Here is a 113,376-nt window from a genome sequence, read left to right as displayed (position 1 = left end):
TGCACCTAGCATACGCGGCGCGCCACGCCGGCCTCGCTGCCCGTCCTTCGGCGCCCTTCCGCTGTCTGTCCTCCGGAGATCTCCATGACCAAGCCCCTCGCTCTCGCGATCGCGCTGCTGTGTTCCGCACCGTTTGCCGCCACCGCGCAGGAAACGTCCCCCACCGGCTGGACCGGCACCGGCGAGCTCGGCCTCGCGCTGTCGCGCGGCAACTCGCGCTCGGACAATCTCAACGGCAAGCTGCAGTTCCAGAACGAGGACGCGGAGTGGAAGCACAACTACTATCTGTCGGTGCTGCGCTCCAAGGGTGAGGTCAGCGGCGATTTCGACGGCGACGGCACCCCCGAGGAGCGTTTCGAACTCACCGCCAACCGCTACGAGGCCGGCGCGTCGAGCGCGATCAAGGTCAACGAGATCAGCTCCTGGGTAGCGGCGCTGCGCTACGAGAACGACGACTTTGCGCCGTTCGAAAGCCAGGCCACGTTCTCGATGGGCTACGGCCACAACTTCATCAAGAACGAGGTCACCACGCTGAGCGCGGAAGTCGGTCCCGGTTACCGCCGCGCCAAGAGCGCGGAGACCGGCGAGACCGAAAACGACGTCATCGCGCGCGGCCTGCTCGACTTCAAGCACAAGCTCACCGACAACACCGAGCTGTACAACACCTTCCTGGTCGAGTCCGGCGACGACAACACGTTCGGCCAGAACGACACCGGCATTTCGGTGGCGATGAACGAATCGTTCGCGCTCAAGGCCGGCGTGCAGGTGCGGCACAACACCGAGGTCGGCCCGGCAACGAAGAAGACCGACACCCTCACCAAGGTGAACCTCGTCTACAACATCAAGTAGGCCGCGCCGCCGGCGATCAGCCGCCGGCCAGCAGTGCGCCGGCGCCCGCGTCGAGCAGGCGCTGCGCGACCGCCTCTCCCACCGCCGTCGGTGACTTGCGTGCACCGGAGGCCTCGGCCCGCACGCAGCGGCCGCTGGCGGCGTCGCCGACGAGGCCCGATAGATGCAGGGTGCTGCCATCAAGCGTGCAGTAGGCGGCGATCGGCACCTGGCAGCTGCCGTGCAGGCGGCGGTTCATCGCGCGCTCGGTCTCCACGCAGAGGCGCGTGGCCTCGTGTTCGAGCGCGCCGACGAGCGCCTGCGTGGCGCTGTCGCCGGCGCGGCATTCGATCGCGATCGCGCCCTGCGCGCCGGCCGGCAGCCAGTCGGGGGCGACGAGGCGTTCGCGGATGCGCGTGTCCAGGCCCAGCCGCTGCAGGCCGGCGCACGCGAGCACGATGGCGTCGTACTGCCCCGCGTCGAGCTTGCCCAGGCGCGTGTTGACGTTGCCGCGCAGATCCACGAGTTCCAGATCCGGCCGCCGCGCGCGCAGCTGCGCCTGGCGCCGCAGCGAGGACGTGCCCACGCGCGCGCCGTGCGGCAACGCCGCCAGGGATGCGTGATCGTTCGAAACGAACGCATCGAACGGGTCGGCCCGTTCCAGCACCGCCGCAAGCACGAACGGCGGATCGAGCTCCATCGGCACGTCCTTGAGCGAGTGCACGGCGATGTCGGCGACACCGTCCAGCATCGCCACTTCCAGTTCCTTGAGGAACAGGCCCTTGCCGCCGATGGTGGCGAGCGAGCGGTCGAGCACTTCGTCGCCGCGCGTGGACAGCGGCACCAGCTCCACCTGCAGCTGCGGGTGCAGGGCGCGCAACCGCGCGGCGACGTGTTCGGTCTGCCACAAGGCCAGCGCGCTCTTGCGCGTGGCGATCCGCAACGGCGTCACGCGCGCTGCGCCGTCACAGCTGGCGCATCCGCTGGCGCAGGGTCGGCAGGCAGCGGCGGCTGACTTCGATTTCGTGCGTGTCGTTGCGCATGCGCACGAGGTCGCGTCCCTGGGAATCGCGCCCCAGTTCCTTGAGCTCGGTGCAGGCGATCAGGCAATTGCGGTGCACGCGCACGAAGGTTTCGGAGAATTCGGTTTCCAGCGCCTTGAGCGAATCCTCCACCAGATCCTCGCCGCCGGCGTGGTGCACCACCACATATTTTTCCTCGGCCTGCAGGTAGCGGATGTCGCGCACCGGGATCAGCCGCAACTCGCCGCGCAGGCGCGCGGACAGATGGGTGCGGCGCGGCTTCTGCGGCAGCGCGTCGCCGATCGCGCGCAGCCGGTCGGAGGTGAAGCGGCGCGCGCGTTCGAGCGCGGTGGCGAGCCGGTCGGCGCGGATCGGCTTGACCAGGTAGTCCACCGCGTTGGCGTCGAAGGCGGCCAGCGCGTGGTCGTCGTAGGCGGTGCAGAACACGATGGCCGGCGCGGGGTCGAGCGTGCCGATGTGCTGCGCGGCTTCGAGGCCGTCGAGCACCGGCATCGCGATGTCGATCAGCACCACGTCCGGGCGCAGGTGCGCGGCCAGTTCGCAGGCTTCGCGGCCGTTGCCGGCCTCGCCCAGCACCTCGTGTCCGCCGAGGTCGGCGAGCAGGTCGCGCAGGCGCTGGCGGGCAAGCGGTTCGTCGTCGGCAATGAGCAGTTTCATGCGGCGTGGGTCGTCGTGCGGGCGGGGATGCGGCGCGGGCTCAGTCGAGCGGCAGCCACAGGGTGGCCACATAGTAGCCGTCGCGCGCATCGGTCGTCATATGCGCGAGCGGCCCGAAGCGGTGCCGCAGGCGCTGCGCGATGCTTCCCTGCGCATGGCGGTTGCCTCCGTCCAGGCCGCTGCGCTCGGCCGGGTACGGATTGCGTATGTCCAGCCGCAGCACGGGGCCGTCGACATGCGCCGCAATGGTGATCGTGCCGCCGCCGTCGAGCCGTGCCACGCCGTGCATCACCGCATTTTCCACCAGCGGCTGCACGATCAGGCGCGGCATCGGCAGCGCCCGCGGCAGGTCGGCATCGAGTGTCCACGCGACCTGCAACCGGTCGCCGAGGCGCAGTTGCTCGATCGAGAGGTAGCGTTCGGCCAGATGCAGCTCCTCGCCGAGCGTGGATTCGCCGTGGCCGGCGCCGAGCGCGGCGCGGAACAGGTCGGCGAGATCCTCGATCGCGCGCTCGGCGGTGCGCGGATCGTGCCGCACCAGGCTCGCGATGGAGTTCATGCTGTTGAACAGGAAGTGCGGCTTGATGCGCGCCTGCAGCGCGCGCACTTCCGCCTGGGCGTGCGCGGCCACCTGGGTGCGCCACTGTTCGCTGACGTAGAAGTAGCGCAGCAGCGCCGCGCCGAGCAGCAGCGCCACCGCCCCGCACACCAGCACGAAGGCCGCCGCGTCCTCGCGCGGCACGGTCCACTGCGCGCCGAGCGCAAGATCGATCATCACCACCAGGCTCGATCCCGCGAGCGCCACCAGCACCGGAATGGCCAGCGCGATCGCCACGCCGCGCAGCAGCGGCTGGGTGTCGATCCACGGGCGCACGCGGCACAGCGCACCCACCGACAGCGATGCCAGCCATTGCGCGAACAGGCTCGCGGTGAACAGGTTCACCCACGCGTCGGGCGTGGTCGGCAAGCGGATCAGCACGGCGGTGAGCACGGCCACTTCCACCGCCACCATCACGCCGAACAGCGTCGGCAGCCGGCAGAAATCCGGCAGCCACGGGCGCACGCTGGACCAGGCGGGGGCGGGGCTGTCGTCGGTGCCGGACATGCGTGCAGCCTAGCCGGTGTCGCGCCCGTTGCGCAGCGCTCAGGGCGCCGCGGCGGCGAACCGCTCGCCGAGCCAGTCGCCCAGGTCGGTGATTTCCTTCGGACTGACCGAATGCGGCATCGGGTAGTCGAACCAGTCCACGCGGTAGCCGAGGTTGGCGAGGTAGTCGCGGCTCATCTGGCCGAGCGCCACACCCACCACCGGATCCTGCGTGCCGTGGCCCATGAAGATCGGCACGGCGCGGTTGGCCTCGCTGCGTTCCGCGTCCGTGCGCTCGGCCATCGGCAGGTAGGTGGACAGCGCGACGATGCCGCCCAGCGGCCGCGCATGCCGCACGCCGGCCGCAAGCACGATGGCGCCGCCCTGCGAGAATCCGGCGAGGATCACGCGTTCGCTCGGAATGCCGCGCGCCGCTTCGCGCGCGATCAGCGCATCGACGGCCTTCACCGACGCGTAGATGCCGTCGACATCCTGCCGCTGCGCGATTTCCAGCCCGAGGATGTCGTACCACGCACGCATGCGCACGCCGTTGTTGATGGTCACCGGGCGGATCGGCGCATGCGGAAAGACGAACCGGATCGCCGGCCAGTCGCGCCGCGCGAACTGCGGCACGATCGGCTCGAAGTCGTGCCCGTCGGCGCCGAGGCCGTGCAGCCAGATCACAGCCCACGCGGGGGTGTCGCCGGTGGTGAGTTCGATGCCGTCGAAGGCCTGGGCCATGGTGCGGGAGCTCGCGAAGAGAAAGACCGCTATGAAAACACAGGCGAGCCGGAGATGGCTGGATCCGGGACTTCGGACGCTGTCGCGGCCGACCCCCTTCCGGCTGCCGCCACCTTCCCCCGCTGCGCGGGAGAAGGACTCCTCCGCTGCAGTTTTCGGCATATCCGGGCTGGTTTGCATCGCACACCGCCGCGGGGCATCGCGTTGCTGCTTCGTGCCATCCTCCTGCAACGCGGCGGCATTGCCTCGCAGCCGCATACCGGAATCCTTCTCCCGCAACGCGGGGGAAGGTGGCGACAGCCGGAAGGGGGTGCTCTTCCTCCCCGCACCGACCACCACCCCGATCAAGACACTACCTCACTCCCCCTGCGACGCCACCAGCGCCCGCCAGTCCGGCGCCGCCGGCCACGGCCCTTCGAACGTCCCTTCCAGCGCACGCCGCAGATCGCGCCGGTCGAGCTGCGGCGCAAGCGTGGTCAGCAGGCCCAGCGTGTAGTCGCGCGGCACGCGTTCGCGCGGCAGGATGGCCCAGGCCACGCAGTTCGAAAAGTGCGGATCGCCCGGCAGCGTGGCGAGGTCCGCGCCGTCCTCCGGCAGGATCGCCATCTCGGCCAGAATCCCGACCCCGAGCCCGGCGCGCACGTAGGTCTTGATCAGGTCGGCATCGCGCGCGGTGAACGCGATGCGCGGCGTGAGCCCGGCCTGCGCGAAGGCCTGCCGCAGCGAGGACTCGGGCTTGAGCGAGGACTCGTAGCTCACCAGCGGTTCGTCGGCGAGCTCGGCCAGCGTGGGCGCGCGCGCGAGTCGTGCGAGGTGGTGGCTGTTCTGCACCAGCACCACGCGCTGCCAGCGGAACAGCGGCACCGCGATGCCGCCGCCCGGCGCCTGCCCGGAGCTGCTCACCAGCGCCACGTCGGCGCCCTTGCCCAACTCGTCCAGCGCCTCGCCTTCGCCGGTGGGCGTGAGATGCACGCTCACGTCGGGATAGGCGCGCTTGAGCCGCGCGATGGCGCCGGGCAGCACGTAGCGCGCCTGGGTGTGGGTGGTGCTCAGGAACAGTTCGCCGACGCTTTCGCGGCGCAGGTTGGCGGCCAGCGCGCGGATGTTGTTGGCCTCGTTGAGCACCAGGCGCGCGCGCGCGATCACCTCCACGCCCGGCGGCGTGACCGATTCCAGGCTCCGCCCCTTGCGCGCGAACAGCGGAAAGCCGAGCTCGTCCTCGAGTTGCTTGAGCTGTTTGGACAGACCCGGTTGCGTGGCGTGCACGCGCTCGGCCGCCAGGGTGATGTTGAGGCCCGAATCGGCGATGGCGACGAGGTAGCGCAGCTGGGTCAGGGTCATGGGGCGGGATTCGGGATTCGGGATTCGGGATTCGGAAAAAAAGCTGGGTGGGTGGGTGGGCGGACGCTAGCCCGACGGTCGCGATGCGTCCAAGAAGGCTGCACGGCGAGCTTATGCCAGAAAGGCATAAGAAGGTGCGGGGCGGCCATTTCCGGCGGCGCGGCGCGGCGCGCAGGATCGTGATCCGTCCGGCCGCCGCCCCATCCGCATGACCTCCCGCCTGTTCCCGCTGTTCCTCGATCTGCGCGGTCGCGCCGTGCTGGTGGTGGGCGGCGGCGAGGTGGCGCGACGCAAGATCGCCGCCCTGCTCGACAGCGACGCGGCCGTGCAGGTGGTGGCCCGCGCACTGCACCCGGCCGTGCAGGCCTGGGTGGATGCAGGACGCATCGCCTGGCGTGCCCGCGACTTTGCCGACGAGCATCTCGATGGCGCCTGGCTGGTCGTCGCCGCCACCGACGATCGCGCCGTCAACGCGACGGTGGCCGCCGCCGCCGCGGCGCGGCACCTCTACATCAACGTTGTCGACGACGCCGATCTGTCCAGCGCGCAGGTGCCGGCGGTGATCGACCGCAGCCCGCTGCAAATCGCCATCTCCAGCGGCGGCGCCGCGCCGGTGCTCGCGCGGCAGCTGCGCGAGCGCATCGAGGCCATGCTCGACGACACCCTCGCACCGCTCGCAGCGCTGCTGCAACGCTGGCGCGAGCGCATCCGCACGCGCCTGCCGCACCTGCCGACGCGGCGGCGGTTCCTGGAATCCCTGCAGCACGGCGCGGTGGCCGATCGCCTGCGCCAGCAGCGGCCGGACGCGGCCGAGGCCGAGCTGGCGCGCGCGCTCGATGCGGCGGACACGGCGCCACGCGGCTTCGTGTCGATCGTCGGCGCCGGCCCGGGCGATCCGGGCCTGGTCACGCTCAAGGCCCAGCGCCGCCTGCAGGACGCCGACGTGATCCTGCACGATCGCCTGGTGCCGCGCGCCGTGCTCGCGCTGGCGCGGCGCGACGCCGAACTGATCGAAACCGGCAAGCAGGCCGGCCATCACCACACTGCGCAGGACGCCATCCACGCGCTGATGCGCGAACACGCGGACGCCGGCAAGCGCGTGGTGCGGCTCAAGGGCGGCGACCCGTTCGTCTTCGGCCGCGGCGGCGAGGAGCTCGAATACCTGCGCGCGCACGGCATCGACTACGAAGTGGTGCCCGGCATCACGGCCGCGCTCGCCTGCGCCGCCCACGCCGGCGTGCCGCTCACCCACCGCGACCACGCGCAGTCGGTGCGCTTCGTCACCGCGCACTGCAAGGCCTCGCTCGACACGCTCGATTGGCAGGCGCTGGCGCAGGAACGGCAGACACTGGCCGTCTACATGGGCGTGGCGGGCCTTGCGGCCCTGCGCGAACGCCTGATCGCGCACGGCCGCGCACCGGGCACGCCGTTCGCGCTGGTGGAAAACGGCGCGCGGCCGGACCAGCGCATCGTGCTCGGCACGCTGGCCGACCTGCCGGCACGGGCGCGGGCGCATGCGGTGCAATCGCCTGCGCTGCTGCTGCTGGGCGAGGTGGCGGCCCTCGCCGCGGACCTGCACTGGTTCGGTGCCGCACCGCTCGGTGCGCCGCAGGCCGCGGCCCCGGACGACGGCGCCGCGATGGCGCACGCGGCGTGAAAACAGCGTTTCCCGACGGCATGCGGCGCAGCGCCCGTCCGCCGCCGCCACCCGCCCCGCCGCACTGCTAGGCTCGCATCGCCGCGCCGACCCCGTTTCCACCGGAGATCCCTCCATGCTCTACGACACCATCCTCGACACCATCGGCAACACACCCATCGTGCGCCTGCACCGGCTCGCGCCCGAGCACGTGACGCTCTACGCCAAGGTGGAATCGTTCAATCCCGGCGGCTCGGTGAAGGACCGTCTCGCGCTCGCGATCGTGCTCGACGCCGAGCGCAGCGGCGCGTTGCAACCCGGCCAGACCATCGTCGAGGCCACCTCCGGCAACACCGGCGTCGCGCTCGCGATGGTGGCGGCCGCGCGCGGTTATCCGTTCGTCGCGGTGATGACCGAAACCTTCTCGATCGAACGCCGCAAGCTCATGCGTGCGTACGGCGCCAAGGTAATCCTCACGCCGGCCGCCGAACGCGGCAGCGGCATGGTGCGCCGCGCGAAGGAACTGGCCGCGCAGCACGGCTGGTTCCTCGCCAACCAGTTCGACAACCCCGCCAACCCGGCCTACCACCGCAGCACGACGGGCCCGGAAATCCTGCGCGATTTCGCCGGCAAGCGACTGGACACCTTCGTCACCGGCTGGGGCACCGGCGGCACGCTCACCGGCGCGGGCGAGATCCTCAAACTCGCGCGACCGGATCTCAAGATCGTGACGTGCGAACCGGCCGGCGCGTCGCTGCTCGCCGGCGCCGAATGGAAACCGCACAAGATCCAGGGCTGGACGCCCGATTTCGTGCCGGGCGTGCTCAACCGCAGCGTCGCCGACGACATCATTCCCATCGACGACGTGCTGGCACGCGACACCGCGCGCCGCCTCGCCGCCGAAGAAGGGATCTTCGTCGGCATCTCCGCCGGTGCCACCGCCGCCGCGGCGTTGAAGGTGGCCGAGACGGCCGAACCGGGCAGCGTGATCCTGACCATGCTGCCGGACACCGGCGAGCGCTACCTCAGCACCTTCCTGTTCGAAGGCGTGAACGAAGCCTCGGACGACGAGTGGCTCGGCACGTTGCCCTGATCGAATGCCTTTCTCGAAGCGGCGCGAACACGGCTGCACACGCCGCGGAACGTCGTCCCGCGGCGCGGTGCGTCACGCCGCTGCGTCACGGTGCGGCTTCAGGTCGATGGTCGCCTGGTCGGAGAGGCTGCCGGCTTCGCCGGTGACGCCGGCCACGAGCAGATAGAGCGCCTTGCCGAAGATCGAGCCCGGCCCGTCCCAGTATTCGGCGCTTTCCGCACGCACGCGGATCAGCACGAGGTTGGGGTCGTCCTTGCCGCCGGGGAAGAAGATCTTCATCGCCGGCGACCAGAGTTCGTCGATCTTGGCGCGGTCGCGGACGATGGTTGCGGTGCCCGCGACCGACACGTAGCTGTTGCTTCCCTTCGACGCATACGCCGCATTGACGCGCGGGTCGGCCTGGATCTCGGCGACCTTCTCGCTGTCGGCCCCGGTCGCGAACCACAGATCGCCGTCGAATTCGACCTCCTGCGTGCCGAGCGGACGGCTGACGAGACTGCCGTCGGCCTTGCGCGTGGTCAGCATGGCGATGTCGACGCCCTTGATCAGTTCGGCGAGTTTCCTGATGTGTTCCGCGCGGGTGGTTGCATGTCGATCGCTCATGATGCGCTCCTGGCAATGGATGATGGGTCGATGCCGTGCGGCCGGCACGGCGCGGGCGGGACGAGGCGGTGCCGCGGACGATCAGGCCGCGCGGCGGGCGTGCCGGCCCTCGGCGATCTCCTCGATCACCTTGGCGCTGAACTGCTCAAGATCCTTCGGCGTGCGGCTGGTGACGATTCCGTTGTCGGTGACCACCGCCTTGTCCGCCCACAGCGCACCGGCGTTCTCGAGATCCTTGCGGATGCTGGCGACGGAGGTGACTTCGCGGCCTTCGAGCAGGCCGGCGTCGGCGAGCACCCACGGGCCGTGGCAGATCGCCGCGACCGGCTTGCCGGCGGTGGCGATGGCCTTGACGAAGTCCAGCGCGGAGCGTTCCGTGCGCAGCGCATCGGGGTTGAACAGACCGCCGGGAACGAGCAGCGCGTCGTAGGCATCGGCACGCACCTCGGACAACACGCGATCGACCTTGACCTGTTCGCCTTTCTCGAAATGGCGAAAGCCCTGGATGCTGCCGGCCTTCAACGAGATCACGTGCACCTGCGCACCGGCGTCGGTCAACGCCTTCAGCGGGTGGGTGAGTTCGGATTCCTCGAACCCGTCGGCGGCGAGGATGGCGACGGTCTTGCCGTGAAGCTGCTTGCTGGCCATTTGGAACTCCCTTGTGTGGACGCGACTTCTGTGTCGCCTCCGCAAGGTAGCTGTCGCCGTGGCGTTGCAGGTGAAACGCGGGTGAACCGTGGCTCCGCGGTCGGTGCGGATTCATCCGCGGCCACGCGGGCACGGGCCAATTGCATGCCCGTGGCGATCGGCGCCTCGCAAAACGCCCTGCGCGCGTGTTGCGAACGACCCCGCCGTGGCGAGAAACCCGACCATTCTGCTGAAAACGATCACGCGCCGCTGCGGCGATTGTGCGGATGTCCGCGGCACGATGTCGACGACACGATGCCCACGCCAGCCACCATCGCATACAGTAGCGCCGGCATCGCGGACAGGGAGCGCGGCAACGTGGGCATGGGCGACACCTCGACGACGGCAGCATGCGCAGGCGACCGCGGCACGCTCGCGCGATGAACCCGGCCGCACCCCGGTTCGCATCCGTCGACGCACTGCGCGGCAGCACGGTGGCGGCGATGCTGCTGGTCAACAACCCGGGAGACTGGGGCCATGTCTACGCGCCGCTGCAGCATGCGGCATGGCACGGCGCGACGCCGACCGACCTGGTGTTCCCGCTGTTCCTGTTCCTCGTCGGCGTGTCCACCGCGCTGGCGATTTCGCCGCGCGTCGAACGCGGCGATGCACCGGCGGTGCTGATGCGTGCCGTGCTGGTTCGGGCCGCACGCATCGTGCTGCTGGGGCTGCTGCTGCATCTATGCGCGTTCGTGCTGCTGGACCAGGCGCACTTCCGCCTCTGGGGCGTGCTGCAGCGGATCGGAGTGTGTTTCGCCGCGGCCGGACTGGCTGCGATCTTCATCGCTGCGCGGCGGCAGTGGGCGCTGTTCGCCGCGCTGGTGCTCGGCCATTGGGCCCTGCTTGCCGCCGGCGGCACGCTCGCGCCGTTCGACAATGTCGCGAGCCGCGTCGACACCGCGCTGTTCGCGCCGTGGCTCTACCAGTTCGACCCCGTCACCGGCCGCGGACACGACCCCGAGGGACTCGTCGGCACCGTGCCCGCCATCGCGACCACCGTGCTCGGCCTGCGCGCCGGCGCGTGGTTGCGCGCGGGCGACGTGCGTGCGCTCGTCGCCGCGGGCGCGATCGCACTGGCTGCGGGTCTCGCGTGGTCGCTGGTGCTGCCGCTCAACAAGAACCTCTGGACATCCTCGTACGTGCTGTGGAGCGGCGGCATCGCGATGCTGGTGCTTGCGGCCTGCCACGCGGCGATCGATCGCCGCGGCTGGCCTGCGCTCGGTCGGCGGTTCGGCGTCAACGCCATCGCGGCGTATGCCGGTTCGGCGCTGATGGTCTACGTGTTCGTCGCACTCGGCGGGTGGCAGGCGCTCTACGATCACGCCTTCGCGCGCTGGATGACGCCGCTGTTCGGACCGTACGTGCCGTCGCTCGCGTTTGCGGTGGCGTTCGTGGCGTTGTGGTGGGCGATTGTGCGGTGGATGGACCGCCGAGGGATCCACGTCAGGATCTGACCTGCTCGCGCACCCCGCCGATGTAGGTCGCGACCACATCGAGCCCCGCGTCGAGCACGGCAAGATCGGCGCGCATGCCGGCCGCGATGCGGCCACGTTCGCTCGCAAGGCCGAGGAACTGCGCGGGATACAGCGAGGCCATGCGTGCCGCCTCCGCCAGCGACACGCCCAGCGTCCCCACGCTGTTGCGCACCGCCGCGGCCATGTCGAGCGCGGAGCCGGCCAATGCGCCGGCGGCGTTGCGGCAGATGCCGTCGACCGCGGTGATGGTCTCGCCGTACAGCACGAACGCCGGATCGTCGCTGCCCACCGGCGGCATCGCGTCGGTGACGAGGAAGACCTTGCCGCACGGCTTGGCCGCAAGCGCCACGCGCAGACTTGCGGCGTGCACGTGGTGGCCGTCGACGATGATCCCGCACCAGCTGTCGCGGTCGTCGAGCGCGGCGCCGACCGCGCCCGGTTCGCGTCCCTGCAGCGGCGTCATCGCGTTGTAGAGATGGGTGAAGCCGCGCACGCCGGCATCGAGCGCGGTGCGCATCTGTTCGAAGGTGGCGGCGGTGTGGCCGGCGGCGAGGATCGCACCGCCGGCCTGCAGCGCGCGCAGCGTGTCGACCGGCAGTCGCTCGGGTGCGAGCGTGATCAGCGTGACGCTACCACGCAACGACGTGGCCAGCGCGATCTCGTCGGCATCCGGCACGCGGAATTGCGCCGCATCGTGCGTGCCCTGGCGCGCGGGCGCGAGGTACGGCCCTTCCAGATGCACGCCGATCACGCCCGGCACACCCTGCGCGATCGCCGCGTCCACGGCCGCGAGCGCGGCGCGCATGGTCGCGGCATCGTCGCTGATCAGCGTCGGCAGGAACGCGGTGGTGCCGAAGCGCCGATGCGCCGCGCCGATGCGGCGGATGCCCTCGACGCTCGGATTTCCGTTGAACAACACTCCGCCACCGCCGTTGACCTGGCAATCGATGAATCCCGGCACGAGCCACGCACCGCGCAGATCGTGCCGCGTCGCCGAGGCGTCGCGCAGCTTCGCATCCGCATCCACCGCGACGATGCGCTCGCCTTCCAGGCGCACCGTCACGCCGTCGACGAACTCCTCGCCCACCAGCACGCGTCCGTTGACCAGGTGCACCGCCATCACACGGTTTCCGTAACCTTGTTCAGGTGCGGCGGCACATCCGGGTCGAAGCCACGCCGCCGCGCCAGCGATTCGATCGCGCGATAGAAGCTCTGGATCGCCAGCAGTGGCGCCAGCGCGGGATGCGGCGACGACGCAAGCCGCAGGTCCCCGTGCGACGACGCCAGCCACACCTGCGCTCCACGCGTCCGGAACTCCTGCGCGAGCGCGATCGTTCCGGCTTCGGTCTCGTCCGGTTGCGCGACACACAGCACCGGGAACCCCGGCCCGACCAGCGCCATCGGCCCGTGCTTCACCTCGGCCGAACTGTAGGCTTCCGCATGCAGGCCGCAGGTTTCCTTGAACTTCAGCGCGGCTTCCTGCGCCACGGCAAGCCCCAGGCCGCGCCCGAGCACGAACAGGTTGCGCGCGTCGACCAGGCCATCCGCGAGCGCGGTCCAGTCGATGCGCCACGCCTCGCGCAGTGCCGCCGGCAGCGCGGGCAGCGCATTGCGCAGGTCAGGCTGCGGACTCCACAGCGCCGCAAGATGCGCGATCGCGGCGAGCGATGCGATGTAGCTCTTGGTCGCGGCCACGCTGCGCTCGGGACCGGCATGCAGCGGGACCACGGTGTCTGCGAGCTGCGCCAGCGGCGAATCCTCCACGTTCACCAGCGCCACCACGCGCGCGCCGCCATCGCGCGCGGCTTCCGCGTTGCGCAGCAGGTCCGGGCTCTTGCCCGACTGCGAGATCGCCAGGAACAGGGCGCCGTCGAGCCGCTGCGGCACGGCGTAGACCGAGCCCACCGAGGGCGATGCGGACGCGGTGACGATGCCCAAGCGCGTCTCGAACAGGTACTTGGCGTACGTGGCGGCATGGTCGGAACTGCCGCGCGCACACGTGACCACGAAGCGCGGCGGCGCGTGCCCGAGCGCCGACGCGAGTGCGGCAACGATGTCCGCGTTGCGCTCGAACTGGCGTGCGACCACATCGGCGGCCTCGGCCGCCTCGGCAAACATCAGCGTCGGCGCGGCGGCGTTTCCTTCCGGGGTTCGGATCATTGCGTACCTCCTTCGCTGTGCAGTTCGGCGACGAAATCGTAGGCATCGCCGCGGTACCAGGAACGGGTGAACTCGACCGCACGGCCATCGGCGAGGAAGGCACGGCGTTCGATCAGAAGGCCCGGACTGCCGACGGGCAGCGCCAGCTGTCTGGCCTGGCGCGCATCGAACGCGACCGCGCGCAGCCGTTGCAACGCACGCACGGGGCGATGGCCGCGCGCCTCGAGCGCGTCGTAGAGCGAGTGCCGCACCAGCAGCGGATCGGGCAGCAGCGCCTGCGGCACGACGCTGCGTTCGATCGCGAGCGGCTGACCGCCGCCGTGGCGGACGCGGTGCAGGCGCACGACGCGCGTGCCGGGCGAGAGATCGAGGGCCATCGCTTCGTCCGGCGTGACCTCGCCGATGCCGCGTTCGAGGACCTCGCTGCGCGGATCGAGGCCGCGTGCGCGCAGGTCGTCGCTGAAACTGGTGAGGCGCGAGAACGGTTTGACGATGCGCTCGCCGGCGACGAAGGTGCCGGCGCCGCGGCGCTGCACCAGCAGGCCGGCATCGACGAGGCCGGACAGCGCCTTGCGCACGGTCACGCGCGAGAGCTTCAGCGCCTCGGCGAGATCGCGCTCGCTCGGCAGCGGCTGACCGGCGGTCACGCGACCGCCGTCGATGGCCTGCTGCAGCACCTCGCGCAGGCGGGCGTAGGCAAGCGCGCGGCCGCCGTCGGCCCGGGCGAGACGCGAGTAGTCCTGGCGGAGTGCGCGAAGCATACCGATACAATACCACTACAATACCAATCGCGCACATCTGAGGCGGGTTGTCGCTGCCCCTCACCGTCGTCCCGGCGAACGCCGGGACCCAGTGGCTTTGCTCGATTCCGACATGGCGGAGCAACGTCGCTGGGCCCCGGCGTTCGCCGGGGCGACGGTGGGGCGCGGGTGGCGAAGTTGATTGCGGCAATGCATACGTTTGCTAAACACACATTCAGGCCACAGGCGGTCGCACGATCCGGCGATCTGGTATCTAATTGGTTTTCCCGCCCCCAAGCGCCCGCCGATGACCAGCCACACCCTCCCCGTCGACCGTTTCGATCTCGCCATCTTCGGCGGCACCGGCGACCTCGCGCTGCGCAAGTTGCTGCCGGGCTTGTTCCGCCGGTTCCTCGACGGGCAGATCGTGCCGGGCAGCCGCATCCTCGGCATTGCGCGCGATGCGCTCGACGACGACGCCTACCGCGCGCGGGTCGGCGAGGCGCTGGAGCGCTCGGGCTGCGGCGCCGGTCCGCGCACGGCCGAATTCCTCCAGCTGATCGGCTTCCGCACGCTCGATGCCACCGCCGACCAGGGCTGGGACGCGTTCGCCGGCGAGCTGAAGGCGCGCGAGCCGCGGCCGGTGCGCGTGTTCTACCTCGCCGTGGGCCCGGCGCTGTTCGTCGACATCTGCGAGAAGCTGCGCACGCACGGCCTCAACGGCGACGATGCGCGCATCGTCATCGAAAAGCCCATCGGCAAGGATTCCGCGAGCGCCGCGCGCATCAACGACGCCATCGGCGCTGGATTCGACGAACGCCACATCTTCCGCATCGACCATTACCTCGGCAAGGAAACGGTGCAGAACCTGCTGGCGCTGCGTTTCGCCAACGCGCTGTTCGAACCGCTGTGGAACGCCGCGCACATCGACCACGTGCAGATCACGGTGGCCGAAACCCTCGGCATGGAGCAACGCGCGAGTTACTACGACACCGCCGGCGCGCTGCGCGACATGGTGCAGAACCACCTGCTGCAGCTGCTGTGCATGGTGGCGATGGAACCGCCCGCCACCCTCAATGCCGACGCGGTGCGCGACGAGAAACTGAAGGTGCTGCGCGCGTTGCGCCCGATCGACGCGGGCAACGCCGCCGCCCTCACCGTGCGCGGCCAGTACCGCGCCGGCGCAGCCGCCGGCAAGGCCGTGCCGGGCTACGCCGAGGAACTCGGACGCAGCGATTCGCGCACCGAAACCTTCGTCGCGCTCAAGGCCGAGATCGGCAACTGGCGCTGGGGCGGCGTGCCGTTCTACCTGCGCACCGGCAAGCGCCTGGCCGAGCGGGTGTCGGAGATCGTCGTGAGTTTCCGCCAGGTGCCGCATTCGATCTTCGATGCCGCCAGCGGACCGGTCACGCGCAACAAGCTCGTGCTGCGGCTGCAGCCGGACGAGGGCGTGAAGCTCTTCCTGATGATCAAGGAACCTGGCCCCGGCGGCCTGCGCCTCAAGCGCGTGCCGCTCGACATGACGTTCGCCGAAACCTTCGGCGTGCACCAGCCCGAAGCCTACGAACGCCTGCTGATGGACGTGGTGCGCGGCAATCCGACGCTGTTCATGCGGCGCGACGAAGTGGAAGCGGCGTGGCAGTGGATCGACCCGATCCTCGCGGCGTGGAACGCGGATCGCGAACCGCCGAAGTCGTACACGGCGGGCTCCTGGGGGCCGGGCGCAGCGGTCGCACTGATCGAGCGCGACGGGCGCACCTGGCACGAAGAATCGGACTGAGGCTAGCGTCCGGCCGCCTCCAGACGGGACAGCCATGCGTCCGCGCTGAGGATGGGGCAAGCGAGTTGCCCCTGCAGGCACAGCAGATCCCTGTCGCCGCTGATCAGGACATCTGCCTTCGCGACGACGGCCAGATGCAGGAACGGCAGATCGAAACGATCGCGGCAGCGCGGCACGGGCGGCAGGATCTCCGGCAGCTCGACGGTTTCGCACAGCGGAAGGTAGTCGGCCAGCAACTCGGCCTGATCGTCCGCGGCGAGACGGAACTTCGGGTAGGCAAGCACCCGCAACAATTCTGCGGCCGTGGCACGCGATACCAGAGGAATGCAGCGCCGCGCCTGCCAGGCCGCGCGCAGCGGCGCGCAGCGTCCGCCGGCGAAGAGCAGCGCCGACAGCACGAGATTGGTATCGATCACCACGCGCGGCGGCCGCCGCGGCCGGCTCATTTCGCGGCGCGACGTTTGGCCGGTGCGCCCTGCGCGTCGGTGCGCGCCCATGCGACTGCGGCGGCGATGTCGTCTTCGTGCAGATCGAGTTCGGCCAGCTTGGCGCGCACCGCGTCGCCACGCTGGATGCGCACCGGCGTCAGGACGATCTGGCCATTGCGCGTTTCGACATCGAAGTACTCCGACGCACCGACCGCCGCCGTCACGCTCTTGGGCAGCGTGAGCTGATTCTTGGAGGTCATCTTCGCGAGCATCTGCTGCGGCCGAAAGTAAGGAATCCTTACTTTAAGGCCGATCCCGGCGCGAATCAACCCGCCGCCGGCTTCATCGGCGCCGTCGACCCGCGCACCACGAGCTCCGGGCTGAACCCGCGATTCGCGAGCCCCGCGCCACCCTCGCCGCGCCCCTCGCGCCGCAGTTGCGCGATCAGCAGTTCGGCGGCGTGGCGCGCCATGTCTTCGGTCGCCTGTTTTGCGGTCGTGAGCGGCGGCCACGATTGCTTCGAGAACGGCGAATCCTCGAAGCCGGCGATGGACAGATCGAACGGCACATGCATGCCGCTCGATTTGGCCGCCGCCAGCACGCCGGCGGCGATCTCGTCGTTCGAGCCGAAGATCGCGCTCGGCCGCTGCGCCAGCGCGAGCAGCTTGCGCGCACCGCGGAAGCCGTCGTCGAACGAATAGTCGCCTTCGACGATGAGGCTTTCGTCGAGCGCGATGCCGTAGTCGTGCAGCGCCGACTCGTAACCCCTGTAGCGCTCCCAGCTGGAGCGGTGCGACTTGCCGCCCCACAGAAAGCCGATGCGCTGGTGACCGAGCTGCACGAGGTGTTCGGTGATGTCGTAGGCGGCGTCGCGGTCGTCGAGGAAGACGCAGTCGGTGCCGTCCTTCGGATCGTCGGCGGCGGAAATGATGCGCACGAAGCGCACGCCGGCGGACGTGAGCGCAGCCAGCAGTTCCGCGCGTTCGGACATCGGCGGCGCGAGCACCAGACCCGCGAGGCGCGAGTGCGCGACGAGTTCGATCAGTTCCTGCGCCAGGGTCGGCGACGACGAATCGCAGGGATGGATCTGCAGGCCGTAGCCGCGCGCGCGGCAGGCGCCGAGCACGCCGTGCTGGATGCCGATGATGTAGTACGGGTTCGGGTTGTCGTACACCACGCCGATGGCGTACGACTGCGCACTGCGCAGGCTGCGCGCGGACGCGTCCGGCTGGTAGCCGAGATCGGCCACGGCCTGCAGCACGCGTTCGCGCGTCTGCTCCTGCACGGCGGGTTCGTCGTTGATCACGCGCGACACCGTCTTAAGCGACACGGCGGCGCGGGCGGCAACGTCTTTGATGGTGGGTCTGCGCAGCAACGTGGGGCCTTGGTGGGGTATCTGATGACGACAGCTTACAGACGGATGCTCAGCGGAGTCAGCGAGTCGATCCCTACCGAAACCACTCCAACGTCATTCCCGCGAACGCGGGAATCCAGTGACCTTGCTCTGCTTTGTTTGTTGGGGAGAGCCAGACCGGGAAACGTCACTGGATTCCCGCGTTCGCGGGAATGACGGGTGGGAGGATGCGGGCTCCATCCGCTGCAGCGTCACGTAGCGTAGTCGTGCTGCAGGGGCTTGGGAATGACACGTATGTCGGCGTCATTTCCTCCTCCCATCAAACAGCGCCCACCGTCACGCCGCAGCCGCCATCAATCATGCATGCCCGCCCTGTGCCCCCGCAACGCGAAATACAGGATGTACAGGTAACACGGCGCCATCAGCAGCAGGAACACGAGCTGGAAGTCGTAACTCTGCTTCAGCCACGCGAACAGCTGCGGCACGATCGCGCCGCCTGCAATGCCCATGACAAGCAGCGCCGAGCCCTTCTCCGTCAATGCGCCCAGGCCGCGGATCGCCAGCGGAAAGATCGCCGGCCACATCATCGCGTTGGCGAAGCCCAGCGCCGCCACGAAGCCAACCGACACGTAACCGGTGGTGAGATACGCGCCCAGCGCAAGCAGCAGCCCCAGCACCGCCGAATAGCTCAGGTAGCGCTCCTGCGACACGAAGCGCGGAATCACGATGAGCCCCACGATGTAACCCAGCAGCATCGCGGTCAGCGTGAACGAGGTGAAGAACTTGGTCTCGTCCAGCGGCAGGCCGAAGCCGTTGCCGTAGGTGCCGATGGCGTCGCCCGCCATCACTTCGGCGCCGACGTACATGAAGATGCACAACGCACCGAGCCACACGTGCGGATACGCGAACAGACTGCGCGACGCACCGTCGCCGGACGACGCGTTGACCTTGGACGCCTCGATGTCCGGCAGCGGCGAAAACACCACGCCCACCGCCAGCAGCACGAGGATGCCGGCCATCGCCAGGTACGGCAGGTGGATCGTCGCGGCGAAGTTGTCGAGCAGCGTCTCGCGCGTGGCGGCGTCGGCTGCGGCCACCTGCGCCGACAGATCGCCGATGCCGTGCAGCACCAGCGCGCCGATGACGATCGGCGCGAGGATGCCGGCGATCTTGTTGCAGATCCCCATCACTGCGATGCGCTGCGCGGCGCTGTCGATCGGACCGAGGATGCTGATGTACGGATTCACCGCGGTCTGCAGCAGCGCGAGCCCCGCGCCGATCACGAACAGCCCGCCGAGCGCGCCGGGGTACCAGCGGCGCAGCGTGAATTCGCCGAACAGCGCCGCGCCGACCGCCATCACGAACAGGCCGAGCGCGATGCCCTTCTTCATGCCCGTGCCCTTGAGGATCCACGACGACGGCAGGGCCAGGAAAAAATACGAAAGGTAGAACGCGAACGGCACGAGGAAGGCGTTGATCTCATCCAGATCGAACGCGAGCTGCACGAAGGTGATCAACGGTCCGTTGAGCCAGGTGACGAAGCCGAAGATGAAGAACAGCGCCCCGATGATGCCGATCGACACGAGGGTGCCATTGCGCGGCGCCGGCGCCGCAAGTGTGCTGCTGACCATGTCTGCTCCCCGCGCGCCGCGATGACGCGCTCTGTCCTGTTTCGTGTCTTGTGACGCTGAATTGTCTCATCACGCCACCGACCCCACCGCCGACGACGCACCGCATCCTTGCACAGCCGGGCAGGCCGCGCCACGTCCGGCAATGCCGATACAGACCGATGCTGCACAGCGGCATCGCAGGCCTCGATGAGGAAAATTCCGCTAATTGCTGATTAAGAACGATCATCCCGATGTCCGGTTCGGACGATCCGGGAAACGCGGCGCCACCCTGCTGCGGCGCAACCACGGGCCTGTCAAAAAACTGCCACAGACCTGTTGACAACGTTGTCATCGCATGTCCCAATCTGGCGCCACGGGCATCGGGGGATGGCCGCTCGGCATCGGAACGGGGAACCACACGTGGTGCGAATCGTCAGCCAACGCGACGTCGACAGCCTGCCGCAGCACTTCATCGCGGCCGACGTGGGCGGCACCCATGCCCGCCTCGGCCTCGTGCGCACCGGCGGCGACGCGGGCACGCGCGGCGGTACGCTGCAGGTCGCGCACTACCGCAAGTACGCCTGCGCCGCGTACGCGAGCCTTGCCGACATCCTCAACGATTACATGGGCACGCTCGACGTGGGCCCGGTCACGCAGATCGTCATCGGCCTGCCCGGCTACGCGCTCGACGGCGTGGTCATCAACACCAACCTGCCGTGGCCGGTGTCGATCGCGCAGATGCGCGCGGCGCTGGGCCTGGACGCGATCGCGCTGGTCAACGACTTCGAAGCGGTGGCGCACGCGGTGCCGCGCATCGACCCGTCCGAAACGGTGATCGTGGCGCCGGGCACCGGCGACGTGCTGCGCAAGCCGGTGATCGTGGTCGGGCCGGGCACCGGGCTCGGCGCCGCGTTGCGCATCCCCAACGGCGCGCGCGATCTGGTCCTCGCCACCGAAGCCGGCCAGGCCGCGTTCGCGCCGACCACGGACCTGGAAATCGAAATCCTGCGCGTGCTGCGGCGGAAGAACTCGCACGTCTCGGTGGAGCATCTGCTGTCCGGCCCCGGCCTGATGAACCTCTACGCCGCGCTGTGCGCACTGCGCGGCGAACTGCCGACGCTGCACGCGCCGGTCGAGATCAGCGACGCGGCACTGCGCGCGGGCGATTCGGCCGCGGCGCAGGCCCTGCATGCGTTCTGCGGACTGATGGGCAGCATCGTCGGCGACCTGGTGCTCACCACGGGTGCGCAGGGCGGCGTGTACCTCGCCGGCGGCATCCTGCCGCAGATCCGCGATTTCCTGCTCAAGAGCGGATTCACCGCGCGCTTCCTCGACAAGGGCGCAATGCGCACCGTACTCGAACGCGTGCCGGTGCGGCTCATCGAACACGGCCAGCTCGGCGTCATCGGCGCGGCGAGCTGGCATCTGGACCACGCACGAACGGATCACCAGCGCGGCCAGTGACGGGCGCGCGGCAGCAGGTTTCGACGGACACGACGTCCGCAGCACGAGTTGCAACACACGGGGCCGGTGCGGACGGGGGACGTCCGCCGGAACAGACACGCAGGAGTCCGACCATGAACCACACGTACCGCAAGCGCATCCTCGCCGCCAGCATCGTCGCGGCGCTCAGCCTCTCCGCCGCAGCGAACGCGCAGACCGCGCGCGATCGCGACGCGGCCGAGGAACTCGACACCATCGTCGTCACCGGCATCCGCGGCAGCCTCGCCGAATCGCTCAACACCAAGCGCGAGGCCGACGCCATCGTCGACGCCATCACCGCCGAGGACGTGGGCAAGTTCCCGAGCACCAACGTGGCCGAGGCGATGACCATCATCCCCGGCGTCACCATCGATCGCCTGTTCGGCCAGGGCGAGCGCATCAGCATCCTCGGCACCGATCCGGCGCTCAACCGCACCCTGCTCAACGGCCAGACGGTGGCGTCCGCCGACTGGTTCATCCTCGACCAGCCCGGCCGCACCTTCAACTACACCCTGCTGGCGCCGCAGATCGTGGGCAAGGTCGAAGTGTTCAAGTCGCCCGAGGCGCGCATCGACGAGGGCAGCATCGGCGGCACCGTGATCGTGTCCACGCGCAAGCCGCTCGACATGGAGAAGAACTTCATGGTCTCCGGCGCGCTCGGCTACTACTACAACGACCGTTCCGAGGAAGGCGATCCGCAGGGCTCGGTGATGGTGGGCTGGAAGAACGCGGCGGAAACCTTCGGCTTCACCTTCTCCGCCAACACCTCCACCGAGGAATTGCGCCGTGACGGCCTGGAAGCCTACGGCACGGTCTCCGCGCTCGACTACCGCGACGGCCAGGGCGGCGGCGGCTCGATCAACAACCCGCCGATGAACTGGGGCACGGGCGAACCGTATCCGCCCAGCTGCACCGGCGCCTGCGCCGACGAGATCAACAACAACCTCACCGCGCGCGGTCCCAATTCCTGGGGCACGAGCTACTTCGAACAGAAGCGCGAGCGCGACAGCTACACCGCGAGCCTGCAGTTCCGCCCGAACGACAACCTCGACATCGAGTTCAACGCGCTGCGCGTGGACGCGAGCTACGACAACACCAACCAGAGCCTGTTCGCGTTCATGGGCAATGCCTGGAATTCGCTGATGCGGCTGGACGAGGTCGACATCGAGAACGGCATCATCCAGCGCGCGCACTTCACCAACGCGCTATCGGTGCTCGACGTGCAGTACCGCGAAGCCGAAGTGCAGACCGATTCCTACGACCTCAAAGGCACGTGGACCGACGACTACTGGTTCCTGTCCGCGCACATCGGCACCACCAAGGCCGACGGCGGCACGCAGCGCCAGCTCTTCGGCGAATTCCTCAACTGGTCGGACTACAGCTACGACATCAGCGGCGCGCCGAACAATCCGGGCACCATCACGTACGACAACGGCAACGTGCTCGGCAACCCCGACGCGTTCCGCGTCGACGGCGGCTGGGGCACCGATCCGAGCAGCCCGGCCACGTGGAACACCGGCTGGGGCGGCAACCTCGTGTCGAAGCCGACGGAAGATTCCGAAGACTACGGCCAGATCGACTTCGGCTTCGACCTCGACTCCACCGTCAACCGCCTCTCGTTTGGCTACAAGCTGCGCAAGCACAAGACCGCGCAGGTGATGAGCGGCGTGGCGGTGGCGGCCGTGGCCGGCTACGGCGATGCACTGGCGTCGCTGTTCAACGCAGGACGCGTCCCGGACAACTATCTCGACGGCTTCGGCGGCGTCAACGACCAGATGCGCAACCGTTTCATCATCGACGGCGACGCGATGGCCGACTGGATCGCGAGCGGCGCGTGGCTCGCACCGTGGCAGACGATGCCGGTGCCGGGCACCTTCATCGACCCGAGTTTCGTCGCGGAAACCTGGAGCGTGGAGGAAGATGTCGACGCGTACTACGCCCAGGCCGACTTCGCCGGCGACCGCATCCGCGGCAACTTCGGCGTGCGCTACGTGCAGACCGACCTCACCTCCGACAGCTGGATCTGCACCGCCGGCGTGAGCCCGTGCCCGGTCAACGGCTACGCGCCGGTGAGCCGCAAGCGCGACTACGACAACATCCTGCCGAGCTTCAACATCGCCTTCGACGCGAGCGACGATTTCGTGCTGCGCTTCGCCGCGGCCAAGGTGATGGCGCGGCCGAACTATGCGGATCTGTCGAGCTATCTGTGGCTGTCGGACCAGATCCTCAACGGCGGCGGCGGCAACCCGGACCTCGATCCGTACCGGTCGACGAACTTCGACCTTTCGGCGGAATGGTATTTCTCCGAGGACGCGATCTTCGCCGCCTCGCTGTTCTACAAGGACATCAGCGACTACATCCTGATCACCACCGCGCCCGAGACGCACTACAACCAGGCGCAGCAGACCGACACGGTGTACCAGATCGGCCGTCCGCAGAATGCCGGCACCGCCGAAATCAAGGGCGCGTCGTTCGCGTACCAGCAGAACTTCGGCGCGGGCTTCGGCCTGGTCGCGAACTACACCTACGCCGACGGATCGTCGAGCACCGGGCGCGATCTGCCGTACAACTCGCGCGACCAGGTCAACATCAGCCCGTTCTACGAGTACGGCGATTTCAGCGCGCGCATCAACTACGGCTGGCGTTCGGAGTACTTCACCAGCGTGGACCGCGGCGACGAGATGTACGCCGACGATTACACCTCGGTGGATGCGACGATCGGTTACCGCTTCAGCGACAACTGGTCGATGACGGTGGACGGCATGAACCTGCTCGACTCGGAGTACTACACCTACGCCAACACGCCGGAGCTGCCGCGCGGCACGTACCGCACCGGCAAGCGCTACATGGCGACGGTGCGGTTCCAGTTCTGATCGGCGCAAGCGTGACCCGTCGCCGCGCGTTGCGGCGGCGGGCGCGGATCCGGCACGGCGCACCGTCCCCGCGTCGTGCCGGGTTCGCGGTCCTGCGAACGTCGAGTCGAACTCCCCGCGTCGAGGCGAAGCCATCATGCAAGCAACCAGCACGAACACCTGCACTCTTCAAGGCCCCGCGACTCGACGCGCTGCATCGCTCACGATCACACTCGCGCTCGGTATTGCGCTCGCCATCGCCGGCTGCGCGGCAACCGACCCACCCGCTGCATCCGCGGTCGCCGGCGCGGCCGCGTCGGCACCCGCGCCCACAAGCGCCCCGCTCCCGCCCGCGCTGATCCCCGTACCGAGCTCGCTCGCACTGCGCGCCGGTGCGTTTGTCCTCGATGGCGCCACGCGCATCCACGCGACGGGCGACGCGACGACGGTCGCTGCACACATCGCCGCGTATTTCGAACACACGCGCAAATTCGCTCTCACCGTATCGGCGGTGCCGACGGACCGCAGCATCGCGCTGACCGTCACGCCTGATGCGGACGCAAACCCGGAGCGCTACACCCTCGACATCACGCCCGAGCGCATCGCCATCGATGCACCGACGCCGGCCGGGCTGTTCCGCGGCGCGATGACGCTGTGGCAATTGCTGCCCCCGTCCGGACCGCAGACGGTGCCGGCGCTGCGCATCGAGGACGCACCGCGCTTCGGCTGGCGTGGCCTCATGCTCGACAGCGCGCGCCACATGCAGACCGTCGACGAGATCAAGCGCCTGCTCGACGCGATGGCGCAGCACAAGTTCAACCGCTTCCACTGGCATCTCACCGACGACCAGGGCTGGCGCATTCCGATCGACGGCTGGCCGAAGCTCACCGACACCGGCGCCTGCCGCATCCCGCTCGGCGATGCGGGGCGCAATGCCGACGGCACGCCGCGGCAGTACTGCGGTCACTACACGAAGCAGCAGATCCGCGAGATCGTCGACTACGCTGCGGAGCGCCACATCGAGGTGGTGCCGGAGATCGACATCCCGGGCCACGCGCAGGCCGCAATCGCCGCGTATCCCGAACTCGGCGTGCTCGACACGCCGCCCGCGGTGTCGGCCGAATGGGGCATCCACACGTACCTGTTCAATGCCGAGGAATCCACGTTCGCGTTCCTCGACGAGGTGTTCCGCCAGGCGATGGACCTCTTCCCCGGCACCTACATCCACGTCGGCGGCGACGAGGCCGCGAAGGATCAGTGGATCGCGTCCGAACGCGTGCAGGCGCGCATCCGCGAACTCGGCCTCGAGGACGAACACGACCTGCAGGCGTACCTGATGGCGCGCATCGAACGCGTGCTTGCCGAGCGCGGCCGGCGCCTGATCGGCTGGGACGAGATCCTCGAAGGCGAGTTGCCGGTCACGGCGACGGTGATGTCGTGGCGCGGCAGCGAAGGCGGCATCGAGGCCGCGAAACACGGCAACGATGTGGTGATGTCGCCGTACACCGACCTGTACCTCGATTATCTGCAGAGTACCTCGCCGAACGAGATCCCGGGCCGGCCGCTGCCGCAGGTGACTCTGCGCAAGGTGTACGACTACGAGCCGGTGCCGGCGGAACTGAGCGCGGACGAGGCAAAACACATTCTCGGTGCGCAGGGCAACCTGTGGACCGAGCACCTGCGCAGCATCGAACGCGTCGAACGCGCGTACTTCCCGCGCGCCGCGGCCCTGTCCGAAGCGCTGTGGACGGCGGATGCGCAGCAGGACTGGCGCGGATTCCTCGCGCGGCTGCCGGCGCAGTTCGCGCGTTACCGCGCGCTCGGCGTGACATGGTCGACCACGGCGTTCGAACCCGCCATCGCGCTCGCGGCGGACCCGGCCGCCGGCCGCGTGCGGGTCACGCTGGCCAATCAGGTCGATCTCGGCGAGATCCGCTACACGCTCGACGGCAGCGCGCCGACGCCGGCGTCGACACGCTACGCCGCGCCGTTCGACGCACCGATCGGCGCGTCGCTGGTCGCGACGACGTTCGTCGATGGCGTGGCGATCGCGCCGGCGCAGTCGCGCGCGCTCGACCGCACGAGCCTGCTGCGGCGCACCGACGAAGGCTTGACATCGTGCACCGACAGCCTGCGTCTGCGCCTGGAGGACGACGGTCCGGCGGACGGCGAACGCGCGTTGTTCGAGGTGGACATCTTCAACCCGTGCTGGCTGTTCGAAGACGCGCCGCTGGACGGCATCGCGACGGTCGAGGTGCGTGCGGCACAGCTTCCGTACGCGTTCCAGCTGTGGAACGACGAGAAGAATCGCCGCAGCCGACCGAAGACGACGGCACATGGCGAGCTCGAGCTGCGCGCCGGATGCGAAGGTCCCCTGCTCGCGACGGCCGCGTTGCCGGCGCGTGCGGGCGCGGACGGATTTTCCACGTTCCGGTTGCCGATTGCGGCAAGGCCCGGCGCGGAGGATCTGTGCCTGTACTTCACCGGCGACACGCGGCCCACGTACTGGGCCATCGACGCGGTGCAACTGGTCCCGGCCGAATAGCCGGGGCCAGCGTACCGGCGGTCACCGCCGGCGGCCGCTCCGCGCGGAGCGGCCGCGGTCCGGGAGACCGGTTCAGCGGTTCTTGTCGCTCTTGTTGCGCAGTTCCTGGTTGCCGCGCGCGTGGCTGCCGAGTTCGGCATGCAACGCATCGGGCGACGGCCGCGTGGAGGTGACTTCGCCGCTGCGCGGCTCGCCTGGCACATGCGGCTGCGGCGCGCCGGTGTCCTTCTGGCCGGTGTGCGCGTTCGGCGCGGGGTAACTCGGCGGCTGGCGTGCGCGCTCGTTCTTGGCTTCGAGCAACTGCTGCATGTGCCGCAGGGCGGTGTCCGGATCGTGGGTGCCCGCGACGACGGGCAGCGGCTCGATCCGCGGTGTCGGCGCGCGTCGGGCGGGCGTCGACTGCGGCGCGGAAGCACGGCCGGTTGCGGCGGTCTTCGCCGGGCCCCTGCTCGCCGCAGCCTGGCGCGCCGGGGCCTTCTTCGCCGCAGCCTGCTTCGCATCGCCGCGCCCGGCAGCCGGGCGCTTCGCCGCGGACTTGCCTGCAGTGGACTTCTTCGCCTCCGTTGTCCGCGTCGCGGCCTTCGTTGCCGGCGCCTTCCTGCTTGCGGGTGCCTTCTTCGCCACGGTCTTCTTCGCGGTGATCTTCTTTGCGGCGGAGGCTTTCTTTGCTGCGGCCTTCTTCGCAGCGGGGACCTTCTTCGCTGCGGCTTTCTTCACAGCGGGTGCTTTCTTCGCTGCAGCCTTCTTCGCGGCGGGGGCCTTCTTTGCTGCAGCCTTCTTCACGGCGGATGATTTCTTCGCCGCGGCCTTGCCGGCGCCGGGTTTCTTCTTCGCCGCCGACTGCTTCGCGCCGGTCCGGGATGCAGCGGTGCGGGCGGCCGGGGTCTTCTTCGCGGCTGCCTTTTTCTTCGCGGGTGTCTTGGCCATGAACTCGTTCCTCCGGTGGGTGGGCGAGCGTGCGCGGACGGGACATACGTGGCGACGGCTCGACGCGTTCTGGTTACCACGCGATGCCTTTACCAGCGTTAAGCGAAACGCCGGTTTCGCTGCTGCGCTGCAGCGTGTCAGTGCTCGGCGGCCACCGTCGGAGCACCGCCGCGCGCAGGTCCGCCGCGCAGGAAGAGCACGAGCGGAATCACCGCCAGCGTCAGCACCAGCATCACGTGGAAGTCGTTGACGTAACCGATGACGGCCGCCTGCCGCGTGACCTCGGCGTTGAGCGCGCTCGCGCCGGCGGCGGTGGCCGGATCCCACGCCGACGGCAGCAGCGCCGCTTCGGCGCCCCAGCCGGGCACGCGCGCTCCGATCTCGGCGTGGTTGATCTGCGTGTTGCGCGCCAGCAGCGTGATCACCAGCGAAATGCCGATGCTCGACCCGATGTTGCGCATCAGGCTGAAGAGGCTTGCCGCCTCGGTGCGCGCCTGCGCCGGCAGGGTGCTGTACGCCACGGTGGAGATCGGCACGAACACTAGCCCGAGTCCGAGCCCCTGGACGAGACCGATGGCGACGATGCTCCGCTGCGACACATCGACGCCCATCGCGGTCATGTCGTGCAGCGAATAGGCGGTGAGCAGCAGTCCCACCACGATCGGCACACGCGTGTCGACACGGCCGATGAGACGGCCCACCAGCATCATGCCGAGCATCGTGCCGACGCCGCGCGGGGCCAGCATCAGGCCCACGTCGAGCACCGGGTAGTGCATCAGCTGGTTGAGGTACGGCGGCAGCAGCGCGAGCGTCGCGAACAGCACGATGCCGACGACGAAGATCAGCGCGCTCGACAGCGCAAAATTGAAGTTCGCGAAGAGGCGCAGGTCCATCACCGGATGGCTTGCGCCGCGCCAGTGCACGGCGTAGAGGTACAGGCCGAGCAGCGCCAGCGCGAGTTCGATCCGGACCTCGAACGCGCCCAGCCAGTCCTGCGATTGCCCGCGATCCAGAAACAGCTGCAGCGCACCGATGCCGATCGCCAGCAGCAGGAAGCCGGTCCAGTCCATCGGCCGGCGCACGGTGGTTTCGGTCTTCACGCTTGCGGCCACGCCCAGCAGCGCGAGAATGCCGACCGGCACGTTGATCAGGAACACCCAGCGCCAGCTGTAGTCCTCGGTCAGCCAGCCGCCGAGCGGCGGGCCGAGGATCGGACCCACCATCAGTCCCATGCCCCACATCGCCATCGCCGCGCCGTGTTTCTCCTTCGGGAACACATCCAGCAGCAGCGATTGCGACAGCGGCACCAGCGCCGCGCCGAACACGCCCTGCAGGACGCGGAACAGCACCATCTCGCCGATGCCGGTGGCCAGGCCGCACAACACCGAGGCCACGGTGAATCCCGCGATGGACACGAGCAGCAGGCGTCGGCGTCCGAGCACGGCCGAGAGCCAGCCGGTAAGCGGCATCATGATCGCCGACGCCACGATGTACGAGGTCAGCACCCACGCCGCCTGGTCCTGCGTGGCCGACAGCGAACCCTGCATGTCCGGCAGCGCGACGTTGGCGATCGTGGTGTCGATCGCCTGCATGAGCGTTGCCAGCATCACCGACACGACGAGCAGGCCACGGCGCTGGGTGGCGGTGCCGAGTGGAGGGATGGATGTGGTGGTGGTGGCGGCGCTCATGCGTGTCTCCTTCCCCCTTGACGGGGGAAGGCCGGGATGGGGGTGGCTTTTGCTCTGATTCTGGGAGCGCGTTTGCTTCGAGTTGCTTCGGAACCGGGAGGGCGGCAGCAGGAGCAAGAGCCACCCCCATCCCAACCCTTCCCCCGTCAAGGGGGAAGGGCTAGAAGCGGCGTCAGCTTGTGGCGACGGTGTCGCTGGCGTCGTCGAGTTGCACGCGCACGTCCGCGCTCATGCCGGCACGCAGCGGCGGGCCGTCGGCGGGCACGTCCTCGAGCTCCAGCCGCACCGGGATGCGCTGCACGATCTTGACCCAGTTGCCGCTGGCGTTCTGCGGCGGCAGCACGCTGAACTCGGCGCCCGACGCGGGACTGATCGACCCGATGCGGGCATCCCACTCGCGGCCGGGATAGCTGTCGATGCGGATCCGGGCGTGCTGTCCCACGCGCATGCGTTCGAGGTCGGTTTCCTTGAAGTTGGCCTCGATCCACACCGGCGCCGCGGCCACCAGCGGAAACGCGGCCTGGCCCACGTTGAGGTATTCGCCCGGTTGCAGGTCGTGGCTGCCGACGATGCCGGCGACCGGCGCACGCACCTGGGCATGCGCAAGATCGAGTTCGGCCTGTTCGACGGCGGCCTTCGCGGCGCGATAGTCGGGCAGCGACTCGATCGAATCGCCGGGCTTGCCGCCCAGCGTGAGGCGCGACTTCTCCACCGCCGCCGCGGCGCGCTCGCGTTCGGCCTTCGCGCCGGCGAGCGCATGCGCGGCGTCGTCGAGCGCCTTCTGCGCCACGAGCCCGCGCCCGCGCAATTCCTGCTGGCGTTCGAACTCCTGTCGCGCCCAGCGCTCGGTCTCCGACGCCGCGCGCAAGGCGGCGTCGGCTTCGCGCATCGCGGCGCGGTTCGCGCCGCTGCTGTCGGACACATGCGCGAGCTGCGCCTGCGCCTGTTCGAGCGCGATGTGCAGCGGTGCGGTATCGAGTTGGAACAGCAGGTCGCCCTGCTCCACGCGCTGGTTCTGCGCCACCAGCACCTGCGTGACGCGTCCGGCCACCTGCGGCGCGATCATCACGCGGTCGGCCTTCACGTAGGCGTTGTCGGTCGAGACCGCATCGGCGCCGGCGACCCAGTTCCACGCGAACACGCCGGCGACGACGAGCGGGCCGGCCAGCCACAGCAGCAGGCGCGTGCGGCGCGGCCGTGCCGCGGGCGCGACGGCCGGGGACGCGACGTTTGCGATGGCGGGCGCGTCGACGATCTCGGCGGTGGCCGGGTCGAGCGCGGCGGCGGACGCAGTGCGGGGGTTCGGAGCGTTCATCGTGTGCTGGTCCGGGGTGCGGGGATCGCGCCGGCGTCGCCGCGATCCAGGGTCTGCAGGTTCTGCTTGATGGCGTTGAGGGTGCGCTCGGTCACGGCCATGTCGGCGGCGGGAATCGCGCCGAGCACGGCCTCGCGCATCTCGCCGGACAGGCGATCGACCGCGCGCATGACCTCGTGCGAGGCCGGGGCGAGGTGCAGGCGCCACTTGCGCCGGTCGGCGGGATCGGCGCGGCGCTCGACGAAGCCGGCCTTCTGCAGCCGGTCGATGACGCGGCCGATCGCGATCGGCTCCATTTCGAGCTCCTCGGCCAGCGCGGCCTGGGTCAGGCCGCTGTCGCGCCCGATGCACTTGAGCGCGCGCCACTGCGCGCGAGTGAGGTTGAGGTGGGCCACGCGGCGGTCGAACTCGCGGCGGAAGAGGCGGGTCACGTCGGCCAGGAGGTAGCCGAGGGAGATTTCCGATGCCTTGTTCATGATAAACGGAATTATCATGTCCTAGGCATCTATTTGCAAGCGGCGATCCGGCGCCGCTCAGGTGGCGTTCGGAGTTGCATGCCGCACAAACGACAACGCCGGCACGAGGCCGGCGTTGTCGGTCGTCACGCTGGATCGGCGCGGATCATTTCTTCCACTGCCCCAGCGCCGCGAGGCCGTTGTCCCGGGCGCGGGCGTACACGGTCTGCTGCGCCTTGGCGACGTTGCCGGCCATGTCCCTGGACCAGATCTGCAGCGCCGCGGTCTGCATCGCGCGACCGTACGAGAACGACAGCGGCCAGGGCTTGGAGCCCATCTGGTTCATCGCGTTGAGATGCGCGGTGGCCTGCTCGTCGCTCTGGCCGCCGGACAGGAACACGATGCCCGGCAGCGTTGCCGGCACGGTGGACTTCAGGCAGCGCAGCGTGGCCTCGGCCACCTCCTCGACGTCGGCCTGCTCGGGGCAGTCCTTGCCCGACAGCACCATGCTGGCCTTGAGGATGGTGCCTTCGAGCAGGACGTTGTGCTCGTACAGCGCGCCGAACAGCGAACGCAGCGTGGCTTCGGTGACCTCATAGCAGATGTCGATGTCGTGGCTGCCGTCGATGAGGACTTCCGGCTCCACCATCGGCACGATGCCCGCTTCCTGGCACAGCGCGGCGTAACGCGCGAGCGCGTGGCAGTTGGCTTCGATGCAGGTGCCGCTCGGGCTCTCGTCGCTGATCGCGATCACGGCACGCCACTTGGCGAACTTGGCCCCGAGCCTGGCGTATTCCTTGAGGCGATCGCGCAGGCCGTCGAGGCCTTCGGTGACGACATCGCCCGGGAACCCCGCGAGCGGCACCGGGCCTTTGTCGACCTTGATGCCCGGCAGGATGCCGGCGTCCATCATCACCCTGGTGAACGGCACGCCGGCCTTGGTGCTCTGGCGCAGGGTTTCGTCGTACAGGATGGCGCCGGAGATGTGGTCGCTCAGCTTCGGCGTGGTCAGCAGCATTTCGCGGTAGGCGCGGCGATTCTCTTCCGTGCTCTCGATGCCGACGCCGTCGAAGCGCTTCTTGCAGGTGGTGTTGGATTCGTCGATCGCGATGATGCCCTTGCCCGGGGCCATCATGGCCTGGGCGATTTCTTCGAGTTGATCGATGCTCATGCAGTGCTCCGGATGGGGACGACGCGGGATGTGGCGACACGGAAATCACGTCGCCGCGATCGGGCGCGGGACGAGGGGTCTGCAATTATAGCGGTTCCCGGCACGGGCGACCGACGCCTGCATGGCGTCGCGCCTGCGTGCTCGCGACCACCGGCATCCGCAGGACGTGACCGCACTCGTGCAAGGCCGCCGGCGACGGCGGCGCACCGCTGCGCCGATCCGCCGCCGCACGCGTGACGGCACGCGCCCGGTTCACGTAGGCTGCGGCCAGCCTTCCAGCTTCCACAACGCATGCCCGGCGACGCGTCAACTGCACCGCTCGACACCCTGCTCGCGTCCGTGCGCGCCTGCCGCCTGTGCGCGGCGCACCTGCCCTTCGAACCGCGCCCGCTGCTGCGTGCCGGCGCCTCCGCGCGTCTGCTCATCGCCGGCCAGGCGCCGGGGGCCCGCGCGCACGAATCGGGCGTTCCGTGGAACGATGCCAGCGGCATCCGCCTTCGCCAGTGGCTGGGTCTTGAACGCGAGGTGTTCTACGACGACAGCCGCATCGCCATCGTGCCGATGGGCTTCTGCTTTCCCGGCAAGGGCGAATCCGGCGACCTGCCGCCGCGCCCCGAGTGCGCGCAGACCTGGCACCCGCACTTGCTGCCGCTGCTGCCGCGGGTCGGACTGACTCTGGTCATCGGCCACTACGCACAGGTGTTCTTTCTCCGCCAGCGCCGCAAGACCACCCTCACCGACACCGTGCGTGCCTGGCGCGACTACCTGCCGCACGCCCTCCCGCTGCCGCACCCGAGCCCGCGCAACCAGCTCTGGTTCAAGATGAATCCATGGTTCGAGGCGGAGCTTGTGCCCGAGCTGCGGCAGCAGGTGGCGGCGCTGCTGTAGCGTGCTGCGTGCGTGGGCAGAGCGGGATCCGCCGCGCTGTCTGCGGCAGCCGGCGGCTGGCGCGCACCGGCGAACTTCCTGACGCCTCCAAGGTCCGACCCACGCCGCATATCGGCGACATCGGAGAGAGGCTTTGTCGACATCGACACCAACGTCTCCACCCCCGACACGCTGGAAACGCACGCTTCGCTGGCTTGCCGCCGGGCTGATCGGTGTCGTGCTGCTTGCTGTCGCAAGTGCTCTGTTCATCGCGGTGTTCGGCTCCGCCTGCAGCCTCCGTCGCGTGCACATGGCGCGCGCGCAACTGGCGTCGCTGGAAGGAAAGATCGAACAATTCCGGCTCGACACGGGTCGCCTGCCGTCGACGCTGCACGAACTCACTCTGCCCGGGAACGCGGGGCTCGGACCGTATTCGAGACCGAGCGAGCTGCGCGACCCGTGGGGCGAACCGCTGTACTACCGGGTGTTGAACGCGCGCGCGTTGAGCGCGTCGCCCGACTACACGCTGTTCACGCTCGGATCGGACGGCAGGCTCGGTGGCAGCGACGACGCAGCCGATTTGCTGGTGCCGGATCCCGATCCGTGACGTGGTGTCGATCGCGCATGCCGGCGCTTGCCGCTGCCGTTGTCCGCACGTGTGCCCTCTCGGTCGATACGTGCGACCGCGCGCCGCGTCAGGAGCGGACGCTCAGGTCGCCGCCGACTCGGCGAAGTGCCGCCAACCGCGCGGCACGGGCAGCGGGTTGCCGGCGGGATCGAGCAACGCCACGCCGTCGCCGTCGCGCACGCGCCCGATGCGCGTGGCGGGCGTGCCGGAGGCGATCAGGTCCGCGAGCAGCGCGTCGCAGTCGATCTGCGCCACGGTGAAGGCCAGTTCGTAGTCGTCGCCGCCGGCCGCCTGCAGCGGCAGACGGCCGGCGGCGTCCGCAAGGCGACGCAATGCGTTCGACGCCGGCAGCGCGGCGGCGTCGATGTCGATCGCCACGGCACTGGCGCGCGCGACGTGGCCGAGGTCGGCGACGAGACCGTCGGAGACGTCGATGCAGGCGCGCGCGCGGCCGCGCAAGATTGCGGCGGCGGCGACGCGCGGCGTGGGCCGTGCAAGGCGCCGGCGCAGGAAGGCGTGTGCTTCGGCATCGGCCGACGCGCCTGCGTCCGGTGCGGGATGTTCCCAGCGCTGCAGCCCCGCCGCGGCATCGCCGAGGGTGCCGGTGACGCAGACGATGTCGCCCGGATGCGCATTCGCGCGCTTGAGCGCCTGGGCGTGCGGCACGAAGCCGAGCGCGGTCACGCAGATCGACAGAGCGCCGCGGGTGGTGTCGCCGCCGACCAGGGCGACATCGTGCCGCGCCGCGAGTTCGGAAAACCCGTCGAGGAAGGCGTCGAGCCAGGCCGCGTCCGGCTGCGGCAGCGACAGCGATAGCAGCGCCCACGCCGGCGTCGCGCCCATTGCCGCGAGGTCGGACAGGTTCACCGCGAGTGCCTTCCAGCCGATGTCGGCGGGCGCGGTGTCGGGCGGAAAGTGCACGCCGACGTTCATCGTGTCGCATGCGGCGACGAGGCGCTCGGTGGCATGCGGCACCAGCAGCGCGGCGTCGTCGCCGATGCCCAGGCGCACGTCGCCGCGACGCACGACGCGTGCGCGGATGCGGTCGATCAGGTCGAATTCCATCATGGGCGCCACGCCTGCGGACCCGTTGCGTCGGATGGGCGCCGCTGCTGCTGCACGCTGCTGCGTCCGCACGATCGACGCGCGCCCAACAATGCATGCCAGCCCGAAACTCCGGGTATCACGTCGCTGCATTCCTTCTCCCTGCGGGAGAAGGTGCCGGCAGGCGGATGAGGGCGAGTCACGTCAGGCGACCGTGCATCGGCGGGCAGATTCAAGCGGGCAATCACGGCGCCACAACACACACGTCGCCGTTGGCTCGCTCGATGTGAGCCCGACCGTGGCGCCCTCATCCGGCCCTGCCGGGCCACCTTCTCCCGACGGGAGAAGGAAGCCGTCGTCGAAGGCTCGCTGCGGAATGGCTGGACCCGTGCCATGTACACCGGCGCGCAACGGCCTGGCTCAACCGCGACGCGCCGAAGCCTCTGCCGCACGCCACGTGGCCGCCGCCTTGTCCAGCACGCCGTTGACGTAGGTGTGCCCGTGGTCGGCGCCGAAGCGCTTGGTGGTTTCGATCGCCTCGTTGATGACGACGCGGTACGGCACGTCCGGCCGGTGCAGCAATTCGTAGGCCGCGATGCGCAGCACGCCGCGCTCGATCGGATCGACCTGCGCGATCTCGCGGTCGAGGAACGCGCGCAGCTCGCCGTCGAGCTGGTCGAGGTGGCGGTCGATGCCGCGCACGATGTCCTCGAAGTACTCGAGGTCGGCCACTTCCATGTCCTGCTCGGCACGGAACTGCTCGATCACCTGCTCGATGGTCTGCCCGGACAGTTGCCACGCGTAGATCGCCTGCAGCGCGCGGCGGCGCGCGCGCGAGCGTGCCTGGGGGTCCACACCGTCGGGGCGCGGACGCCGGTGTTCGTTGCCGCTCATGCCAGTTGCTCCAGCAGATCCGCCATTTCGATCGCGGCCAGCGCCGCCTCCTCGCCCTTGTTGCCGTGCGCGCCGCCGGCGCGGGCGACGGCGTCCTCGTGCGCCTCCACGGCCAGCACGCCGTTGGCCACCGGCACCTCGTGCTCCAGCGCCACGCGCATCAGGCCGTCCGCGCAGCCGTCGGCCACCTGCTCGTAGTGCCGCGTGTCGCCGCGCACCACGCAGCCGAGCGCGACGATGGCCGCGTGCCTGCCCTGCCGTGCGATGCGCCTGGCCGCGAGCGGGATTTCCCACGCGCCGGGCACGCGCACGAGGTCGATCGCGTCGGCGCCGATGCCGTTGGCCGCAAGCGTGGTGCGCGCCCCGTCCACCAGCGCATCGACGATGCGCGGGTTCCAGCGGCTGGCGACGATCGCGAATCGCGCGCCCGCGCGTACGCGGATTTCGCCCTCGTATCGGCTCATGCGGCACTCGACCGGGAAAGGACGGACAGTGTACCCGGCTCGACGTAACCCACCACTTCCAGGCCGAAGCCGGCCAGCGCCACCTGCCGCCGCGGCGTGCCGAGCACGCGCAGGCGGCGCGCGCCGAGGTCGGCGAGGATCTGCGCGCCGACGCCATTGCGCCGCCACTGCGCGGGGCCCGCGGCGGCGCTGGTGTCGGCATCGCCGCGCAGGCGCGCGAGCACGTCGTCGGCCTCGTTCTGCGCCGCCAGCACCACCACCACGCCGCACGGCGCTTGCGCAACGGCGTCGAGCGCGTGCGCGAGCGAGATGCCGAGGTCGGCACGTTCCAGATGCAGCACGTCGCTGAGCTGGTTCTTCACGTGCACCCGCACCAGGGTTTCGTCCGCCAGCGCCGGATCGCCGTGCACCAGCGCGAAGTGCAGATCGTGCGAGAGGCGGTCGCGCCAGGTGACGAGGCGGAACGGGCCGCGATCGGTGTCCACGTCGCGCGCGTCGACGCGCTGGATGGTGGCTTCGGTCTGCAGCCGGTACTGGATCAGATCGGCGATGGAACCGATCTTCAGTCCATGCTGCCGGGCGAAGACTTCCAGCTGCGGCCGGCGCGCCATGCTGCCGTCGGGATTGAGGATTTCCACCAGCACGCCGGCCGGCTCGAGGCCCGCAAGCAGGGCAAGATCCGATGCCGCCTCGGTATGGCCGGCACGGCTGAGCACGCCGCCGGGTTGCGCCGCGAGCGGAAAGATGTGCCCGGGCTGGTGCAGGTGCTCGGGCCGCGCATCCGGCTGCACGGCGGTGCGCACGGTGTGGGCGCGGTCGTAGGCCGAAATGCCGGTGGTCACGCCTTCGGCCGCCTCGATCGAGACGGTGAAATTGGTCCGGTACTGCGAGCGGTTGTCGCTCACCATCGGCGGCAGGCGCAGCTGCTCGCAGCGCTCGCGCGTGAGCGACAGGCACACCAGGCCGCGCGCGTGCGTGACCATGAAGTTGATGTCTTCCGGCCGCACCTTGCACGCGGCCATGATGAGATCGCCTTCGTTCTCGCGGTCTTCGTCGTCGACGACGACCACCATGCGGCCGGCACGGATTTCTTCGAGCAGTTCGGGGACGGAAGCGAAGGGCATGGGAGAGCTCACCGGGTTGTACGGATGCACGTCGTGGTGCTCGGGGCGACCGGACACGCGCGGACTCTGGGTGCCGTCATTCCCGCGCACGCGGGAACGAGGCCGCGGTAGTCAGGCGTTCGACATAGCGCGCCACCTGGTCCACTTCGATGTTGACCTGCGTGCCGACCCGCGCGGCACCGAACGCCGTGTGTTCCATCGTGTGCGGCACGAGATTGACCTCGAACGTCGCGCCGTCGGCGGTGTCCTCGACCCGGTTGACGGTGAGGCTGACGCCGTCGATCGCCACCGACCCCTTCTGCGCGATGTAGCGCGCGAGCGCGCGCGGCACGGCGAAGCGCCAGCGCAGCGAACGCGCGTCCGCGTCGATGGCCAACACGGTGCCGAGGCCGTCGACGTGGCCGGAGACGAGGTGTCCGCCAAGACGCGTGGTCGGCAACAGCGCGCGTTCGAGGTTCACCGCGGCGCCGTCGGCCAGCGCGCCGAGCGTGGTGCGCGAGAGCGTTTCGTTCGAGACGTCCGCGGCGAAGCCGTCGGCATCGAATGCGACCACGGTCAGGCAGACGCCCGAGACCGCGATGCTTTCGCCCAGCGCGATATCGGCGCGCGGCAGGGAGCCCGCGTCGATCCACAGGCGCAGGTCGCCGTCGCGTGGCTCGCGCACGCGCAGCGCGCCGACCGCTTCGATCAACCCGGTGAACATGCGGGCCTCACGAGACGACCGGCGTCGCGCCTTGCGCCGCCGCAGAGGGCTGCGGCTGCAGCCGCAGGCGCAGGTCGGGGCCGATCTGGCGCTGTTCCAGCACCATGAATCCCTGGCGTTGCGCCATCGCCACCGGGTCGATGCCGCCGAACAGCGGTCGTCCCGACTCGCCGAGCAACACCGGCGCGATGTAGAGCAGCAATTCGTCGACAAGGCCCGCGCGCAGCAGTGCGCCGGCGAGCGTGGCGCCCGCTTCCACCTGCACCTCGTTGATCTCGCGTCGCGCCAGTTCGGCCAGCGTGGCGGCAAGATCGAGGCCGCCGTCCTGCATCGGCACCCAGGCACGTTCGCGTGCACGCCAGGGTTCGGACACCTTGGCATCGGGTGCGTGGATGAACAGCGTCGGCGCCTGACCGTCCTGCAGATGGCTGTCCAGCGGCGTGGCAAGGCCGATGTCGAGTACCACGCGCAGCGGCGGCGCGAACGGCGTGTCGTCGCCCAGGCGCACGGTGAGATGCGGATCGTCGGCAAGCACGGTGCCGCTAGCGGTGAGCAGCGCACCGGCGCGCGCGCGCCAGCGCTGCACGTCGGCGCGTGCGGCCTCCGAGCTGATCCATTTCGAGGTGCCGTCGCGCAACGCGGTGCGTCCGTCCAGGCTCATCGCGAGCTTGACCCGCACCCACGGCCGGCCGCGCTCGATGCGCGAGAAAAAGCCGCGATTGAGCGCGCGCGCCTGCGCCTCCATCAGCCCGGACACCACGTCGATGCCGGCTGCGCGCAGCGCGTCCAGGCCCTTGCCGTCCACCTGCGGGAACGGATCGCGCACCGCCGCCACCACGCGCGCGACGCCGGCCGCGATCAGCGCTTGCGTGCACGGCGGCGTGCGGCCGGTATGCGCGCACGGTTCGAGGGTGACGTACGCCGTCGCCCCGCGCGCGCGATCGCCTGCGATGCGCAGCGCGTGCACTTCCGCGTGCGGCTCGCCGGCGCGGGCATGGAACCCTTCTCCCACGCGCTGCTCGCCGAGCGCGATCACGCAGCCCACCATCGGGTTGGGCCGCGCGGTGTAGGCGCCGCGCTCGGCCAGACGCAGCGCGTGCGCCATGTGTGCGTGGTCGATGGCGGAGAATCCGGTCATGCGGGGTCGATCCCGTGGCGTTGCGCGCTGCAGTCGAAGGCCATGACGAACACGTCGTCGCCGCTCGCCACGGCGACCACGTGCACGCGTGCGACCACCGTCCAGCCCAGCCGTGCGTAGTAGTCCACGAGCGACAGCACGCAGTAGAGATACAGCGTCACGATGCCGAGCGCGCGGGCGTCCTCGACGCAGCGGCGCACCAGCGCCGTGCCGATGCCGCGTCCGCGCATGTCGTCGCGCACCACCAGGGTCGCCAGCCACGGCGAGTAGTCGCGGATGCGATCGTGGTCGTTTTCGAGCAGGCTCACCGTGCCGAGCCAGCGTTCGCCGTCCAGCGCCAGCAGTGTGGTCGGAATGGTGCGCGTGCCGGTGTGCGTGCGCAGTTCCGCCAGCGCCTGCGCCTGGCTCCAGTCCGGCAGCTGGTGCGCGAACGCGGCCGACTGCGCCGCGGCCACCGCCGGCGCGAGCGCCGGATGCTCCGACAGGTAGGCAAGGCGCATCAGCGTCTGCGCGGCGGTGCCGCGACGTCCGGCTCGGCGAGCAGCGGCAGCTGCACCTTGTCCAGCCCCGGCAATTCGCGTTCGAGGCGTTCGATCTCCTCGCGGAAGGCCTGCACGTCCTCGAAACTGCGATACACCGACGCAAACCGCACGTACGCCACCTGATCGAGCTTGCGCAGCTCCACCATCACGTATTCGCCCACCCGCAGCGACGGGATCTCGCGCTCGGCACTGGTGCGCAGTGCGTGGATCACGGCACGCACGGCGGCGTCGATGTCGGCCTCGGACACGGGCCGCTTCTGCAGCGCGCGGTCGAAGCTCACGCGCAGCTTGCGTTCGTCGAAGGCCTCGCGGCGCCCGTCGTTCTTGACGATGGCCGGCAGCTTCAGTTCCGCGGTCTCGAAGGTGTTGAAACGCTCGGCACACTTCGGGCACTCGCGCCGGCGACGGATCGTGGTTCCGTCATCGCTTTCGCGCGAGTCGATGACGCGGGTGTCGTCGTGCTGGCAGAACGGGCAGTGCATCAGGGGTGGGGAGTCGGGAATCGGGAATCGGGAATCGGGAAAGCGCGCACGGCGACGTCGGGATTCGCGTCTGCGACTCCCGACTCCCGACTGCCGATTCCCGGCTCCCTCACGCGTAGACAGGCAGACGCTTGCATTGCGCTTCCACGTTCGCGCGCACGCGGGCGATCACGTCGGCATCGGCCGGGGCGTCGAGCACGTCGCAGAGCCAGCCGGCGAGGTCCGTGCAGTCCTGCTCGGTGTAACCGCGCGTGGTGACCGCCGGCGTGCCGATGCGCAGGCCCGAGGTGACGAACGGCGAGCGCGGATCGTTCGGCACCGCATTCTTGTTGACCGTGATGTGGGCGCGGCCGAGGGCGGCTTCGGCGTCTTTGCCGCTCACGTCGCGGCCGATCAGGTCGATCAGCATCAGGTGGTTTTCGGTGCCGCCGGAGACGACCTTGTAGCCGCGCGCGATCAGCGTCTTCGCCATCGCCTGCGCGTTTTTCACCACCTGCGTCTGGTAGGCGGAAAACTCCGGCGCGAGCGCCTCGAGGAACGACACCGCCTTGGCCGCGATCACGTGCATCAGCGGTCCGCCCTGGATGCCGGGGAACACGATCGACTGCAGCTTCTTTTCGAGTTCTTCCCCCGCTCCCCTGGCCAGGATGATGCCGCCGCGCGGACCGCGCAGCGTCTTGTGCGTGGTGGAGGTGACGATGTGCGCATGCGGCAGCGGACTCGGGTACACCCCGCCCGCAACAAGACCGGCGACATGCGCCATGTCCACGAAGAGGTACGCGCCGACCTTGTCGGCGATCGCGCGGAAGCGCGCCCAGTCCACCACCTGCGAATACGCGCTGAAACCTGCCACCACCATCTTCGGCGTGTGTTCGACGGCGAGCGCCTCGACCGCGTCGTAGTCGATGAGGCCGGTGGCCGGATCGATGCCGTACTGCACCGCGTTGAACAGCTTGCCGGAGATGTTGACCTTGGCGCCGTGCGTCAGATGGCCGCCGTGCGCGAGCGACATGCCGAGAATGGTGTCGCCCGGCTGCAGCAGCGCCAGATAGACCGCCTGGTTGGCCTGCGAGCCCGAGTGCGGCTGCACGTTGGCGTAATCGCAGTCGAAGAGCTGTTTCACGCGCTCGATGGCGAGTTTTTCCGCCACGTCGACGTACTCGCAGCCGCCGTAGTAGCGCTTGCCCGGATAGCCCTCCGCGTACTTGTTGGTCAGCACCGAGCCCTGGGTTTCCATCACCCGCACCGAGCAGTAGTTCTCCGAGGCGATCAGTTCGACATGATCCTCCTGTCGGCGCGCCTCGTCGGCGATGGCGCGGGCGAGCTCGGGATCGAAGTCGGCGAGCGGCGTCTTGGACTGGGCGAAGGTCATTCGGGATTCGGCCGGCGGCGAGAGGACCCTTATGATAGCGGGCTTGGCGTCGCAACGCGCCGTTTGCAGGGTTTGTCGATGTCCCAAGGCACCTCCGACATCGCCGCTTCCGCGCCCGATGCGCTCGACGCCGGGAGACCGGGCGCGGCGGAAGCGGCCGCGCTCGCGGAAGCGGAGGCCAACCCGTCACCGGCGCGCTGGATGGATGTGGCCCTGGAAGCGTTCAGCGCCTATCGATTCGACGCCGGACATGCCGCTGTGGCGCGAGCGCTGACGCTCGATCCCGATGCGCTCATGGCGCGCTGGGCCGCGTTCCAGTTCCCTCGCGCGGCAGCCCCGGCCACGGCGACCGATGCGGACGCTTTCGTGGCGCGCTGGTCTGCCGGACTGGCCGAATTCGAGGCCCTGGATTTCGACGATCCGCGCTGGGCGGCGCAGGTCTGGAGTTGCATCGGCCAGTGCACCGCGTTCTACCTGCACTATGTCACGGATGCCATCGCCGAGCAGGCGCGCTACGGTGCGCTCGTGCATCGCATGATGGCCGCGCTGTCGCCGTCACCGGCTCTATCCGCGCCACGGATGCGCGCGCGCCGACGCATCGTCTTCGTGTCGGCGTACCTGCGCGAACACACGGTGGCGAGGCTGTTCCTGCCGCTGTTCGCACGTCTCGATCCGGCCAGTTTCGACGTCCATGGCATTGCGCTCGGCGGCGCGCCGGATGCGCTGGTGCACGATCTTCCGCCGCACGTCACCTTGCACCGCGCCAACGTCCCTGCCGACATCTGGCGCGACCACCTGCGACGGCTGGCACCGGACGTGATCGTCTATCTCGACATCGGCATGCATCCGGTGTCGCAGGCGTTGGCGGCGCTGCGCCTGGCACCGGTGCAGGCGGTGCTCTGGGGCCACCCGGTCACCACGGGGCTGCCCACGATCGACTGGGTGCTGAGCCCTGACGCGATGGAGCCCACGGACGGCGCCAGTCACTACACCGAGCGGTTGTTCCGCCTGCCCGGCCTCGGGCACGCGCTGCGCCGTTCGCCCCCGCCCGCAGCGGTGGCATCGACGCTGCGCCGCGCGCCGGGCAATATCGAATTGCTGTGTCCGCAGAGCGTCTACAAGCTGTTGCCCGGACACGACGCGTTGTTCGCGCGCATCCTCGCGCGGCTGCCGCGTGCGCGGCTGCACCTGATCGCACACGAACAGGCCCACGTGCGCGAGTGGCTTGCCGCGCGCATGGCGCCGACGCTCGCCGCGCACGGGGTCGATCCAGTGGGGGTCGTGCTGCATCCGATGCTGCCGCTGCCCGAGTACCTCGCGCTCGCGCGCGACTGCGACCTGGGGCTCGACTCCGTCGGCTGGTCCGGTGGCATGAGTTCGATCGACCTGCTGAGCCAGGGCCTGCCGATCGTCACCGTGGCGGGCCGTCTCATGAGAAGCCGCCAGACCGCCGCGTTGCTGCAACGGCTGGGCGCACCCGAGCTGGTCGCCATCAACGAGGAGGATTACGTCGAACGCGCCGTGGCCCTCGCCAACGACACGCCGCGACGCGACGCACTCGCCGCCCGCCTGCGCGAAAACGCCCCTCGGCTGTACCAGAACGACGACGCCGCAGCCGGTCTCGCCGAATTCCTGGCCACGGTGCAAGCCACCGGCTGACTCGTAACCCCGGTGCGCCTGCAACGCGCGGGGAAAACATTCCGCGCCGATTCCCGCCGTGGCACGAACGCGCCGCATGCGCGATAATCCGCAGGTTGGCTGCAAATCCCCCGCGTCAAACCGCGCGTTTACCTCGAATCCCGCGCCCGTTGCGTGCCCCGCACGCGACGGCGGCGCCGATGCCGCAGCAAAGCGCCCTGCCGAACACCAAGAGACTTCCCATGCAATACATCTACACCATGAACGGCGTGTCGAAAGTGGTCCCGCCGAAGCGCCAGATCATCAAGGACATCTCGCTGTCGTTCTTCCCCGGCGCCAAGATCGGCCTGCTCGGACTGAACGGCTCGGGCAAGTCGACCGTGCTGCGCATCATGGCCGGCGTCGACACCGATTTTCAGGGCGAATCGCGCCCGCAGCCCGGCATCAAGGTCGGCTATCTCGAACAGGAGCCGCGCCTGAACCCGGAACACACGGTGCGCCAGGCGGTCGAGGAAGGCGTCGGCGAGGTGCTGAACGCGCAGGCCGCGCTCGACGCGATCTATGCCGCCTACGCCGAGGACGGCGCCGATTTCGACAAGCTCGCCAAGGAGCAGGAACGCCTCGAGGCCATCCTCGCCGCCGGTGACGCGCACACGCTGGAAAACCAGCTCGAAGTGGCTGCCGATGCGCTGCGCCTGCCGCCGTGGGACGCGATCTGCGGCAAGCTCTCCGGTGGCGAGAAGCGCCGCGTGGCGCTGTGCCGGCTGCTGCTGCAGAAGCCGGACATGCTGCTGCTCGACGAACCGACCAACCATCTCGACGCCGAATCGGTCGAATGGCTCGAACAGTTCCTGCAGCGCTACACCGGCACCGTGGTGGCCGTGACGCACGACCGCTACTTCCTCGACAACGCGGCCGAGTGGATCCTCGAACTCGACCGCGGCCGCGGCATCCCGTGGAAGGGCAACTACACCGAGTGGCTCAAGCAGAAGGACGAGCGCCTCAAGCAGGAAGAGAACCAGGAAAAATCCCGCCAGAAGGCGATCGCGCGCGAGCTCGAATGGGCGCGCAGCAACGCCAAGGGCGGCCGCAGCAAGGGCAAGGCGCGCCTGGCGCGCATGGAAGAGCTGCAGTCGGTCGACTACCAGAAGCGCAACGAGACCAACGAGATCTTCATCCCGCCGGGCGAACGGCTCGGGCAGAACGTGATCGAGTTCAGGAACGTCAGCAAGAGCTTCGGCGATCGCCTGCTGATCGACGACCTGAGCCTGATCATCCCGAACGGCGCCATCGTCGGCATCATCGGTCCGAACGGCGCCGGCAAGTCGACCCTGTTCAAGATGATCACCGGACTCGAGAAGCCCGACAGCGGCGAGGTGGTGCTCGGGCCGACGGTGAAGCTGGCCTACGTCGACCAGAGCCGCGAGAAGCTCGAAGGCGACAAGAACGTCTGGCAGGAAGTGTCGGGCGGCTCGGACATCCTCAACATCAACGGTGTGGAGATCCAGTCGCGCGCCTACATCGGCCGCTTCAACTTCAAGGGCCAGGACCAGCAGAAACTCGTCGGCACGCTGTCGGGTGGTGAACGCGGCCGCCTGCATCTGGCGAAAACCCTGCTGCAGGGCGGCAACGTGCTGCTGCTCGACGAACCCTCGAACGACCTCGACATCGAAACCCTGCGTGCGCTGGAAGACGCAATCCTCGAATTCCCCGGCTGCGTGCTCGTGATCTCGCACGACCGCTGGTTCCTCGACCGCATCGCCACGCACATCCTCGCGTTCGAAGGCGATTCGCACGTCGAGTTCTTCCAGGGCAACTACCGCGAGTACGAGGAAGACAAGAAACGTCGCCTCGGCGAGGAAGGTGCGAAGCCGCATCGCCTGCGGTTCAAGGCGCTGAAGTAGGCCGCAGTGACGTCGCGATTGCGCAGCATGTCAGCCAACTCCGCATCCGCGCTTTGCGGGCGGGTTCGCCGCCGATGAGCCCGCCATTGGTCTCGATCCTGATCCGAAGCATGGATCGGCCGTCGCTGCAGCGGGCGCTCGACTCGGTCGTCGCGCAAACGTGGCCTTCGATCGAGATCGTGGTCGTTGCCGCCTCGGGCGCGTCACACCGGGATTTGCCGCCAGAAATTCGCGGCCGCACGGTCCGCCTCGTGCATGCCGCTTCGGGATTGCCGCTCAGTCGACCCGATGCGGCGAATCTGGCAATCAGTCATGTGCGCGGCGAGTGGTTCAACTTTCTCGACGATGACGACGAATTTCTTCCGCACCACGTCGAGACACTGGTCACAGCCAGCGGGCTGGCGGCACAACGCGTCCGGTACAGCCGTACCGCCGTCCGCGACGAGCACGGCCATGTCACGGGCCACAGTGGCAGCCCGGGGTTCCATGCGCAGCTTTATTTCCAGGCGCGGGGAACGTTCATCGCAACGATGTTTCATCGCAGCCTCCTCGATGAAGGCGTCCGGTTTGATCCGGCCTTTCTGTCGTTCCAGGACCGCGACTTCATGGTCAACTGCGCCACGCGTACCGCCTTCGGATTCGTGGATGCGGTGACCTGCGTCTGGAATGCGCACACCGGCGAGTCCGGCAGCGGGCATGGGCAGAACCGTCGCAGCACGGTGCAGGACACCTACCTTCCCATGCTGCGGCAAAAATGGGCTGCTGCGTTCGATCAATGGCTGGCCAAGCCGGAGGCGCTGCTGTTCATGGGCCAGCATTTGCTGCGTGAACAGAAGCCGCAACAGGCGCTGCGTTATCTGGAGCAAGCCTTGGCAGACGCACCTCGCGACGTGAATGCGTTGAACCTCTGCGCGATGGCGAATTTCCATGTCGGCAATTTCGCGCGAGCTGAAGCGTTGCTGCGCAACGCGATCATGTTGTACCCCGATATCGACAGCATCCGCTCCAATCTCGCGCTGGTGCTGAGCGGGAGACGTGCTCCGTGACCTTCCTGCGTTCGCTGCTGCGTCGCTCGCATGCCAGGAACTCGCTGCTCTGTGCGGGACTCGATCCGGAACCCGCGAAGCTGCCCCACGCTGTGGTGTCGGGCTCTGATGCGGTGTTCGAGTTCTGCCGCGCCATCGTCGACGCCACGGCCGACGTCGTCTGCGCCTTCAAGCCGCAGATCGCGCACTTCGCCGCGCTCGGTGCGGAAGACGCGTTGCGCCGGCTGATCGCGCATATCCACACGCGCCATCCCGGTGTGCCGGTGATCCTGGACGCCAAGCGTGGCGACATCGGCAGCACCGCGTCGCATTACGCGAGCGAAGCGTTCGACCGCTACGGCGCCGACGCGGCAACGGTGAATCCCTACCTCGGCCGCGATTCGGTGCAGCCGTTCCTCGACCGTGCCGATCGCGGCGTCGTGATCCTGTGTCGCACGTCCAACCCAGGCTCCGGGGAGTTCCAGGACCTGCTCGTCGACGGCCGCCCGCTGTACCAGCACGTGGCGCAGCGCGTTGCTGCCGACTGGAACGGCAACGGCAATTGCATGCTCGTGGTCGGTGCCACCTGGCCGAAGGAGCTGGCGCAGGTGCGCGCGCTGGTCGGCACGATGCCGTTCCTCGTGCCGGGAATCGGCGCGCAGGGCGGCGACGTCGAGGCCGTGGTGCGCAACGGCGCCACGCCGGACGGCGGTGGCCTCGTCATCAGTTCCTCGCGCGCGATCCTCTACGCCGGCAGCGGCCGGGATTTCGCCGACGCGGCGCGCGCCGCCGCGATCGAGCAGCGCGACGCGATCAATCGCTGGCGCTGAACGTCGCTCGGCGTGCGCGGCGCGCGGCGCGCCACGCGCGGAATGCCGCGAGCGGAAACCGCATCGCGATGCCGGCCGGTACCAGCGCGCGCAACCACGGCGGCGACGTGGCCGCGTCGAATTTGCGGAAATAACGCAGCATGCCGCGGTGCTTCTGCCATTCGACCCACACGGGCCGACGCCGGCTCGATGTGCCCTTGTGGTGCGGCACGCGCACGTCGTTCGCGATGGCGACCAGATGCCCGCTGTCGAGCACGCGGCGGCACAGGTCGAGATCTTCGCAGTGGAGAACGTAACCGGTGTCGAATCCGCCGAGCCGCTCGAACAGTGCGCGCGGCATCAGCATCAGCGCACCGGACACGGCGTCGACCGCTTCGACGGCAGGTGCGACTTGCGGCACGAACGGCTCGCTCGCCGGCGACGGCCGCAGTCCGAGCGCCAGGCGCAGGGCCTGCGCCGGCCGCGGCGTGCTGCGGCGCGAGGCGGCCTGCGGCGCGCCGTCGGCATCGAGCAGCTGCGCACCGAGCGCACCGATGCGCGGGTCGCGCGCGGCGTGATCGCGCAGCGCGGTCAGCGCGCCGCGCGGAAGTTCGCAGTCGGGATTGAGAAACAGCAGCCAGTCGCCGCCGCATCCTGCCGCCCCCTGGTTGCATGCGGCGCCGAAGCCGCGGTTGTCGGGGTTGCGCAGGATGCGCAGGCGCGGATCCCGGGGCAGGCGTTCGATGCTCCCGTCACGGGACGCGTTGTCCACCACCACCAGTTCCAGCGCCGGATCCTGCGCCAGCACGGCCGCCACGCCACGCAACAACCAATCGCCGCTGTCGTGCGCGACGATCACCACGCGCAGGGCGTCGACACCGGTATCGGCCGAGGCCGCATCGTGCCGCACGCTGGCAGCGCCACCGGTCACGGGTCAGCGCACGCCTGCGCGCTCGACCCATCCCTCGCCGCGTTCGCGCGCCAGTGTCCACAGCGCCGGCCAGGCCTCGAGTCCCGCAGCCAGCCGGCGTGCGGCATCGCGCAGCAAGGCCGAGCCTTCTTCGGCATCGACGGTGTCGGACCATCCGCCAAGCCGCGGCACGCCGCCCTGCGTGAGAGACTTTCCGTTGGCCTCGATCTGCCCGCGCAGGTCGGCACGCCACGCGTCGGGAGCATCGGTGGCGGCGGCATAGGCACGCTGCAGGGCCTCGATCCGCGTCGAGCGGCGGTGCCCGAGATACTCGCGCAGATACGCCTGCAGCGCGCGCGTGTCGGCTGCGCCAAGATCGCGCAGGCGCGACGCCGCGCCGGACAGACGAGTGGCCGGATCGGAAGCGACCAGCACGTCCCCGAGCGGGGCGACCAGATCGGCAAAACACTGCGCAACGCTAGGCCGTTCCGGTTTCGCAAGCGTATTGCGCCGGGAGCGGCTGCCTTCCTGCACGTGACCGATCGCAAACGGCATGTCGACCACCACGTCACGGCTGTAGGCGAGCTGCGCAAGATTGGCGAACAGCGCATCCTCGCCGCGGCCGTCCGGTGCGGTGCACGGCAGGACACGCGTGTTGTCGAGCATGAAGGGCGTGTAGCCGCCGCGCGGCGACACGGTGTGGCGTGCCGTGCCCGACCACACGGCGGGATTGTCGAGCCACGACGAATAGGTGTCCGGATCGCGCAGCATGGCCGCACGCGCCACCGGGTCCAGGCCGAACACCCAGCCCAGGCTCGCCGCGCCGCTGTGACCTCGGTGACCGTTGACGGTGGCGAGCACGCGCGCGTCGGCGCGCAAGGTCGGCGTGCGGCTCAGATCCAGCCCGCGCAGTTCGTCCACCCCGAGGCGGCAGCCGTCTGCGTGGTGGGTCACGCTGGCGAGGGTTTCGCCGCAGATCGCAAGGTGCAGATCGAACGGGTCGCGCGCATCGGGCTCGCCGGCCTGCACCGCGGCATCGACATCGGAAAACGTGCGCGAGGCCCAGCCGCCGCGCCCGAACACCAGGCCCGCGCGATAGGCCGGATGCCGGTGCAGCGGCAGCACGAAATCGTCGTCGAGCAGCGCCATGCGCGAGCCCGCCGACAGCAACAGCGCGAGGTTCATGCCGATGCCGCCGCCGCTCGCCGCGCCGCGCGACAACACGCCGCGTGCGGCGTCGGCGTGCTCGGGCGCCTCGCCCGCGAGCGCGTCGACGATGCTCTCCCATGCGTCGCGGTGCACATGCGACACCGGCGCGGCACTGCGTTCGGCGAATTCGCGCAGCAGCTGCGCATGGCGCGCGACCGCGGCGGCGGCGGTGGAGTCGTCGATGACCACGTAACGCCGCTTCGCGCCGACACGCGTCTCGCAGTCCAGCAACGATCGCAGCAATCGCTCCAGTTGCGCCGGTCGGTTGCAGGCGCGGATGAACACGCCCGCGAACGGCGCGTTGCGCGGCGTGGTGTCGGCCTCGAACCGATCGAGCACCGTCACGTCCGACACCAGCAGCCCCTGCGAACGAAGGCCTTCGAGAACGCGCCGCACGGCCGTCTGCTGCCGCTCGAGCGCGGGCAACGCCTTCACGATGGCGGCGACGTGCGCATCGAGCGTGCGGAACTCGCGACACAGATCCATCGCCTGCAGCACCTGCATCGTCATGACGTGGGTGCGGTCCAGGCCCTCGTCATAGAACACCACTTCCTCGCCGCCGAGCGCGGCGGCGCGGCCGGGCACCGAGGCATACAGCGGCGCGTTGGCCGACGCCGTCGGCGTGAGTGACTGCGTGCCGAAATCGATCTTGAAGTCCATGAAACGTCCTCGTGCTAGACGCGCTGCTGTTCCAGCGCCAGTCGGCGCGCGCGTTCGGCTTCCAGCTGTTGCTCGAGCTCCGCGATCCGATGCCCGGCCGCGATGTTCTTGCGGATCTCGTGATCGTAGTGGCTGTACACCGACTGCGCCGCGTCGCCGAACAGCGACAGCGACGGCAGCGCGTCGAGCGCCTGCGCGGTGCGGGCACACGCGGCCACGTAATAGAGCGGAGCGTAGCGCAGACCGTCCGCGGCGGCCGATGCGTCCGCCGACATGGTGGTGGCGGCCCATGTATCCGTCCGCCGCTCGTCCCACAGCACCGAAGCGAACAGCAGCTTCTGTCCGAACAGGCGATGGTGGGGAAAACGCACGCTCAGCAGCGACTCGAATTCGTCGCGGTACAACTCGCGCACGTGGTGCTCGTTGGTGGCGCCGGAGAGATCGGTGTAGGTGCGCTTGTCGGGCGTGGAGATGAGCAGGATGCCATCGTCGGCGAGCAGACGCGCGAATCCGTCGAGCATGCGTTCGTGGTCGTGCAGGTGTTCCAGCGTCTCGAAGCTGACGATGAGGTCGAACCCGGCATCCGGCAATGCGTCGAGTGCGGTGCAGTCGCCCTGCGCGAAGTGCACGCGCTCGCGCGTGCCGTAGCGTGCCCGTGCGTGCGCCACCGTGGTGTCGGAGATGTCCACACCGAGCACCGACGCCGCCTCGCCGGCCAGCAGCGCGCTGCCGTAGCCTTCCCCGCACGCGGCGTCGAGCACGCGCCGGCCGCGTGCGAGCGGCAACGCGAACGCGTAGCGGTGCCAATGCTCGTACCAGATCTCGCGCACGCATTCGGGCGTGAAACGCTCGCCGGTGAATTCGAGGACGCTGGGGTTCGTATCGGACATCAGGCGAAGAGGTCGCGCTGTGCGGACTGCGGACGCTGCGCATCGATGCGGGCGGCAAGTCGGTCGCGCAGGGGTTTGAGGGGATCGCGCAGGATGAACTCCGCGACCAGGCGATTGTACTCCGGATAACGCGCCGTCAGCCGCGCGAGGTTCTCGCCACCGGGACGGTGACCCTCGCTGCCGAAGGACGCCCCGCCGCGATGCACCACGTACGCCGTGTCGCACAGCACGTTGCGCCAGCCGTGCGCTGCAACACGCAGGCAGAAGTCGTTCTCCTCGCCGTAACCGCGGCCGAACGTGGCTGCATCGAAGTCGCCCACGCGATCGAGCGCGGCGCGGCGTACGTACATGCAGAATCCGACCCCGGTGGGCAGATCGGGATACGCGGGCGCATCCTCGTCGGCCGCCGCGCGCGCGATCGCATCGGCATCGTCCGGCACCGGGCCGGCACGGCAGAAGTCGGGGAACGAACAGATCTCCGCGTTGTTCGACCACGGCGTTGCGGTAGCGACCCGCGGGTCGGTCTCGGCGCAGGCGACAAGTGCCTGCAGCCAGCCGGGCGTGGCAATGGTGTCGGAATTCAGCAGCACGACATCGCTTCCGGCGGTGCGTGCAAACGCGCGGTTGACGTTGCCGATGAAGCCGAGGTTCACCGCACGGCGTTCGATGTGCACCTCGAACGCCGCCTGCCGCGCGAACGCGTGCAGCATCGGCGCAATTTCCGGCTGCGGCGACGCGTCGTCGCACAGCAGCACGCGGGCATCCTGCGGCAGCGTGCGCAGCAGGCTCGCAAGGCAGGCATCGAGCACGTCGGACGCACCGAAAATGGGCACCACGACGATCGGCAACATCGCCCTGCTCAGGCGTCGGGCGCGTGCCAGCGCCGCGCGAGGTTCAGCATGCCGAGTTCGCGCGTCGCGCCGCGCACGATGAAGCCGCGCTCCACCGTGTCGAACAGCCGCACGCCCTCCGGATCGAGCGCGTGCAGCTTCAGCGTGTAGCTGCCGGGCAGCAGCGGCATGTGCTGCAGGTCGATCTTGTATGTTACGTGCCGTGCGTCGGATCGATAGGCTCGGGCCCCGTCGATTTCGGACGTCGTTCCGAAGACGGCCGTACCATCCGCTCTGAGCAGGCCGATACCGAGTTGCGGGATCCTGTCGTCCGGGCAATAGATTTGCGCTTCGATACAAAGGCATGCTCCGGATGCCAGCATGCGAGGCAGCTCGCTTTCGCCGCCGTCGAGCAACACGCGGGTCAACCGATACTCGCTGCCAACGTAGGCGGAATCGATTTCTGACCCGAGACGGGCTGCCACTTTACGCTCATGATAGGCAAGATAATCCTGCGTGACGTCGAATACGTCGCCGTAACTCTCAGGCCGCCCGTCCTTGATCCAAAGGGCATGACTGCACAGCTTTTGTACGTGATACATCGAGTGTGAGACGAGGAGAAGCGTTCCACCACTCTCGATATACCCTTCCATCCAGCGTACACATTTTTTCTGGAACGATTCGTCACCAACGGCAAGCACCTCATCGGTGATCAGCAGATCGGGACTGATCGCCGCGACCACCGCGAAACCCAAGCGAACCACCATACCCGAGGAATAGTGCTTCACCGGCTCATCGAGATAGCGGCCTATGTCCGCAAACTCTTCTATTTCTGCACGGCGCTGACCTATTTCGGCTTCGCTCCAACCCATCAGCGCCGCCGCCACGACGATGTTTTCCCGACCGGTCTGCTCGGGATTGAAACCCGCACCTAGCTCGAGTAGCGCCCCGACCGTTCCAGCGCGGCGTATATTGCCGCTTGATGGATGCAGCACACCGCAAAGCAGTTTCAGCAGCGTAGATTTTCCAGCCCCGTTTTCGCCAATTATCGCCAGGGACTCGCCACGCCTGACCTCGAACGAGACGTCGCGAAGCGCCGGCATGCGGGGCACGTCGCGCCCAAGGAGCGCTCGTCCGAGCGCGCTGAGACGAGAAACTCCGCTTGAACCTGCCGGGTAGGACTTCCCGAGGCCATTGACCGAGAGTAGCAACGGACTGGTCACGCATAGTCCTCGAACCAAGGCTCAAGGCGTCGAAATATCCAGATCCCCGCGGATGGGAAAAAAATCGTGGAAAGTGCGAGGACTTGCCAGCCTGGCAGGGACGCATCCGGGAAAAGCAGTAGCCTCTGCGCCTCCACGACGCTGGCGATCGGATTCCAGTAAAGAGCGGCTTGCAGGGCAGGAGGCCCCATGTCGGCCGAATAAATTACTGGGGTGAGGAAGAACCAGAGCGACATCGCAGGCCCTATGCCCTGGCCAAGATCGCGGACAAATACCTGCACCGACGCCGTCAACAGACCGATGCCCACGGCGATTGCAAATAATGGAACCCATGCGACGACCGCAACGGGCAGCAGGCGCCATTCCAGCAGGGGGCTTGCAACACCAATGACGACAAGAACCGCGACGAATCCGATCCCGTGCAGTATGAAGCACGACAGTACGCGGGAGAACACAAGCACTGTTTTTGGCAGCGCGACCTTTGCCGCAAGGGCTGCATGATCCTGCAGCGTGGTTGTCGCCCGCACCACACTTTCTGAAAATGCAAACCAGGGCCAGAAGCCAAGCGCGAGAAAGGCAAGATATGCGTCCGGAGCTAAGCCAGGCACGCGAGCCTTGAAGATATGCAGAAAAACGACGTAGAACACAGCGAGTTGCGTCAGGGGCGAGACAAGCGTCCATGCAACGCCCAGGATGCTCCCTTCAAAGCGCGAGCGAAGATCCTGCACGACAAACAGGCGGCACAAAGAAACACTTCGCCGCCAGCGCAATTTGTCCGGCATCATACCGTCTCGGATCACTCGGCTTTTGAGCTCTGCCCTCGCGTTGCGCCTGACATCAACGTTGGTCCGTCTGCTTGTCCCCGGCCTTGCCGGTGTCACGATCACGCTCGACGGGCGCTCCTTTGGGCCCGTCCGGGCTATATCGGGAGCGCAGCGAAGCAACGAGCTCGGGATTCGCTTCGATCTTGAGGCTGCGCAGGTTGTCCGATAGGCCAGACTTATTTCTCTCGATATATGCTTTACGCAGATCTTCGATAATCTTTCCCTTGACCTGGTCGAAAGGCGCCTTGACGGCCGGGGCGCGCGAGTCGAGCTTGATCACGTGGTACCCGTATCGGGTCTCGACGACACCGGAAATTTCCCCCGCCTGCTTCAGAGCGAACGCGGCATTTTCAAACTCGGGCTCCATCACTCCGCGCGTGACTTTACTCAGAACCCCGGAAGACTTCTCCCCATTGCGGACCTCATCCGTGTAACTCTGGACGAGAGAGGAAAAGTCGACATCGCCCTTTTTGGCGAGATCGCGAACCTCTTCCGCAATCCGCATCGCATCTTCCTTGGAGCGACCTGTCGTCGTGATGAGTATGTGCGTAAGATCCAGAGTTTCGGGCGTGGAATACTTCTCCGGATGCGCCAAGTATTCTTCCTCTGCCAGGGCGTCGAATTCAGGCAGTGCAAGCTGCTCCTCGTTCAGCTTTCTAGCTCGCGCAGCGAGGAAGCGATTCTTGGCTTGCTCGATTTGAAGCTCGAGGTACGGATCGCCGTACGCGCCCAAGTCGACCGCTTTGGCAGCCAACTGCTTTTCGAGCAGTAGTGCGCTGACAGTCTCCTCGATACGCGTTGGGCTATTCAGGTACTCTGCCCGCAGTTGCGCGGGCAGCTCCATGATACGTGCATCGATCTCCGCGAGGGTGAGGCTGACACCCCCACGGGAAGCGACAACGGCACCGTCGCCTTGCAGTACGCGATCTACATCCGCGCCCCATGATGGGTGCACTGTAAAACCGCACAGCACAAAGAACGCATACAGGCTGCGCTTGCTTCCTGCGAGCGCAATCTTGCCTCGAGTACTCATCATCCCTGTCAGTTTCCGTTGAAGTTCGCTTCGCACCGGTTCCCGGCGGACGCAACACACGTGGTGGTCGTCGTCGACAGAGCGCCACTGACGGTCGTGTCCACGAAGGCAACGTTCAAGAAATACTGCTGGCCCGGAGACAGGGCGCATTGTCCAACGGCGCCGGTTGTACCGAACTTGAGGCTACCACTGTTCAGTTGAGCGCGACACAATTTGAGGCTGGCATCACCAAACTGGCTGGGTGCTCGAAGGTCTCCAGCGCACGGGCTGATGGACACGAAGACGTTCTGAGCCACGCGCGGCGACAAATAGCTCACGACGTTCTGAACGAATACCGGCTGGACGCCGAGCCAGGAAACCGAGTAAGACGAATTGGCGGACGGCTGGAACGGAATCGTCAAGTACCTTGCGTTCATCATCGGACCGTTCGTCGACGGAGCGAGCGACTTCAAGGTGAACGCACCGTTCGGTGAAAGATGGGACGGGCCATGCGGAAACTGCTGCCCGTAGAAGAACTGGCTCCACTGCACGAGGTGGCCCGTGAAGCCGGTCGGCTGTACACGACCGGTCGAGACAAGCGCCTGATCCGTACACGCCGGAATTTGGTTCACGTCGGGAAGCCCCACGACCGTGACCGACACATTCGCCAGATTGCTGACGCCGAATTCGTTGTAGCACTTCAGGGACAGCGCAAAGGTTCCGTTGGTGCTCATCGAGAGATTCGCCGAACCCCCCGCGGCCGACACGACCGTATTGTTCCAGCCTGGAACGGCCGGCGACGAAGAAGCAACGCAGATGTCAGCAGCGGGCTGTACGGTCCAGTTCAGTGTGAGAGTACTGCCCGTGTTGATGTTGCCAGTGCCGGTCCGGGTCAGGGACACTGCTGGCACAGGACCAGCCACGGCATTGCTGAGACCTTCGCAAACGGTTCCATCGAGTACGCACTGCGCCGAGAGATTGCCGTTCCCGTCGATACCGACCGTCGTGCCGTTCAGAAGCTTGATGGGCTCAAGATCCGTATTGGTGAACTGCAGGGAGGTCGTCTGCGCACCTGACATGCCAGGCGATGCAAGCATGATCGAGAACAACAAGGGAGCCATCGCGGCTACATGCGGTCGGCTACGGAACATGGTTTCACTCCTGAAATTCAAAAAAGTCCTGGTCCGGAAGACCTGCATTGCCATTGTCGACGCGTACGGAGCTCCGGTCAAACCGGCAATTTTGCAACGCCCCGGCGCGTCTGCGCCGACGAGGCGTCCGCCGTACATTGTGGCTGGAGACGGCTGCAATGCCTACAACGTGGGTTACGAAATTAGCCCCGCGCGTCGTCGAATAGGTGCCGCCCATCAAAAAGGAGGGCCCCTTGCGGGGCCCTCCTTCAACAGCGAATGACGAGAATCGTCAATTCGTCGTTAAGCTGCTTTATTCGCCGGAACCACCGAAGACGGTGTAGGTCAGCGTATCGCCATCCACCGAGCCTGCGACAGTCAGGCGATCGGCACGATGCTTGTGGATACCCGAGTAGTTCGCCAGCAGACCCGGCTCAGCGTCGGAGTTCACGTAGTTCGCCGCCCAGAAACCAGTCGCCGGCAGGCCGACCAGGATGTTCGGCTCAGCCGGATCGGCCGACACGGCATCCGTGAACATGAAGTTCAGGGCCGGATCGCCCAGCACCATGCGCAGCCAGCCTTCCGTGTAGACGCTGTCGTCCGCGCAGGAATCGTCCGGCGCATAAGTCTGGCACAGGTTGATGTTGCGCGGGAAGAACGAGCCGAGGATGCCCGACGGATCGTTGCCCGTGAGCACTTCACCGGCCGTCACCTGGTTGAAGGTGATGACCTGAGCCTCGAAGCAGAGGTTCAGACCAGGCGCTTCGACGTTCGGCGGCGGGGGCGACGGCAGCACGCTGTCCGGGATGAAGCCCGACGTGTTCTCTTCGCGGTCGAAGAATTCGACATCGATAGGCTCGCACGCGCCGGCAAGGTTGGCGTACGGCGGCACGTTGTCACCGCGGTAGATCTCACGGAACGGCAGACGCGACGGCAGGAGTTCTTCGATGTGCAGACGCTTCGTCGGGAACGTGATCACCCACTCCGACTGCGCGCCGATGCCGTCATTGGTGACGTATTCGTTGTAGATCTCGTTGTGCATGAACACAGCCGAGACAGCGTTGCGGCCGGCATCCGCGCCGGTGAACGTGAACTGGTACAGCGTGCCGTTGTCGAAGATGACCGCAGTGGCTTCACCGCCGTCCGACGACTGCGCAAATGCCAGGGACGGATCCACCGAGCCCGGGAACGCGTGCAGGTTCGCACGGCTTTCGGACACGAAGAAACCTTCGATGGCATCGGCGTTGTACGACAAATTGGTGCCGTTGCTGGTGTCGATGATCTGACCACCACCAAAGAGACCGCCGTTCGGCGTATCGATGTCGAGGTTGGCATTGGAGCGCCACTGGCCACCGGCATCCCATGCACGAGCGACCGCCGCGCAGTTCACCGGAACGCCATCGTCGTGCGTCGCAAACGACGCGAGAGTCGAACCGGCGAACGGCGCCGGATTGCCGCCGAGCACGTCGATCGCGCTGACGGAGGTGCCATCGCTTTCCGACACGTCGCCGTCATCCACCACGCGACCCATTTCGATCATTTCGATATGACCTTCACGGGTGCGCTCGAGATGGTACGGGCCGCCGTCCTTGTTGGTACCAGCGTACTGGTAGTCAAGGAAGTTCTGACCCGCCTCGGTGCGGATCGCGTTGTAGACCGTGATCGGCGCGATGCAGCTGGTATCGAAGCTGCGCAGGATCGCACGACCGGTGTCGTCGCCCTGCGGATCGGTGACAAGACCAGTCCAGACATCGAACGGCGACAGGTACAGGTTGAAGTCGAGGACTTCCTGCGAGTTGCGGCCTTCGAGGAAGCGGACCTTGACTGCCTTGACATCATCGGTCGTGTTCACGATCGAGACGAGCGTCGAATTCTGGCCGTTGACGGTGTAGTACGGGTAGATCAGAACCTGGCCGAGACCGTCGGGATTGACGTTCAGGGCGCTCGAGACATTCACGAGACCGGCGACGCCGGCGAGGCCGGCGACCACGGACGTGGTCAGAGAACTCTTTTTCATCACAACACTCCTAATCAAACCACAGGGCTTTTTGCTTACGGCTAACCCCACTCCGCCGTAGCGGTTTTCACCCGCCTTTCATGGGCGAGGTTAGGCAACAGCGCACGCAGTCTGCCATAACCCGCCCGGGGCGTGCAATCCCCGCTGGAGACGCCTTCCTGAGGGCCTTCTGCCGTCAGCTCGCGTCCTGAGGAACCAGGTACCAACGTCCCTTGACCTTGATCCAGCTCTCCTTGACGACACTGAAGTTGTCGATAAGACCAACACTGGTCAGATGGGAGCGGATCTTGAAGTAGACCCGGAGTCTCAGGTCGCAGACGGTGCCCTCCTCGTTGCACTGAACCGCACCGATTCCTTCCTCGTCCGGAGCCGTCTGATACGGCTCGACTTTCGTCCAGCGAACCGGGCGCCGGGACATCTCCTCGGCATACACATCCTTGGGGTGCACCTCGCGGTAGCCTGGAGACAGGTACTCCCAAGCAGCCCCCGCCTCGTGCTTGATCAGAAGGCTCCAACGCTCCAGCGCCCGTTGCATCGGATCCTCCGTAGCCCCGCCGCCGCCCTTTGACGGACTTGACCCGGTTCCGGCGCAGCCGACAAGCGCAAGGACACACGCACCGAGCAACGATCGCATCGCAAATTTCATGGGGCTTCTCACTGTTGTTGATCCGAGTTGTTGTCGACCTTCACGCGCAACGGCTCCAGGCCGCGGAACTGACGCGTGTATTCCTCGGTGAGGCGTTTGGCGTCTTCGCCGTTGCGGATCACGGTCGGAGTGAGGACGACAAGCAGTTCCTGACGCGCCGACGAAGTGTCCTTGGTCCCGAACAGTGCGCCGAGAACGGGGATCCGTTGCAGGAACGGTACGCCAGACGACCCCTTGCTGTCGGTCTGCTTGATCAATCCACCCAGCAGAACGGTTTCCCCGCTCTGCACCGCGATCTCGGTCTTGATCTTGCGCTGATCGACGGGAACGTTGGACTGCCCCTCGACCGCGGCGCCCGGGGTGCTGTCGGTCTGATCGATCTCCATGAAGACTAGACCGCCCGGGTTCACCCGCGGCGTCACGTTGAGCGTGATGCCGGTATCGCGGAACTGGACATAGGTCGACTGTCCGACGCCGGTGTTCGGGTCGGTGCCGATACCACCGGTGTTGATGAAGGAACTGTTGACCGGGATCTGGGTGCCGACATTGATCGACGCCGACTTGTTGTTGAGTACCACCAGGGATGGCGCAGACAGCACTTGAACCGTCGAGACGGTGTCGAGCGCATTGATGACTGCCGCCAGGTTGGGACCAAGGAACGTCCATCCCAGCCCCGAACTGCCCACCGTCCCGGAGATATCGCCCCAGATATGACGATTCGCAGCGATGTCGCGCAGGCTGGGGTCGAGCGCCGGCGTGTCGTCGCCGCCATCATCATCGCCACCGCCACCCGTCGACGCACCGATCGCGTTCTCGAAGTACCACTGGACACCGTACTTGAGAGAGTTGTTGAGATTGACCTGCAGGATCTTGGCCTCGATATGCACCTGGAGCGGAATGGTGTCGAGTCGCTCGATCACGCGGCGAATCGATTCCCACTGACCTGAAGTCGCAAGAACCAGCAAGGCGTTGCTTTCCTCGACCGCAGACACCCGAACTTCGTCGGTGGCAGCCAATGCGATGCCGCCACTGTTGTCGACAACCGGCCCACCCGCAGCGCCACCGCCTGCTTGATCGGAACCACGAGCGTTCCGGTTCCGGTCATTGCTCCGCTGAGCGCTGTCCTGCGTTGCTCGCGACGGGGGCGTGGTGCTGCCATCCGCACCGACGGAACGAATTTCGACGGATTCGAGCCCCGGCGCGACCCCGGATGACGTCTCGCGCGGCGTGATCGTCTGCCCGGTATCGAAGACATCGGCAAGCGTGCCGGCCAGATCGATCGCCTTGACGTTCTTGACGTCATAGACGTAGAGCCGCTGGCCCGCCTGACCGCCACCGATGTCGAAGCGCTCCATCCACTCCTCGATGGTCGCGAGGTACTTCGGCTGCGGGGTGATCACGAGCACGCCGTTGATGCCTTCAAGCGGCATGAAGCGGAACATGCCGGCAAGCGGGGTGTTGCTGCCTTCGCCGAAGATCTTTTCGAGCTCGGTGACGGTCTTGGCGGCTTCGGCCTGTTGCAGCGGGAAGACGCCCACCGACATGCCCGACAGCCAGTCGACGTCGAACACGGCGATGGTCTGCAGGTAGTTCTCGATCTCCGCGCGCGAGCCGGCGAGCACCAGCATGTTGCGCGCCGGGTCGATGCTGACGATGCCTTCGGGCTTGGCGTAGGGCTTGAGCAGCTTTTCCATCTCCACTGCGGAGATGTATTGCAGCGGCACGGCACGCACTTCGTAGCCGCGGATGTTCTGCGGGGGGCCGATGCGCGGGCTGAGGTTGCCGGGCAGCGCCTGCGCCACCGGCAGGATGGTGTAGCGGCCGTCCTGCCAGACCATCGTGGCGTTGTTCCAGCGCAGCAGCATTTCCAGCACGGAGATGACCTGCTCGCGGCGCAGCGGCTTGGCCGTGGAGAAGGTGACGGTGCCCTGCACCCCCGGCGCGATGACGTAGTTCTGCTGGAGGAAGTCGCCGAGCAGGGTCTTGACGACGGCAAACAACGATTCGCCCTCGAAATTGAACGTGGCCTCGGCATCGCCCGCGGCGCCGGCGCTGGCGGGCGGGCGCCTGGCGGCCTCTTCGTTGATGAACCTGCCGCTGCCCATGCGCACCGACCGCAGCGGGTCGTCCTCGCTCGCGACATAGTCCTCTTCGGACGGCTGCTCGACCGCCGGCATCGGCGTAACCACCTGCGCCTGCGGTGGGTTGGGATCGTAGGCGCGCAGCGGCACTTCGGCGTCGGGCACGGTGGCACAGCCGGCGAGGATGACGAGCGCTGCCATCGAGAAGAACGCGAGATGCGCCTGCAGGCGGGCCGGAGTGGCGGCGCCTGCGGCGGCGTGGCGATGGAGGTCGGGGCTGTTGCGCATGCTCATTCCTGCTCTTTGTTTGCGCGTTCGGCTTCTTCGCGCATCTGTCGTCTACGTTCTTCGATTCGCTTGCGGATCAGTTCGGCGCGGGATTCCGGCGTCTGCGCTTCGCCTTCGGGGGCTGCGGCGGGCTGGGCGGACGCATCCTCCGGCTTGGGTTGGCCGGGCGGCGTGGCGAGCGCGGTGGGCGGCTGGCCACCGGTGCCGTCGAACACGCGCAGATCGAGCTCGCTGCGTCCGGTGGGGCCTTCGAAGACCGCCTTTCGCGGCGCCAGTTCCACCAGCTTCCATCCGGCCTGGTCGCCCTCGAGCGACGATCCCACGCGCACCGACTGGGTGCGCTGGCCCTTATTGTCGAGCACGATGGCCACCTTGAATTCGCCGCTCATGACGACGCTGGTCAGCACCACGTCCAGCGGCGCGGGCGGCGGCGCCGCGTCTTCCACGGGCGCGTCGCTGGCCGGCGGCGGGAGCGGACGCCGGTCGGCATTGAACAACGGGCGCTCGCCGATCACGGCGTAGGCGTCGATGGGTTCGAGCGGGCTGCGCGCGCGTGACAGGTCCACCTGCGGCAGCGGCGGCACGCGCGAGGCATCGTCCGGGTGCAGGCCGTAGCGCGAGCCCAGGCCCGCGAACGCGGCGATCGCCACCATCAGGCACCAGCCCGCGAACGCGGCCAGCAGATACGTGGGCAGGCGCTGGTTCGGGGTGAGCGTCATTTCGCGCCCCCGGGTTTGCGCAGGTAGCCGTACAGATCGAACGCCAGGTCGAGATAGCCGGCTTGCGCCGCCTGCTGCGCGTTGCCGCGCGCCACCGAGGGCGTGCCACGCCGTCCGGTGACCGTGAGATCGGACACGAACAGCTGCGGGCTGCCGCTTTCGAGACCGTGCAGGACCTGGCTGAAATATTCCATTTCGCAGCGCATGCGCACCTTCACGGTGACGCGCTCGAACGGTTCCTCGTTGTTGTTGCGCGAGGGTGTGCGGCTGACGAGGGAGCAGCGATCGCCCGCGCCCACTTCGTTCACTTTTTCCTGCAGGCGCTGGGTCAGCGCGGACGCTGCGAGGTCGAAATTGGCTTCGGCGAGAAATCCGGGGTTGCCGGCTTCGAACGCGCGCACTTCCTCCAGGCGCGCCTCGATCTGCGCGCGCTGCTGGGCGATGGCGCGGAAGCGGGCTTCCTCGTCGCGCAGGTCGATCAGGTCGCGCCGGTACTGCAGCTGCGGCGCGACGAACCACCAGTGCACGCCGACGAAGTAGATCAGCAGCAGGGCGATCAGAAGCAGGATGACGGCGAGCGGCCGTCCGTGCTTCGCGTCCGGAAGCAGCTTCATTCGGCGCCCTCCGTGGCGTCGGGATCCGGGCCGTAGCGCGCGGTGATGTTGAAGCGGTCCTTGCCGCTGCGGGCGTCGGGCTGGATCGGGCCGCTGAGCGAGGGCGAACGCAACAGCTTGGAGGCCTGCAGCAGTTCCACGAGCTTGGGCGCCTGTCCGCTTTGTCCGTTGATGCTCAGTTCGCCGCGGCTGACGCTGAGGCGTTCGAGGAAGGTGTCGTCGGGCAGCAGGCGGGTGAGTTCGTCGAGCAGCAGCAGGGTGGAGGGCTGGCGTTCCTTCTCGATCGCGAGGAAGTTCGCGCCGCTGGCGGCGCTTTCGAGTTCGTCGCGCAGGCGCGTGACCTTGCGCGCCTCCTCGCGCTGCGCCTCCACCTCCGCGGTCAGCCGCTCGACAGCCGCCGCGCGGTTGTCGGTGATGCGTGCCAGCGCAATCAGCAGGAACAGCACGCTCGCCGCGGCCAGGCCGAACATGATCAGCAGCCAGGTGTTCCGGCGCCCGATGCGCTGGTCGGCCGGCAGGAAGTTGAAGCCCATGCGCCGGCCGCTGGTGTCGACGGCGTCCACGCCGCTCAGTGTGCCCGCGAGTCCGTCGATCTCGGTCAGCGCGGCCTGCATGCGCTCGCGCGTGACCAGCGCCAGTTCCACCGGAATCTGTTTGGCCGCCGGGTCGTGCGGGAGCACGCGGCTGTCGAAGTTCACCTGCTCGGGCTTGAACGGCGTTTGCCGGTCGAGCTCGAAGCCCAGCACGGTGCGCAGGTTTTCCTGCACGGCAGCCGGCAGCGTCAGGAGGCGACGCAGGACGATCTGGCCGGGCAGCAGCAGGATGCGGCGCAGATTGCGATCGTTGTCGGCGAGAGCCCCGTCGATCGCGGCGGGCAAGGCGTCCGCCGGCACCAGGTCGAACCGCCCCAGCTCCGCGACGCGCGTCCCGCGCTGGCGTTCGAGCAGCACGCTGTCACCGTCGCGCCGCAGCAGCAGGACCGACTCTTCCACCACGAACTGCTGCCGCCAGCGCTCGGGCAGACAGGCGCGCAGTTCCCCGCCCCACCAGCGCAGGAAGCGCGGAACCGGGCTCTGGACGTAGCGCGCTCTCAGGCGACTCAGCGGTTGTGAGAGGAAGTCGAAGGCAGGCATCTGGGATCAGAGGTTTTCCCCGTCCTGCCAACGCAGAACGGTGTAGGCAAGGCCCGACACGCCGGCGCCGCCGAGGCGCACCGTGGTGTCGAGCTCCGTCCACGCGCCATTGGGGAGGGTGGCGCGGGATCGAATACTATACGTGCCGGTGCCCCCCTGCGCCACGAGCGGGGTCCCGTCGGGCATCACCGGGGGCGGTCCGCCCAGGGCCGGATCCCAGGCATGGCGCTGGTCGATGATCTGCTGCGCAAGCTCGGGCGTCATGCCCGGAATCGCGAGAATCACCTCGTAGGGGGCGAACGCGAGATTGGGCGAGGACTGGCCCGAATAGATCGTCAGCGCGGGCGAAACCCGCTCGTAGATCTCCGGCGTCACGCCCATCACCTGTTGCAGCTCCGACACGGTGTCGAACAGGCCGTCCTTGGCGCCGTAGGTGAAACCGGCGGCCTCGTAGTCGCCGTCCTCGGCGCCGTTGGGCGAGATCAGGTCGTCGGTGTCGCGCCAGTCCTGGATTGCATCGGCGATGGCCGCGGCCACGTCCATCTCGACGCCGGCGCCCATCAGCAGGTTGTTGAGGGTCTGGATGTCGGCGACGTTGAGATCGATCAGGCCCGATTCGTCGGTGATCTCGATCGCGATCGCCGCATCCTCGAATTCGATGTCGTAGGCGCGGCCGTCCGGCAGCCAGCGCAGCATCGGATCGGCGATGGCCATCTGGTACACCGCCCAGTTCACGCCCGCCTCGGCCGCGTAGCGCGCGTGCGTGGAGTCGAACAGATGGCGCGCTTGCATGCCCTCGGAGCGCGCCACCAGTGCAAAGCTGCCGAGCAGGATCGTGAGCAGCGCCAGCAACCAGAGCACCACGATGAAGGCGACGCCGCGCTGCGGCGCCTGGTCCGGCCGTGCGCTCATTGCCGGCCGTCCCCGCCGGTGCCCGGTTGCGGCTGGCCCCGGTTGCGCAGGCCGCCGCCGAACATCGCGGGCACGGCGGTGCCGGCCAGCACCGGGATCTCGAGCGTCGGCCACACACGATTGTCGTCCGGGTCGAACTCGGCCACGAGCCGCACCATGATCGGCAGGCGCTGCGGGTCTTCCCAGACATCGGACCAGTCGGTGAGTTCGCCGTTCTCGTCGAGCGTGCGGTATTCGAAGCGCGCATCGCGCATGCCGTCGAGCAGCAGCACCGGCGGGCGTTCGTTGCCGGCTTTCGGGTCCTCGGGGTCGTAGCCGTTGAGCTGCGCGTGATCGAACTCGAGCGTGGTGCCGTTGGCGTCGGACCCCAGCGCCAGCCACTGCACGTGCGGACCGCCGCGCGACAGATGCCCGGGCATCGGCGCGACGAAGCGCATGCTTTCGCCATCGGCGACGAACATGCGGTTCTCCCCGCTGTCCTCCAGCCGCTCGAACGGCAGCGCCATCGCGTGCGACAGCTGCCGGCGCAGGAATTCGTGCACGGTGCGGGTTTCGTTGGTGCGCGTGATGAGCCTCTCGCCGCTGCGCGTTGCGCTGACGGCGGCACGCAGCGTGGCAACCGCCAGGCCCATCAGCATCGCCAGCAGCGTCATCGCGATGAGGATCTCGAGCAGGGTGAAGCCGCGCTGGCGGGGACTGCGCATGGTCACAGGTCCGGTGTCAGAGCGCGCAGCGTGACGAAGCGCGCTTCCTGCTCGCCGCGTCCGCGCTGCCAGCGCACGACCAGTTCGAGGCGGTAGAGCTCCACCGGCGCGATGCCCGGCTCGAGCGGCGAGTCGGTCTGGATCTCGTACGGCTCGGACCGCAGGCTCCAGCTGAAACGCTCGTCGAATTCGCCGGAGTCTTCGCTTTCTTCGAGGCGTTCGCCGACGCCGACGTTGTCGAGCAGCGACTGCGCATACAACGCCGCCTCGGTGTAGTCGGAGGCACTGCGCGACTGGCGCATCGCGCCGGTGGCGATCTGCATCGCGATGCCGAGGCCGACGGCAAGGATGGAGAACGCGACGACGATTTCGATGAGGGTGAAGCCCGATTGCCGCCCGGAACCGCGCGCCGCGCCGCCGTGGAATTGCGTGGCGATGGCGGGATGCGGCGGCATGGGCGGTCTGACCGCGGCGACGCGCGGCGAGTTCACGGGCTGTCGTCTTCGATGATGCGGATCTCGCCGGTGAGCCAGTTCACGTCGACACGCCACACCGCTTCGCCGCGGATGAGGTCGATGTGGCCACCGGTGGAGGCGCCGTCGGGAAAGAACCGGATGCGGCCCACGCCCTCTTCTTCGAGCTCCGAGCGCGCGGTGAAGAGCTTGATGTCCATGTCCTTGGGCAGCTCGACCCAGGAGCGGTCCGCCGCGCGATAGCGACGGCCGTCGACATCCACGCTCAGGGTCTTCTGCTCGCGCTTCACGATGGCCTGGCCGCGCGTGTAGCGCAGCGCGGCCGCGAGATCGCGGCTCGCGGCGCGCACCTTGGCGCCGGTGAGCCCGTCGCCCACCGAAACCGCGACCAAGGTCACGGCGAGCGCGATCAGCGCGACCACCGCGAGGATCTCGATCAGCGTGAAGCCGCGCGCGCGCCGCATCGGCATGGACCCTGCGTGCGGCGCGCGGGATCGGATCAATCGTTGCTGTTGATGTCGGCGTCGACGCCGGTGCCGCCCGACTTGCGATCCGCGCCGAGGCTGATCAGCGCGAACGGCGCGTTCTCGCCCGGCACGCGCATCTCGATCGGCGTGTTCCACGGATCCTTGAGTTCGGATTCCTTCGAATACGGACCGAGCCAGCCCTTGGTGCTGCCGGACTCGCGCACCAGGTCGTTGATGTTGTTCGGCAGCGAGCCGGTGTCCATCTCGTACTGCTCGATCTTGCCCGACAGCGATGCCAGCTGGCTCACCGCCATCTTGACCTTGGCGCGGTCCTGGCCGCCGAACACCTGGTTGGCCACCATGCCGGCGATCAGCGCGATCAGCGCCACGACGATGAGGATTTCGATCAGCGAGAAGCCGGCCTGGGCGCGCGCCGCGACCTGGCGCCGGAGACGGGATGCGTTGTTCATTTCATTACCCCACTGCATTGGTCAGTTCGAAAATCGGGATCAGGATCGCCATCATGATGAGCGCGACCACCACCGCCATGAAGATCGTCACCACCGGCACCAGCGCGGCCAGCAGGCGTTCGACCGTGTTCTTGACTTCCACGTCGAAGGTGTCGGCCACCTTCGTGAGCATGCCGTCCAGTTCGCCGGACTCCTCGCCCACCGCCACCATCTGCAGCGCCAGGCGCGGGAAGAGTTTGCTCTTTGCCAAGGCCGGCGCAAGGCCGCCGCCGGTCTTGACGTCGTTGGTGGCCACGTCGATCGCCTCGGACATGGCCAGATTGCCCATCACGTTGCGGGCGATCGACAGCGCGGTGAGCAATGGAACGCCGTTGTGCACCAAAGTTCCCAGCGTGCGGGCCAGGCGCGCGGTCTCCAGCCGCGCGATCAGCCCGCCGACGAGGCCGCGGCGCAGGACCCAGCCGTCGAAGCGCAGCCGCCGCTCCGGTTCGCGCAGCATGCGCCGGAACGCGATGGCGCCGGCCACCAGGCCCACGATGATCAGCCACCAGTAGCCGCTGACGAAGTTGCCGGCGGTGAGCACGATTTTTGTCAGCAGCGGCAGCTCGACGTCCATGTCCTCGAACAGCGGCAGGAACTGCGGAACGACGTAACCGAGCAGCAGCAGCAGGGCGCCGAACACCATCAGCACGAGGATCGACGGATAGATCAGCGCATTGATCACGCTTTCGCGCAACGCCTTGCTGCGTTCGAGGTACTCGGCGAGCCGTCGGAGGGTGTCGTGCAGCGAGCCGCCGACTTCGCCCGCGCGCACCATGTTCACGTACAGGCGCGAGAATACTCCATGCTGTTGCTCGAGCGCCTGCGACAGCGGTGTGCCGCCGCGCACCGATTCGCGGATGCGGTCGATGACCTTGCGCGCCGCCGCGGACTCCGGCAGATCGAGCAGGATCTGCAGCGCGCGGTCCAGCGCCTGGCCCGCACCGAGCAGGGTCGAGAGCTGCTGGGTGAATTGCAGCACCTGCGCGCCGCCCATTTCGGCGCGCTTGAACACCGCCTTCAGCCCGCCGCCGTCGGCATCGGCCGGCTTCGCGTTGATCGGAATGTTGCCGGCATCCTGCAGCTTGGCGATCACCTCGTCGGCGGATGCGGCCTCCATCACGCCGTCGAGCGCTTCACCGGCCGGGCTCAGGGCCTTGTAGCGGAACAGGGCCATGCGTCAGGCGCCGAGATTCGTGATTCGTGATTCGTGATTCGGAACAGCGCGCACGGGCCCACCGAAACGTCGACGCGCTTCTGCGAATCCCGAATCACGAATCACGAATCTTGGCTGCATCGTCAATTCTCCTGCGTCACGCGCAGGACTTCCTCGATCGTGGTGATGCCCTGCAGGGCCTTCACCAGCCCGTCCTCGTACATGGTGCGCATGCCTTCCTTGCGCGCGGCCTCCTCGATTTCGCCCATGCCGGCATGCTGCATGATGAGTCGGCGGATGGGTTCGGAGACGACAAGGAACTCCATGATGGTGGTGCGTCCGATGTAGCCCGTGGGCGTGATCGGCGACGGCTTCGGACGATAGAGGTAGATCGTGCCCTCGGGCTGGAAGCGGCGCAGGCCGTATTCCTCGATCACCTCGGGCATCGCCTCGTATTTTTCCGCGTGCGTGGGTTCGAGCTGGCGCACGAGGCGCTGCGCGAGGATCCCGTTGACGGTGGACGTGAGCAGGTAATCGTCCACGCCCATGTCGAGCAGACGCGTCACGGCGCCGGCGGAATTGTTGGTGTGCAGGGTGGACAGCACCAGATGGCCGGTCAGCGCGGACTGGATCGCGATCTTCGCGGTTTCCAGATCGCGCATTTCGCCGATCATGATGATGTCGGGATCCTGTCGCACGATCGAGCGCAGCGCGTGGCTGAAGTCGAGCCCGATCTGCGGCTTGGCCTGGATCTGGTTGATGCCGTCGATCTGGTATTCGACCGGATCCTCGACCGTGATGATCTTCACGTCGGGCGTGTTGAGCTGGGACAGCGCCGTGTACAGCGTGGTCGTCTTGCCCGAACCGGTCGGGCCGGTGACGAGCATGATGCCGTGCGGCAGTTCGAGCACGTCGATGAAGCTCTGCAGGAACTGGTCGGTGAAGCCGAGTTTCTTGAAGTCGAACACCACCGATTCGCGGTCGAGGATACGCATCACCACCGACTCGCCGTGCGCGGTCGGCACGGTGCTGACGCGAAGATCCAGCTCCTTGCCCTGCACGCGCAGCATGATGCGGCCGTCCTGCGGCAGGCGGCGTTCGGCGATGTTCAACTTCGCCATGATCTTGATGCGGCTGATCACGGCGGCGGTGAGGTTGCCCGGCGGCGATTCGGCTTCTTCCAGCACGCCGTCGATGCGGTAACGCACCTTCAGCCGGTTCTCGAAGGGTTCGACGTGGATGTCGGACGAGCGCGCTTCCACCGCGCGCTGGATGATGAGGTTCACGAGGCGGATGACGGGCGCCTCGGACGCGAGGTCGCGCAGGTGCTCGACGTCGTCCTCGCTGCGCGCATCGCCTTCGTTGAGGTTCTCGACGATGGTGCCCATCGCCGAGCGGCCGGAGCCGAAATAGCGCTCGATCAGGTCGTCGATTTCCGAACGGATGCCGATCTTCGCCGTCACCGGCTTGCCGATGGCCATCTCCACCGCGGCCATCGGATAGGTGTCCTGCGGATCGGCGATGACGAGCTCGACCGCGGTGTCGGTTTCGGCGATCGGGCAGATGTGGTGCTGCTTCATGAAGCGCGGCGACAGCGTGATGTTCGGCGGCGATTCGGGAAAATCCTTCGACGACAGCAGCGGCAGGTCGAACACCTCGGCGCTGGCCTCGGCCACGTCGCGCTCGGACACAAGGCCGATGCGCGTCATCAGCGCGATGAGGCTGCCGCCGCCCGACTCCTCGTGCAGGCGGCGCGCGCGGCCGTAATCGGCCTCCTTCAGCCGGCCACGCGCCAGCAACTGCTTGCTGATGCGGTCTTCGAGCGCGTCCGGCGCGTCGTGGGCCGGCATCTCGGCGATCTGGGCGTTCACGCGGGTCTGTCTCCACTGTCTTGCGCCGGCACCGCAGGCGCGGCGGGATCCGCACTCGGACCGTCGCCGGCACCGTCCGGTTCCCGGCGCCAGCCGACCAGGGTTTCGAGGAAGCGCTGGTTCTGCAGGATCCACAGCGCCACCGGGGTGACCGCCGGAAGGATCAGGTAGCCGAACTGGTAGCCCAGCGCGATCGCGTCTTCCGACCAGCCGTTGCGTGCGAGTGCCGCGGCCCCGAGCGGACCGGCCTTGAACTGTAGCAGGTAGAGCACGTCGAACACCGCGCCCCAGCTGACGACGATCCACAGGATCGGGAACGCGATGGCGATCTGCAGCACGCGACGCCGGCCGGACAGCGGCGTTGCCATCACCAGGCCCGCGAACAGCGGCAGGCACCAGGCATAGATCATTGGCGTGGCCTGCAGCACGATGACGCCGACCCGGCCCTGCGGGTCGGGTTCGGTGCGCAACGTGGTTTCGATCTCGAGCTGGGCCTTGTTCTGCTCGACCTTCGTCACCGTGTCGGGTAGCTGGCGCGTGAGCACGGCGTTGCCGATCTTGGCCGGCGGCCAGATCACCGGGCTCGCGAACACCGCCCAGAGGCAAAAGCTCAGCGGCAGCCAGAGCACGGCCTGCAGGATGAAGCGGCGCAGCGGCGAAAGTGTCATGTCGGTCCACCCATCTCAGTTCACCCACGCGCGCGCATTGCGGAACAGGCGCATCCACGGGCTGTCCTCGCCCCACTCGCGCGGGCGCCAGGACAGCTGCACGCTGCGGAACACGCGCTCGGGATGCGGCATCAGCAGCGTGACCCGGCCATCGGTGCTGGTCAGGCCGGCGATCGCGTCGGTCGAACCGTTCGGATTGGCCGGATAGGCGATGGCACTGGCGCCGGACGCATCGACGTAGCGGAATGCGACGTGCGCGGCGGCCTGCTGCGCGGTGTCGTCGAAGGTCGCGCGCCCTTCGCCATGCGCGACCACGACCGGCAAGCGCGAGCCGACCATGCCGCGCAGCAGGATCGACGGCGAGTCTTCGATCCGCAGCAGCGCGAGCCGGGCTTCGTACTGCTGGCTGCGGTTGCGCAGGAACCGCGGCCAGTGCTCGGCCCCGGGAATCAGCGGCTTGAGCTGGCTCAGCATCTGGCATCCGTTGCAGGCTCCCAGCGCAAACGTGTCGCCGCGCGCGAAGAACGCTTCGAACTGCGCGCGCAGGGCGCTGCGCTCGAGGATGGACGTGGCCCAGCCGCGACCGGCGCCCAGCACGTCGCCGTAGCTGAAACCGCCGCACGCGGCGAGGCCCCGGAATTGGGCGAGCGTCGCGCGGCCGTCGATGAGATCGGTCATGTGCACGTCGACCGCGGTGAAACCGGCGCGGTCGAACGCCGCCGCCATTTCGATCTGCCCGTTGACGCCCTGCTCGCGCAGGATCGCGATGCGCGGGCGGGCGCCGCGGCCGATGTACGGCGCGGCGATGTCGTCGGTCGCATCGAAGGTGAGCGCCGCACTTGCCGGTGGCGCGTCGAAGTCGCGCCGTGCCTCGCGCTCCTCGTCGGCGCACTCGGGGTTGTCGCGCAGCCGCTGCATCGCGTGCGTGGTGGACCACCATGCATCGAAGAGATCCTGCCAGCGCCACTCGGCGAGCTGGTCGCGCCCGGACAGCACGCGCACGCGCGGCACCGGAACGGGCCGGCCGATCCGCTGCGCGCAGTGGGTCAGGCCGTGCCGATCGACGAGGTCGGCGAACGCGGCGCGGTCGTCGACCGCCACCTGCAGCACGGCACCGAGTTCCTCGCAGAACAGCGTGCTGAACGGGTTGTCGCCCCAACGGTCGAGCTGCAGCTCGAGCCCGCAGTGCGAGGCAAACGCCATCTCGCACAAGGCCGCGAACGCACCGCCGTCGCTGCGGTCGTGGTAGGCCAGCACGAGTTCGTCGGCGCGCGCCTCCTGCACCAGGTCGAACAGCCCGCGCAGCAGCGCAGGCTCGTTGACATCCGGCGCGGGACCGCCGAAACGCTCGTAGCACTGCGCGAGGATCGAGCCGCCGAGGCGCCGCTTGCCGGCACCCAGGCCGATCAGCCACAGCTCGGAGTCCACGTCGCGATCGAGCACCGGCGTCAGCTGCGTGCGCACGTCCTCGACCCGCGCGAACGCGGTCACGACGAGCGACACGGGCGAGGCGACGGTCAGCGTCGCGCCTTCGTGCTGCCAGCGCGCCTGCATCGAGAGCGAGTCCTTGCCCACCGGAATCGAGATATCGAGCGCCGGGCACAGTTCGAGACCGACGGCACGCACGGCGTCGTAGAGCAAGGCATCCTCGCCCTCGAAGCCCGCAGCCGCCATCCAGTTGGCCGACAGCTTGATCTCTTCCAGCGATGCGATCGGCGCCGCCGCGATGTTGGTGATCGCCTCGCCCACGGCCATGCGCGCGGACGCCGCGGCATCGAGCAGCGCCAGCGGCGTGCGCTCGCCGAGCGCCATCGCCTCGCCCGTGCAGCCCTCGAAATCGGCGAGCGTGATCGCGCAATCGGCCAGCGGCAGCTGCCACGGCCCGACCATCTGGTCGCGCGCGACAAGGCCACCGACGCTGCGATCGCCGATCGTCACGAGGAAGTTCTTGGCCGCCACGCTCGGATGCGCGAGCACGCGCAGGCCGGCCTCGTACAGGTCGAGCGCGGCGGGATCCAGGCGCGGCCAGCGCTGCGGCGCCGGGTGCGCGGTGTCGCGGTGCATCTTCGGCGCCTTGCCGAAGAGCAGATCCATCGGAATGTCGATCGGATGGAGCGGTGATTCGTGATTCGTGATTCGTGATTCGTCGACGCCGACGATGTGGCCGACGATCAGACGCGCTTCTGTCGTCGCGTGTCCGACGACGGCGAACGGGCAGCGCTCGCGCGCGCAGATCGCGGCGAATTCGTCGAGGCGGTCGGCCGCGATGCCAAGCACGTAACGTTCCTGCGATTCGTTGCACCACAGCTGCATCGGCGACAGCGACGGGTCGTCGCGCGGGATCTTCGTGATGTCGATGCGGCCGCCGACGTCGGAATCGTGCAGCAGCTCCGGAATCGCGTTCGAGAGACCGCCCGCGCCGACATCGTGCGCACTCAGGATCGGATTGTCCGCGCCGAGCGCGAAACATCGATCGATGACTTCCTGACACCGGCGCTGCATCTCGGGGTTGTCGCGCTGCACCGAGGCGAAATCGAGGTCTTCCGAACTCTGCCCGCTCGCGACCGAACTGGCGGCGCCACCGCCGAGCCCGATCAGCATCGCCGGGCCGCCGAGCACCACCACCGCGTCGCCGTCGCGCAGCGACAGCTTTTTCACCTGCTCCGGATCGATCGCGCCGACGCCGCCGGCGAGCATGATCGGCTTGTCGTAGCCGCGGATCACGGTCGCCTCGGGCGTGGCGAGTTCGAAGCTGCGGAAGTAGCCGGTGAGCGCGGGGCGGCCGAATTCGTTGTTGAACGCGGCCGCGCCGAGCGGGCCGTCGGTCATGATCGACAGCGCCGACGCCATGCGCGGATTCAGCGGACGGGCATGCTCCCACGGCTGCGGCAACGACGGAATGCGCAGGTGCGAGACCGAGAAGCCGCTCAGGCCCGCCTTGGGCTTGCCGCCGCGGCCGGTGGCGCCCTCGTCGCGGATTTCGCCGCCGCTGCCGGTGCTCGCGCCGGGAAACGGCGCGATCGCGGTCGGATGGTTGTGCGTTTCCACCTTGATCGCGAACGCGCCCGGCAATGCGGCGCCGGCCGCGAACTCGCGCGTGACCGGGTCCGGCCGGAAGCGTGTCGCGGGAAATCCCTCCACCACCGCCGCATTGTCCTTGTACGCGCTCAGCGTGAGCTGCGGCGACTGCGCATGGGTGTGCTTGATCATGCGGAACAGCGACTGCGGCTGCGGCTCGCCGTCGATGGTCCAGTCGGCGTTGAAGATCTTGTGGCGGCAGTGCTCGGAGTTGGCCTGCGCGAACATCACGAGCTCGGCGTCGCTCGGATCGCGGCCGAGCGCGCCGTAGCGCTCCACCAGATACTCGATTTCGTCCGCCGACAGCGCCAGCCCCAGCTCCGCATTGGCCGCGGCCAGGGTCGCGAGCGGGATGCGCCGCACCTCGCCGGCCGTCGGCGCGACGAACAGGCGCGCGGCGTCGGCGGCATCGGCGAGGACCGACTGCGTCATCGGATCGTGCAGCGCGCGCAGCACCGCGTCGGCGTCCGGCGAGCCATCCGGCGGCAGGCCGCCCAGATCGAAACGCGTGCCGCGCTCGACCCGGTGTACGGGCAACCCGGCACCGCGCAGGATTTCGGTCGATTTGCTCGCCCACGGCGAGATCGTCCCCAGCCGCGGCACCACGAACACCGCGCGAGTGCCGGGCGCGACCGGGGCGATGCCGTCGCCGGCCGCGAGGATGCGCAGCAGCGCGGCGCGGTCCGGCGTGGCGCCCGGCTCCGGATCGATGAAGTAGGTCTCGCGCGCGGCCACGATGCGGACCGCGTCCAGATGCGGGCGCAGGCGGACTTCGAGGCGATCGCGCTGGTGCGGCGACAGGGCCGGCTGGCCTTCGAGCACGATCATGAAAAGCTGGCGATCATTGGGGGCTTGTGCCGCGGAACGGACCGCCATTTTAACGAAACGGGCCCGCCGGCGTGGCCGGCGGGCCCGGAATACATCGCGGTGGCCGAAGGAGGCCGGAAATCAGGGGCTCTTGGCCGCCAGCTGGTCCAGGCGCTGCAGCATCTGGTCCGGCGGCAGGTAGCCGCCAAGCTGGGTGCCGTCCGGCGCGAACACCGCCGGCGTGCCGGACACGGCGATCTTCTGTCCGAGCGCGTAGTCCTTCTCGACCGGGTTGGCGCACTCCTTCTTGTCCACCGCCTGGCCGGCCTTGGCATCGGTCAGCGCCTTGGCGCGATCGTCCGCGCACCACACCGAGACGGCCTTGTCGAACGATTCGGACCCGATGCCGGCGCGCGGAAAGAACAGGTACTCCACCCGGATGCCGAGCTTGTTGTACTCGGCCATCTGCGCGTGCATGCGGCGGCAGTAGCCGCAGTCGATGTCGGTGAACACGGTGATGGTGTGCTTGGCGTCGCCTTCGCCGTAGACGATGCGCTGGTCCTTCGGCGCCCCGGCGAGCGCGGTCTTGCGGATGCCGGCACGGGCGTTCTCGGTCAGGTCGGTCTTGTTGGCGATGTCGAAGATCGAGCCCTGGATCAGATACTTGCCGTCCGCGCTGACGTAGACGATCTGGCCCTGGACAACCACCTCGTAGAAGCCCGGCACCGCGGCGTCGGCGATGCTGTCGATGGAGGCGCCCGGCACCAGGGACTGGATGGCCGCCTTGACCTTGGCGTCCTCCGCATGCGCGGACAGGGAGAGTGCGCCGAATAGCGCGGCTGCCAGAAAGCGGACCATGGACGTTCCTTGCGACAAGACGGAGGGAGGGCGGAGCGCTGCAACGGACCGCGGCGCGCGGCGGAAGTTCCCTAGGATACGGAAAGTGGGCGGCGCTCGGCCAGCGGACGGCACCCACCCCTCACGCGGGCGTCCCGGGACTGCCGCGCTCCGCTCGGCGGGCCGCGGAAGGCGTCAGGGGTCGGTCGAAGCGATCTGGTCGAGCCTCACACGCAGCTGCGCGGGCGCCAGGTAGCCGCCCAGGTAGCTGCCGTCGTCCGCGTACAGCGCCGGCGTGCCGGAGAAGCGCATGCGCGCACCCGCCGCGTACTGCTCGTCCACCGGGTTGTCGCACTGCAACGGGCTCGGCACCGCGCCGCGCATCGCCTCGGTGAGCGCCGACTTGCGATCCGCCGCGCACCACACCGACACCGCCTTGTCGTACGACGGCGAACCGATGCCCGAGCGCGGATAGAACAGATAATCGACCGCGATCCCGAGCGCGTTGTATTCGGCGATCTGGTCGTGCAGCCGGCGGCACACGCCGCAGTCGAAGTCGGTGTAGACGGTGACGCGGCGCTGCGTCTTGCCGGTCGCGGGATCGGGCTCGAACGCGATGCGCTGCTCGGGTCCGATCCTGTCGAAGGCCGCCTTGCGCACGTCGGTGCGCGCGGCTTCGGTGAGGTTGGCGCGCGTGCGGGTGTCGACGAGATTGCCTTCGAGCAGATACGTCCCGTCGCGGCTCACGTAGACCACCTGCCCGTCCACCACCGCCTGCGCGAAGCCCGGCACCGGCGTGTCCGCCACCGAGTCCACGGTCGCATCCGGCGCAAGCCGCGCCACGGCCGCGCGCACTGCGGGTTCGTCGACCGACGCCGCGACCACCGTGCCTGCCACCAGCCAGCCTCCCACCACAATTGCGTACCGCATTGCATTCTCCGGAGCGTCGCCACGATGGCGGCGAGGCTCGGACACGGCCGTACAGGCAAAGTTCATGGCGGGCGACGAACGGCGCCGCGACGCGCGTCAGCCGCGCGGATGGTGCGCCTGGTGCAGGCGCTTGAGGCCTTCCTTCGCGACCAGCGTGTAGATCTGCGTGGTCGACAGGCTGCTGTGGCCGAGCAGCAGCTGCAGCGCGCGCAGGTCGGCGCCGTGGTTGAGCAAATGGGTGGCGAACGAGTGGCGCAGTCCGTGCGGCGTGACCCGCGCCGCATCGATGCCGGCGCGCAGCGCGAGGCGCTTGATGCCGTGCCAGAACGTCTGCCTGCTCAGCGCGGCGCCGCGACGCGACAGGAACAGCGGCGCGCGTGGTCGCGTACCGGCCAGGGCCGGGCGCGCCTCGGCCAGATACCGCTGCAGCCAGTGCTGGGCCTCGTCGCCGATCGGCACCAGACGTTCCTTCGCGCCCTTGCCGAGCACGCGCAGCACGCCCTGGCGCAGGTTCAACTGCAGCGTTTCGAGACTCACCAGTTCGCTCACGCGCAGGCCGGCGCCATACATCAACTCGAGCATGGCGCGGTCGCGCAGGCCCAGAACGGTATCGATGTCCGGCGCGCGCAGCAGCGACTCGACATCGCTCTCCGACAGCGCCTTCGGCAGGCCGCGCCCGAGTTTGGGACTCTGCAGCAAGGCGGTCGGATCGGCGCCGATGCGGCCGAGCCGCACCATCTGCGCGTAGAAGCGGCGCAGCGTCGACAGCAGCCGCGCGTTGCTGCGTGCGTTGTAGCCGTGGCCGGTGCGGTCGGCGAGGTAGTCGAAGACGGTGGCGCGGTCGGCACGCAGCAGGGCCGCGCCGCGCGGCGCGAGCCAGCGCGCGAAGCCGTCGAGATCGCGCCGGTAGCTGTCCTGGGTCTGGCGCGCGAGCCCGTGTTCGGCCCATGCGCGTTCGAGGAATTCGCCGATCAGCGCCGTTTCGTCGTCCGGCGCCGCGGGCGCGGCGCGCGCGCGCAGGCGGCGTTCGGTGACGGACATGGCGGGCATGGGTGCAGTCTACCCGCTGCTAGACTGCGCGCCGCATGAACCCGCCCTCGCCCGCCGCCGCGCACGCGCACGCCGTCGCCGCCCATCCGGCCGCCCTGCAGTGGCGCCTGTTCGCGATGGTCTACGACCTGCTGCCGCTGCTCGGCATTTTTTTCGCCACCGCGGCATTGACGCTGCTGCTGCGCGGCGGCACACCGGTGCAGCCGGGCTCGCTCGGCGCGTGGCTCGAATTGTTGCTGATGCTGGCGGCGGGCTTCGGCTACTTCGGCCTGAGCTGGCGACGCGGCGGACAGACGCTCGGCATGCGCGCGTGGCGACTGCGCGTGCTGCGCGCCGATGGCGGCGTGCCGGCGTGGTCGGCGCTGGTATTGCGTTACGTGGTTGCGGGTATGTCGATCGCCGCATGCGGGCTCGGCTATCTGTGGTCGCTCGTCGATGGCGAGCGGCGCACGTGGCATGACCTCGCTTCCGGCACCGTGACGGTGCGGCTGCCGAAGCCGCAGAAGCCGCCGACCAGCACGCTGGAATCGTCGGCGAACTGACACGCCTCCCGCGCCTCGCGCTGGTCCCTTCTCCCGCGCAGCGGGGGAAGGTGCCCAGAGGGCGGAAGGGGGCGCACTTGCCGGTCGTTTCGGAGGCGGGAGTTGCGAAGACGCTCGCTGCGCTCGCACCCCCTTCCGCCCTTCGGGCACCTTCCCCCGCTGCGCGGGAGAAGGAACGGCGGCGCGTTCTTGTGGCGGAGGGCGGCGGGCGCGGCGGGCGGCGGGCAACGTCAGCGAACGTTGTCGACTACACCCGCTTGCGGAAATACAGCCAGCATCCCAGCGCCACGAGCAGCGGCGGCAAGGCGTTGCCCAGGCGCAGGTCGAAGCGGAACACCTCGGCCATGTTCACCGTCAGGGTCTGCAGCATGAAGTAGCCCAGCCCGAACACGATGCCCAGGAACAGCCGCTTGCCGAGGCCACCGGACCGCAGCGTGCCGAATGCGAACGGCAGCACCGCCAGGCACAGCACCAGCGCGTTCACCGGGTAGAACCAGCGCGACCAGTACGCGTTCTCGAACGCGCCGATGTCCAGGCCATTGCGCTGCAGGTACGCCAGGCTCTCGTTGAGATCGGCCGTGCTCAGGTAACGCGGCCGCGTCACGCCCAGGCTCAGCACGTCGGGATTGAGCGCCGAATCCCAGCGCTCCTGCGCGACGGTGCTGCTTTCCACCGAATTCTCGCGGAAGAACGAGCGCCGCACGTCGAACAGCGTCCACGCGCCGCCGCTGTGCTGGGCGCGCGCGGCCACGGCGATCGAGAGCAGGCGGCCGTCGCCGTCGAATTCGTAGAGCCGCACATCGTCCAGTTCGATTGTCGCTTCCGCGCCGATGCCCACGCTGCGGCCGCGGTGCGCGTTGAGGAAGGTGTCGCCTTCGCGCGCCCAGACTCCCGATCCCCCGGCGACCGCCACGTCATTCGACTTGGCCGCGACTTCCAGCGCCTGGGAACGCTGATCGCCGAGCGGTCCGATCGTCTCGCCCACGACCACCATCGCCAGCGTCAGCGTGCCCACCACGGCCACCGCGGACAGGCAGATGCGCAGCCGCGAGAGCCCGGCCGAGCGCAGCGCCGTGAGCTCGGACGTGGCCGCGAGCGCGCCCATGCCGAGCAGGCAGCCGATCATCGCGGACGTCGGAAACAGCGTGTAGGCGCGGCGCGGGATCTGGTAGGCGATGTAGAAAAACGCGGTGAGCGCGTCGTAGTTGCCCTGCCCGATCTCGTCGACTTCCTCGATGAAACCGCCGATGAGGTCGAACGCGAGCAGCGTGCCCCACACCAGCAGCAGCGCGCCGAGCACGTTGCGCGCGATCAGCCGGTCGCTCAGGCGCGGCAGCATGTCGCTCGGCCGTGCCGGGATCATGCCGCACTCCGTGGACGCGGCAGGCGTTCGTCGCGCCACAGCATCCACAGCGCCGCGCCCAGCGCCGGACCGTGCACCCACCACAGTCCGAGCCAGCCCGGCAGCGAGCCGTCCGCCAGCCATGCACGCCCGAGCGAGAGCAGGTTGAGGTAGACGATGTAGCTCACCAGCGCGAGCAGGATGCGGCCGTAGCGCGCCGCGCGCGGCTGGGTGCGCGACAGCGGCAGGGCCAGCAGCGCCAGGATGGCGGTGGCCAGCGGCGTGCCGATGCGCCAGTGGAATTCGGCGCGTGCGATCGGCTCGTTGCTGCGGAACAGTTCCGGCGTGGTGTTGCGCTCCTCGCTGCGGCCGCCGTCGGTGGGTTCGCTGTCGGGCACGCGGATATCGTTGCGCTCGAAACGCATGATGCGGAATGCGTCCTTGCCCAGTTCGCCTTCGACGCGGAAGCCCTGCGACAGGCTGAGATAGCGTTCGTCGCCCTCGCTTTCCTGATACAACTCGCCGCTGCGCGCGGTGACGACGTCGATGCGACCGTCGCGTTCGGTCTGCACGAACATGCGGCGGAACCTGCTGCCGTCCGGATCCATCTCGGCCATGTACACGATGCTGTCGCGCCCCGGGATCTGCACGAACCGCCCGGGCTCGAGCCCTGCGACCAGCAGCGACTTGTTGGCCGCGTCCACCATCGCCTTGGAGGTGCGCAGCGCCGCGGGCGCAAGCCACAGCGAGGTCATGCCCACGGCGACCGCCACCGGAATGGCCAGCATCAGCAGCGGCCGCGCGAGCCGCTTCGTGCCGAGGCCGGCGGACGCCAGCACCGCCATTTCGCTGTCGCGATAGAGCCGCCCGTACGCCAGCAGCACGCCGATGAACAGCGCCAGCGGCAGCAGCACCGGCAGCAGTTCCAGCGACCGCAGGCCGAGCTGCGAGAACAGCAGCGCCGCCGGCAGCTTGCCGCGCACGATCTTGCCGAGAATGTCCGTGACCAGGCCACTGGTGCTCACCAGCACCAGCACCACGGTCGAGGCGAAGAACGCGCCGATCAACTCGCGCAGCAGATAGCGGTCGATGCGGGGAAGGAAGGAGGAGTCGTGCACGGCTGGCCGGTGAGTGAACGGTCTTGCGGTCCGGTGCGGCGCGATCGGCGGCGTTGGGAATTTCGCCGACGTGACACTAGAATCCGGACCTTCTTGTTCCGCCGCCGCTTGGCATCGCTGTCGATGCGAACGAGCGGCGCCCGCCAGTATCGCCCGTCCGTCCCGTTCCAGGAAACCCATGAGCCTGAATCTGAGCCTGCTGCGCACCCGGCCCGCCGAGGTGAGCGCCGATGCGATCGTCGTCGCCGTGTTCGAGGACACGGGCCTGTCGCCGGCAGCCGCCGACATCGATGCGGCGTCCGGCGGCAAACTCGCGCGGCTCGTGGAGAGCGGCGACATTTCCGGCAAGCCCGGTCGCGTCGCGCTGCTGCACGCGCTCGACGGCGTCGCGGCGCCGCGCGTGCTCGCAGTGGGCGTGGGCGAAGCCGGCAAGCTCGACACCGGCCGCTACCTCAAGGCCTGCAGCGAATCGCTGCGCTCGCTCAAGGGCGGACCGGTCAAGCACGTGCACACCACCCTGCCGGAGCTTGCGGTATCGGGTCGCGACGATGCGTGGAAGCTGCGCCAGGCCGCACTTGCCGCGTTTCACGTGTCCTACACCTACACCGCCACGCGCAAGGCCGGCAACGGCGCGCGGCTCGAACGGCTCACGCTCGTCGGCGACGACGCCAGCGCCGACGCGCTGCGCGTGGCCGACGGCATCGCCGCCGGCGTGCGCTTCGCGCGCGAGCTCGGCAACCTGCCGCCGAACATCTGCAATCCGGCCTATCTTGCCGCGCAGTCGATGCAGCTCGCGCGCGAGCACGCCGCCAGCGTCACCTGCGAGGTGCTCGAACGCGCCGACATGGAAACGCTCGGCATGGGCTCGCTGCTCGGCGTGGCCCAGGGCAGCGCGAATCCGCCCAAGCTCATCGTGCTGCGCTACACCGGCGCGGGCGACGCGAAGCCGCACGTGCTGGTCGGCAAGGGCATCACCTTCGATTCGGGCGGCCTCTCGCTCAAGCCCGGCGCGGGCATGGAGGAGATGAAGTTCGACATGTGCGGTGCCGCCACCGTGCTCGGCAGCTTTCTGAGCGCGGTCAAGCTCGCGCTGCCGATCAATCTGGCGGCGGTCGTCGCGGCCGTGGAAAACATGCCCGACGGCAACGCCTACCGTCCGAGCGACGTGCTCACCTCGATGAGCGGCCAGACCATCGAAGTGCTCAACACCGACGCCGAAGGCCGGCTCATCCTGTGCGATGCGCTGACCTACGCGCAGCGGCTGAATCCGGCCACGCTGATCGACGTCGCCACGCTCACCGGCGCCTGCGTTGTGGCGCTCGGCAAACACGCGCACGGCCTCATGAGCAAGCACGACGACCTCGCCGACGAACTGCTTGCCGCAGGCCTCGCCACGCACGATCGCGCCTGGCGCCTGCCGCTGTGGGACGACTACCAGCCGATGCTCGATTCGGGCTCGGCCGACATGGCCAACATCGGCGGCAAGTGGGCCGGCGCGATCACCGCCGGCTGCTTCCTCGCACGCTTCACCGACGGCCAGCGCTGGGCCCACCTCGACATCGCCGGCACGGCATGGGACGAGGGCCGCAAGGGTCTTGCCACCGGGCGTCCGGTGCCGCTGCTGACGCAGTGGTTGATGGATCGCACGTGATTCGGGATTCGGGATAGGAGATTCGAAAAAGCCGCGCCGCCGCGCCGAAACGGCTCTGACGAATCACGAATCTCGAATCGCCAATCACGCCCCCTCCCATGCCCCGCGCCGATTTCTACCTCATCGCCAAGCCGCGTTTCGCCGACGATCCGCTGTTGCTGGTCTGCGAACTTGCACGCAAGGCGTACGAGACCGGCCAGCCGGTGCTGATCCTCGCGCGCGATGCGATGCAGGCCGAGGCGCTGGACGAGCGCCTGTGGGACTTCGACGAGGACGCCTACCTGCCGCACCAGATCGCGGGCCAGCAGGAAGATGACGACGACGAGATCACGCCGATCGTCATCGCCTCGCCGGAGTTCGACGTGCCGGATCGGCCGCTGGTCATCAACCTGCGCGATGCGCCGTTCCGCGGCACCTGCGAGCGGGTGCTGGAGGTGGTGCCCGCCGATCCGTCGGCGCGCGAACCGCTGCGGGCGCGGTGGCGCGATTACCAGGCGCGTGGGTTCGAGCTGAAGAAGATCGATATGTAGCGTGCCGGGGAGCGAAGAGCGCCCCCTTCCGGCTGCCGCCACCTTCCCCCGCTGCGCGGGAGAAGGACGTTTCGATGCATGCCGGCGACGCATGCGCGCATTCGCGTCCTAGAGAAGATCGCCGGGAGGCCGCGTCATCGCGCAGCGGTGTTGGCAGACGGGAAACAGTGGCATCACCCGGCGCGGTATCGACGGCGATGTGGCTTTCTCGACATCGGAGCCAGCAGACCCGTCGTCGCGAACGCACCACCCACACCGTCGTCCCGGCGAACGCCGGGACGACGGGCGGGAGGCTTCGTGGCGCCTTGTGCCGCTGTGTGCGAAGTGTGCGAAGTGTGCGAAGTGTGTGGCGGGCGCCGGAAGCGCCCGCCATACCGCATCGTCAATCGCGCGAACCCGCGGCGCGCACGCCGCCGAGCCCGAGCAGTCCCAGCATCAACGCCAGCCCCAGAAGCGCCCACGTCGACGTGGCCGGAATGACCGCCGGCGCACTGGCCGGCGGCGGATCCACCACGCCCTGCGCCACCGCGAATCCACCGACGAGCGGAATCACCGCGTTCGCCGACACGTCGCCGTCGCCGTTGCTGCCGTCGGTGGGCTGCAGCGTGACGACATTGCCCGCCACCGTCACCGGCAGCACCTGCCAGTGCGGTGTGGGGTTCCCGGCGCTCGGCCCGTACACCTGGAACTGCGCGCCCGCCGGCACCGCCTGCGCGAACACGATCTGCACCGATGCCGTCGTGCCGGCCTGCCCTTCCACCAGCACGAAATCGATCAGTCCGGTCGGGAACACGACATCGGCCGGCAGCGTCGCCGGGCTCTTGGGATGGCCGCTGGCCGGGATGAAGCCCGCGCTTTGCATCGGCCCGTTGCCGGTCTCGGCGAAGACCCAGTCGCCACCCACCGACGCCGTCGCCGGCCCGGCCGGCGTGGTGCCGGTGATGGTGCGTTTCACGAACGTCGCCTGCACGGTGCAATCGGCATCGATCGCGCCGGTGACGTACTGCGTGCCGACGAGGTTGCCGTCGCAGCCGGTCATGCCCGCGATGTCGTAGCCGGTGTCGGCCAGCACGTCGAACGTGGCGGTGTCGCCTTCGGCGACGGTCTGCGGCGTGCCCGGATCGAGCGTGCCGCCCGCGCCGGCCGACGGCGTGACGGTGAACGTGTTCGCCGCGCAGTCGACCAGCACCGTCGTCACGTCCGCACCGGCGAGCGTGCCGCTGCCCGCGGCCACGCTGCAGCTCTGGCCGTCCGGCTGCGCCGACACGGCGACCGAGTACGCACTGCCGTCGTCGAGCGCCGTGGCGAAGGTGAAGGCACCGTCGGCCGAGAGCATCAGCATGTCGCCGCCGTTGTTCGTCAGGGTCACGCTGTTGCCTGCGTCGAGGCCGCTCACGCTGCCGCCGACGGTGTACTGCTCCGTTTCGCAGGTGACGGACACCGTGGTCACGTCCGCACCGGCGAGGTTGCCGCTGCCGCCGGCCACGCTGCAGACCTGGTTCGGCGACGTCGGCTGCACCGACACCGCGACGGCGTAGGCGCTGCCGTCGGCAAGCGCGCTCGCGAAGGTGAAGCTGCCGTCCGCGCCGACGACCAGCGCATCGCCGCCGTTGTTGGTCAGGGTGACGCTGTTGCCCGCCGCCAGGCCGCTCACCGTGCCGCCGACCGTGTACGTCTGCGTCGCGCAGCTGACGAGCACGTTGTCGACACCGGCACCGGCGAGCGTGCCGCTGCCGGCCGTGACGCTGCAGGTCTGGTCCGGCGAGGTCGGCTGCACCGACACCGCCACGGCATAGCTGCTGCCGTCGTCGAGCGCGGTGGCGAAGGTGAAGACGCCGTCGGCGGTCACGACGAGCGCATCGCCGCCGTTGTTGGTCAGCGTCACGCTCGTGCCCGCGGCAAGGCCGCTCACGGTGCCGCCGACGGTGTACGTCTCCGTCACGCAGGTCACCGTCACAGACGTGATGTCCGCGCCGCCGACCGTGCCGCTGCCGCTGCCGCTGGCGACCGTGCAGGTCTGGTTCGGCGAGGTGGGCTGCGTGCTCACGGTGACGGCGTAAAGCGAACCGTCGGCGAGCGGCGTCGCGAAGACGAACGTGCCGTTCGACGAGACCACGAGCGCATCGCCGCCGTTGTTGGCAAGCGTCACGCTGTTGCCCGGCGTAAGACCCGACACCGAACCGCCGATCGCGTACGTGTCGGTGCTGCAGGTCACGGCGATGTTCGTGACGTTCGCACCGTTCAACGTGCCGCTGCCGGCACCGACCGTGCAGGTCTGGTCCGGGTCGGTCGGCTGCGCCGACACGACCACGGCGTAGCCGCTGCCGTCGTCGAGCGCGGTGGCGAAGGTAAACACGCCGTCGGCGGACACGACCAGCGCGTCGCCGCCGTTGTTGGTCAGCGTGACGCTGTTGCCCGGCGCCAGGCCACCGACCGTGCCGCCGATCGTGTAGGTCTGCGTCACGCAGGTCACCGTCACCGACGTGATGTCCGCGCCATCGACCGTGCCGCTGCCGTTGGCAACGGTGCAGGTCTGGTTCGGGGTGGTCGGCTGCGTGGTGACCGTGACCAGGTAGGCGCCTTCGTCCTCGACCGAGGTGGCGAACGCGAACGCGCCGTTGGCCGAGACCGTGAGCGCATCGCCGCCGCTGTTGGCAAGCGTCACGCTGTTGCCCGGCGCAAGGCCCGAGACCGTGCCGCCGACCGTGTACGTGTCGGTGCTGCAGCTCACGGCAATGTTCGTGATGTCGGCACCGTTCAACGTGCCGCTGCCGGCACCGACCGTGCAGGTCTGGTCGGGATCGGTCGGCTGGATCGACACGGTGACGGCGTAGCTGCTGCCATCGTCGAGCGCGGTGGGGAAGACGAAGCTGCCGTCGGCCGGCACCGCCACCGTTTCGCCGCCGTTGATCGCGAGCGTCACGCTGTTGCCGGGCGCGAGGCCGGCGACGTTGCCGCCGACCGTGTGCGTGTCGGTGACACAGCTGACGGCGACAGTCGTGACGGTCGCGCCGTCGATCGTGCCGCCGCCGTTGGCCACGCTGCAGACCTGGTTCGGCGAGGTCGGCTGCACCGACACGGCCACCAGATACGCGTCGCCGTCCGCCACGGGCGTGGCGAAGGTGAAGCTGCCGTTGGCCGGCACCACAAGCGCATCGCCACCGTTGTTGACCAGGGTCACGCTATTGCCCGGCACAAGGCCCGACACCGTGCCGCCCACGGCATGCGTCTGCGTCACGCAGCTCACGCCGATCGAGGTGACATTGGCGCCCGCCAGCGTGCCGCTGCCGCCGGTCACGCTGCAGGTCTGGTCCGGATCGGTCGGCTGCACCGACACCGTCACCGCGTATGCGCTGCCGTCGTCGAGCGGCGTCGCGAAGGTGAAGGCGCCGTTGGCCGGCACGGTCAGCGCATCGCCGCCGTTGACGAGCAGCTGCACGCTGTTGCCCGCCGCCAGGCCCGACACGCTGCCGCCGATCGTGTACGTCTGCGTCACGCACGTCACGGCCACGGATGCAGGCGCCCCCATGATCGTGCCGCTGCCGCCGGACACGGTGCAGACCTGGTTCGGCGATGTCGGCTGCGCCTGCACCGTCACGTTGTACGCGCCCAGATCGGGCACCGGCGTCGCGAAGGTGAATCCACCGTCCGCATTCACCACCAGCGTGTCGCCGCCGTTGTTGGCCAGCGTCACGCTGTTGCCGGGCGCCAGGCCGCTGACCGTGCCGCCCACGGCGAAGGTCTGCGTCACGCACTGCACCGCGATCGAGGTCACGTCGGCCGTCGCCGTGCCGCTGCCGTTGGCGATCGAGCAGACCTGCGTCGGCATCGTCGGCTGCACCAGCACGGTGGCGTCGTAGGTGAAACCGTCCGGGATGCCGTTCGCGAACGCGAAGCTGCCGTTGGCGGACACCACGAGATCGTCGCCGCCGTTGTTCTGCAGCGTCACGCTGGCGCCTGCCGCAAGGCCCGACACCGTGCCGCCGATGCTGCGCAGCGGACCGCACGCGACCAGCACGTCGTCGATGTCGGCGTCGTCGATGATCCCGCTGCCGCGAGCCACGGTGCAGACTTCGCCGGCCGGCTGGGTCGCGATGGTGACGTCGTAGGGGCTGTCGTGCCCGAGGATCGTCGCGAACTGGAAGGCGCCGTCGGCGCTCACCGCCAGATCGTCGGCGCCGTTGAGCTGCAGCACGATCGTCTCGCCGGCATCGAGGCCGACGACATCGCCGCCGACGCGGAACGGCACCGTGCACACGTCCACCGCGCAGCCGTCCTGGTACACCGGACATCCCGCAACCGCGCCTTCCGGCGCCGTCTGCAACTGGTCGAGGGCAAATTCGCCGTCCGGATCGGTGATGACGATGCGTGCGATGCCCGCCGCGACGATCTGCGCCGCCGCACCGGCGGGAACGCTGCCGAGCGATGCGCCGCCGGCAGCGAAGGCCTCGACCGTGGCGCCCGCGCCGGCCTCCAGCACGTCGATCCGCACGTCCGAGACGGTCGGCGAAAATTCGATCGTCACCGGGCCGCTGTCGGAAAACAGGCCGACGCTGCCGCTGCTGCCGAAGCGCCCGTCGAAGGCGACCGCCACGGGCGGACCGCCGGGCGTGCTCAGCGTTGCCACGCCGGCACAGGCGATCGCGTCGAGCGCCGCGCCCGAGGGGCAGGTCTCGAATCCGATCGGATCGACCAGCTGCGCCTGCGCGGCCGGCGCCAGCAGCGTGCCGCCCAGTGCCAGACCCAGCAGCCAGCGCCGCGCCGTCCTGCTGCGGTGGCCGCCGCGAAGGCCGGCGCCGCTGTGATCGGTGGCTTGCATGCGTGTCCCCTGCTCGTCCGCGCCGCGGACGGTGTGCTGTCGTCGAAGGCTGGTCATGGCGGTCATTTCGTCCGCACCACGGCAACCCGCAGAGGCGTGATCGGCGCCCCGGGACCGACCGAATATTCGAACGTCGCGGTCGGATCGACGCCGGGCGTGCCGGCGTCCACGCCGAAGCGCAGCCAGCGGATGCCGCCGTTGCGATGCAGGTAGGTCGGCGTGTACGGCACTCCATCCGTGAGCTGCGCCGCCGACAACGGGAATCCGCCGAGGCCGCCGTACACCGAACGGTAGTTCCAGCTCGCGGTCCGGTAGGGCGCGGTCACGGCAAAGGCATTGTCGTCGGCGTACATCGCGGCGGCGAAGTCGCGCATCCAGTCGCGCATGTCCGCACCGAACAGGCTTTCGAGATTCGCAAGCCCCGTCTCGTCGGACTCCACCAGCGCACGCAACGCCACGCTGTCGTCGCCGTTGCGCCGGTCCAGCGCGTAGCGCAGGAACATCGCCGCAACGCCGTAGTAATACGAAATCCGCTCGTTTTCGGTCTCGAACGCCGGCGCGTTTGGCGGGTTGGGATGCAGCACGTTGAAGCGGCCCGGGTACCAGCCACTCGCGGTCGCCAGGTAGTACATGCGCAAGGCGGTGAACGCCTGGTTCGCGTATCCGTTGAACGCCGCCACGCGGCGCGACGCGTTCGGCCCCGTCGTCAACGCCGTGAGGTTGATGTTGCCGCGCGGCACCAGACCGACCGAGGTGCGGTAGAACAGCAGCTCGCTCGACATCCAGCCCAGCGTCTCGTCGAGCCAGGGCTCCTCGAGCGCGGCGCCGGTCTCGTAGATGCGCCGGCCGGCATTGGTCAGACGCGTCATCTGGTGCGCCATCGCGCGGACCACGTTGCCGACGATGAACGACACCGTGCGCACGTTCGAATTGACCAGGCCGGTGGGGTCCGGCACCGCCATGTAGATGATCTCGCCCTCGTTGCTGCGCGGACACGAGCCCGGCGCCGACGAGAAAAAATCCCGCGCCTCGAAGCGCGAGAAAATCACGCCGCTGGACGCAGGCGGCACTGCCTCGTTCAGTCGCCGGGTGAAGAACACCACGGTGCCGCCGTTGCCGTCGACGTCGGTGAGCTGTCCGAAGTTGTTCACCAGCACGTCGCGCGCGCCGGACGCGCCGATCGAGGTGGGTGAACCTCCGCCGACGATGGGGTACGTCGGCGCGGGATCGGTGAACGGTTCCTCGTACGCCGCACGGATGGATTCGAAGTCGGCGCGGGTGAAGCCACCGGGCACCGCCGGCACCCAGGTTCCTTCATCGTCGATCACCTCCTGCGCGATGTAGAGCCGGCGTGTGGCACCGACGGGCGACACGGCTTCGACACGCGCCTTGCGCAGATCCAGCGCTCCGCTGCAGCCCGGCGCGACCTGGATATCGAAGACATCGTCGACCTGCAGCGTCGACGGCAGGACTTTCCCGCGACGATCGGGCCGCACCAGCAATTCCTCGCGCGGTCTGGTGGCAAGCAGTTCCGCCGCCTCGTCGCGCAGCGCGGCGCCGGGTTGCACGGCATCGGCATCAACGCCGGCGTCCGGTACGGCCAGCGACGCAAGCGCCTTGCCGGGGGCCAGCGGTCGCGGCGTCGGCGGGCCGGTCACGGCCACCACGTCGGCCGCGAGGAAGGTCGGAATCACGTCCGCCGCGGGCGCGTAGTTCGCGGGCACCACGGTGAACTCCTGCTGCGCGGCGCCGGGCTCCACGCACAGCACCTGCCCCGGCTGCAGCGTCTGCACGCTGACTTCGCCCACGGCCAGCGCAAGGCAGGCCGGCAACGGCGGCGGAATCGGACAGGTCTGCGCGAGCGCAAACGGCGAAAAGGACAGCGCAGCCGCAATCCCCAAACGACACATGGTCGACATCATCGAATTCCCCAGGTCGCGACCGCTGCGCGCGATCGCATGAATCCCCTGCACGCGACAAGCCCGCCGCACGCCTCCTGCCCGGAGTCTAGCGCCCTGTGTCGGCGATTTTCCGTACGTGTTGCACATTTTTTCGTTCCGCCAACGCACCTGCGTACAATGCACGCCCCCTCGTTACCCGCTCTCCGGCCCGCTGCGCCGGCCCACGCCATGGACAAAAGCTTCGAACCCGCCGCCTTCGAAACCAGGTGGTACAAACACTGGGAGGACAGCGGCTGCTTCAAGCCCAGCGGCATCGGCACGCCGTACACCATCCTGCTGCCGCCGCCCAACGTCACCGGCACGCTGCACATGGGCCACGCCTTCCAGCACACGCTGATGGACGCGCTGGTGCGTTACCACCGCATGCGCGGCTTCGACACGCTGTGGCAGGTCGGCACCGACCACGCCGGCATCGCCACCGAAATGGTGGTCAACCGCAATCTCGCACTGGCCGGCAACGGCGAAACCCGCGACGGCCTCGGCCGCGACGCCTTCATCGAACGCGTGTGGGAGTGGAAGAAGGAATCCGGCGACACCATTGCCCGCCAGATGCGCCGCATCGGCGCCTCGGGCGACTGGTCGCGCGAAACCTTCACGATGGATCCGATGCCGTCGGCGTCGGTGGTCGAAGCCTTCGTGCGCCTGCACGACGAAGGGCTCATTTATCGCGGCCAACGCCTCGTCAACTGGGATCCGGTGCTGAAGACCGCGATCTCCGACCTCGAAGTGGTGAGCGAGGAGGAACAGGGCGCGATGTGGTCGATCCGTTATCCGCTCGCGGATGGCGCCACCTACGACCACGTCGAACACGATGCCGACGGCAACGAGACGCTGCGCGAATCGCGCGACTACCTCGTCGTCGCCACCACGCGCCCGGAAACCATGCTTGGCGACGTCGCCGTGGCGGTGCACCCCGACGACGCACGCTACGCCCACCTCATCGGCAAGCAGCTGCGCCTGCCGCTGTCGAATCGCCTGATCCCGATCATCGCCGACGACTATGTCGACCGCGACTTCGGCACCGGCTGCGTGAAGATCACGCCCGCGCACGATTTCAACGACTACGCCATCGGCCAGCGCCACGCGTTGCCGATGATCAACATCTTCACGCCCGACGCGAAGATCAACGACAACGCGCCGCAGAAATACCGCGGCGAAGATCGCTACGCCGCACGCAAGCTCGTGCTCGCCGACCTCGTCGCCCTCGACCTGCTGGTCGAGGAGAAGAAGCACAAGCTGCAGGTCCCGCGCGGCGACCGCACCGGCCAGGTGATCGAACCTTACCTCACCGACCAGTGGTTCGTGAAGATGGATGCGCTGGCCAAGCGCGGGCTGGAGCTCGTGGAAAACGGCAGCGTGCAGTTCGTGCCGCCGAACTGGATCAGCACCTACCGCCACTGGATGGAAAACATCCAGGACTGGTGCATCTCGCGCCAGCTCTGGTGGGGCCACCGCATCCCCGCGTGGTACGACGACGCCGGCAACGCCTACGTCGGCAGCGACGAAGCCGACGTGCGCGCGAAAAAAAATCTCGGCCCGGATGTGTCGCTGCGCCAGGACAGCGACGTGCTCGAAACCTGGTTCAGCTCCGCGCTGTGGCCGTTCTCGACCATGGGCTGGCCGAACGAGGAAACGATGAAGGAGCGCGGCTGCGACCGCTACCTGCCGAGCAGCGTGCTGGTCACGGGCTTCGACATCATCTTCTTCTGGGTGGCCCGCATGATCATGATGACGGACCACTTCACCGGCCGCGTGCCGTTCGAACACGTCTACATCACCGGCCTCGTGCGCGACCGCGACGGGCAGAAGATGTCGAAGTCCAAAGGCAACGTGCTCGATCCGCTCGACATCATCGACGGCATCAGCGCCGACGCGCTGGTGACCAAGCGCACCACCGGCCTGATGAAGCCGACCGACGCGCCCAGGATCGAAAAGGCCACGCGCAAGGAATTCCCCGAAGGCATCGCCGCCTACGGCGCCGACGCGCTGCGCTTCACCTTCGCCTCGCTCGCCACGCACGGTCGCGACATCAAGTTCGACCTGCAGCGCTGCGAGGGCTACAAGAACTTCTGCAACAAGCTGTGGAACGCGGCGAACTACGTACTCAGAAGCCTTCCTGAAGTTCCGAGCCCGGAACAGGCCGAGGCTCGTGGCGACCTTATTTCTCCAACACAAATCGTCAGCAAGCCTGAAAACTGGCCTGCCACCGCATTTGAGAAGGCTCTTCTAACGAAGCTTTCAGCGATGCTTCGTGAAACCGAAAATCAATACTCCGCATATCGCTTCGATCTGGTTTCTCAAGCCCAATACGATTTCGTTTGGACGGAATTTTGCGACTGGGCGATTGAGCTTTCCAAGCCATATTTGAACGCGAAGGTTGCCGTTGATCTCGCCGGCGACGGCGAGTTGTTCACCGACGTTGAGAAGAGCAGCTCCGTTCAATACACGCTTCTCTACGTGCTCGAAGCGAGCCTGCGTGCGCTGCACCCGCTGATTCCGTTCATCACCGAGGAAATCTGGCACGCAGTCGCGCCGCGCCTTGGCATCGAGGGCGACAGCATCAGCCGCCAGCCGTATCCGCGGTTCGACGAGACGCAGCTGTATCCGTCGGAAGCGAGCGATGTCGAATGGCTGCGCGCCGCCGTCATCAAGCTGCGCTCGATCCGCAGCCAGCTCAGCATTGCGCCGCTGAAGACCGTGCCGCTGCTGCTGCAGGGCAAGCTCGACGATCCGGCGCAGATCGAACGCCACGCGGCCAGCCTGAAATTCCTCGCCCGCCTCGAATCGATCGACTGGCTCGCCGGCGACGCGCCACCGGCTGCGGGTGCCGTGCTCGGCGAACTGAAATTGCTGATCCCGCTCGCCGGCCTCGTCGATCTCGACGCCGAACGCACGCGTCTCGCGAAGGAACTCAAGCGCGTCGAAGGCGAACTCGCGAAGAGCCAAGGCAAGCTCGCCAGCGACACCTTCGTGCAGAACGCGCCGGCCGCGGTGGTGGAGCAGGAACGCCAGCGGCTGATCGAATGGACGCAGCAGATCGAAGGTCTGCGTGCGCAGCAGGACGCGCTGTCGCGCGGCTGAACCACCGCGTAAAGCCCCTCTCCCCGTGGGAGAGGGGTTGGGGAGAGGGTCCGGGCGGACGCCGTGCGTGGGACGTGATGCAACGGTCGGACGCGTACTTCATTCATGCAGCGTTCCTGCTTGCGCCGCGTTCGACTCACAAAAAGAACGGCCTCATGCATCCGGCTGCTCCATCAGGCGAACGTCCGCCTTGGTGCTCCGCCCGGACCCTCATCCGCCCTTCGGGCACCTTCCCCCACGGGGAGAAGGGCAAGCAGGCGCGGTGTTGTTCGAGGTCCGCCGCACGAGCGCAGCTGCACGCGTCGACCTACCTCTCCGGCGGCAACAACTCGATCGCCATCACGATCGCATCCTCGCGCCCGCCCTTGGCCGGGTAGTAGTTCGGGCGCCTGCCGATTTCGTTGAATCCGAGGTCGTGGTACAGCGCGATCGCCTTCGGATTGCTCGGCCGTACCTCGAGGAAGACGCGTTCGGCCCGATGCCAGCGCGAGAGGTCGATCAGCCGTTGCACCAGCCGCCGCCCATGCCCGCGGCCCTGCGCTTCGTTCGCCACGCAGACGTTGAGGATGTGCGCCTCGCCGGCGGCGGCGGAGAGAATGCCGTAGCCGAGCACCCGCTCATTGTCCGCCAGCACCCAGCAGCCGTAGCCGGCGCGCAGGCAGTCGTGGAAGATGCCCATCGTCCAGGGGAATTCGTAGGCGCGCGTCTCGATCTCGAACACGCGATCCAGATCCTGCGGCTGCATCGCACGCAGTGCCGGCAGGGCGTCGCGCGCCAGCGCGCTCATGCGTGATCGCGAAGCCGGCGGCGCAGGCGCCGCAACGCCGGCCAGGCGGCGCGTTTGGCATCGGCGGTGCGCAACTGCTGCAGCGAGGGCATCGCGATGGCGGTGTCGCCGGCGGCGACACCGAGCGCGATCACCGGCATGCCGGGCTCGGCCTCGAATCGCACTTCCGCCACGGACACGCCCAGCGCCTGCACGATCTGGCGCAATAGTCGCTCCTGCGCCTGCGCTTCGCCCGCGCCGAGCACGCACACGCGCGCCGCACGCGGACCGAACAGGCCGGCGTCGGCCCCGTCCTCGCGGGCGTCGGCCGTACCGTCGGCGCCTGCGGCCGGACGCCGGGATGGCGTCTTCGCCGGGCGCGGCGGTGCCTCGGCCGATACGTGCGCCGTGCCGGCATCGGCGCGGTGTGCGGCGTCCGCGCCCCGCAACTCCAGCGGCTCCAGCCCCAGCGCGACGAGGTAGTCGGTGCGCAGCATCGACACGGCCCCTGCCACCGTCACTGCGGCCGCGCACCCGCGGCAAGATCGGCGACGAACTGGGCATAGATGCGATCGATGGCCACGCCCATCGCGTCGACCGAATCGCGCACGGTCGCACCCTGCACCGGCAGCGTCAGTATGTAGTCCTTGAGCACGAGCGGCGGCTTGCCGTCGTCGCGCGTGTCGGCGCGCAGCGAGAAGCCCACCGCCACGCGCCAGCCGTTGCCGTCGCGCACGCGCTCCAGGCGCGTGATGCGGCCTTCCACGCGCAGCGCGACGACGTCGCTCGGCAGGCGGTCGGCGACGATGCGCGAGGCGTTGGCGTCGCGCAGCGTCGAGATCAGCCGCCGCTGCAGCAGCCGCACCGGCGGATCGATCCACAGCTGGTAGTGGTAAGTGCGCAGGCGCGCGCCGTCCGGATCGAGCGTGTAGATGATGGCCTGGTCCGAGTACAGGCCGTCGGCGTAAAAGGTGTCGACGACGATCGGCTGCGCCACGGCCGGCTCCGGCAGGCGCGCGATCTCCTGCCGCGCCGGCAGGCGGAAATACGTCGTCTCCGGGATGCCCGGCGCGCTCGCGCATGCCGCGAGCAACAACAGTGCGACCCACGCGGCAGCCCGCCCCGCGGCGCGTGCATGCCAACCTCGCTGGCTCATTGTTCCTCCACGTCGTCGGCTTTGGGCGTGAACAGCAACCGGTTCGGATTGCGGCGGATCTCGCGGCTGAATTCGTCGATGTTGCGGCTCGACGACTCCAGATGATGCGCGATCGAATCCATGCGCTGCGCCACCGCGCTCACCGCGCGTTCGAGGTCGACCACGGTCTGGCGCAGATCCGGGCGGTTCTCGGCGATCGTGGCGTTGATCGACTCGAGCAGCCGGTTGGTGTGCGCCTGCGTGGTCTTGAGTTCGGCGGCGACGTTGCGGATGTCGCGCAGGCTGGCGGCGACCGCGTCGCGGTTCTGCTCGCCGAGCACCGCGTCCAGGCCTTCGGCCGCGCTGTTCAGACGCGTCATGAGCGCGCGTGCGTCCTGCACCAGTGCCGGCGCGTTTTCGTCGATGACGCCGGTCAGCGAATCGACGCGGTCGGTGAGTTTTTCGAGCAGCGGACGGATGCGTTCGCGCGTGAGCAGGTTGAGTTCGCCGGCAAGGTCGTTCACCGCGGCGAACACGTCGCCGCCGGCCAGGCCGCGGATCTCGGCGCCCGGCGCCAGCATCGTGGCGCTGCTGCCCTCCTTGATGCCGATGCGCACATCGGCGAGCAGTCCGCTGGACTGCAGCTGCGCGATGCTGTCGTCGGGGATCGGCCAGTCGCTGCGCACGTCGAGTTCGACGCGATAACGCGTGGTGGCGCCGCGTTCGGGTTCGATGCCGCTCACCTGCCCGATGCGGAACCCCTCGTAGAACACCGGCGCGCCGTAACTCACGCCGGTGACGTTGTCGTAGTAGACGTGGTACGCGGTGGCCGAGCCGCTGCGACCGGTGATGGCGAGCAGGCCGGCCACGAGCACGCCGAAACCGATGACGACGGCGGCGCCGACGATGACGTAGTTGACGGTGTCGCGTTTCATCGCGGGGGCAGGCTCCGCAGGACGAGGGGACTATTGTGGCCGAATCGGGGCCGCCGGGCGGAACCGGACACGCACGCGTTCATGCGTCCTCCTCGGTCAGCCGGCGCAGGTACTCGTCCACGTTCACTTCCACCTCGCGCGGACGGCGGTTGAGCAGGTCCTGGATGCGTTCGTTGTCGGCCGCGCGCACCTCGTCCACGGTGCCGGTCATCAGCACGCGGCCCTGGTCGAGCACGGTGATGGTGTCGGCGATCTTGAACGCCGATTCGAGCTCGTGCGTGACCACCACGATGCTCATGCGCATCGCGTCGCGCAGCTGCAGGATCAATTCGTCGAGCTCGGCCGAGACCACCGGGTCCAGGCCCGCCGACGGTTCGTCGAAGAACAGCAGCTTCGGGTCCATGACGATGGCACGCGCGAGCGCCGCGCGCTTGATCATGCCGCCCGAGAGCTGGCTCGGCATCAGGTCCTGGAAGCCGCCGAGGTTCACCACCTCCAGCTTGAGCCGGCTCATGATGCGCACCGTGTTTTCGTCCAGGCGCAGGTGCTCGCGCAACGGCAGCGCGACGTTGTCGCCCACCGTCATCGAGGTGAACAGCGCACCGCCCTGGAAGCTCACGCCGATCTGGCGCCGCAGCTGCACCATCTCTCGTGCGCTGGCGCGTGCCACATCCACGCCGAGCAGGCGCACCGCGCCGCCGCGCGGGCGGTTGAGGCCCAGCAGCTGCCGCAGCAGCGTGCTCTTGCCCGAGCCCGACCCGCCCATGATCACGCGGATCTCGCCCGGCATCACGCGGAAATCCACCCCGTGCAGGATGCGGCGGCGGCCGTACCAGGCATCGAGCCCGGTGACGTCGATGACGGGGTCGCCGGTGGAGCCGGGATTCGGGATTCGGGATTCGGGATTCGTCATGCAGCACGCTTGCAATTGGGCACAGATCGCACATGGACACCATCGCGACAGCATGCACCCGCTTTCACGAATCGCGAATCACGAATCACGAATCACCGTTTCACCGGTTGAGGAAAAACGAGAACAGCATGTCGGCGATGACCAGCGCGCTGATCGACAGCACCACCGAGCGCGTGGTCGCACGGCCCACGCCTTCCGCGCCGCCGGTGACCGAGAAGCCGGTGCTGGTGCCGATCAGCGTGATGAGCAGCGCGAACACCACGCTCTTGGACAGGCCTTCCCAGATGTCGCGCGGTTCGAGCAGATGCAGGGTCTGGTTGAGATAGGCGCCGAGCGTCATGTCGAGCGGACCCATCGAATACAGCCCGGCGCCGACCAGCGCGACCACATCGGCGATGATGGTGAGCACCGGCAACATGATCAGCATGGCGATCAGTGCTGGCGCCACGAGATAGCGCACCGGCTCGATGCCGATCACCGCGAGCGCGTCCACCTCCTGCGACACCACCATCGACCCCAGCCGCGCCGCGAACGCCGAACCCGAACGCCCCGCGACGACGATGCCCGTGATCAGGGCGCCGAACTCGCGCGTGATCGATTTCGCCGACGCGATGATCACCTGGCTTTCGGCACCGAACTCCGACAACGCCGCGATGAACTGGATGCCGAGCATCACGCCGATGGTCAGCGACAGCAGCGAAACGATGGGGATGGCATCGACGCCGACCTGTCGCATCTGCTCGAACACCATGCGGATGCGCACCGGCTGCCCGCTGCGCCAGCCCCAGAACGTGAAGCGCAGCGAATCGAGCAGCAGCATCGCGGCGTAGCCGATCTCGGCAACCGCGTTGACGGTCCTGCGGCCGATGCGTTCGAGCGGGCGGAGGATGGCATCCATCGGACTCAGGCTCGCCCCGCCTCGCCGTTGCCCGCTGCATTCACGGAGTTTTCTCCGCGTCCTCGATCGACGCGTGGATCGCGAACACCTTGTCCAGCCGCGCCAGCCGCAGCACCGCGAGCACCGCGTCGCTGGCCTCGATCAGCACGAAGCGCTGGCCCTTGCCACGCGCGCTCTGGAAGCCTTCCACCAGCGCCGCGATGCCCGACGAATCGATGTAGCTCACCTTGGCAAGGTCCACCGCCACCTGCTGGCTGGTGCCGAGCGCGTCGAGCACCGCGCGCCGCACCTGCTGCGACCACGAGAGATCCACTTCGCCGCCGAGCCGCACCACGGCCCAGCTGCCCTGCATGTCAGTGCTGCACTGTTTCATCGGGAATCCCGCGGGTGATGAGGCGTTTGACCATGCGCAAACGGTTGCCGCCGCCCGGCACGGGGTCGAGCGACCAGCGATCCATCAGCGTGTCGATGAAATGGATGCCGAGGCCGCCCGGACGGCATTCGTCGAGCGAACGCGGCTTCAATGTACCCGGATCCACGCACGGCGCGTAGTCGCGCAGTTCGAACCGCAGTTCGTCGGCTTCGCGCGCCAGGCGCAGTTCGATGCGCTGGTCGCAGGCGCCGCCGTACGCGTGGCGGATGATGTTGGCGCAGGCCTCGTCCACGGCCAGGACCAGCGATTGCCGCAGCACCGCCTCGACCCCCGTGCGTGCGAGCGCGGCCGCCAGGCTGTGCCGCATCGCTCCCAGCTCCTGCGGCTGCGCCGGGAACGCGATGCTCAGCAGCACGGTCTCGCGCGAGGCCAGCGGCGTGTCGCCTTCGATCAGCATCAGCGTGGTGTCGTCGGTGACGGTGAGCCGGCGCAGGCGCCGCACCAGCGCGCGCAGGCGCGGCTCGGGCGCCATCGCGCCGAGGGTGCGGATCGCATCGCACACGCCGTCGACGCCGAGCGTGCTGCCGTCCGGGTGGCGCACGTCGGTGACGCCGTCGGAAAACAGGTACAGCGAGGCGCGGTCGAGCACCGTGCTCTGCTCGGGAAACTCCATGCGCCGCAGGATGCCCAGCGGCGGGCCCTCTGCCTCGAACTGTTCGATGCCGCCGTCGGCGTCCACGCGCAGCAGCGGCGGAAAGCCCGCGTTGGCCCAGACCACGCGCTTGCTGGCCGGATCGAACTGGCCGGCCACCGCGCACACGAACATGCCCGGCGCGATGGCTTCGCCCAGCTCGTCGTTGGCGCGCGCCAGCCAGTCGGACGGGCGCAGGCCCTCCTTGCCGGCCCAGCGCAGCAGGCTCGCGCAGCGCACCATCAGGAACGCGGCGTCCAGGCCCTTGCCGGCCACGTCGCCCAGGGTGAAGGCGATGCGCCCGTCGGGCAGCTCGAAGAAATCGAAGAAATCGCCGGAGATCTCGCGCGCCGGCAGGTTCAGCGCGCGGATCGGGAAATCGCCGCGCCGCCGCCGCGGCAGCAGCGAGCGCTGCAACCGGCGCGCCATGCCGAGTTCGCGCTTGATGCGGTTCTGCTCCACCAGCTCGCCGGCCATGCGCGCGATGTTGAGCGCCAGCGCCGTGGGCGCGGCCAGCAGGCGCAGCGCGTCGCGGTCGACATCGTCGAACAGGCCGCCGTCGCGTTTGTTGATGACTTCGATCGCGCCGATCACGCCCTGCGCGGTGGCCAGCGGCGCACACAGCACGCTGCGCGTGACGAAGCCGGTGGCGGCATCGACCTTGCCGGCGAAGTCCGGATCCCGATGCGCGTCGCGCACCATCTGGCAGGCGTTCTGCGACACCGCGCGCCCGACGATGCCCTGATCGAGCGGAATGCGCAGGCCCTGGATGTCGACCGGCCCGACGCAGGCGCGGCACTCCAGCGCCCCGTGCACGCGGTCGACCAGGAACACCGCCGCCGCCTCGGCCTTGAGGTATTCGGTGATGTACGCCACCGACTCGCTCAGCGTGCGCTGCAGGTCCACCGACACCGCCAGCTGCTGGCTCACCTCCGCCAGCACCGGCAGGAAATCGGCCGGCAGATCGGTGCGCAGCGGCGGCGGGACCGGCAGCGGCTGCATCATTCGGCCGGGGTCGCGCCGCGCGGGCGCACGCGGCGCACCAGCCAGTGCAGCGGGCCGGACAGCAGGTACACACCCGCGATCGCCAGCAGCACTCGCGGGGTGTCCACCGCCAGCGCCACGAGCACCAGCAGCGCCACCAGCACCGCGACGAACGGCACCCGGCTCGCGAACGGCAAGGTCTTGAAGCTGTAGTAGCGCACCCGGCTCACCATCAGCAGGCCCGCCGCCACGGTCACCGCCAGCGCCACGTAGCGCACGTCCGCGCCACCGTAGCCGAAATCGTGCAGGGTCCAGATCAGCGACATCATCGTCGCGGCTGCGGCCGGGCTCGCCAGGCCAATGAACCAGCGCTTGTCGACCACGCCCACCTGGGTATTGAAGCGCGCCAGGCGCAACGCGGCGCACGCGGCGTACAGGAACGCCGCCGCCCAGCCCGCCTTGCCCCAGACAGGCCCCAGGAACTGCAGCGTGGACAGCGACCAGTGGTACATCACCAGCGCCGGCGCCATGCCGAAGCTCACCAGATCGGCGAGCGAATCGTATTGCGTGCCGAACTCGGTCTGGGTGTTGGTCAGGCGCGCGATGCGGCCGTCGAGCCCATCGAGGATGGCCGCCACGAACACGGCGATGCAGGCATCGACGAAGCGGTCCTGGCTGGCGGCGATGATCGCGTAGAAGCCGGCGAACAGACCGCCGGAGGTCAGCAGATTGGGAAGCAGGTAGATGCCGCGCGCCGGACGCGCGCGGACGGGCTGGTGATCGTCCATGGTTCCCCTCGTGCGACGAAGCGCGAGTTTACCCCACCCGCTTGCCTCCGCCCGCGCGGGGTGTTACCTAGGCGGCAGGAATCGTCCCGCGATGGAGAGTGGCCATGCGTTCTGCCCCGTGTCTGGTTTTGATCGCCCTGGCTGCCGGCCTGGCCCTCGCCCCGCGCGGCGAGGCCGCCGAGGTCTACAAGTGGACCGATTCGAAGGGCGTGGTGCACTACGCCGATGCGCCGCCGGACGGCCAGAAGTACGAGCGCATGAAGGTCGGCTCCGGCACCACCACCGCGTCCTCGCCCGATCCGGTGCCGGTGCAGGCGCCGCCGCCCGAGCCGGGCAGCACCGAGGAAGCCATCGCGCGCTACAAGGCCACGCGCGCGCAGAACTGCAAGATCGCGCGCGACAACATCGCGCAGATCCAGAGCTCGCCGGACGTGCAGAAGGATTTCGACGGCGACGGCGTGCCCGAACCGATGACGGCCGAACAGCGCGAGGCCGAAATCAAGGCCAACGAGGATCTGGTCATCCGTTCCTGCGACTGAGGTCAGCGTACGGCCGGCGCGGCGGCGATGAAGCAGTTCCTGCTCGGCATCCTGTGCGCGCTGGCCCTCGCCGGCGGCGCGGCGGCTTACGTGTGGTACCGCGCGCCGGAGTGGCTGCCGCACGACTGGCGCCGCGACAACCCGCGTTCGCGCGACTACGCGCCCGCCGTCTACCGCTGGCGCGACGCCGACGGAGTGCTGCAGCTCACCGACACGCCGCCGACGGATCGCCCGTACGACACCGTGCGCGTCGATCCGGACACCAACATCGTGCCCGACACCCTGCCGCGCCGCTGACGGCCGCGGACGGGGGTCGCCCGTCGCTGTCCCCGCCCCGCGGCCGCCCGCTACAATCGCCGGCTCCGTCATCTCCAGCGAATCGCCGATGCGCCTGTCGCAGTTCCACCTCAGCACCGCCAAGGAAACCCCCGCCGACGCCGAAATCGTCAGCCACCAGCTGATGCTGCGCGCCGGCATGCTGCGCAAGCTCGCCGCCGGCCTCTACACCTGGAGCCCGCTCGGCCTGCGCGTGCTGCGCCGGGTGGAAGCGGTGGTGCGCGAGGAAATGGACCGCGCCGGTGCCATCGAACTGCTCATGCCCACGATCCAGCCGCGCGAGCTGTGGGACGAAACCGGCCGCTGGCAGAAATTCGGACCGCAGCTGCTGAAGATCAAGGATCGCAAGCAGGCCGAATACTGCTACGCGCCGACGGCCGAGGAAGTGGTCACCGATTTCGCGCGCTCGGAGCTGAGCTCGTACAAGCAGCTGCCGGTGAATTTCTACCAGATCCAGACCAAATTTCGCGACGAGATCCGCCCGCGTTTCGGCGTGATGCGGTCGCGCGAGTTCCTGATGAAGGATGCGTACTCGTTCCACCTCACGCCCGACTGCCTGGAGCGCGAATACCGCAACATGCACGCGGCGTATTCGCGCATCTTCGAGCGCCTGGGACTGAAATTCCGCGCGGTGCAGGCCGATTCGGGCGCGATCGGCGGCGACGCCAGCCAGGAATTCCACGTGCTGGCGGACTCGGGCGAGGACGCGATCGTGTTTTCCGACGGCTCGCAGTACGCCGCCAACCTCGAAGCCGCCGAAGCCGTGGCGCCCTCCGCACCGCGCGCCGCCGCGGGCGAAGAAAAACGCGATGTCGCGACGCCCGTGCAGAAAACCTGCGAGGAGGTGGCCGCGCTGCTCGGAATCCCGCTGCAGCGCACGGTGAAATCGGTCGCCGTCGTCGGCGAACAGGGCTTCGTGCTCGCGCTGCTGCGCGGCGATCACATGGTCAACGAAATCAAGCTCGCGAAAGTGGCCGGCCTCGGCGATTACCGCCTCGCCACCGAAGCGGAAATCGCCGACCACCTCGGCAGCGAACCGGGCTTCCTCGGACCGGTCGCGCCACAGAAACCGATCACCGTCGTGGCCGACCGCACGGTCGCGGCGATGGCCGATTTTGTGGTCGGCGCCAACCGCGTCGGCTTCCACACCGCCGGCGTCAACTGGGGCCGCGATCTGCCCGAACCCGACGTCGTCGCCGACATCCGCAACGTCGTCGCAGGCGATGCTTCGCCGTGCGGCCGCGGCCGCCTCGCGTTCGCGCGCGGCATCGAAGTGGGCCACGTGTTCCAGCTCGGACAGAAGTACGCCGACGCGATGAAGGCCACCGTGCTGGACGAAACCGGCAAGGCGCAGACGATGTTCATGGGCTGCTACGGCATCGGAGTCACGCGCATCGTCGCGGCCGCGATCGAACAGAATCACGATGCCGCCGGCATCGTCTGGCCCGAGCCGATGGCACCGTGGCGCGTGGCCATCTGCATGATCAACCCGAAACTGCAGAACGCCGAGGTCACCGCCGCGGCGCTCGCGCTGCAGGCCGACATGCAGGCCGCCGGCATCGACTGCGTGCTCGACGACCGCGGCCTGCGTCCCGGCCAGATGTTCGCCGACATGGAGCTGATCGGCATCCCGCACCGCGTGGTGGTGTCCGAACGCGGTCTTGCGGCCGGCACGTTCGAATACCGCGCGCGCCGCGCCGGCGACAACGAGAATCTCGACCGCGAGGCGCTGTTCGCGCGACTGCGCGGCTGAGCCCGGCAATCGGGCACCGCCCCGCAGCGCGGGGCCACGCCGCGCCGGTCAGCCGCGGCGTTTGCCGAACACCCGTCCGATCGCGAGCCGCAGCCGCCCGGCCAGCGCCGCGGGCGACGCGCCCAAACTCATCAGCGACACGACCCGCGCCTCGTCCTCGATCAGCTGCCGCGCGAGGCGCTGTTCCCAGTCGCGCCGTACCTGGTCGCGCTGCACCTGGCTCTGCAGCTGGCGACGCACGTCGTCCGCGATCTGCTCCCGCGCAAAACTCGCGTCCTCGCGCATCAGATACCGACCGAGCGAATCGAACAGGTCGGGCGTCAGCTGCTCCGCGCCGAAATTGCGCGACGTGGTGCCGAAGGCTTCGATATTGACGAACTGCATGCGCGCCACGCCGCTGTCGCGCGAGGCGGCGATGTTCACGCTCAGCGGAATGCGGCCGCGCGCCTGGAATTTCGCCGCGGTGACGTCGCCGTTGGCGTTCTTTCCGGTCTCCTGCATGCCGGACAGGCGATGCTGCTGCAGCACGCCGTTGATCATGCGCACCTTGGCCGCGCTGTCGGCCTGCGTCTGAGCGCTTTCCTCCGGCGCCACCTGCGCCACGCACTCGAACACGATCTCGTGCTGGTGCTTGCCCGGTGCGGCGTCCCGCACCTCGAACGGGCCATCGGCATACGCCACGACCTCGCCGTAGCCCGGCAGCAGATAGGTCACGCGGATCCTGCGCTTGAGGAACGCGAGGTTCTGCGCGAGTTTTTTCAGATAGTCGCCCAGCTGCTCCATCGCCGGGCGCAGCTGTTCGGTCCACAGCCGCTCGCGCGCCTCGCGCTGCGCGTCGGCCTCCTGCGCGTCGCCGCGCAGCCGCGCGGCTTCCTGTTCGAGTTCGTCGAGCAATCCCATCGCGCCGCCACACCCCCGTGCCCACCGCCGAAACCTACCGCCAGTCGCCGCGCGAGACAAGCGTCGCGATGCCGCCGGCAGCGCATGCGGACACACCGCGACCGCGCGCACATATTGAAAACCGTGACCGCATTCGCAATAATCGAAGCGTCCGGGCATTAACTCGGACAAAAAACAGAGGATTTTATGGCCATCGATCTCACCTCACTCAGCCCCAAAGAACTAGAAAAACTGATCAGCAATGCCAGCCGCGAAAAGAAGCGCAAACTCAAGCGCGCCCCGCTGGCTGCCGTGCGCAAGAAGCTGACCCGGCAGGCAACTGCGGAAGGTTATTCGCTGTACGAACTGTTCGGCGTGGGTTCGCCGGCAGCCGGTACGGCCAAGCGCGCGCCGCGCAAGGCGGCAAAATCCACCGGCAAGACGTCGGCCCGCAAGGGCACGAGTGGCCGCAAGGTGGCGCCGAAATACCGCAACCCGGACAACGCGGAGCAGACCTGGACCGGTCGCGGCAAGCAGCCGCTGTGGTTCGCGGCGTTGATCAACGCCGGCAAGACGCGCGAGGATCTGCAGATCTGATCCGGCCGGCGGCGCAATGAACGTTCGAATCGAAGCGGCGCGATTGCGCCGCTTCGCCATTGTGGCGACGAAAATCCCGTCCGCCGCCGATCGCCTCAGAGATTGCGCCGCGCCGGATACAGCAGATTGCCGAACAGCACGCCGGCCACCAGCGACACCAGCAGCGCGATCAGCAGGAATCCGGTATCGAGTCCGAGCGCCACGTCGCGTTCGAGCACCAGGCTCATGCCGCGGAATCCCACGCTGCCCGGCACCAGCAGGATGATGCCCGGCACGCGCACCAGCGCACCGGGCCGGTTCATCACGCGCGCGTACACATTGCTCAGCGCGGTGATCGCCATGCTGGCCAGGAACACGCCCGCGCCGCTGCCGAAATAGTGGCCGCCGATTCGCGTGATGGCGTATCCGGCCACCACCGCGAGCATCACCGTCGGATAGTCGCGCCGATCGGCCTTGAACAACACCGCGAATGCATACCCGGCCAGCGCCAGCGCCGTCCATTCGACCCATGCCGGCGCAAGACCGGTGTCCGGCCGCTCCTGCGGCACCCATCCGAGCAACGCCGCAAGCTGCGCCGCGGCGACGCTGCCGAACGTCAGTTTGAGCAGCACCGCGAACGCGCCGGCGAACCGCGCCGTGCCCGACACCAGATGCTGGCTCGTGAGTTCCTGCACTGCGTTGGTCAGCATCAGGCCTGGCATTAGAACGATCACCGATGCGACCACCACCACCTTGGTCGCGAGCGGCACGACGAAGGTCGCCACCGCGGCCGCGAGCAACGTCGCGATCAGGGCGGCGATCGCGTCGACCGATTCGGCCAAGCGCGGCCGTTTCGCACCCATGGTGTACATCGCGCCGATGAGCCAGCCGATGATGCCGGCCGTGGCGATGTCGGCCCAGCTCGCACGAAGCAGCCCCGCCACCGAGGCCGACGCCAGTCCGAAACAGACGATCGACAACGCCTGCGCGCGCCAGCCCGGCTCGCGGTCGAGCGCGAGCAGGGCGGCGGTGGCCGCCTCGATGCCCAGTTCGCCGGACAGGGTTTTTTCGGCGATGGCATCGGCCTGGCAGAGTTTGCGCAGATCCGTGTCGCCCGGTTCGAGCCGGATCACCTGCGTCGACTCGGCCATGCGATTGGGCGAGGCGAGATCGGAAAACGACAGGATCAGCCCGGTGGGATTGGACCACGGGCTGCAGCGCAGCCCCAGGCGCGTCGCGACTGCGGTGATGGCACCTTCCAGACGCTGCGCCGTGGTGCCGTAGTTGTGCAGTCGCGAGGCGAGCTGCAGCACGAATTCGACGCGGGCGGAGAAGGAGGATTCGGTCATGCGGGGCGATGATAGTGCGCGGGAGTTGCGGGTGTATGGATTGCAACGCGGGCGCGCTGAATCGGCCCGTACTTCGCCTGGATTGCAGTAGCACGTTGCGCGGGATGGCCCCGCCCGGACCCTCATCCGGCGCTGCGCGCCACCTTCTCCCACAGGGAGAAGGGCAAGCGGGCGCCGCGCAGTTGCCCAGTCATTTGCAATCGCAAGCCAGACAGCTGACCTCGATCGCGAAGGCCCGCCGCGTAGTCCCTCTCCCGCCGGGAGAGGGGTTGGGGAGAGGGTCCGGCGGAGTTCGCCCCGATTCAAACCGCCCGAGCCGGCATACACGTACTACGCGACAAGCGCAGCATCCCTCGGCCACACGCCCGCCCATCACCGCCCCGCAACACACCGAAACGTCAGATTGATCCGCGCCCCGTGCACCCGCGCGCTGCGCGGCAGCGCGTGGCGATAGCAGCGCTGCGTCCGCCCGGCCATCACCAGCAGGCTGCCGTGTGAAAGTTCCAGCGCCAGCGTGCGCTGCGGCACCTGTCGATGCTTCAGCACGAAGCGCCGCGTCGCACCGAGGCTGAGCGAGCCGATCACGGGGGCCGGACCGAGCTCGGGCTCGTCGTCGCTGTGCCAGCCCATGCTGTCGCGACCGTCGCGGTAGAGGTTGGCAAGCACGCTGTCGAAGCGCGTGCCGCAGGCCGCTTCGATGTGCGGCCGCAACGCGGCCAGTGCCGCGGGCCACGGACGCGGCTCGAAGCGCGTCCCGGAATAGGTGTAGGCCGCATCCGGGTCGCCGATCCAGCAGCTCAGGCGCGGCGAATCCACCTCGCGTCCGAACAGCCGGATGCGATGCACCTCCCATGCGATCTGCGCGTGCAGGTCGGCGAACAGCGCGTCCGCGGCGTCGGGTGCGAGCCATGCGGGCGCGAACCGCAACGTGGCGTCCGGCAGCGCGATCGGCTCGAGCGCGGCGCCGCCGAAGAGCGTCACGCGGGCGCTCACGCCGGCAGCAGATCGCGCGGCGTCGCGGCCAGGCGATCGGCCCCGGCCTCGATCAGTTCCGCCTCGTCGCCGAAGCCCCACAACACGCCGACGCAGGCCATCGCGTGATGCCGGGCGCCGGCGATGTCCATGCGGCGGTCGCCGATCATCGTGCATTCGCGCGGATCGCGGCCGAGCCGCTGCAGCGCCTCGGCGATGAGTTCCGGCTTCTGGCTGCGCACGCCGTCGGCCGTGGCGCCGATCACATCGTCGAACAGGTGGCCGAAGGGCAGGTGCGACACGATGCGCCGCGCGTGCGGCTCGTTCTTCGCGGTCACCACGGCGAGGCGATGGCCGCGCGCATGCAGCGCGGCCACCACCTCGGCGATGTCCGGATACAGCGCATGCTCGGTCCAGCCGACGCTGTCGAAACGCTCGAGATACGCGTTCACCGCCTCCTCCACACGCGAGACATCGTTGAGCAGCGGCGCGAAGCTCGTGCGCAGCGCCGGGCCGATCCACGTGCGCAGCACCGCATCGTCCGGCACCGGATGGTCGACGCGCTCCAGCGCATAGGCCACGCAGCGCGTGATGCCGATGGCCGAATCGATCAGCGTGCCGTCCAGATCGAAGAACAGCGTCGGCGTCATGCGCCGCGCGCGGCCAGTGCCGCGACGGCCGGCAGTTGCTTGCCCTCGCAGAATTCGAGGAACGCGCCGCCGCCGGTGGAAATGTAGGAAATGCCGTCCTCGACCCCGTACTTGTCCACCGCCGCCAGCGTGTCGCCGCCGCCGGCGATCGAGAACGCGGCGGAGTCCGCGATGGCGCGCGCCAGCGTTTCGGTGCCGCGACCGAACGCGTCGAACTCGAACACACCGACCGGACCGTTCCAGATCACGCTGCCGGCGTGCGCGACGAGCTCCGCGTAGCGGGCGGCGGTGTCGGGGCCGATGTCGAGGATCATGTCGTCCGGACCCACGTCCTGCACACGCTTCACCGTGGCCGGTGCGTCGGCACTGAATTTCTCCGCCACCACCACGTCGGTCGGCACCGGGATATGCGCGCCGCGGGCGTCGGCGTCGGCCTGGATGCGGCGCGCGGTGTCGAGCAGATCCATTTCCACCAGCGACTTGCCGACCGGATGCCCGGCCGCCGCGATGAAGGTGTTGGCGATGCCGCCGCCGACGATGAGCTGGTCCACCTTCGCCACCAGGCTCGACAGCAGTTCGAGCTTGGTCGAGACCTTGGAGCCGCCGACGATGGCGAGCAACGGCCGCTTCGGCGCATCGAGCGCGCGAGCCAGCGCATCGAGCTCGGCCATCAGCAGCGGGCCGCCGCACGCGACCTTCGCATGGCGGATGGCGCCGTGCGTCGACGCCTGCGCGCGGTGCGCGGTGCCGAAGGCGTCCATCACGTAGATATCGCACAGCGCGGCGTATTTCTTCGCCAGGGTGTCGTCGTCGCTGCCTTCGCCCACGTTCATGCGGCAGTTTTCCAGCAGCACGATGCGGCCGGGTGCGATATCGACGCCGTCGGTCCAGTCGCGCACCAGCGGCACCTCGCAGCCGAGCAGTTCGGCGAGCCGCCGCGCCACCGGCGCGAGCGAATCGTCCTGCGTCCACACGCCCTCCTTCGGGCGCCCCAGATGCGAGGTCACCATCACCGCGGCGCCACGTTCGAGCGCCAGCCGCAATGTCGGCAGTGCGGCGGTGATGCGCTGCTCGGACGTCACCACGCCGTCCTTCACCGGCACGTTCAGATCCTCGCGGATCAGCACGCGACGGCCGGAAAGGTCGAGATCGGTCATGCGAAGGATGGGCATCGAGGCGGTCCGTCGGAGGGTGAATGCGTATTGTCGCGGAATCGTGCGCATGCGCACAGCGACGGGGTTGTGTACTTTCTCGCGCCCACGGTGCGATTCACCGACGGTTTACCCCGGGCGGGCACAGTGGCCGCCTCGTTGCCGCCGAGGACTGCCATGCGTCGTGTGTGTTCTGCCCTGGTCGCGTGCCTGACGCTTGCGTGCAGCGTCGCTGCCGCGCGCGAATACCGCTATGCCGACGCGCACCTGCACTACGTCGACTTCTTCCAGGACAGCGAAGGCAGCGCGAAGCTGTTCGAAGCGATGGACGCGGCCCGCATCGACTCGGTGGTGCTGATGGGCATCCCCGTGATGAAGAAATGGCACGAGGACGAACCGAAAAAGCCGCGCTACTACCAGGGCGACGACGCGCCGCTGTACTGGTACAGCGCCACCGACCCGATTCTCGCCGAGGCCGTGCGTGCGATGACCCCGGCGCAGCGCGAACGCGTGCATCCGTTCCTCAGCGGCTTCAATCCCAACGACAAGAACGCCACCGCCCACATCGAAACGATGCTCACGCTCTACCCTGACGTGTGGCAGGGCATCGGCGAGGTCTTCACCCGTCACGACGACCTCACCGCGATGATCCAGGGCGAAGCCCCGCGCGCCAACAACGAGGCGATGCAGCGCGTCTACCGGCTCGCGGCCAAACACGACCTGCCGGTGTTGCTGCACAGCAACCTTACCTCGGTGCGCGAACGCGAGCCGCTGTATCTGGAGGAACTCACCGAGGCGTTGTCCAAGCACCCGCAGACACGCTTCCTGTGGGCGCACGCCGGCACCAGCGCCGAACTGCACCGCGCGCAGGGCAAGCTCGCCTTCCTGCGCGAGACGCTCGACGACTTGCTGGGCACCTACCCGAACCTGTGGATCGACCTCAGCTGGTCGGTGCTCGATCCCTACATTCTCGACGCCGACGGGGCACCGCGCGCCGCATGGCTCGCGCTGATCGAAAAATACCCGGACCGCTTCGTGCTGGGCTCCGACCTCGTCGGCCATTTCGACAGCCTCGGCGAGAAGCTGCACGCCTTCGATCGGCTGCTGGATGCCTTGCCGGAGCCCGTCGCGCAGCAGGTTGCGCACGGCAACCTGCGCGCGCTGCTGCGGCGCCGCTGAGCGCACGCGGCCGGGCGTCGGGCAGGCACGCTCAGGGCCGTTCGAACGTCGCCGTCTCCGACGCGTAGTCGACGGTGACGCGCAGGCCGGCGAGGGCGTTGCCGCCGAGCGCACCGTCGAGCGGCTTGTCCATCCACTGCGCCATCCACGTGCGGAAATTGGCATCGGGACGCAGCGTGAACCACACCGGTCCGACGGTGTGGCCGGCAAACACCATTTGCGGCACTTCGAGCATCGCCAGCCCCGTACCCGTCTCGGCGGCCTCGACATAACGCCAGTCGGGATGCGCCTTGCGCCAGCGCTGCGCGATGCTGTCGATCAGGAAGCTCGTGGCCCGCTCCGCAGGCTGGCCGTCGGCGATGACGCCCAGCGCTGCGGGTTCGACGCGGGTGCTGGCGCCGGTGTCGAACAACAGGTCGAGCTCCTCCTCGCCGACGCGGACGGTGATGCGCGGGAAATGCGAAGCGTGCTGCCCGGCGTCGTTCTTCAGGAATCCGAGGTTGATGCGATGCGCCGCATCGACGCGCGGAAGCGCGCCGTCGGGCAGCAACCGCAGCGTGCCTGCAACGTAGTCGAACTCCCAGCAGCGGCCGCCGAACCACGGAGCGCCGAGCATGCCGTTGGCTAGATGCGCGGCGGCGGCCGGCAGCGCGCCGCGTTGCAGCGGCACGGTGTCGCCGTTCGCGCGCGAGACCGGGATCCACGCGTTGCGCGACCACACCGGCCAGCGCACCAACACCGGGGGAGCATCGGGGTCCGGCGCGGCGCCCTCGTCAAACTCGATTCCCAGTGCACGGGCGCCGGCCTCGCCGAGAAAGTAGCCTCCACCGGTGTCGGTGAACAACTTGAGCGGTCCCCGGCCGTCGGCCGTCACCGGTGCGACGAAGAAGCGGCCGCTTTCGAGCGTGGCGGGCAGCGTCACCGGCAAGGCGGGCGTCTGCGCGGACACCGGCGCACCGGTCACGAGGGCGAACAGGACGAAAAAACGCAGGATCATGGCGGCACCGGTCGGGTTTGCACGAGCCACGCAGGGTGCATGCCACGCACCCGCCGGGAATGTGCCGGAGTGCACCCGGACCGATGCCGTCGAAGCGCTGCGCCGATCGACGGCCGCAGAACCCCTTGCCTGCGTCGGCACGCTCATCCCGAGTCGACACGCCCGCCGGCGCGCCGGAACGGGCGATCGCAGGCAGCCCGTCGCACGACCGTTCGCGGTGGCGAATGCGCCGCGATCGCGGCGTTCGCCGCACGGCCCGCGACGCAGGTCACGGGCCCTGCGATGCCGCTTACTTCGCGGCCATCAGCGCCAGCGTGGTATCGAGCATGCGGTTGGAGAAGCCCCACTCGTTGTCGTACCAGGAGAGCACCTTGACCATCGTGCCCTGCATCACGCGGGTCTGCGTGCTGTCGTAGACCGAGCTGCGCGGGTCGTGGTTGAAGTCGACCGACACCAGCGGCTCGGTGTTGTAGCCGACGATCCCCTTGAGCGCGCCTTCGCTCGCGGCCTTCACCGCGGCGTCGACTTCGTCCTTGGTCGTCGCGCGCGACGCAACGAAGGTGAGGTCCACCACCGACACGTTGATCGTCGGCACACGCATCGAGAAGCCGTCGAGCTTGCCGTTGAGCGCCGGCAGCACCAGGCCCACGGCCGCGGCGGCGCCGGTCTTGGTCGGAATCTGGCTCATCGTGGCCGAGCGTGCGCGGCGCAGATCCGAGTGGTACACGTCCGTCAGCACCTGGTCGTTGGTGTAGGCGTGGATCGTGGTCAGCAGGCCGTGTTCGATGCCGATGGCCTCGTGCAGCACCTTGGCCAGCGGCGCGACGCAGTTGGTGGTGCAGCTGGCGTTGGAGATGACGGTGTGCGCGGCCTTGAGCGTGTCGTGGTTGACGCCGTAGACGACGGTGGCGTCGACGTCGTTGCCGCCGGGTGCGGAAATGATCACCTTCTTCGCGCCGCCGGCCAGGTGCGCGCTCGCCTTGGCCTTGCTCGTGAACAGGCCGGTGCATTCGAGAACCACGTCGATGCCGTGTTCGCCCCACGGCAGCTTGGCCGGATCGCGTTCGGCGAAGACCTTGATGCGGTCGCCGTTGACGACCAGATCGCCGCCGTCGACCGCCACCTCGCCCGGAAACTTCCCGTGCGCGGTGTCGTAGCGGGTCAGGTGTGCGTTGGTCTGCGCGTCGCCGAGATCGTTGATCGCGACGATCCGGATTTCGTGGGTGCGCTTGCTTTCGTACAGCGCACGCAGGATGTTGCGGCCGATGCGGCCGTAGCCGTTGATCGCGACCTTGATTGCCATGGCGGAAACTCTCCGGACGGGGATGGGAACACGGCGCGGAACGCCGGGCCGCGCATTCTACCAGTGCCGCCACGGCGCAGCCGCGCTGGCACGCGGATTGCTGCCGTTCCGCCGCCATCATCGCGGACGCACCCATGTCGATCACCGGACGCTTCTCGCCTGCCCCGTCGTCTTGCGGGCCCTGCCTCGCGCACGCAGCCCGTCGCATGATCGGCGTCGGGACAAGCGAGGCACTCCGGCCGCCGCTGCCGCGCGATCTGCATGCGGGTGGGTGCATGGAGTCGGGCATCCGGCCAGGCGGCGAGCACGCTGCGGCCGCGCCAACCGATCGCAACGGATCCGTCGCCGCAACGCACGTGTGCGGGTGGTCGGCGTGACGCGCAAACGTTCGGCTCGCGGCACCACGTCGATGCTCACCGAGCTCGCGCTGGTGTCGCCATTCATCGTGGCGCAGCGCATGCAGCAGGCGGCGTTGCCCGGCACGCGGCCAACCGCAGCGCAGCGACGCGAACTCCAGCGCATGGTCGAGGAAAAGTCGCTCGCGTTCGGCGCCGGCGGGATCGCGGTCGGCCTGCGGCTTTTCGACAGCTGGCAGCGCGCCTGGTGGCAGGCATGGACGCAACCGTTGTCGCCGGCGGCATGGCCGTCGATGCTGGCACTGCTCGACGACGGCCTGCGTCCCGCACATCGTACGGCGATGGCCAATGCGCGCCGCCTCGCTCGCACGCGCAGCCGCCCGACGAAGAAGTAGGCCCTCACGCACATCCGCCCCGCGCGGCCCGGGCGCAGGGCAAGCCGCGCGATCTGCGGTGAGTCTGCCCTCCCCGGCACGCGTCGCTGCCGCAACCGAACCGATACCAGCCCACGGACATGCCCGGGACACTGCCCCGCGCCGGGCGGACGTTCGGCAGCATGGTGGCGCCTCCACGGACAATGCGCGCGCCGCACGCGTCCGAAACGAAGAAGCCCCCGATCGCTCGGGGGCTTCGACGATGTGGCTGGGGGACTAGGATTCGAACCTAGATAGGCAGAGTCAGAGTCTGCAGTCCTACCATTAGACGATCCCCCAAGAACCGGCGGGAAACGAAACCGGCCAGCCGGCCGGTTTCGATCCGAAGCGCTGTGCGGCTTAGCGCTTGGAGAACTGGGTGGCGCGGCGAGCCTTGTGCAGGCCGACCTTCTTGCGCTCGACTTCGCGCGCGTCGCGGGTCATGAAGCCCGCCTTGCGCAGTTCGCTCTTGAGGCTTTCGTCGTATTCGACGAGGGCGCGGGCGAGGCCCAGGCGGATCGCGCCGGCCTGGCCCGTGGTGCCGCCGCCTTCCACCGTGACCTTCAGATCGAACTTGTCGCCGAGCTTGGTGAGCTCCAGCGGCTGGCGGACGATCATGCGCGCGGTTTCGCGGCCGAAGAAGTTGTCGAGGCTGCGGTCGTTGATCGTGATGTTGCCCGTGCCCGGACGCAGGAACACGCGTGCGGTGGACGACTTGCGACGGCCGGTGCCGTAATTCTGCTGGATTGCCATGTTCGGATCGATCCTGGGACTCAGATGTCCAGCACTTGCGGCTGCTGGGCGGTGTGCGGGTGGTCGGCGCCGGCGTAGACCTTGAGCTTGCGGTACATCTGGCGGCCGAGCGGGTTCTTCGGGAGCATGCCCTTGACGCCGATCTCGATCACGCGCTCCGGGTGGCGCTCCAGCGCCTGGCCCAGCGATTCGGTCTTGAGGTTGCCGATGTAGCCGGTGAAGCGGTGGTACTTCTTGTCCTGCAGCTTGTTGCCGGTGACGTGCAGCTTCTCGGCGTTGATCACGACGATGTAGTCGCCCGTGTCGACGTGCGGGGTGTAGACGGGCTTGTGCTTGCCGCGCAGGCGCGTGGCGATCTCCGAGCACATGCGGCCCAGGGTCTTGCCCGTGGCATCGACGATGTACCAGTCGCGCTTGACGGTTTCGGACTTGGCGCTGAAGGTCTTCATACGGCTTCCAAAGCTGTTGGAGCAAAACGTGGAACGAAAGAGGCGGAATGATAGCCGGCACCGGGCGGGCGCGCAAGCGCTGCCGGGGGCGGACGATCATCGTTCGGCGAAACCGCAGGGGCGGTGCGACGGGCGCCGGAAGGCGCTGCATCGCGGTTTCCGTGGCCTGGCGCGGGTCGGCGCGGGGCCGGAACCACCCGCCACCGGGTGCGGTGGGGCGCGCATTCTACACCGGGCTCGGACGCTTGTCTCGGGGTCCGCTGCCGGCGTGCCCCGGGCGCGCCGGCGTGGCTAGACTGTGACGCCGCCGCACTTCGCCGCCCGAGCCCTCCGGATGACACCTTCCGCACCGCGCGCCTACTCGCTGCTCGACCGCCTGCTGATCGGGCTCGACCATGCCCTGCTCACCAGCCTGTCCGACGCCGCGCACGCCGAACGCGCCAACCCCGCGCGCGGCACGCCCGATCTCGAACTCACCGACGCCGAACGCCGCCACGCGGCCGGGCTGATGCGGGTCAACCACACCGGCGAGGTCTGCGCGCAGGCGCTGTACGTCGGCCAGGCGGCGGTCGCGCGGGATGCGGCGACGCGCGCGCAGCTCGAATCCGCCGCGCAGGAGGAAACCGATCATCTGGCGTGGTGCGCGGACCGCCTGCGCGAACTCGACGCGCGCCCGAGCCTGTTCAACCCGCTGTGGTACGCGGGCAGCTACGCGCTCGGAACGCTCGCGGGACTGCGTGGCGACGGCTGGAACCTGGGCTTCGTGGTCGAAACCGAGCGCCAGGTGGAGGCGCACCTGGCCGAGCACCTGGAATCGCTGCCGGTGGCCGACGCACGCAGCCGCGCAATCCTCGCGGTGATGAAGGCCGACGAGGCGCGCCACGGCGACCACGCCCAAGCGGCCGGCGCGCGCAAGCTGCCGTTTCCGGTGCCGCAGGCGATGGCGGCGATGTCGAAGGTGATGAAGGTGGTGGCGTATCGGGTGTGAGGTGCATGTGCACATGGGCCTTTGCCGCGGAGGATCGCCGGGCAGGACGGAGCCTCGCACCCGCGGCATACGGCGCACGGCAAGCAGCAAGCAGGTCTCGAAGCCCTTCTCCCTGCGGGAGAAGGTGGCCGGCAGGCCGGATGAGCAACTGTCTTGCGCCGACCCGTTGGTGCTATGCCCTTGCAGTGGCCCGCATCTCATCGCGACATCGCGCATTGAGGACGGTGAG

The 113,376-nt window shown here is 68.6% G+C and carries 103 protein-coding genes and 1 tRNA gene; 27 read left to right on the top strand and 77 right to left on the bottom strand.

Annotated features, from left to right (window positions below; translation table 11 throughout):
• The first annotated feature begins 84 nt into the window (after window positions 1-84).
• Window positions 85-849 (top strand): DUF481 domain-containing protein, encoded by a 765-nt coding sequence (locus HNQ52_RS11440; RefSeq protein ID WP_183961309.1) that lies wholly within the window; start codon window positions 85-87, stop codon window positions 847-849.
• Between the two features lie 16 nt (window positions 850-865).
• Here the strand turns inward: HNQ52_RS11440 and hemC are convergent, their stop codons facing one another.
• The 5 genes from hemC to HNQ52_RS11415 form a co-directional block, all read right to left on the bottom strand.
• On the bottom strand, window positions 866-1,780 hold the full coding sequence (gene hemC, locus HNQ52_RS11435; protein ID WP_183961308.1) for a hydroxymethylbilane synthase: 915 nt from the start codon (window positions 1,778-1,780) through the stop codon (window positions 866-868).
• Between the two features lie 13 nt (window positions 1,781-1,793).
• Entirely contained in the window at window positions 1,794-2,528 is a 735-nt protein-coding gene (locus HNQ52_RS11430) for a LytR/AlgR family response regulator transcription factor (protein ID WP_183961307.1), read from the bottom strand.
• A 40-nt stretch (window positions 2,529-2,568) separates the two neighbouring features.
• Window positions 2,569-3,633, bottom strand: a complete 1,065-nt coding sequence (locus tag HNQ52_RS11425; RefSeq protein WP_183961306.1) for a sensor histidine kinase — start codon at window positions 3,631-3,633, stop codon at window positions 2,569-2,571.
• A gap of 39 nt (window positions 3,634-3,672) precedes the next feature.
• Complete coding sequence (locus tag HNQ52_RS11420) at window positions 3,673-4,353, bottom strand: alpha/beta hydrolase (RefSeq protein WP_183961305.1); 681 nt, start codon at window positions 4,351-4,353, stop codon at window positions 3,673-3,675.
• Window positions 4,354-4,710: 357 nt separating this feature from the next.
• The gene (locus HNQ52_RS11415; RefSeq protein ID WP_183961304.1) at window positions 4,711-5,694 is read right to left on the bottom strand and encodes a LysR family transcriptional regulator; all 984 of its coding nucleotides are present in this window, start codon (window positions 5,692-5,694) and stop codon (window positions 4,711-4,713) included.
• A 208-nt stretch (window positions 5,695-5,902) separates the two neighbouring features.
• On the opposite strand from HNQ52_RS11415, the gene cysG reads away from it, so the two are divergent.
• Window positions 5,903-7,351: a siroheme synthase CysG gene (cysG, locus tag HNQ52_RS11410; RefSeq protein WP_183961303.1), complete on the top strand. Its 1,449-nt coding sequence runs from the start codon at window positions 5,903-5,905 to the stop codon at window positions 7,349-7,351.
• A gap of 115 nt (window positions 7,352-7,466) precedes the next feature.
• Window positions 7,467-8,423 carry a cysteine synthase A gene (cysK, locus tag HNQ52_RS11405; RefSeq protein WP_183961302.1) on the top strand — a complete coding sequence of 319 codons (957 nt, stop codon included), beginning with the start codon at window positions 7,467-7,469 and terminating at the stop codon, window positions 8,421-8,423.
• 72 nt (window positions 8,424-8,495) lie between these two features.
• Here the strand turns inward: cysK and HNQ52_RS11400 are convergent, their stop codons facing one another.
• Both HNQ52_RS11400 and HNQ52_RS11395 read right to left on the bottom strand, forming a co-directional pair.
• On the bottom strand, window positions 8,496-9,026 hold the full coding sequence (locus tag HNQ52_RS11400) for a pyridoxamine 5'-phosphate oxidase family protein (protein ID WP_183961301.1): 531 nt from the start codon (window positions 9,024-9,026) through the stop codon (window positions 8,496-8,498).
• 81 nt (window positions 9,027-9,107) lie between these two features.
• Complete coding sequence (locus HNQ52_RS11395) at window positions 9,108-9,674, bottom strand: type 1 glutamine amidotransferase domain-containing protein (protein ID WP_183961300.1); 567 nt, start codon at window positions 9,672-9,674, stop codon at window positions 9,108-9,110.
• Window positions 9,675-9,818: 144 nt separating this feature from the next.
• Between HNQ52_RS11395 and HNQ52_RS11390 the strand changes: the two genes are divergently transcribed.
• Window positions 9,819-10,097, top strand: coding sequence for a hypothetical protein (locus HNQ52_RS11390; RefSeq protein ID WP_183961299.1), 279 nt, complete (start codon window positions 9,819-9,821; stop codon window positions 10,095-10,097).
• Window positions 10,094-11,167: an acyltransferase family protein gene (locus HNQ52_RS11385; RefSeq protein ID WP_183961298.1), complete on the top strand. Its 1,074-nt coding sequence runs from the start codon at window positions 10,094-10,096 to the stop codon at window positions 11,165-11,167. The genes HNQ52_RS11390 and HNQ52_RS11385 overlap by 4 nt, the downstream gene beginning before the upstream one ends.
• On the opposite strand, the gene nagA is transcribed toward HNQ52_RS11385, so the two are convergent.
• Genes nagA through HNQ52_RS11370 form a run of 3 tightly spaced genes read right to left on the bottom strand, consistent with a single transcriptional unit; the run spans window position 11,157 to window position 14,109 of the window.
• Complete coding sequence (nagA, locus tag HNQ52_RS11380) at window positions 11,157-12,308, bottom strand: N-acetylglucosamine-6-phosphate deacetylase (protein WP_183961297.1); 1,152 nt, start codon at window positions 12,306-12,308, stop codon at window positions 11,157-11,159. The two genes, HNQ52_RS11385 and nagA, sit on opposite strands and share 11 nt — an antisense overlap.
• The gene (locus tag HNQ52_RS11375) at window positions 12,308-13,348 is read right to left on the bottom strand and encodes an SIS domain-containing protein (protein WP_246387797.1); all 1,041 of its coding nucleotides are present in this window, start codon (window positions 13,346-13,348) and stop codon (window positions 12,308-12,310) included. Before HNQ52_RS11375 ends, nagA begins: the two co-directional genes overlap by 1 nt.
• Entirely contained in the window at window positions 13,345-14,109 is a 765-nt protein-coding gene (locus tag HNQ52_RS11370) for a GntR family transcriptional regulator (RefSeq protein WP_183961296.1), read from the bottom strand. Before HNQ52_RS11370 ends, HNQ52_RS11375 begins: the two co-directional genes overlap by 4 nt.
• 286 nt (window positions 14,110-14,395) lie before the next feature.
• On the opposite strand from HNQ52_RS11370, the gene zwf reads away from it, so the two are divergent.
• Entirely contained in the window at window positions 14,396-15,868 is a 1,473-nt protein-coding gene (gene zwf, locus HNQ52_RS11365) for a glucose-6-phosphate dehydrogenase (protein WP_183961295.1), read from the top strand.
• Window positions 15,869-15,870: 2 nt separating this feature from the next.
• Here zwf and HNQ52_RS11360 read toward each other — a convergent pair whose 3' ends face one another.
• The 4 genes from HNQ52_RS11360 to HNQ52_RS11345 form a co-directional block, all read right to left on the bottom strand.
• On the bottom strand, window positions 15,871-16,314 hold the full coding sequence (locus tag HNQ52_RS11360; protein ID WP_183961294.1) for a putative toxin-antitoxin system toxin component, PIN family: 444 nt from the start codon (window positions 16,312-16,314) through the stop codon (window positions 15,871-15,873).
• Entirely contained in the window at window positions 16,311-16,556 is a 246-nt protein-coding gene (locus tag HNQ52_RS11355; protein WP_246387796.1) for an AbrB/MazE/SpoVT family DNA-binding domain-containing protein, read from the bottom strand. The genes HNQ52_RS11360 and HNQ52_RS11355 overlap by 4 nt, the downstream gene beginning before the upstream one ends.
• Window positions 16,557-16,621: 65 nt before the next feature.
• Window positions 16,622-17,668 (bottom strand): LacI family DNA-binding transcriptional regulator, encoded by a 1,047-nt coding sequence (locus HNQ52_RS11350; protein ID WP_183961615.1) that lies wholly within the window; start codon window positions 17,666-17,668, stop codon window positions 16,622-16,624.
• A gap of 335 nt (window positions 17,669-18,003) precedes the next feature.
• On the bottom strand, window positions 18,004-19,281 hold the full coding sequence (locus tag HNQ52_RS11345; protein ID WP_183961293.1) for a sugar MFS transporter: 1,278 nt from the start codon (window positions 19,279-19,281) through the stop codon (window positions 18,004-18,006).
• A 402-nt stretch (window positions 19,282-19,683) separates the two neighbouring features.
• Here HNQ52_RS11345 and glk point away from each other — a divergent pair, with 402 nt between their 5' ends.
• The 3 genes from glk to HNQ52_RS11330 all read left to right on the top strand — a co-directional run bounded on the left by glk (window position 19,684) and on the right by HNQ52_RS11330 (window position 26,139).
• A complete protein-coding gene (gene glk, locus HNQ52_RS11340; RefSeq protein ID WP_343059337.1) occupies window positions 19,684-20,724 on the top strand; it encodes a glucokinase in 1,041 nt (346 codons plus the stop codon).
• Between the two features lie 113 nt (window positions 20,725-20,837).
• Window positions 20,838-23,615: a TonB-dependent receptor gene (locus tag HNQ52_RS11335; RefSeq protein WP_183961291.1), complete on the top strand. Its 2,778-nt coding sequence runs from the start codon at window positions 20,838-20,840 to the stop codon at window positions 23,613-23,615.
• Between the two features lie 136 nt (window positions 23,616-23,751).
• Window positions 23,752-26,139, top strand: coding sequence for a family 20 glycosylhydrolase (locus HNQ52_RS11330; protein ID WP_183961290.1), 2,388 nt, complete (start codon window positions 23,752-23,754; stop codon window positions 26,137-26,139).
• Window positions 26,140-26,211: 72 nt separating this feature from the next.
• On the opposite strand, the gene HNQ52_RS11325 is transcribed toward HNQ52_RS11330, so the two are convergent.
• Window positions 26,212-26,448 carry a hypothetical protein gene (locus HNQ52_RS11325; protein WP_183961289.1) on the bottom strand — a complete coding sequence of 79 codons (237 nt, stop codon included), beginning with the start codon at window positions 26,446-26,448 and terminating at the stop codon, window positions 26,212-26,214.
• 28 nt (window positions 26,449-26,476) lie between these two features.
• On the opposite strand from HNQ52_RS11325, the gene HNQ52_RS11320 reads away from it, so the two are divergent.
• Window positions 26,477-27,316, top strand: coding sequence for a hypothetical protein (locus HNQ52_RS11320; protein WP_183961288.1), 840 nt, complete (start codon window positions 26,477-26,479; stop codon window positions 27,314-27,316).
• Here the strand turns inward: HNQ52_RS11320 and HNQ52_RS11315 are convergent.
• The 4 genes from HNQ52_RS11315 to HNQ52_RS11300 form a co-directional block, all read right to left on the bottom strand.
• Complete coding sequence (locus HNQ52_RS11315) at window positions 27,204-28,754, bottom strand: DHA2 family efflux MFS transporter permease subunit (protein ID WP_183961287.1); 1,551 nt, start codon at window positions 28,752-28,754, stop codon at window positions 27,204-27,206. The genes HNQ52_RS11320 and HNQ52_RS11315 overlap by 113 nt on opposite strands.
• A 172-nt stretch (window positions 28,755-28,926) precedes the next feature.
• On the bottom strand, window positions 28,927-30,069 hold the full coding sequence (locus HNQ52_RS11310; protein ID WP_183961286.1) for an HlyD family secretion protein: 1,143 nt from the start codon (window positions 30,067-30,069) through the stop codon (window positions 28,927-28,929).
• A complete protein-coding gene (locus tag HNQ52_RS11305; RefSeq protein WP_183961614.1) occupies window positions 30,066-30,545 on the bottom strand; it encodes a MarR family winged helix-turn-helix transcriptional regulator in 480 nt (159 codons plus the stop codon). Before HNQ52_RS11305 ends, HNQ52_RS11310 begins: the two co-directional genes overlap by 4 nt.
• A gap of 145 nt (window positions 30,546-30,690) precedes the next feature.
• Window positions 30,691-31,695 (bottom strand): class I fructose-bisphosphate aldolase, encoded by a 1,005-nt coding sequence (locus HNQ52_RS11300; protein ID WP_183961285.1) that lies wholly within the window; start codon window positions 31,693-31,695, stop codon window positions 30,691-30,693.
• 291 nt (window positions 31,696-31,986) lie between these two features.
• Here HNQ52_RS11300 and HNQ52_RS11295 point away from each other — a divergent pair, with 291 nt between their 5' ends.
• Both HNQ52_RS11295 and HNQ52_RS11290 read left to right on the top strand, forming a co-directional pair.
• On the top strand, window positions 31,987-32,583 hold the full coding sequence (locus tag HNQ52_RS11295) for a uracil-DNA glycosylase family protein (RefSeq protein WP_183961284.1): 597 nt from the start codon (window positions 31,987-31,989) through the stop codon (window positions 32,581-32,583).
• 217 nt (window positions 32,584-32,800) lie between these two features.
• Window positions 32,801-33,169 (top strand): type II secretion system protein GspG, encoded by a 369-nt coding sequence (locus HNQ52_RS11290; protein ID WP_183961283.1) that lies wholly within the window; start codon window positions 32,801-32,803, stop codon window positions 33,167-33,169.
• Between the two features lie 102 nt (window positions 33,170-33,271).
• On the opposite strand, the gene thiL is transcribed toward HNQ52_RS11290, so the two are convergent.
• The 9 genes from thiL to glyA form a co-directional block, all read right to left on the bottom strand.
• Window positions 33,272-34,255, bottom strand: a complete 984-nt coding sequence (gene thiL, locus HNQ52_RS11285; RefSeq protein ID WP_183961613.1) for a thiamine-phosphate kinase — start codon at window positions 34,253-34,255, stop codon at window positions 33,272-33,274.
• Window positions 34,256-34,654: 399 nt separating this feature from the next.
• Window positions 34,655-35,128 (bottom strand): transcription antitermination factor NusB, encoded by a 474-nt coding sequence (nusB, locus tag HNQ52_RS11280; protein ID WP_183961281.1) that lies wholly within the window; start codon window positions 35,126-35,128, stop codon window positions 34,655-34,657.
• Window positions 35,125-35,592 (bottom strand): 6,7-dimethyl-8-ribityllumazine synthase, encoded by a 468-nt coding sequence (gene ribH, locus HNQ52_RS11275; protein WP_183961280.1) that lies wholly within the window; start codon window positions 35,590-35,592, stop codon window positions 35,125-35,127. The genes nusB and ribH overlap by 4 nt, the downstream gene beginning before the upstream one ends.
• Complete coding sequence (gene ribB / locus HNQ52_RS11270; protein ID WP_183961279.1) at window positions 35,589-36,716, bottom strand: 3,4-dihydroxy-2-butanone-4-phosphate synthase; 1,128 nt, start codon at window positions 36,714-36,716, stop codon at window positions 35,589-35,591. Before ribB ends, ribH begins: the two co-directional genes overlap by 4 nt.
• A gap of 76 nt (window positions 36,717-36,792) precedes the next feature.
• Window positions 36,793-37,419 (bottom strand): riboflavin synthase, encoded by a 627-nt coding sequence (locus HNQ52_RS11265; protein ID WP_183961278.1) that lies wholly within the window; start codon window positions 37,417-37,419, stop codon window positions 36,793-36,795.
• Between the two features lie 7 nt (window positions 37,420-37,426).
• A complete protein-coding gene (ribD, locus tag HNQ52_RS11260) occupies window positions 37,427-38,557 on the bottom strand; it encodes a bifunctional diaminohydroxyphosphoribosylaminopyrimidine deaminase/5-amino-6-(5-phosphoribosylamino)uracil reductase RibD (RefSeq protein ID WP_183961277.1) in 1,131 nt (376 codons plus the stop codon).
• A complete protein-coding gene (locus HNQ52_RS11255) occupies window positions 38,554-39,057 on the bottom strand; it encodes a GNAT family N-acetyltransferase (protein WP_183961276.1) in 504 nt (167 codons plus the stop codon). Before HNQ52_RS11255 ends, ribD begins: the two co-directional genes overlap by 4 nt.
• Entirely contained in the window at window positions 39,057-39,581 is a 525-nt protein-coding gene (gene nrdR, locus HNQ52_RS11250; RefSeq protein ID WP_183961275.1) for a transcriptional regulator NrdR, read from the bottom strand. The genes HNQ52_RS11255 and nrdR overlap by 1 nt, the downstream gene beginning before the upstream one ends.
• A 109-nt stretch (window positions 39,582-39,690) precedes the next feature.
• Window positions 39,691-40,953, bottom strand: coding sequence for a serine hydroxymethyltransferase (gene glyA, locus HNQ52_RS11245; RefSeq protein ID WP_183961274.1), 1,263 nt, complete (start codon window positions 40,951-40,953; stop codon window positions 39,691-39,693).
• 78 nt (window positions 40,954-41,031) lie between these two features.
• Here glyA and HNQ52_RS11240 point away from each other — a divergent pair, with 78 nt between their 5' ends.
• From HNQ52_RS11240 to pyrF, 4 genes are all read left to right on the top strand, one after another.
• Window positions 41,032-42,612, top strand: coding sequence for an O-linked N-acetylglucosamine transferase family protein (locus HNQ52_RS11240; protein ID WP_183961273.1), 1,581 nt, complete (start codon window positions 41,032-41,034; stop codon window positions 42,610-42,612).
• 221 nt (window positions 42,613-42,833) lie between these two features.
• The gene (ettA, locus tag HNQ52_RS11235) at window positions 42,834-44,495 is read left to right on the top strand and encodes an energy-dependent translational throttle protein EttA (RefSeq protein WP_183961272.1); all 1,662 of its coding nucleotides are present in this window, start codon (window positions 42,834-42,836) and stop codon (window positions 44,493-44,495) included.
• 86 nt (window positions 44,496-44,581) lie between these two features.
• Window positions 44,582-45,541: a glycosyltransferase gene (locus tag HNQ52_RS11230; RefSeq protein WP_183961271.1), complete on the top strand. Its 960-nt coding sequence runs from the start codon at window positions 44,582-44,584 to the stop codon at window positions 45,539-45,541.
• Window positions 45,538-46,350: an orotidine-5'-phosphate decarboxylase gene (pyrF, locus tag HNQ52_RS11225; RefSeq protein ID WP_183961270.1), complete on the top strand. Its 813-nt coding sequence runs from the start codon at window positions 45,538-45,540 to the stop codon at window positions 46,348-46,350. The genes HNQ52_RS11230 and pyrF overlap by 4 nt, the downstream gene beginning before the upstream one ends.
• On the opposite strand, the gene HNQ52_RS11220 is transcribed toward pyrF, so the two are convergent.
• The 26 genes from HNQ52_RS11220 to xerD form a co-directional block, all read right to left on the bottom strand.
• Window positions 46,334-47,260, bottom strand: a complete 927-nt coding sequence (locus tag HNQ52_RS11220; protein WP_343059335.1) for a glycosyltransferase family 2 protein — start codon at window positions 47,258-47,260, stop codon at window positions 46,334-46,336. The two genes, pyrF and HNQ52_RS11220, sit on opposite strands and share 17 nt — an antisense overlap.
• A 3-nt stretch (window positions 47,261-47,263) precedes the next feature.
• Window positions 47,264-49,108: a hypothetical protein gene (locus HNQ52_RS11215; protein WP_183961269.1), complete on the bottom strand. Its 1,845-nt coding sequence runs from the start codon at window positions 49,106-49,108 to the stop codon at window positions 47,264-47,266.
• Between the two features lie 14 nt (window positions 49,109-49,122).
• Window positions 49,123-49,998 (bottom strand): class I SAM-dependent methyltransferase, encoded by an 876-nt coding sequence (locus HNQ52_RS11210; RefSeq protein ID WP_183961268.1) that lies wholly within the window; start codon window positions 49,996-49,998, stop codon window positions 49,123-49,125.
• Window positions 49,998-50,849, bottom strand: a complete 852-nt coding sequence (locus HNQ52_RS11205) for a glycosyltransferase family 2 protein (protein WP_183961267.1) — start codon at window positions 50,847-50,849, stop codon at window positions 49,998-50,000. Before HNQ52_RS11205 ends, HNQ52_RS11210 begins: the two co-directional genes overlap by 1 nt.
• Before the next feature lie 8 nt (window positions 50,850-50,857).
• Complete coding sequence (locus tag HNQ52_RS11200) at window positions 50,858-52,051, bottom strand: ABC transporter ATP-binding protein (protein ID WP_183961266.1); 1,194 nt, start codon at window positions 52,049-52,051, stop codon at window positions 50,858-50,860.
• A complete protein-coding gene (locus HNQ52_RS11195; protein WP_183961265.1) occupies window positions 52,048-52,833 on the bottom strand; it encodes an ABC transporter permease in 786 nt (261 codons plus the stop codon). The genes HNQ52_RS11200 and HNQ52_RS11195 overlap by 4 nt, the downstream gene beginning before the upstream one ends.
• Window positions 52,834-52,888: 55 nt before the next feature.
• Window positions 52,889-53,908, bottom strand: a complete 1,020-nt coding sequence (locus HNQ52_RS11190; protein WP_183961264.1) for a peptidylprolyl isomerase — start codon at window positions 53,906-53,908, stop codon at window positions 52,889-52,891.
• Window positions 53,909-53,916: 8 nt separating this feature from the next.
• The gene (locus HNQ52_RS11185; protein ID WP_183961263.1) at window positions 53,917-55,038 is read right to left on the bottom strand and encodes a hypothetical protein; all 1,122 of its coding nucleotides are present in this window, start codon (window positions 55,036-55,038) and stop codon (window positions 53,917-53,919) included.
• Window positions 55,039-55,330: 292 nt separating this feature from the next.
• Window positions 55,331-57,034: a hypothetical protein gene (locus HNQ52_RS11180; RefSeq protein ID WP_183961262.1), complete on the bottom strand. Its 1,704-nt coding sequence runs from the start codon at window positions 57,032-57,034 to the stop codon at window positions 55,331-55,333.
• Window positions 57,035-57,209: 175 nt separating this feature from the next.
• Window positions 57,210-57,569: a hypothetical protein gene (locus HNQ52_RS11175; protein ID WP_183961261.1), complete on the bottom strand. Its 360-nt coding sequence runs from the start codon at window positions 57,567-57,569 to the stop codon at window positions 57,210-57,212.
• A 119-nt stretch (window positions 57,570-57,688) separates the two neighbouring features.
• Entirely contained in the window at window positions 57,689-59,962 is a 2,274-nt protein-coding gene (gspD, locus tag HNQ52_RS11170; protein ID WP_246387806.1) for a type II secretion system secretin GspD, read from the bottom strand.
• Between the two features lie 89 nt (window positions 59,963-60,051).
• The gene (locus HNQ52_RS11165; protein WP_183961257.1) at window positions 60,052-60,768 is read right to left on the bottom strand and encodes a hypothetical protein; all 717 of its coding nucleotides are present in this window, start codon (window positions 60,766-60,768) and stop codon (window positions 60,052-60,054) included.
• The gene (gene gspM, locus HNQ52_RS11160) at window positions 60,765-61,382 is read right to left on the bottom strand and encodes a type II secretion system protein GspM (RefSeq protein ID WP_183961255.1); all 618 of its coding nucleotides are present in this window, start codon (window positions 61,380-61,382) and stop codon (window positions 60,765-60,767) included. The genes HNQ52_RS11165 and gspM overlap by 4 nt, the downstream gene beginning before the upstream one ends.
• On the bottom strand, window positions 61,379-62,515 hold the full coding sequence (locus HNQ52_RS11155; protein ID WP_183961254.1) for a PilN domain-containing protein: 1,137 nt from the start codon (window positions 62,513-62,515) through the stop codon (window positions 61,379-61,381). The genes gspM and HNQ52_RS11155 overlap by 4 nt, the downstream gene beginning before the upstream one ends.
• A gap of 6 nt (window positions 62,516-62,521) precedes the next feature.
• Entirely contained in the window at window positions 62,522-63,427 is a 906-nt protein-coding gene (locus HNQ52_RS11150) for a type II secretion system minor pseudopilin (protein ID WP_183961252.1), read from the bottom strand.
• Window positions 63,424-64,131: a prepilin-type N-terminal cleavage/methylation domain-containing protein gene (locus HNQ52_RS11145; RefSeq protein WP_183961250.1), complete on the bottom strand. Its 708-nt coding sequence runs from the start codon at window positions 64,129-64,131 to the stop codon at window positions 63,424-63,426. The genes HNQ52_RS11150 and HNQ52_RS11145 overlap by 4 nt, the downstream gene beginning before the upstream one ends.
• A gap of 2 nt (window positions 64,132-64,133) precedes the next feature.
• The gene (locus HNQ52_RS11140) at window positions 64,134-64,586 is read right to left on the bottom strand and encodes a type IV pilus modification PilV family protein (RefSeq protein ID WP_183961248.1); all 453 of its coding nucleotides are present in this window, start codon (window positions 64,584-64,586) and stop codon (window positions 64,134-64,136) included.
• 32 nt (window positions 64,587-64,618) lie between these two features.
• On the bottom strand, window positions 64,619-65,074 hold the full coding sequence (locus tag HNQ52_RS11135; protein WP_183961247.1) for a GspH/FimT family pseudopilin: 456 nt from the start codon (window positions 65,072-65,074) through the stop codon (window positions 64,619-64,621).
• A gap of 29 nt (window positions 65,075-65,103) precedes the next feature.
• The gene (gene gspG / locus HNQ52_RS11130) at window positions 65,104-65,541 is read right to left on the bottom strand and encodes a type II secretion system major pseudopilin GspG (protein ID WP_183961245.1); all 438 of its coding nucleotides are present in this window, start codon (window positions 65,539-65,541) and stop codon (window positions 65,104-65,106) included.
• A gap of 4 nt (window positions 65,542-65,545) precedes the next feature.
• Entirely contained in the window at window positions 65,546-66,757 is a 1,212-nt protein-coding gene (gene gspF, locus HNQ52_RS11125; RefSeq protein ID WP_183961243.1) for a type II secretion system inner membrane protein GspF, read from the bottom strand.
• 122 nt (window positions 66,758-66,879) lie between these two features.
• Complete coding sequence (gene gspE / locus HNQ52_RS11120; protein ID WP_183961611.1) at window positions 66,880-68,586, bottom strand: type II secretion system ATPase GspE; 1,707 nt, start codon at window positions 68,584-68,586, stop codon at window positions 66,880-66,882.
• Window positions 68,587-68,603: 17 nt separating this feature from the next.
• Entirely contained in the window at window positions 68,604-69,275 is a 672-nt protein-coding gene (locus HNQ52_RS11115) for an exosortase H-associated membrane protein (protein ID WP_183961242.1), read from the bottom strand.
• Between the two features lie 15 nt (window positions 69,276-69,290).
• The gene (gene purL, locus HNQ52_RS11110) at window positions 69,291-73,181 is read right to left on the bottom strand and encodes a phosphoribosylformylglycinamidine synthase (RefSeq protein WP_183961240.1); all 3,891 of its coding nucleotides are present in this window, start codon (window positions 73,179-73,181) and stop codon (window positions 69,291-69,293) included.
• 120 nt (window positions 73,182-73,301) lie between these two features.
• Window positions 73,302-74,018, bottom strand: coding sequence for a DsbC family protein (locus HNQ52_RS11105; protein WP_183961238.1), 717 nt, complete (start codon window positions 74,016-74,018; stop codon window positions 73,302-73,304).
• A gap of 174 nt (window positions 74,019-74,192) precedes the next feature.
• The gene (locus tag HNQ52_RS11100; RefSeq protein ID WP_183961236.1) at window positions 74,193-74,927 is read right to left on the bottom strand and encodes a DsbC family protein; all 735 of its coding nucleotides are present in this window, start codon (window positions 74,925-74,927) and stop codon (window positions 74,193-74,195) included.
• Window positions 74,928-75,023: 96 nt separating this feature from the next.
• Complete coding sequence (gene xerD / locus HNQ52_RS11095) at window positions 75,024-75,977, bottom strand: site-specific tyrosine recombinase XerD (protein ID WP_183961235.1); 954 nt, start codon at window positions 75,975-75,977, stop codon at window positions 75,024-75,026.
• A 35-nt stretch (window positions 75,978-76,012) separates the two neighbouring features.
• On the opposite strand from xerD, the gene HNQ52_RS11090 reads away from it, so the two are divergent.
• Window positions 76,013-76,519, top strand: a complete 507-nt coding sequence (locus HNQ52_RS11090) for an RDD family protein (RefSeq protein WP_183961233.1) — start codon at window positions 76,013-76,015, stop codon at window positions 76,517-76,519.
• Between the two features lie 247 nt (window positions 76,520-76,766).
• On the opposite strand, the gene lptG is transcribed toward HNQ52_RS11090, so the two are convergent.
• Together lptG and lptF are read right to left on the bottom strand one after the other, a co-directional pair.
• Window positions 76,767-77,882 (bottom strand): LPS export ABC transporter permease LptG, encoded by a 1,116-nt coding sequence (lptG, locus tag HNQ52_RS11085; RefSeq protein WP_246387795.1) that lies wholly within the window; start codon window positions 77,880-77,882, stop codon window positions 76,767-76,769.
• Window positions 77,879-78,979, bottom strand: coding sequence for an LPS export ABC transporter permease LptF (gene lptF, locus HNQ52_RS11080; protein ID WP_343059332.1), 1,101 nt, complete (start codon window positions 78,977-78,979; stop codon window positions 77,879-77,881). Before lptF ends, lptG begins: the two co-directional genes overlap by 4 nt.
• 178 nt (window positions 78,980-79,157) lie before the next feature.
• On the opposite strand from lptF, the gene HNQ52_RS11075 reads away from it, so the two are divergent.
• Both HNQ52_RS11075 and HNQ52_RS11070 read left to right on the top strand, forming a co-directional pair.
• A complete protein-coding gene (locus tag HNQ52_RS11075) occupies window positions 79,158-80,630 on the top strand; it encodes a leucyl aminopeptidase (RefSeq protein ID WP_183961230.1) in 1,473 nt (490 codons plus the stop codon).
• A 98-nt stretch (window positions 80,631-80,728) separates the two neighbouring features.
• Window positions 80,729-81,160, top strand: a complete 432-nt coding sequence (locus tag HNQ52_RS11070; protein ID WP_183961228.1) for a DNA polymerase III subunit chi — start codon at window positions 80,729-80,731, stop codon at window positions 81,158-81,160.
• A 382-nt stretch (window positions 81,161-81,542) separates the two neighbouring features.
• Here the strand turns inward: HNQ52_RS11070 and HNQ52_RS11065 are convergent, their stop codons facing one another.
• Both HNQ52_RS11065 and HNQ52_RS11060 read right to left on the bottom strand, forming a co-directional pair.
• Entirely contained in the window at window positions 81,543-85,979 is a 4,437-nt protein-coding gene (locus tag HNQ52_RS11065) for a beta strand repeat-containing protein (protein WP_183961226.1), read from the bottom strand.
• Window positions 85,980-86,041: 62 nt separating this feature from the next.
• On the bottom strand, window positions 86,042-87,889 hold the full coding sequence (locus HNQ52_RS11060; RefSeq protein WP_183961225.1) for a hypothetical protein: 1,848 nt from the start codon (window positions 87,887-87,889) through the stop codon (window positions 86,042-86,044).
• Window positions 87,890-88,108: 219 nt separating this feature from the next.
• Between HNQ52_RS11060 and HNQ52_RS11055 the strand changes: the two genes are divergently transcribed.
• Entirely contained in the window at window positions 88,109-91,021 is a 2,913-nt protein-coding gene (locus tag HNQ52_RS11055) for a valine--tRNA ligase (protein ID WP_183961224.1), read from the top strand.
• A 307-nt stretch (window positions 91,022-91,328) separates the two neighbouring features.
• Here HNQ52_RS11055 and rimI read toward each other — a convergent pair whose 3' ends face one another.
• The 9 genes from rimI to pssA all read right to left on the bottom strand — a co-directional run bounded on the left by rimI (window position 91,329) and on the right by pssA (window position 98,504).
• Window positions 91,329-91,808 (bottom strand): ribosomal protein S18-alanine N-acetyltransferase, encoded by a 480-nt coding sequence (rimI, locus tag HNQ52_RS11050; protein ID WP_183961223.1) that lies wholly within the window; start codon window positions 91,806-91,808, stop codon window positions 91,329-91,331.
• Window positions 91,805-92,284 carry a hypothetical protein gene (locus HNQ52_RS11045; RefSeq protein WP_221282046.1) on the bottom strand — a complete coding sequence of 160 codons (480 nt, stop codon included), beginning with the start codon at window positions 92,282-92,284 and terminating at the stop codon, window positions 91,805-91,807. The genes rimI and HNQ52_RS11045 overlap by 4 nt, the downstream gene beginning before the upstream one ends.
• Before the next feature lie 20 nt (window positions 92,285-92,304).
• Window positions 92,305-92,943, bottom strand: coding sequence for an ABC-type transport auxiliary lipoprotein family protein (locus HNQ52_RS11040; RefSeq protein WP_183961220.1), 639 nt, complete (start codon window positions 92,941-92,943; stop codon window positions 92,305-92,307).
• Window positions 92,940-93,857: an MlaD family protein gene (locus HNQ52_RS11035; RefSeq protein WP_183961218.1), complete on the bottom strand. Its 918-nt coding sequence runs from the start codon at window positions 93,855-93,857 to the stop codon at window positions 92,940-92,942. The genes HNQ52_RS11040 and HNQ52_RS11035 overlap by 4 nt, the downstream gene beginning before the upstream one ends.
• 79 nt (window positions 93,858-93,936) lie before the next feature.
• Complete coding sequence (locus HNQ52_RS11030; protein ID WP_183961217.1) at window positions 93,937-94,770, bottom strand: ABC transporter ATP-binding protein; 834 nt, start codon at window positions 94,768-94,770, stop codon at window positions 93,937-93,939.
• 100 nt (window positions 94,771-94,870) lie between these two features.
• Window positions 94,871-95,668, bottom strand: coding sequence for an MlaE family ABC transporter permease (locus tag HNQ52_RS11025; protein ID WP_183961216.1), 798 nt, complete (start codon window positions 95,666-95,668; stop codon window positions 94,871-94,873).
• 40 nt (window positions 95,669-95,708) lie between these two features.
• Complete coding sequence (locus HNQ52_RS11020) at window positions 95,709-96,041, bottom strand: STAS domain-containing protein (protein WP_183961214.1); 333 nt, start codon at window positions 96,039-96,041, stop codon at window positions 95,709-95,711.
• Complete coding sequence (locus tag HNQ52_RS11015; RefSeq protein ID WP_183961213.1) at window positions 96,022-97,734, bottom strand: ATP-binding SpoIIE family protein phosphatase; 1,713 nt, start codon at window positions 97,732-97,734, stop codon at window positions 96,022-96,024. The genes HNQ52_RS11020 and HNQ52_RS11015 overlap by 20 nt, the downstream gene beginning before the upstream one ends.
• Entirely contained in the window at window positions 97,734-98,504 is a 771-nt protein-coding gene (gene pssA, locus HNQ52_RS11010) for a CDP-diacylglycerol--serine O-phosphatidyltransferase (RefSeq protein WP_183961211.1), read from the bottom strand. Before pssA ends, HNQ52_RS11015 begins: the two co-directional genes overlap by 1 nt.
• Window positions 98,505-98,608: 104 nt before the next feature.
• Between pssA and HNQ52_RS11005 the strand changes: the two genes are divergently transcribed.
• From HNQ52_RS11005 to HNQ52_RS10995, 3 genes are all read left to right on the top strand, one after another.
• Entirely contained in the window at window positions 98,609-99,043 is a 435-nt protein-coding gene (locus HNQ52_RS11005) for a DUF4124 domain-containing protein (protein WP_183961210.1), read from the top strand.
• A 27-nt stretch (window positions 99,044-99,070) separates the two neighbouring features.
• Window positions 99,071-99,340: a DUF4124 domain-containing protein gene (locus HNQ52_RS11000; RefSeq protein WP_183961209.1), complete on the top strand. Its 270-nt coding sequence runs from the start codon at window positions 99,071-99,073 to the stop codon at window positions 99,338-99,340.
• An 88-nt stretch (window positions 99,341-99,428) separates the two neighbouring features.
• Window positions 99,429-101,132: a proline--tRNA ligase gene (locus HNQ52_RS10995; protein ID WP_183961208.1), complete on the top strand. Its 1,704-nt coding sequence runs from the start codon at window positions 99,429-99,431 to the stop codon at window positions 101,130-101,132.
• A 48-nt stretch (window positions 101,133-101,180) separates the two neighbouring features.
• Here HNQ52_RS10995 and HNQ52_RS10990 read toward each other — a convergent pair whose 3' ends face one another.
• A complete protein-coding gene (locus HNQ52_RS10990) occupies window positions 101,181-102,032 on the bottom strand; it encodes a hypothetical protein (protein WP_183961207.1) in 852 nt (283 codons plus the stop codon).
• 186 nt (window positions 102,033-102,218) lie between these two features.
• Between HNQ52_RS10990 and HNQ52_RS10985 the strand changes: the two genes are divergently transcribed.
• Window positions 102,219-102,608 (top strand): H-NS histone family protein, encoded by a 390-nt coding sequence (locus HNQ52_RS10985; protein ID WP_183961206.1) that lies wholly within the window; start codon window positions 102,219-102,221, stop codon window positions 102,606-102,608.
• Between the two features lie 95 nt (window positions 102,609-102,703).
• On the opposite strand, the gene HNQ52_RS10980 is transcribed toward HNQ52_RS10985, so the two are convergent.
• The 4 genes from HNQ52_RS10980 to HNQ52_RS10965 form a co-directional block, all read right to left on the bottom strand.
• Window positions 102,704-103,936: a threonine/serine exporter family protein gene (locus HNQ52_RS10980; RefSeq protein WP_183961205.1), complete on the bottom strand. Its 1,233-nt coding sequence runs from the start codon at window positions 103,934-103,936 to the stop codon at window positions 102,704-102,706.
• 372 nt (window positions 103,937-104,308) lie between these two features.
• On the bottom strand, window positions 104,309-104,929 hold the full coding sequence (locus tag HNQ52_RS10975; protein WP_343059327.1) for an alpha-ketoglutarate-dependent dioxygenase AlkB family protein: 621 nt from the start codon (window positions 104,927-104,929) through the stop codon (window positions 104,309-104,311).
• On the bottom strand, window positions 104,926-105,558 hold the full coding sequence (locus HNQ52_RS10970; RefSeq protein ID WP_183961204.1) for an HAD-IA family hydrolase: 633 nt from the start codon (window positions 105,556-105,558) through the stop codon (window positions 104,926-104,928). Before HNQ52_RS10970 ends, HNQ52_RS10975 begins: the two co-directional genes overlap by 4 nt.
• Window positions 105,555-106,730, bottom strand: coding sequence for a phosphoglycerate kinase (locus HNQ52_RS10965; RefSeq protein WP_183961203.1), 1,176 nt, complete (start codon window positions 106,728-106,730; stop codon window positions 105,555-105,557). The genes HNQ52_RS10970 and HNQ52_RS10965 overlap by 4 nt, the downstream gene beginning before the upstream one ends.
• Window positions 106,731-106,886: 156 nt before the next feature.
• Between HNQ52_RS10965 and HNQ52_RS10960 the strand changes: the two genes are divergently transcribed.
• Window positions 106,887-107,888: an amidohydrolase family protein gene (locus HNQ52_RS10960; protein ID WP_183961202.1), complete on the top strand. Its 1,002-nt coding sequence runs from the start codon at window positions 106,887-106,889 to the stop codon at window positions 107,886-107,888.
• 31 nt (window positions 107,889-107,919) lie between these two features.
• Here the strand turns inward: HNQ52_RS10960 and HNQ52_RS10955 are convergent, their stop codons facing one another.
• Together HNQ52_RS10955 and gap are read right to left on the bottom strand one after the other, a co-directional pair.
• Window positions 107,920-108,885, bottom strand: coding sequence for a hypothetical protein (locus HNQ52_RS10955; protein WP_183961201.1), 966 nt, complete (start codon window positions 108,883-108,885; stop codon window positions 107,920-107,922).
• 289 nt (window positions 108,886-109,174) lie between these two features.
• The gene (gene gap / locus HNQ52_RS10950) at window positions 109,175-110,188 is read right to left on the bottom strand and encodes a type I glyceraldehyde-3-phosphate dehydrogenase (RefSeq protein WP_183961200.1); all 1,014 of its coding nucleotides are present in this window, start codon (window positions 110,186-110,188) and stop codon (window positions 109,175-109,177) included.
• Between the two features lie 409 nt (window positions 110,189-110,597).
• Here gap and HNQ52_RS10945 point away from each other — a divergent pair, with 409 nt between their 5' ends.
• The gene (locus HNQ52_RS10945) at window positions 110,598-110,939 is read left to right on the top strand and encodes a hypothetical protein (RefSeq protein WP_221282045.1); all 342 of its coding nucleotides are present in this window, start codon (window positions 110,598-110,600) and stop codon (window positions 110,937-110,939) included.
• Between the two features lie 244 nt (window positions 110,940-111,183).
• On the opposite strand, the gene HNQ52_RS10940 is transcribed toward HNQ52_RS10945, so the two are convergent.
• From HNQ52_RS10940 to rplM, 3 genes are all read right to left on the bottom strand, one after another.
• Window positions 111,184-111,257 (bottom strand) — tRNA-Gln (locus HNQ52_RS10940).
• Between the two features lie 60 nt (window positions 111,258-111,317).
• Window positions 111,318-111,710 (bottom strand): 30S ribosomal protein S9, encoded by a 393-nt coding sequence (rpsI, locus tag HNQ52_RS10935; protein WP_183961198.1) that lies wholly within the window; start codon window positions 111,708-111,710, stop codon window positions 111,318-111,320.
• 20 nt (window positions 111,711-111,730) lie between these two features.
• Window positions 111,731-112,159, bottom strand: a complete 429-nt coding sequence (gene rplM / locus HNQ52_RS10930; RefSeq protein ID WP_183961197.1) for a 50S ribosomal protein L13 — start codon at window positions 112,157-112,159, stop codon at window positions 111,731-111,733.
• 334 nt (window positions 112,160-112,493) lie between these two features.
• On the opposite strand from rplM, the gene coq7 reads away from it, so the two are divergent.
• Window positions 112,494-113,147: a 2-polyprenyl-3-methyl-6-methoxy-1,4-benzoquinone monooxygenase gene (gene coq7, locus HNQ52_RS10925; RefSeq protein ID WP_183961196.1), complete on the top strand. Its 654-nt coding sequence runs from the start codon at window positions 112,494-112,496 to the stop codon at window positions 113,145-113,147.
• Window positions 113,148-113,376: the final 229 nt, after the last annotated feature.

Origin of the sequence: Chiayiivirga flava, assembly GCF_014202825.1 — a bacterium.
GTDB lineage: Bacteria > Pseudomonadota > Gammaproteobacteria > Xanthomonadales > Xanthomonadaceae > Chiayiivirga > Chiayiivirga flava.
Note: the sequence above shows the minus strand (reverse complement) of the source record. Positions and strands in the feature narration are given on the sequence as shown.

Coding starts and splice junctions, on each gene's coding strand:
- HNQ52_RS11190 (WP_183961264.1), bottom strand. CDS start 53,908: ATGAGTACTCGAGGCAAGATTGCGCTCGCAGGAAGCAAGCGCAGCCTG.
- HNQ52_RS11370 (WP_183961296.1), bottom strand. CDS start 14,109: ATGCTTCGCGCACTCCGCCAGGACTACTCGCGTCTCGCCCGGGCCGAC.
- HNQ52_RS11105 (WP_183961238.1), bottom strand. CDS start 74,018: ATGGTCCGCTTTCTGGCAGCCGCGCTATTCGGCGCACTCTCCCTGTCC.
- HNQ52_RS11255 (WP_183961276.1), bottom strand. CDS start 39,057: ATGCGCCTTGCCTACCTGTCGGAGCATCCGGCGCTCGCGCCGGCGGTG.
- gspG (WP_183961245.1), bottom strand. CDS start 65,541: ATGAACAACGCATCCCGTCTCCGGCGCCAGGTCGCGGCGCGCGCCCAG.
- HNQ52_RS11090 (WP_183961233.1), top strand. CDS start 76,013: ATGAACCCGCCCTCGCCCGCCGCCGCGCACGCGCACGCCGTCGCCGCC.
- ribD (WP_183961277.1), bottom strand. CDS start 38,557: ATGACCGGATTCTCCGCCATCGACCACGCACACATGGCGCACGCGCTG.
- gspM (WP_183961255.1), bottom strand. CDS start 61,382: ATGAAGCTGCTTCCGGACGCGAAGCACGGACGGCCGCTCGCCGTCATC.
- HNQ52_RS11165 (WP_183961257.1), bottom strand. CDS start 60,768: ATGACGCTCACCCCGAACCAGCGCCTGCCCACGTATCTGCTGGCCGCG.
- gspE (WP_183961611.1), bottom strand. CDS start 68,586: ATGCCGGCCCACGACGCGCCGGACGCGCTCGAAGACCGCATCAGCAAG.
- HNQ52_RS11040 (WP_183961220.1), bottom strand. CDS start 92,943: ATGAGCCAGCGAGGTTGGCATGCACGCGCCGCGGGGCGGGCTGCCGCG.
- gap (WP_183961200.1), bottom strand. CDS start 110,188: ATGGCAATCAAGGTCGCGATCAACGGCTACGGCCGCATCGGCCGCAAC.
- HNQ52_RS11360 (WP_183961294.1), bottom strand. CDS start 16,314: ATGAGCCGGCCGCGGCGGCCGCCGCGCGTGGTGATCGATACCAATCTC.
- HNQ52_RS11310 (WP_183961286.1), bottom strand. CDS start 30,069: ATGAACGCTCCGAACCCCCGCACTGCGTCCGCCGCCGCGCTCGACCCG.
- HNQ52_RS11430 (WP_183961307.1), bottom strand. CDS start 2,528: ATGAAACTGCTCATTGCCGACGACGAACCGCTTGCCCGCCAGCGCCTG.
- HNQ52_RS11135 (WP_183961247.1), bottom strand. CDS start 65,074: ATGCCGATGCGGCGCGCGCGCGGCTTCACGCTGATCGAGATCCTCGCG.
- HNQ52_RS11265 (WP_183961278.1), bottom strand. CDS start 37,419: ATGTTCACCGGGTTGATCGAAGCGGTCGGCGCGCTGCGCGTGCGCGAG.
- HNQ52_RS11345 (WP_183961293.1), bottom strand. CDS start 19,281: ATGGTCAGCAGCACACTTGCGGCGCCGGCGCCGCGCAATGGCACCCTC.
- rpsI (WP_183961198.1), bottom strand. CDS start 111,710: ATGGCAATCCAGCAGAATTACGGCACCGGCCGTCGCAAGTCGTCCACC.
- HNQ52_RS11295 (WP_183961284.1), top strand. CDS start 31,987: ATGCCCGGCGACGCGTCAACTGCACCGCTCGACACCCTGCTCGCGTCC.
- HNQ52_RS11185 (WP_183961263.1), bottom strand. CDS start 55,038: ATGTTCCGTAGCCGACCGCATGTAGCCGCGATGGCTCCCTTGTTGTTC.
- glyA (WP_183961274.1), bottom strand. CDS start 40,953: ATGACCTTCGCCCAGTCCAAGACGCCGCTCGCCGACTTCGATCCCGAG.
- HNQ52_RS11440 (WP_183961309.1), top strand. CDS start 85: ATGACCAAGCCCCTCGCTCTCGCGATCGCGCTGCTGTGTTCCGCACCG.
- HNQ52_RS10995 (WP_183961208.1), top strand. CDS start 99,429: ATGCGCCTGTCGCAGTTCCACCTCAGCACCGCCAAGGAAACCCCCGCC.
- ribB (WP_183961279.1), bottom strand. CDS start 36,716: ATGCCCTTCGCTTCCGTCCCCGAACTGCTCGAAGAAATCCGTGCCGGC.
- cysG (WP_183961303.1), top strand. CDS start 5,903: ATGACCTCCCGCCTGTTCCCGCTGTTCCTCGATCTGCGCGGTCGCGCC.
- HNQ52_RS11025 (WP_183961216.1), bottom strand. CDS start 95,668: ATGGATGCCATCCTCCGCCCGCTCGAACGCATCGGCCGCAGGACCGTC.
- HNQ52_RS11315 (WP_183961287.1), bottom strand. CDS start 28,754: ATGAGCGCCGCCACCACCACCACATCCATCCCTCCACTCGGCACCGCC.
- HNQ52_RS11425 (WP_183961306.1), bottom strand. CDS start 3,633: ATGTCCGGCACCGACGACAGCCCCGCCCCCGCCTGGTCCAGCGTGCGC.
- HNQ52_RS11240 (WP_183961273.1), top strand. CDS start 41,032: ATGTCCCAAGGCACCTCCGACATCGCCGCTTCCGCGCCCGATGCGCTC.
- purL (WP_183961240.1), bottom strand. CDS start 73,181: ATGATCGTGCTCGAAGGCCAGCCGGCCCTGTCGCCGCACCAGCGCGAT.
- coq7 (WP_183961196.1), top strand. CDS start 112,494: ATGACACCTTCCGCACCGCGCGCCTACTCGCTGCTCGACCGCCTGCTG.
- HNQ52_RS11180 (WP_183961262.1), bottom strand. CDS start 57,034: ATGAAAAAGAGTTCTCTGACCACGTCCGTGGTCGCCGGCCTCGCCGGC.
- gspD (WP_246387806.1), bottom strand. CDS start 59,962: ATGGCAGCGCTCGTCATCCTCGCCGGCTGTGCCACCGTGCCCGACGCC.
- HNQ52_RS11215 (WP_183961269.1), bottom strand. CDS start 49,108: ATGGACTTCAAGATCGATTTCGGCACGCAGTCACTCACGCCGACGGCG.
- HNQ52_RS11100 (WP_183961236.1), bottom strand. CDS start 74,927: ATGCGGTACGCAATTGTGGTGGGAGGCTGGCTGGTGGCAGGCACGGTG.
- cysK (WP_183961302.1), top strand. CDS start 7,467: ATGCTCTACGACACCATCCTCGACACCATCGGCAACACACCCATCGTG.
- HNQ52_RS11030 (WP_183961217.1), bottom strand. CDS start 94,770: ATGACGAATCCCGAATCCCGAATCCCGAATCCCGGCTCCACCGGCGAC.
- HNQ52_RS10955 (WP_183961201.1), bottom strand. CDS start 108,885: ATGATCCTGCGTTTTTTCGTCCTGTTCGCCCTCGTGACCGGTGCGCCG.
- HNQ52_RS11300 (WP_183961285.1), bottom strand. CDS start 31,695: ATGAGCATCGATCAACTCGAAGAAATCGCCCAGGCCATGATGGCCCCG.
- HNQ52_RS11015 (WP_183961213.1), bottom strand. CDS start 97,734: ATGCAGCCGCTGCCGGTCCCGCCGCCGCTGCGCACCGATCTGCCGGCC.
- HNQ52_RS11195 (WP_183961265.1), bottom strand. CDS start 52,833: ATGCCGGACAAATTGCGCTGGCGGCGAAGTGTTTCTTTGTGCCGCCTG.
- HNQ52_RS11065 (WP_183961226.1), bottom strand. CDS start 85,979: ATGCAAGCCACCGATCACAGCGGCGCCGGCCTTCGCGGCGGCCACCGC.
- HNQ52_RS10970 (WP_183961204.1), bottom strand. CDS start 105,558: ATGACGCCGACGCTGTTCTTCGATCTGGACGGCACGCTGATCGATTCG.
- HNQ52_RS11205 (WP_183961267.1), bottom strand. CDS start 50,849: ATGTTGCCGATCGTCGTGGTGCCCATTTTCGGTGCGTCCGACGTGCTC.
- HNQ52_RS11060 (WP_183961225.1), bottom strand. CDS start 87,889: ATGTGTCGTTTGGGGATTGCGGCTGCGCTGTCCTTTTCGCCGTTTGCG.
- lptG (WP_246387795.1), bottom strand. CDS start 77,882: ATGATCCCGGCACGGCCGAGCGACATGCTGCCGCGCCTGAGCGACCGG.
- ribH (WP_183961280.1), bottom strand. CDS start 35,592: ATGAGCCGATACGAGGGCGAAATCCGCGTACGCGCGGGCGCGCGATTC.
- HNQ52_RS10985 (WP_183961206.1), top strand. CDS start 102,219: ATGGCCATCGATCTCACCTCACTCAGCCCCAAAGAACTAGAAAAACTG.
- ettA (WP_183961272.1), top strand. CDS start 42,834: ATGCAATACATCTACACCATGAACGGCGTGTCGAAAGTGGTCCCGCCG.
- nusB (WP_183961281.1), bottom strand. CDS start 35,128: ATGAGCGGCAACGAACACCGGCGTCCGCGCCCCGACGGTGTGGACCCC.
- pssA (WP_183961211.1), bottom strand. CDS start 98,504: ATGGACGATCACCAGCCCGTCCGCGCGCGTCCGGCGCGCGGCATCTAC.
- zwf (WP_183961295.1), top strand. CDS start 14,396: ATGACCAGCCACACCCTCCCCGTCGACCGTTTCGATCTCGCCATCTTC.
- HNQ52_RS11335 (WP_183961291.1), top strand. CDS start 20,838: ATGAACCACACGTACCGCAAGCGCATCCTCGCCGCCAGCATCGTCGCG.
- HNQ52_RS11075 (WP_183961230.1), top strand. CDS start 79,158: ATGAGCCTGAATCTGAGCCTGCTGCGCACCCGGCCCGCCGAGGTGAGC.
- HNQ52_RS11115 (WP_183961242.1), bottom strand. CDS start 69,275: ATGACACTTTCGCCGCTGCGCCGCTTCATCCTGCAGGCCGTGCTCTGG.
- rimI (WP_183961223.1), bottom strand. CDS start 91,808: ATGAGCGCGCTGGCGCGCGACGCCCTGCCGGCACTGCGTGCGATGCAG.
- HNQ52_RS11145 (WP_183961250.1), bottom strand. CDS start 64,131: ATGCGCAGTCCCCGCCAGCGCGGCTTCACCCTGCTCGAGATCCTCATC.
- HNQ52_RS11005 (WP_183961210.1), top strand. CDS start 98,609: ATGCGTTCTGCCCCGTGTCTGGTTTTGATCGCCCTGGCTGCCGGCCTG.
- HNQ52_RS11035 (WP_183961218.1), bottom strand. CDS start 93,857: ATGAAACGCGACACCGTCAACTACGTCATCGTCGGCGCCGCCGTCGTC.
- nagA (WP_183961297.1), bottom strand. CDS start 12,308: ATGGCGGTGCACCTGGTCAACGGACGCGTGCTGGTGGGCGAGGAGTTC.
- HNQ52_RS11305 (WP_183961614.1), bottom strand. CDS start 30,545: ATGAACAAGGCATCGGAAATCTCCCTCGGCTACCTCCTGGCCGACGTG.
- thiL (WP_183961613.1), bottom strand. CDS start 34,255: ATGGAATTCGACCTGATCGACCGCATCCGCGCACGCGTCGTGCGTCGC.
- HNQ52_RS10945 (WP_221282045.1), top strand. CDS start 110,598: ATGCTCACCGAGCTCGCGCTGGTGTCGCCATTCATCGTGGCGCAGCGC.
- HNQ52_RS11070 (WP_183961228.1), top strand. CDS start 80,729: ATGCCCCGCGCCGATTTCTACCTCATCGCCAAGCCGCGTTTCGCCGAC.
- HNQ52_RS11385 (WP_183961298.1), top strand. CDS start 10,094: ATGAACCCGGCCGCACCCCGGTTCGCATCCGTCGACGCACTGCGCGGC.
- HNQ52_RS10960 (WP_183961202.1), top strand. CDS start 106,887: ATGCGTCGTGTGTGTTCTGCCCTGGTCGCGTGCCTGACGCTTGCGTGC.
- HNQ52_RS11210 (WP_183961268.1), bottom strand. CDS start 49,998: ATGTCCGATACGAACCCCAGCGTCCTCGAATTCACCGGCGAGCGTTTC.
- HNQ52_RS11395 (WP_183961300.1), bottom strand. CDS start 9,674: ATGGCCAGCAAGCAGCTTCACGGCAAGACCGTCGCCATCCTCGCCGCC.
- HNQ52_RS10965 (WP_183961203.1), bottom strand. CDS start 106,730: ATGCCCATCCTTCGCATGACCGATCTCGACCTTTCCGGCCGTCGCGTG.
- HNQ52_RS11020 (WP_183961214.1), bottom strand. CDS start 96,041: ATGAAACAGTGCAGCACTGACATGCAGGGCAGCTGGGCCGTGGTGCGG.
- xerD (WP_183961235.1), bottom strand. CDS start 75,977: ATGCCCGCCATGTCCGTCACCGAACGCCGCCTGCGCGCGCGCGCCGCG.
- HNQ52_RS11390 (WP_183961299.1), top strand. CDS start 9,819: ATGCCCGTGGCGATCGGCGCCTCGCAAAACGCCCTGCGCGCGTGTTGC.
- HNQ52_RS11155 (WP_183961254.1), bottom strand. CDS start 62,515: ATGCCTGCCTTCGACTTCCTCTCACAACCGCTGAGTCGCCTGAGAGCG.
- HNQ52_RS11415 (WP_183961304.1), bottom strand. CDS start 5,694: ATGACCCTGACCCAGCTGCGCTACCTCGTCGCCATCGCCGATTCGGGC.
- HNQ52_RS11140 (WP_183961248.1), bottom strand. CDS start 64,586: ATGCCGCCGCATCCCGCCATCGCCACGCAATTCCACGGCGGCGCGGCG.
- HNQ52_RS10990 (WP_183961207.1), bottom strand. CDS start 102,032: ATGGGATTGCTCGACGAACTCGAACAGGAAGCCGCGCGGCTGCGCGGC.
- HNQ52_RS11045 (WP_221282046.1), bottom strand. CDS start 92,284: ATGCTGCGCACCGACTACCTCGTCGCGCTGGGGCTGGAGCCGCTGGAG.
- HNQ52_RS11355 (WP_246387796.1), bottom strand. CDS start 16,556: ATGACCTCCAAGAATCAGCTCACGCTGCCCAAGAGCGTGACGGCGGCG.
- HNQ52_RS11000 (WP_183961209.1), top strand. CDS start 99,071: ATGAAGCAGTTCCTGCTCGGCATCCTGTGCGCGCTGGCCCTCGCCGGC.
- HNQ52_RS11375 (WP_246387797.1), bottom strand. CDS start 13,348: ATGATCCGAACCCCGGAAGGAAACGCCGCCGCGCCGACGCTGATGTTT.
- rplM (WP_183961197.1), bottom strand. CDS start 112,159: ATGAAGACCTTCAGCGCCAAGTCCGAAACCGTCAAGCGCGACTGGTAC.
- HNQ52_RS11330 (WP_183961290.1), top strand. CDS start 23,752: ATGCAAGCAACCAGCACGAACACCTGCACTCTTCAAGGCCCCGCGACT.
- nrdR (WP_183961275.1), bottom strand. CDS start 39,581: ATGCACTGCCCGTTCTGCCAGCACGACGACACCCGCGTCATCGACTCG.
- HNQ52_RS10980 (WP_183961205.1), bottom strand. CDS start 103,936: ATGACCGAATCCTCCTTCTCCGCCCGCGTCGAATTCGTGCTGCAGCTC.
- HNQ52_RS11055 (WP_183961224.1), top strand. CDS start 88,109: ATGGACAAAAGCTTCGAACCCGCCGCCTTCGAAACCAGGTGGTACAAA.
- HNQ52_RS11420 (WP_183961305.1), bottom strand. CDS start 4,353: ATGGCCCAGGCCTTCGACGGCATCGAACTCACCACCGGCGACACCCCC.
- gspF (WP_183961243.1), bottom strand. CDS start 66,757: ATGGCCCTGTTCCGCTACAAGGCCCTGAGCCCGGCCGGTGAAGCGCTC.
- HNQ52_RS11175 (WP_183961261.1), bottom strand. CDS start 57,569: ATGCAACGGGCGCTGGAGCGTTGGAGCCTTCTGATCAAGCACGAGGCG.
- HNQ52_RS11400 (WP_183961301.1), bottom strand. CDS start 9,026: ATGAGCGATCGACATGCAACCACCCGCGCGGAACACATCAGGAAACTC.
- HNQ52_RS11150 (WP_183961252.1), bottom strand. CDS start 63,427: ATGAGCGCACGGCCGGACCAGGCGCCGCAGCGCGGCGTCGCCTTCATC.
- HNQ52_RS11325 (WP_183961289.1), bottom strand. CDS start 26,448: ATGCAGCAGTTGCTCGAAGCCAAGAACGAGCGCGCACGCCAGCCGCCG.